Source organism: Cupriavidus sp. 22TCCZM04-2 (genome assembly GCF_057798895.1).
This window is the reverse complement of sequence record NZ_JBYOJS010000001.1, coordinates 223,080-337,186: the sequence shown is the minus strand read 5'-3', so window position 1 is coordinate 337,186 and position 114,107 is coordinate 223,080. Positions and strand designations below refer to the sequence as shown.

General features: G+C 64.8%; 96 protein-coding genes and 1 riboswitch. Of the genes, 58 read left to right on the top strand and 38 right to left on the bottom strand.

The features are described from left to right. The first annotated feature begins 61 nt into the window (after positions 1-61). Positions 62-314: riboswitch (cobalamin riboswitch) on the top strand. 73 nt (positions 315-387) lie between these two features. The 7 genes from AC3FKG_RS01510 to AC3FKG_RS01480 are packed head-to-tail and all read left to right on the top strand — an operon-like array spanning position 388 to position 7,258. After that, on the top strand, positions 388-2,304 hold the full coding sequence (locus tag AC3FKG_RS01510; protein WP_483709056.1) for a TonB-dependent receptor plug domain-containing protein: 1,917 nt from the start codon (positions 388-390) through the stop codon (positions 2,302-2,304). An 18-nt stretch (positions 2,305-2,322) separates the two neighbouring features. Further along, the gene (locus AC3FKG_RS01505) at positions 2,323-3,330 is read left to right on the top strand and encodes a FecCD family ABC transporter permease (protein ID WP_488742255.1); all 1,008 of its coding nucleotides are present in this window, start codon (positions 2,323-2,325) and stop codon (positions 3,328-3,330) included. Beyond that, a complete protein-coding gene (locus tag AC3FKG_RS01500) occupies positions 3,327-4,163 on the top strand; it encodes an ABC transporter ATP-binding protein (RefSeq protein ID WP_488742254.1) in 837 nt (278 codons plus the stop codon). The genes AC3FKG_RS01505 and AC3FKG_RS01500 overlap by 4 nt, the downstream gene beginning before the upstream one ends. Then, complete coding sequence (cobO, locus tag AC3FKG_RS01495; protein ID WP_488742253.1) at positions 4,160-4,801, top strand: cob(I)yrinic acid a,c-diamide adenosyltransferase; 642 nt, start codon at positions 4,160-4,162, stop codon at positions 4,799-4,801. The genes AC3FKG_RS01500 and cobO overlap by 4 nt, the downstream gene beginning before the upstream one ends. Before the next feature lie 55 nt (positions 4,802-4,856). Beyond that, complete coding sequence (gene cobT / locus AC3FKG_RS01490) at positions 4,857-5,897, top strand: nicotinate-nucleotide--dimethylbenzimidazole phosphoribosyltransferase (RefSeq protein WP_483709049.1); 1,041 nt, start codon at positions 4,857-4,859, stop codon at positions 5,895-5,897. Positions 5,898-5,906: 9 nt separating this feature from the next. Next, entirely contained in the window at positions 5,907-6,683 is a 777-nt protein-coding gene (locus tag AC3FKG_RS01485) for an adenosylcobinamide-GDP ribazoletransferase (RefSeq protein WP_488742252.1), read from the top strand. Next, complete coding sequence (locus tag AC3FKG_RS01480) at positions 6,668-7,258, top strand: histidine phosphatase family protein (protein ID WP_488742251.1); 591 nt, start codon at positions 6,668-6,670, stop codon at positions 7,256-7,258. Before AC3FKG_RS01485 ends, AC3FKG_RS01480 begins: the two co-directional genes overlap by 16 nt. On the opposite strand, the gene AC3FKG_RS01475 is transcribed toward AC3FKG_RS01480, so the two are convergent. Genes AC3FKG_RS01475 through cobU form a run of 4 tightly spaced genes read right to left on the bottom strand, consistent with a single transcriptional unit; the run spans position 7,259 to position 10,861 of the window. Then, complete coding sequence (locus AC3FKG_RS01475; protein ID WP_488742250.1) at positions 7,259-8,173, bottom strand: cobalamin-binding protein; 915 nt, start codon at positions 8,171-8,173, stop codon at positions 7,259-7,261. Between the two features lie 32 nt (positions 8,174-8,205). Next, positions 8,206-9,228: a threonine-phosphate decarboxylase CobD gene (gene cobD, locus AC3FKG_RS01470; protein ID WP_488742249.1), complete on the bottom strand. Its 1,023-nt coding sequence runs from the start codon at positions 9,226-9,228 to the stop codon at positions 8,206-8,208. Then, on the bottom strand, positions 9,225-10,205 hold the full coding sequence (cbiB, locus tag AC3FKG_RS01465; RefSeq protein ID WP_488742248.1) for an adenosylcobinamide-phosphate synthase CbiB: 981 nt from the start codon (positions 10,203-10,205) through the stop codon (positions 9,225-9,227). Before cbiB ends, cobD begins: the two co-directional genes overlap by 4 nt. Then, positions 10,202-10,861 carry a bifunctional adenosylcobinamide kinase/adenosylcobinamide-phosphate guanylyltransferase gene (cobU, locus tag AC3FKG_RS01460; protein WP_483709041.1) on the bottom strand — a complete coding sequence of 220 codons (660 nt, stop codon included), beginning with the start codon at positions 10,859-10,861 and terminating at the stop codon, positions 10,202-10,204. Before cobU ends, cbiB begins: the two co-directional genes overlap by 4 nt. A 122-nt stretch (positions 10,862-10,983) precedes the next feature. On the opposite strand from cobU, the gene AC3FKG_RS01455 reads away from it, so the two are divergent. Both AC3FKG_RS01455 and AC3FKG_RS01450 read left to right on the top strand, forming a co-directional pair. Continuing rightward, a complete protein-coding gene (locus tag AC3FKG_RS01455) occupies positions 10,984-12,444 on the top strand; it encodes a cobyric acid synthase (RefSeq protein ID WP_488742410.1) in 1,461 nt (486 codons plus the stop codon). Positions 12,445-12,577: 133 nt separating this feature from the next. Beyond that, positions 12,578-13,786 (top strand): PepSY-associated TM helix domain-containing protein, encoded by a 1,209-nt coding sequence (locus AC3FKG_RS01450; RefSeq protein ID WP_488742247.1) that lies wholly within the window; start codon positions 12,578-12,580, stop codon positions 13,784-13,786. A gap of 65 nt (positions 13,787-13,851) precedes the next feature. Here the strand turns inward: AC3FKG_RS01450 and panC are convergent, their stop codons facing one another. The 3 genes from panC to AC3FKG_RS01435 all read right to left on the bottom strand — a co-directional run bounded on the left by panC (position 13,852) and on the right by AC3FKG_RS01435 (position 15,960). After that, positions 13,852-14,700: a pantoate--beta-alanine ligase gene (panC, locus tag AC3FKG_RS01445; RefSeq protein ID WP_488742246.1), complete on the bottom strand. Its 849-nt coding sequence runs from the start codon at positions 14,698-14,700 to the stop codon at positions 13,852-13,854. Between the two features lie 149 nt (positions 14,701-14,849). After that, entirely contained in the window at positions 14,850-15,734 is an 885-nt protein-coding gene (locus tag AC3FKG_RS01440) for a segregation and condensation protein A (RefSeq protein WP_483709036.1), read from the bottom strand. Between the two features lie 34 nt (positions 15,735-15,768). Further along, positions 15,769-15,960 carry a DUF3460 family protein gene (locus tag AC3FKG_RS01435; protein WP_483709034.1) on the bottom strand — a complete coding sequence of 64 codons (192 nt, stop codon included), beginning with the start codon at positions 15,958-15,960 and terminating at the stop codon, positions 15,769-15,771. Between the two features lie 224 nt (positions 15,961-16,184). Between AC3FKG_RS01435 and AC3FKG_RS01430 the strand changes: the two genes are divergently transcribed. From AC3FKG_RS01430 to bamE, 3 genes are read left to right on the top strand one after another with little or no spacing between them, the layout of a single operon-like run. Continuing rightward, complete coding sequence (locus tag AC3FKG_RS01430; RefSeq protein WP_483709033.1) at positions 16,185-18,014, top strand: autotransporter assembly complex protein TamA; 1,830 nt, start codon at positions 16,185-16,187, stop codon at positions 18,012-18,014. Further along, positions 18,014-22,138, top strand: a complete 4,125-nt coding sequence (locus tag AC3FKG_RS01425; RefSeq protein WP_488742245.1) for a translocation/assembly module TamB domain-containing protein — start codon at positions 18,014-18,016, stop codon at positions 22,136-22,138. The genes AC3FKG_RS01430 and AC3FKG_RS01425 overlap by 1 nt, the downstream gene beginning before the upstream one ends. A gap of 43 nt (positions 22,139-22,181) precedes the next feature. Further along, positions 22,182-22,730, top strand: a complete 549-nt coding sequence (gene bamE / locus AC3FKG_RS01420) for an outer membrane protein assembly factor BamE domain-containing protein (RefSeq protein ID WP_483709030.1) — start codon at positions 22,182-22,184, stop codon at positions 22,728-22,730. Positions 22,731-22,798: 68 nt separating this feature from the next. Here bamE and metG read toward each other — a convergent pair whose 3' ends face one another. Both metG and AC3FKG_RS01410 read right to left on the bottom strand, forming a co-directional pair. Beyond that, positions 22,799-24,862, bottom strand: coding sequence for a methionine--tRNA ligase (metG, locus tag AC3FKG_RS01415; protein ID WP_488742244.1), 2,064 nt, complete (start codon positions 24,860-24,862; stop codon positions 22,799-22,801). 312 nt (positions 24,863-25,174) lie between these two features. Then, on the bottom strand, positions 25,175-25,813 hold the full coding sequence (locus AC3FKG_RS01410) for a YiaD family glycine zipper/OmpA-like lipoprotein (RefSeq protein ID WP_483709028.1): 639 nt from the start codon (positions 25,811-25,813) through the stop codon (positions 25,175-25,177). A gap of 320 nt (positions 25,814-26,133) precedes the next feature. Here AC3FKG_RS01410 and apbC point away from each other — a divergent pair, with 320 nt between their 5' ends. The 14 genes from apbC (at position 26,134) to AC3FKG_RS01340 (ending at position 41,227) form a co-directional block, all read left to right on the top strand. Beyond that, entirely contained in the window at positions 26,134-27,222 is a 1,089-nt protein-coding gene (apbC, locus tag AC3FKG_RS01405; protein ID WP_483709027.1) for an iron-sulfur cluster carrier protein ApbC, read from the top strand. A gap of 10 nt (positions 27,223-27,232) precedes the next feature. Then, positions 27,233-27,745 carry a DUF3305 domain-containing protein gene (locus AC3FKG_RS01400; RefSeq protein ID WP_488742243.1) on the top strand — a complete coding sequence of 171 codons (513 nt, stop codon included), beginning with the start codon at positions 27,233-27,235 and terminating at the stop codon, positions 27,743-27,745. A gap of 12 nt (positions 27,746-27,757) precedes the next feature. Then, entirely contained in the window at positions 27,758-28,321 is a 564-nt protein-coding gene (locus tag AC3FKG_RS01395) for a DUF3306 domain-containing protein (RefSeq protein WP_488742242.1), read from the top strand. 97 nt (positions 28,322-28,418) lie between these two features. Then, positions 28,419-30,590, top strand: a complete 2,172-nt coding sequence (locus AC3FKG_RS01390) for a 4Fe-4S dicluster domain-containing protein (RefSeq protein WP_488742241.1) — start codon at positions 28,419-28,421, stop codon at positions 30,588-30,590. Positions 30,591-30,621: 31 nt separating this feature from the next. Beyond that, on the top strand, positions 30,622-31,251 hold the full coding sequence (locus AC3FKG_RS01385) for a TorD/DmsD family molecular chaperone (protein WP_488742240.1): 630 nt from the start codon (positions 30,622-30,624) through the stop codon (positions 31,249-31,251). A 135-nt stretch (positions 31,252-31,386) separates the two neighbouring features. Beyond that, a complete protein-coding gene (locus AC3FKG_RS01380; protein ID WP_483709021.1) occupies positions 31,387-31,602 on the top strand; it encodes a formate dehydrogenase in 216 nt (71 codons plus the stop codon). 71 nt (positions 31,603-31,673) lie between these two features. Further along, positions 31,674-34,700, top strand: a complete 3,027-nt coding sequence (locus AC3FKG_RS01375) for a molybdopterin-dependent oxidoreductase (protein WP_488742239.1) — start codon at positions 31,674-31,676, stop codon at positions 34,698-34,700. 15 nt (positions 34,701-34,715) lie between these two features. Beyond that, positions 34,716-35,396: a formate dehydrogenase FDH3 subunit beta gene (gene fdh3B, locus AC3FKG_RS01370; RefSeq protein WP_483709019.1), complete on the top strand. Its 681-nt coding sequence runs from the start codon at positions 34,716-34,718 to the stop codon at positions 35,394-35,396. After that, the gene (locus AC3FKG_RS01365) at positions 35,393-35,629 is read left to right on the top strand and encodes a hypothetical protein (RefSeq protein WP_483731368.1); all 237 of its coding nucleotides are present in this window, start codon (positions 35,393-35,395) and stop codon (positions 35,627-35,629) included. The genes fdh3B and AC3FKG_RS01365 overlap by 4 nt, the downstream gene beginning before the upstream one ends. A 43-nt stretch (positions 35,630-35,672) precedes the next feature. Further along, positions 35,673-36,884 (top strand): formate dehydrogenase subunit gamma, encoded by a 1,212-nt coding sequence (locus tag AC3FKG_RS01360; RefSeq protein ID WP_488742238.1) that lies wholly within the window; start codon positions 35,673-35,675, stop codon positions 36,882-36,884. A gap of 36 nt (positions 36,885-36,920) precedes the next feature. After that, entirely contained in the window at positions 36,921-37,250 is a 330-nt protein-coding gene (locus AC3FKG_RS01355) for a hypothetical protein (protein WP_488742237.1), read from the top strand. 62 nt (positions 37,251-37,312) lie between these two features. Further along, the gene (locus tag AC3FKG_RS01350; protein ID WP_483709014.1) at positions 37,313-38,143 is read left to right on the top strand and encodes a formate dehydrogenase accessory sulfurtransferase FdhD; all 831 of its coding nucleotides are present in this window, start codon (positions 37,313-37,315) and stop codon (positions 38,141-38,143) included. An 84-nt stretch (positions 38,144-38,227) separates the two neighbouring features. Further along, positions 38,228-38,794: a dCTP deaminase gene (dcd, locus tag AC3FKG_RS01345; protein ID WP_029046089.1), complete on the top strand. Its 567-nt coding sequence runs from the start codon at positions 38,228-38,230 to the stop codon at positions 38,792-38,794. A gap of 162 nt (positions 38,795-38,956) precedes the next feature. Beyond that, positions 38,957-41,227, top strand: a complete 2,271-nt coding sequence (locus tag AC3FKG_RS01340) for an Orn/Lys/Arg family decarboxylase (protein WP_483709013.1) — start codon at positions 38,957-38,959, stop codon at positions 41,225-41,227. Positions 41,228-41,375: 148 nt separating this feature from the next. Here the strand turns inward: AC3FKG_RS01340 and AC3FKG_RS01335 are convergent, their stop codons facing one another. Then, positions 41,376-43,037 carry a SulP family inorganic anion transporter gene (locus AC3FKG_RS01335; protein WP_488742409.1) on the bottom strand — a complete coding sequence of 554 codons (1,662 nt, stop codon included), beginning with the start codon at positions 43,035-43,037 and terminating at the stop codon, positions 41,376-41,378. 477 nt (positions 43,038-43,514) lie between these two features. Here AC3FKG_RS01335 and AC3FKG_RS01330 point away from each other — a divergent pair, with 477 nt between their 5' ends. Continuing rightward, positions 43,515-44,612 carry a glycosyltransferase family 4 protein gene (locus tag AC3FKG_RS01330; RefSeq protein WP_483709012.1) on the top strand — a complete coding sequence of 366 codons (1,098 nt, stop codon included), beginning with the start codon at positions 43,515-43,517 and terminating at the stop codon, positions 44,610-44,612. 15 nt (positions 44,613-44,627) lie between these two features. Continuing rightward, entirely contained in the window at positions 44,628-46,832 is a 2,205-nt protein-coding gene (locus tag AC3FKG_RS01325) for an amylo-alpha-1,6-glucosidase (protein ID WP_488742236.1), read from the top strand. 78 nt (positions 46,833-46,910) lie between these two features. On the opposite strand, the gene AC3FKG_RS01320 is transcribed toward AC3FKG_RS01325, so the two are convergent. The 5 genes from AC3FKG_RS01320 to AC3FKG_RS01300 form a co-directional block, all read right to left on the bottom strand. Beyond that, complete coding sequence (locus AC3FKG_RS01320) at positions 46,911-48,623, bottom strand: TRAP transporter large permease (protein WP_488742235.1); 1,713 nt, start codon at positions 48,621-48,623, stop codon at positions 46,911-46,913. Continuing rightward, entirely contained in the window at positions 48,620-49,162 is a 543-nt protein-coding gene (locus AC3FKG_RS01315) for a TRAP transporter small permease subunit (protein ID WP_483709007.1), read from the bottom strand. Before AC3FKG_RS01315 ends, AC3FKG_RS01320 begins: the two co-directional genes overlap by 4 nt. A 165-nt stretch (positions 49,163-49,327) precedes the next feature. Then, a complete protein-coding gene (gene argH, locus AC3FKG_RS01310; protein ID WP_483709006.1) occupies positions 49,328-50,740 on the bottom strand; it encodes an argininosuccinate lyase in 1,413 nt (470 codons plus the stop codon). Positions 50,741-50,858: 118 nt separating this feature from the next. Next, positions 50,859-51,581, bottom strand: a complete 723-nt coding sequence (locus tag AC3FKG_RS01305) for an anti-sigma factor (RefSeq protein WP_488742234.1) — start codon at positions 51,579-51,581, stop codon at positions 50,859-50,861. Beyond that, positions 51,578-52,177 carry a sigma-70 family RNA polymerase sigma factor gene (locus AC3FKG_RS01300; protein ID WP_488742233.1) on the bottom strand — a complete coding sequence of 200 codons (600 nt, stop codon included), beginning with the start codon at positions 52,175-52,177 and terminating at the stop codon, positions 51,578-51,580. The genes AC3FKG_RS01305 and AC3FKG_RS01300 overlap by 4 nt, the downstream gene beginning before the upstream one ends. Positions 52,178-52,311: 134 nt before the next feature. Here AC3FKG_RS01300 and AC3FKG_RS01295 point away from each other — a divergent pair, with 134 nt between their 5' ends. Beyond that, positions 52,312-52,938, top strand: a complete 627-nt coding sequence (locus AC3FKG_RS01295; RefSeq protein WP_483709002.1) for a ferritin-like domain-containing protein — start codon at positions 52,312-52,314, stop codon at positions 52,936-52,938. Between the two features lie 82 nt (positions 52,939-53,020). On the opposite strand, the gene ppc is transcribed toward AC3FKG_RS01295, so the two are convergent. Continuing rightward, a complete protein-coding gene (gene ppc, locus AC3FKG_RS01290) occupies positions 53,021-56,041 on the bottom strand; it encodes a phosphoenolpyruvate carboxylase (protein WP_483709001.1) in 3,021 nt (1,006 codons plus the stop codon). 71 nt (positions 56,042-56,112) lie between these two features. Here ppc and hemC point away from each other — a divergent pair, with 71 nt between their 5' ends. Genes hemC through AC3FKG_RS01275 form a run of 3 tightly spaced genes read left to right on the top strand, consistent with a single transcriptional unit; the run spans position 56,113 to position 60,377 of the window. Further along, positions 56,113-57,117, top strand: a complete 1,005-nt coding sequence (hemC, locus tag AC3FKG_RS01285; protein WP_488742232.1) for a hydroxymethylbilane synthase — start codon at positions 56,113-56,115, stop codon at positions 57,115-57,117. 9 nt (positions 57,118-57,126) lie between these two features. Further along, positions 57,127-59,184 (top strand): fused uroporphyrinogen-III synthase HemD/membrane protein HemX, encoded by a 2,058-nt coding sequence (hemDX, locus tag AC3FKG_RS01280; RefSeq protein WP_488742231.1) that lies wholly within the window; start codon positions 57,127-57,129, stop codon positions 59,182-59,184. Between the two features lie 2 nt (positions 59,185-59,186). Then, on the top strand, positions 59,187-60,377 hold the full coding sequence (locus AC3FKG_RS01275) for a heme biosynthesis HemY N-terminal domain-containing protein (RefSeq protein WP_483708996.1): 1,191 nt from the start codon (positions 59,187-59,189) through the stop codon (positions 60,375-60,377). Positions 60,378-60,413: 36 nt separating this feature from the next. On the opposite strand, the gene AC3FKG_RS01270 is transcribed toward AC3FKG_RS01275, so the two are convergent. Next, positions 60,414-61,964, bottom strand: coding sequence for a cryptochrome/photolyase family protein (locus AC3FKG_RS01270; RefSeq protein ID WP_488742230.1), 1,551 nt, complete (start codon positions 61,962-61,964; stop codon positions 60,414-60,416). 93 nt (positions 61,965-62,057) lie between these two features. Between AC3FKG_RS01270 and AC3FKG_RS01265 the strand changes: the two genes are divergently transcribed. The 7 genes from AC3FKG_RS01265 to AC3FKG_RS01235 all read left to right on the top strand — a co-directional run bounded on the left by AC3FKG_RS01265 (position 62,058) and on the right by AC3FKG_RS01235 (position 67,581). After that, on the top strand, positions 62,058-62,765 hold the full coding sequence (locus AC3FKG_RS01265) for a pseudouridine synthase (protein WP_488742229.1): 708 nt from the start codon (positions 62,058-62,060) through the stop codon (positions 62,763-62,765). A gap of 75 nt (positions 62,766-62,840) precedes the next feature. Further along, on the top strand, positions 62,841-63,413 hold the full coding sequence (locus AC3FKG_RS01260) for a YqgE/AlgH family protein (RefSeq protein WP_483708992.1): 573 nt from the start codon (positions 62,841-62,843) through the stop codon (positions 63,411-63,413). Then, a complete protein-coding gene (ruvX, locus tag AC3FKG_RS01255; protein WP_483708991.1) occupies positions 63,406-63,831 on the top strand; it encodes a Holliday junction resolvase RuvX in 426 nt (141 codons plus the stop codon). The genes AC3FKG_RS01260 and ruvX overlap by 8 nt, the downstream gene beginning before the upstream one ends. Further along, positions 63,828-64,352 carry a bifunctional pyr operon transcriptional regulator/uracil phosphoribosyltransferase PyrR gene (gene pyrR / locus AC3FKG_RS01250; protein ID WP_483708990.1) on the top strand — a complete coding sequence of 175 codons (525 nt, stop codon included), beginning with the start codon at positions 63,828-63,830 and terminating at the stop codon, positions 64,350-64,352. Before ruvX ends, pyrR begins: the two co-directional genes overlap by 4 nt. Positions 64,353-64,432: 80 nt before the next feature. After that, entirely contained in the window at positions 64,433-65,404 is a 972-nt protein-coding gene (locus AC3FKG_RS01245; protein ID WP_140949955.1) for an aspartate carbamoyltransferase catalytic subunit, read from the top strand. Between the two features lie 64 nt (positions 65,405-65,468). After that, entirely contained in the window at positions 65,469-66,752 is a 1,284-nt protein-coding gene (locus AC3FKG_RS01240) for a dihydroorotase (RefSeq protein ID WP_483708988.1), read from the top strand. Between the two features lie 7 nt (positions 66,753-66,759). Beyond that, complete coding sequence (locus tag AC3FKG_RS01235; protein ID WP_488742408.1) at positions 66,760-67,581, top strand: lysophospholipid acyltransferase family protein; 822 nt, start codon at positions 66,760-66,762, stop codon at positions 67,579-67,581. Between the two features lie 39 nt (positions 67,582-67,620). Here AC3FKG_RS01235 and AC3FKG_RS01230 read toward each other — a convergent pair whose 3' ends face one another. Then, positions 67,621-68,454: a symmetrical bis(5'-nucleosyl)-tetraphosphatase gene (locus tag AC3FKG_RS01230; protein ID WP_488742228.1), complete on the bottom strand. Its 834-nt coding sequence runs from the start codon at positions 68,452-68,454 to the stop codon at positions 67,621-67,623. Positions 68,455-68,700: 246 nt separating this feature from the next. Between AC3FKG_RS01230 and rfbB the strand changes: the two genes are divergently transcribed. The 12 genes from rfbB to AC3FKG_RS01170 are packed head-to-tail and all read left to right on the top strand — an operon-like array spanning position 68,701 to position 82,540. Continuing rightward, positions 68,701-69,765, top strand: a complete 1,065-nt coding sequence (gene rfbB, locus AC3FKG_RS01225; protein WP_488742227.1) for a dTDP-glucose 4,6-dehydratase — start codon at positions 68,701-68,703, stop codon at positions 69,763-69,765. Then, positions 69,755-70,669, top strand: coding sequence for a dTDP-4-dehydrorhamnose reductase (gene rfbD, locus AC3FKG_RS01220; RefSeq protein ID WP_488742226.1), 915 nt, complete (start codon positions 69,755-69,757; stop codon positions 70,667-70,669). Before rfbB ends, rfbD begins: the two co-directional genes overlap by 11 nt. Positions 70,670-70,680: 11 nt before the next feature. Then, positions 70,681-71,559, top strand: coding sequence for a glucose-1-phosphate thymidylyltransferase RfbA (gene rfbA, locus AC3FKG_RS01215; protein WP_488742225.1), 879 nt, complete (start codon positions 70,681-70,683; stop codon positions 71,557-71,559). Positions 71,560-71,561: 2 nt separating this feature from the next. Then, entirely contained in the window at positions 71,562-72,113 is a 552-nt protein-coding gene (gene rfbC, locus AC3FKG_RS01210) for a dTDP-4-dehydrorhamnose 3,5-epimerase (protein ID WP_488742224.1), read from the top strand. A 29-nt stretch (positions 72,114-72,142) separates the two neighbouring features. Next, positions 72,143-72,961 carry an ABC transporter permease gene (locus AC3FKG_RS01205; RefSeq protein WP_488742223.1) on the top strand — a complete coding sequence of 273 codons (819 nt, stop codon included), beginning with the start codon at positions 72,143-72,145 and terminating at the stop codon, positions 72,959-72,961. Continuing rightward, on the top strand, positions 72,951-74,360 hold the full coding sequence (locus tag AC3FKG_RS01200; protein WP_488742222.1) for an ABC transporter ATP-binding protein: 1,410 nt from the start codon (positions 72,951-72,953) through the stop codon (positions 74,358-74,360). The genes AC3FKG_RS01205 and AC3FKG_RS01200 overlap by 11 nt, the downstream gene beginning before the upstream one ends. A 7-nt stretch (positions 74,361-74,367) precedes the next feature. Continuing rightward, the gene (locus AC3FKG_RS01195; protein ID WP_488742221.1) at positions 74,368-76,917 is read left to right on the top strand and encodes a glycosyltransferase family protein; all 2,550 of its coding nucleotides are present in this window, start codon (positions 74,368-74,370) and stop codon (positions 76,915-76,917) included. Then, complete coding sequence (locus AC3FKG_RS01190) at positions 76,914-77,867, top strand: CgeB family protein (RefSeq protein WP_488742220.1); 954 nt, start codon at positions 76,914-76,916, stop codon at positions 77,865-77,867. The genes AC3FKG_RS01195 and AC3FKG_RS01190 overlap by 4 nt, the downstream gene beginning before the upstream one ends. A 21-nt stretch (positions 77,868-77,888) precedes the next feature. Then, a complete protein-coding gene (locus AC3FKG_RS01185) occupies positions 77,889-79,565 on the top strand; it encodes a hypothetical protein (RefSeq protein WP_488742219.1) in 1,677 nt (558 codons plus the stop codon). After that, positions 79,562-80,647 (top strand): glycosyltransferase family 2 protein, encoded by a 1,086-nt coding sequence (locus AC3FKG_RS01180; RefSeq protein WP_488742218.1) that lies wholly within the window; start codon positions 79,562-79,564, stop codon positions 80,645-80,647. Before AC3FKG_RS01185 ends, AC3FKG_RS01180 begins: the two co-directional genes overlap by 4 nt. Positions 80,648-80,655: 8 nt before the next feature. Then, on the top strand, positions 80,656-81,435 hold the full coding sequence (locus tag AC3FKG_RS01175; protein WP_488742217.1) for a glycosyltransferase family protein: 780 nt from the start codon (positions 80,656-80,658) through the stop codon (positions 81,433-81,435). 19 nt (positions 81,436-81,454) lie between these two features. Then, positions 81,455-82,540, top strand: a complete 1,086-nt coding sequence (locus AC3FKG_RS01170; RefSeq protein WP_488742216.1) for an MraY family glycosyltransferase — start codon at positions 81,455-81,457, stop codon at positions 82,538-82,540. Positions 82,541-82,582: 42 nt separating this feature from the next. Here the strand turns inward: AC3FKG_RS01170 and AC3FKG_RS01165 are convergent, their stop codons facing one another. Further along, positions 82,583-83,602, bottom strand: a complete 1,020-nt coding sequence (locus AC3FKG_RS01165; protein WP_488742215.1) for a class I SAM-dependent methyltransferase — start codon at positions 83,600-83,602, stop codon at positions 82,583-82,585. Between the two features lie 210 nt (positions 83,603-83,812). On the opposite strand from AC3FKG_RS01165, the gene AC3FKG_RS01160 reads away from it, so the two are divergent. Next, positions 83,813-85,690: a hypothetical protein gene (locus AC3FKG_RS01160; protein ID WP_488742214.1), complete on the top strand. Its 1,878-nt coding sequence runs from the start codon at positions 83,813-83,815 to the stop codon at positions 85,688-85,690. A 65-nt stretch (positions 85,691-85,755) separates the two neighbouring features. On the opposite strand, the gene AC3FKG_RS01155 is transcribed toward AC3FKG_RS01160, so the two are convergent. The 8 genes from AC3FKG_RS01155 to AC3FKG_RS01120 all read right to left on the bottom strand — a co-directional run bounded on the left by AC3FKG_RS01155 (position 85,756) and on the right by AC3FKG_RS01120 (position 94,397). Further along, positions 85,756-86,361: a hypothetical protein gene (locus tag AC3FKG_RS01155; RefSeq protein WP_488742213.1), complete on the bottom strand. Its 606-nt coding sequence runs from the start codon at positions 86,359-86,361 to the stop codon at positions 85,756-85,758. Next, positions 86,358-88,073, bottom strand: coding sequence for a hypothetical protein (locus AC3FKG_RS01150; protein WP_488742212.1), 1,716 nt, complete (start codon positions 88,071-88,073; stop codon positions 86,358-86,360). Before AC3FKG_RS01150 ends, AC3FKG_RS01155 begins: the two co-directional genes overlap by 4 nt. Before the next feature lie 111 nt (positions 88,074-88,184). Beyond that, positions 88,185-88,574 carry a GtrA family protein gene (locus AC3FKG_RS01145; RefSeq protein WP_488742211.1) on the bottom strand — a complete coding sequence of 130 codons (390 nt, stop codon included), beginning with the start codon at positions 88,572-88,574 and terminating at the stop codon, positions 88,185-88,187. Next, positions 88,574-89,854 carry an NAD(P)/FAD-dependent oxidoreductase gene (locus tag AC3FKG_RS01140; protein ID WP_488742210.1) on the bottom strand — a complete coding sequence of 427 codons (1,281 nt, stop codon included), beginning with the start codon at positions 89,852-89,854 and terminating at the stop codon, positions 88,574-88,576. Before AC3FKG_RS01140 ends, AC3FKG_RS01145 begins: the two co-directional genes overlap by 1 nt. Next, the gene (locus AC3FKG_RS01135; protein ID WP_488742407.1) at positions 89,855-90,790 is read right to left on the bottom strand and encodes an NAD-dependent epimerase/dehydratase family protein; all 936 of its coding nucleotides are present in this window, start codon (positions 90,788-90,790) and stop codon (positions 89,855-89,857) included. Positions 90,791-90,913: 123 nt separating this feature from the next. Then, positions 90,914-91,678 (bottom strand): SDR family NAD(P)-dependent oxidoreductase, encoded by a 765-nt coding sequence (locus tag AC3FKG_RS01130; RefSeq protein WP_488742209.1) that lies wholly within the window; start codon positions 91,676-91,678, stop codon positions 90,914-90,916. A 2-nt stretch (positions 91,679-91,680) separates the two neighbouring features. After that, positions 91,681-92,979 (bottom strand): FAD-binding oxidoreductase, encoded by a 1,299-nt coding sequence (locus AC3FKG_RS01125; protein WP_488742406.1) that lies wholly within the window; start codon positions 92,977-92,979, stop codon positions 91,681-91,683. Then, positions 92,973-94,397, bottom strand: coding sequence for a UbiA family prenyltransferase (locus tag AC3FKG_RS01120; RefSeq protein ID WP_488742208.1), 1,425 nt, complete (start codon positions 94,395-94,397; stop codon positions 92,973-92,975). Before AC3FKG_RS01120 ends, AC3FKG_RS01125 begins: the two co-directional genes overlap by 7 nt. Between AC3FKG_RS01120 and AC3FKG_RS01115 the strand changes: the two genes are divergently transcribed. Further along, complete coding sequence (locus AC3FKG_RS01115; protein ID WP_488742207.1) at positions 94,396-94,707, top strand: hypothetical protein; 312 nt, start codon at positions 94,396-94,398, stop codon at positions 94,705-94,707. The two genes, AC3FKG_RS01120 and AC3FKG_RS01115, sit on opposite strands and share 2 nt — an antisense overlap. Positions 94,708-94,748: 41 nt before the next feature. On the opposite strand, the gene AC3FKG_RS01110 is transcribed toward AC3FKG_RS01115, so the two are convergent. Genes AC3FKG_RS01110 through AC3FKG_RS01090 form a run of 5 tightly spaced genes read right to left on the bottom strand, consistent with a single transcriptional unit; the run spans position 94,749 to position 100,707 of the window. Further along, positions 94,749-95,831 carry a glycosyltransferase family 4 protein gene (locus AC3FKG_RS01110; protein ID WP_488742206.1) on the bottom strand — a complete coding sequence of 361 codons (1,083 nt, stop codon included), beginning with the start codon at positions 95,829-95,831 and terminating at the stop codon, positions 94,749-94,751. Next, on the bottom strand, positions 95,828-97,087 hold the full coding sequence (locus AC3FKG_RS01105; RefSeq protein ID WP_488742205.1) for a lipopolysaccharide biosynthesis protein: 1,260 nt from the start codon (positions 97,085-97,087) through the stop codon (positions 95,828-95,830). The genes AC3FKG_RS01110 and AC3FKG_RS01105 overlap by 4 nt, the downstream gene beginning before the upstream one ends. Then, on the bottom strand, positions 97,087-98,217 hold the full coding sequence (locus AC3FKG_RS01100; protein ID WP_488742204.1) for a glycosyltransferase: 1,131 nt from the start codon (positions 98,215-98,217) through the stop codon (positions 97,087-97,089). Before AC3FKG_RS01100 ends, AC3FKG_RS01105 begins: the two co-directional genes overlap by 1 nt. Positions 98,218-98,255: 38 nt before the next feature. Further along, positions 98,256-99,569 (bottom strand): sugar transferase, encoded by a 1,314-nt coding sequence (locus AC3FKG_RS01095; protein WP_488742203.1) that lies wholly within the window; start codon positions 99,567-99,569, stop codon positions 98,256-98,258. After that, positions 99,556-100,707: a glycosyltransferase family 4 protein gene (locus AC3FKG_RS01090; protein WP_488742202.1), complete on the bottom strand. Its 1,152-nt coding sequence runs from the start codon at positions 100,705-100,707 to the stop codon at positions 99,556-99,558. The genes AC3FKG_RS01095 and AC3FKG_RS01090 overlap by 14 nt, the downstream gene beginning before the upstream one ends. Before the next feature lie 256 nt (positions 100,708-100,963). On the opposite strand from AC3FKG_RS01090, the gene AC3FKG_RS01085 reads away from it, so the two are divergent. The 4 genes from AC3FKG_RS01085 to AC3FKG_RS01070 all read left to right on the top strand — a co-directional run bounded on the left by AC3FKG_RS01085 (position 100,964) and on the right by AC3FKG_RS01070 (position 105,651). After that, the gene (locus AC3FKG_RS01085) at positions 100,964-102,349 is read left to right on the top strand and encodes a phosphomannomutase/phosphoglucomutase (RefSeq protein ID WP_488742201.1); all 1,386 of its coding nucleotides are present in this window, start codon (positions 100,964-100,966) and stop codon (positions 102,347-102,349) included. Then, positions 102,330-103,427 carry a lipopolysaccharide heptosyltransferase I gene (gene waaC, locus AC3FKG_RS01080; protein ID WP_488742200.1) on the top strand — a complete coding sequence of 366 codons (1,098 nt, stop codon included), beginning with the start codon at positions 102,330-102,332 and terminating at the stop codon, positions 103,425-103,427. Before AC3FKG_RS01085 ends, waaC begins: the two co-directional genes overlap by 20 nt. After that, the gene (gene waaA, locus AC3FKG_RS01075) at positions 103,427-104,716 is read left to right on the top strand and encodes a lipid IV(A) 3-deoxy-D-manno-octulosonic acid transferase (protein WP_488742199.1); all 1,290 of its coding nucleotides are present in this window, start codon (positions 103,427-103,429) and stop codon (positions 104,714-104,716) included. Before waaC ends, waaA begins: the two co-directional genes overlap by 1 nt. 107 nt (positions 104,717-104,823) lie before the next feature. Then, on the top strand, positions 104,824-105,651 hold the full coding sequence (locus AC3FKG_RS01070) for a DUF4377 domain-containing protein (protein ID WP_488742198.1): 828 nt from the start codon (positions 104,824-104,826) through the stop codon (positions 105,649-105,651). A 61-nt stretch (positions 105,652-105,712) separates the two neighbouring features. Here the strand turns inward: AC3FKG_RS01070 and AC3FKG_RS01065 are convergent, their stop codons facing one another. From AC3FKG_RS01065 to AC3FKG_RS01040, 6 genes are all read right to left on the bottom strand, one after another. Further along, on the bottom strand, positions 105,713-107,206 hold the full coding sequence (locus tag AC3FKG_RS01065; protein WP_483708945.1) for a TolC family outer membrane protein: 1,494 nt from the start codon (positions 107,204-107,206) through the stop codon (positions 105,713-105,715). A gap of 76 nt (positions 107,207-107,282) precedes the next feature. Next, a complete protein-coding gene (locus tag AC3FKG_RS01060) occupies positions 107,283-107,606 on the bottom strand; it encodes a rhodanese-like domain-containing protein (protein ID WP_483731420.1) in 324 nt (107 codons plus the stop codon). 13 nt (positions 107,607-107,619) lie between these two features. Continuing rightward, complete coding sequence (locus AC3FKG_RS01055; RefSeq protein ID WP_483708943.1) at positions 107,620-108,273, bottom strand: protein-L-isoaspartate O-methyltransferase family protein; 654 nt, start codon at positions 108,271-108,273, stop codon at positions 107,620-107,622. Between the two features lie 117 nt (positions 108,274-108,390). After that, on the bottom strand, positions 108,391-111,606 hold the full coding sequence (locus tag AC3FKG_RS01050) for an efflux RND transporter permease subunit (RefSeq protein ID WP_488742197.1): 3,216 nt from the start codon (positions 111,604-111,606) through the stop codon (positions 108,391-108,393). A 12-nt stretch (positions 111,607-111,618) separates the two neighbouring features. Beyond that, positions 111,619-112,737 (bottom strand): efflux RND transporter periplasmic adaptor subunit, encoded by a 1,119-nt coding sequence (locus AC3FKG_RS01045; RefSeq protein WP_488742196.1) that lies wholly within the window; start codon positions 112,735-112,737, stop codon positions 111,619-111,621. Further along, positions 112,734-113,555: a TetR/AcrR family transcriptional regulator gene (locus AC3FKG_RS01040; protein WP_483708939.1), complete on the bottom strand. Its 822-nt coding sequence runs from the start codon at positions 113,553-113,555 to the stop codon at positions 112,734-112,736. The genes AC3FKG_RS01045 and AC3FKG_RS01040 overlap by 4 nt, the downstream gene beginning before the upstream one ends. 249 nt (positions 113,556-113,804) lie before the next feature. Here AC3FKG_RS01040 and AC3FKG_RS01035 point away from each other — a divergent pair, with 249 nt between their 5' ends. Continuing rightward, the gene (locus tag AC3FKG_RS01035; RefSeq protein WP_483708937.1) at positions 113,805-114,092 is read left to right on the top strand and encodes a YkgJ family cysteine cluster protein; all 288 of its coding nucleotides are present in this window, start codon (positions 113,805-113,807) and stop codon (positions 114,090-114,092) included. Positions 114,093-114,107: the final 15 nt, after the last annotated feature.

Genomic DNA, 114,107 nt, shown 5'->3' with positions numbered 1-114,107 from the left:
CGCCATTTGCATGCCGGCAAGTGAGGTCCGAATCCACATTGACTCGGTTAGGGAAACTGCCTACACTGCCGCTCGTTCCAGGTGCTCGCCATCTTGCGCAAGGCAAGTGGCAGTTCAACGGGAAACAGGGAGCCGCGGCCGACAGACAGCTCGGCCAGGCCAACCTGTGCTGCCCCCGCAACGGTAAGCGGCCGCGATGCCTGTCCACACATGGCATCGCAGGGCTGGCCCATCGCCACTGAACCACAAGCGTTCGGGAAGGCGGCCAGCCTGGCGCCGCCAGCCCGGATACCGGCCTGAACGCGGGCTGCCGCCCCTGCGTGGCACGCCTCATCGCCATCTGGCCCGCGGGGGAACGGGTCTGGCTGTCCTATCCATTCCTGCATCATGCGTTCATCGCTTTACAGGTCGAACCGTCCGGCGCTGCCGACGGTGCGTCCGTCCGTGGTTGCCGTACTGGCTGCCCTGTCTTCCCTTGTCCTGAATCCCGCCGTGGCACAGACCGCCGAGACGCCTGCAGCGTCCCAGCCTGCCGCCGACGCGGCGCCCGCGCAACTTGCGCCCGTGGTGGTCACGTCGACCCGCACGGCGCAGCCGCTCACCGAGGCCCTGCCGCACACTACGGTCGTGACACAGGAAGACATCGTCAACGCGCAGGCGCCGGACCTGCGCACGCTGCTGCGCAACCAGGCCGGCGTGGAGCTGACCGCCAACGGCGGCATGGGCTCGAACACCTCGCTGTTCATGCGCGGCGCCAACTCCAACCAGACGCTGATCCTGATCGACGGCGTGCGCGTGTCGTCCGTGAGCAGCGGCACGGCCCAGCTGGCCAACATCCTGCCGGACCAGATCGACCATATCGAAGTGGTGCGCGGCAACGTGTCGGCGCTTTATGGCTCGGACGCAATCGGCGGCGTGGTGCAGATCTTCACCAAGAGCGGTGCGGGCCAGGCGCCGGCGGCGAACGCGCAGGTCGAATACGGCAGCAACAACACGCGCCAGGGCACGGTCGGCTATGGCGGCCAGATCGGCGACACCTCGTTCAACGTGACCGGCTCCGCGTTCAAGACCGACGGCTTCTCGTCGATCAACACGAAGCAGGCGCCGCGCGCCAACCCGAACGACAACCCGTACGAGAACCAGAGCGTGTCGGCGCAGGTGAAGCACCGCTTCACGACTGACTGGGATGCGGGCCTGGCGGGCTACTACTCGAAGAGCAAGCTGTCGTACGACAACAACTTCGGCCGGCCTACCGACGACAACCGTTCCAACAGCGACCTCTACACCGTGTCGGCCTTTGTCAATGGCAAGGTGCTGCCGGACTGGGCGACGCACTTCAAGCTGGCGCAGAGCGAGGACCGCAGCGAGAACTTCCTGAATGGCGCGAACAACGGCACCTTCAACACGCGCAACCGCCAGTTCAACTGGCAGAACGAGTACGCACTGGCGGCGACGCACACGCTGCTGTTCGGCACCGATTACCTGCAGCAGGAACTGGATTCCAACTCGTACAATGCGCCCTCGCGCAATGTCTTCTCGGTATTCGGCGGCTATGACGGACGCATCGGCAAGCACCAGCTGCAGCTCAATGGCCGCAACGATCACTACTCGGACTTCGGCAACCAGGCCAGCTTCTTCGCGGGCTACGGCTACAACCTGACCGAGGCCCTTAAATTCATCGCTAACGTCAGCAACGCTTTCCGCGCACCGACTTTCAACGAGCTGTATTTCCCGGGATTCGGCAACCCGAACCTGAGCCCCGAGCGCGCCAAATCTGCCGAAGTCGGTGTGCAGTACAACACTGCCGCGGCCGGCCTGCTGCGCGTGACGGCCTTTGAAACGCGCTACAACGACCTGATCGTCACCGTGTCGCAGCCGAACGGCATGTTCCTGCCCAGCAACGTCAACAAGGCGAAGGTGCAAGGCCTGGAGGCCTCCTGGCGCGCGACGCTGTGGAATACCGACGTGGGGGCCAGCGTAACGTTCCAGAACCCGGTCGACGAGCAGACCGATACGCAGCTGCTGCGCCGCGCGCGCCGCCATGCCGCGTTCGACGTGGGCCGCAACTTCGGCAACTGGCGTTTCGGTGGCGAGTGGCTGTTGTCGTCGTCGCGCCTGGACGCCGGCTCGCGCACGTTGGGCGGATACGGTATCGTCAACCTCAACGCGCGCTACAACATCGACAAGCAATGGTTCGTTGCCGCCCGGGTGGAAAACCTCTTCGACAAGAACTACCAGCTCGCCTTCCCGTACAACACGCAGGGCAGGGCGGGCTTTATCACGCTGGGCTGGCGCCAGAAATGACGGGTTGCGTGGCGCGCGATGTCTGAGTTCCGGCGCGCCCTCGCGGTATGGCTCGCGCTTGCGGCGGCGGCCGTGGCGGTGTTCCTGCTGTCTCTGGCGCTGGGCAGCGTGCGTCTGGATGCCGCCCAGCTCTGGCAGGCACTTAGCGGCGCCGACACGGGCACCGCCGGTGCCATCGTGCGCGAGTTGCGCCTGCCGCGCGCCGCGGCCGCATTCGCATGCGGCGGCCTGCTGGCCCTGTCCGGTGCGCTGATGCAGGTGCTGCTGCGCAACCCGCTGGCCGAGCCCTATGTGCTGGGCGTATCCGGCGGCGCCGCCACCGGCGCGCTCGGGGCGATGCTGCTGATGCTGCCGCTGTGGGCCGTGCAGGCTGGCGCGGCGAGTGGCGCGCTGCTGTCGATGGTGCTGGTTGCCACGCTGGCGCGGCGCGACCTGCTGCATCCGCAGGTGCAGGGCGGCCACCATGAGGCCGGCGCGCGCCTGCTGCTCACTGGTGTGATCCTGGCTTCGGGCTGGGGTGCGCTGATTACACTGATCCTTGCCATCGCGCCCGAAGCGCGGCTGCGGGGCATGCTGTTCTGGCTCACGGGCGACCTGGGAGGAACCGCCGAATACGGCGCCGCGCTCGCCATGCTGGTTGTCGCCGTGCTGCTGGCCATGCCGATGGCGCGCTCGCTCAATGTGATGCTGCTCGGCGAAACCGTGGCGCAATCGCTGGGCGTGCGCGTGGGACGCGTGCGGCTGGCCACCTTCGTGCTCGCTTCGCTGTCGATCGCCGTGGCCATCACGACCGCCGGCTCGATCGGCTTTGTCGGCCTGGTGGTGCCGCATCTGGTGCGCCTCGCCTGGGGCAACGACCAGCGCCTGCTGCTGCCGGCCTCGGCGCTGCTGGGCGGTGCGCTGCTGATGGCCGCCGACCTGATCGCCCGCACCGTGATCGCGCCCGCGCAGTTGCCGGTGGGCGTCATCACCGCGCTGCTTGGCGTGCCGACCTTCCTTTACCTGCTGCTGCGGAGGCCGCGATGACATCATGGTCCGAACCCGCGGCCGCCTGTCCGACGCTGGCGCTCCACGACGTCAGCCTGCGCGCCGGCACGCGCGTGCTGCTCGAGCGCCTGTCGCTGGAGATCGCCCCGGGCCAGCTCTGGTGCGTGGCCGGGCCCAACGGCGTCGGCAAGTCCACACTGATGGCGGTGCTGTCCGGCCTGCGCCGCGCGGATGCCGGCGGCGCCAGCCTGGACGGTACGCCGCTGGAGCGCCTGTCGCCGGCCGCGCTGGCCCGCCAGCGTGCCTACCTGCCGCAGGCGGTGCATGACACGTTCTCGATGTCGGTGATGGATGCGGTGCGCGTTGGCCGCCATCCACACCTGTCCGGCTGGGGCTGGACCGGCCGCGACGACGATGCCGTGGTGCGCGCGACCATCCATGCAATGGATCTCGACACGCTGTCCGCGCGCGACGTGCTGACGCTGTCCGGCGGCGAACGCCAGCGCGCCGCCCTTGCCGCCGTGCTGGCGCAGCAGGCGCCGCTGCTGCTGCTCGATGAACCGGTCTCGCACCTGGACCTGCGCCACCAGATCATGGTGCTGGAGGCGCTGGCGGCGCTGGCGCGTGCCGGCCGCCACGCCATGGTCGTGATCCTGCATGACCTGAACCTGGCCCGCCGCTACGCCACCCATGCGCTGCTGATGGCCGAAGACGGCACCGCGCTGCATGGCCCGGCGCAACAGGTGCTGACCCCCGAACAATGCTCGCGCGCGCTGCGCACGCCGATCGTCAGCGTGACGGACGGCGTGCACACCGCGCTGATTCCAGATGGATTTCCCCGCCCGGCGGAGTCATCGCACGACGAACCATGAACGACAACCTCACAGAACAAGACCACAGTCAGGACGACGCCGGCCGCGATGCCCGCCACAAGGCACGCATGGTCCGCAAGAAGGAAGTGATCGACGCCAAGATCGCCGCCGCGCAGGACGAGCGCGGCGTGATCGTCATTACCACAGGCAACGGCAAGGGCAAATCGAGTTCGGGCTTCGGCATGGTGGTGCGCGCACTTGGCCACGGCATGCGGGCCGGCGTAGTGCAGTTCATCAAAGGCGCGCAGCCCACCGGCGAAGAAATGTTTCTGCGCCGCTTTCCCGACGAGTGCGCCTTCCACGTGATGGGCGAAGGCTATACCTGGGACACGCAGGACCGCGCGCGCGACGTGGCCAAGGCCGAAGCGGCCTGGGAAGTGGCTCGCGGCATGCTGCGCGACCCGTCGATCGGGCTCGTCCTGCTCGACGAACTCAACATTGCGCTCAAGCTGCACTATCTTGATGTGGAGCAGGTCGTGGCCGACCTGCGTGCGCGCCCGCCGGTGCAGCATGTCGTCATCACGGGCCGCGGGGCGCCGCCGGCACTGGTGGACGCGGCCGACACCGTGACCGACATGGTCCCGGTCAAGCACGCGTTCCAGCAAGGCATCAAGGCGCAGCGCGGCGTGGAGATGTAGCGGTACATTGCGGCCCGATTGTTTTTCCTCGTATCACTCGAATTCATTGCGCATCATGATGTTCCCGGAAATCGCCCCCCTCGACGACGCGCTGCGTCCGGCCCTGCGGGCCGCCATCGACGACAAGACCAAGCCGCTCGGCGCGCTTGGCCGCCTGGAAGACCTTGCCATGCAGATCGGCCTGATCTGCGGCACCACGCAGCCGGCGCTGAAACGCCCGACCGTGATCGTCTTCGCGGGCGACCACGGCGTGGCTGATGCCGGCGTGAGCGCCTATCCCGCCGAAGTCACCGCGCAGATGGTGCTGAATTTCCTCAAGGGCGGTGCGGCCATCAATGTGTTCTCGCGCCTGCACGGCATTGCGCTCGAAGTCGTCGATGCCGGCGTGCGCGCGCCGCTGCCCGCCGCGCCGGGGCTGGTCAACTGCCGCATCGCCGATGGCACGCAGAACTTCGCGCAGACGCGCGCCATGAGTTCGGAACAGGCCAGCGCGGCGATGATGGCCGGCATGGCGCGCGTGCTGCGCGCCGCGCAACAGGGCTGCAACGTGATCGGCTTCGGCGAGATGGGCATTGCCAACACCTCTTCGGCGGCCTGCCTGATGAGCCGGCTCACGGGCCTGCCGCTGGCCGACTGCATCGGGCGCGGCACGGGCCTGGACGACGATGGCCTCGCGCGCAAGCGTGAAGTGCTTGAACGCGCGCTGGCGCTGCACGCGGACGCGGAGGAGCCGCTGGACGTGCTGGCCGCGTTTGGCGGCTTCGAGATCGCGATGATGGCCGGTGCCTTCCTCGCCGCCGCGGCGAGCCGCATGGTGATCCTGGTGGATGGCTTCATCGCCTCGGCCGCGCTGCTGGTCGCGCATTCCATCGATGCCCGCGTGCTGCAGTACTGCGTGTTTTCGCACTGCTCGCACGAGCGCGGCCACCGCGCGCTGCTCGATCATTTCAAGGCCGAGCCGCTGCTGGCGCTGGACCTGCGCCTGGGCGAGGGCACCGGCGCGGCGCTGGCCTGGCCGCTGGTGACATCCGCCGCGGCCTTCCTGAACGAGATGGCCACGTTCAGCGGCGCCGGTGTCAGCGGCGCCTCGGCCTGACCGCGCCGCATGGCCGACGAACTGCGCTTCTTCCTGACCGCGCTGGGATACTTCACGCGGGTGCCGTTGCCGTCGCCGCTGGCGCACTGGGTCGGCTACGAGCCGCGTTACCTGAACGCAGCCGCACGTTACTTTCCGCTCGTGGGATTGATGGTCGGCGGCGTAGCCGCCTTGGTGACGTGGGGTGCGCTGCAGTGGTGGCCGCCCGGCGTGGCGGTGCTGCTGGGCATGGCGGCCACGTTGCTCTTGACCGGCGCCTTCCATGAAGACGGGCTGGCCGATTGCGTGGATGCCTTCGGTGGCGCGTGGCGGCGCGAGGATGTGCTGCGCATCATGCACGATTCGCGCATCGGCGCGTTCGGTGCCATCGCGCTGGTGGTGGCGCTGTTGCTGAAGTGGCAACTGCTCGTGGCGATCGGTGCGCGCAGCGGGCTGGCCGAGTTGCTGATGGTGCTGGTCACCGCGCACGGCGCTAGCCGCGCCATGGCCGTGAGCTATCTTGCGACGCTGGACTATGTGCGCGACGAAGGCAAGGCCAAGCCCGTGGCGCAGCGGCCCGGCGCGTTGGGGCTGGCCTTTGCGCTGCTGTGCGGCGCCGCGCCGCTGCTGCTCGTGTCGCCAGCCTTCGCAGGCGTCGCGATTGTCGCGCTGGCGATCCTGCGCTTCGTGCTCGGCCGCTACTTCGTGCGCCGCATCGGCGGCTACACGGGCGACTGCCTCGGCATGGCCCAGCAACTGGCCGAACTGCTGATCTACCTGGTGGCCGCGGCATGGACGTGGTCCTGATCCGCCACGCGCGGCCCGACGTAGGCTCCGGCATTTGCTATGGCCGCACGGACCTGTGCCTGGCTACGCCAGTCACGCCGGCCCCGGCCGCCATCGTTGCGGCGCTGCCGACACCGCATCGCGTGCTGACCAGTCCGCTGCAGCGCGCTGCGGGCACAGCCCGGCTGCTGCTGCAGGCCTTGCCTTCGCATTCGCTGGAGCCCGAATTCGAACCGCGGCTTGCCGAGATCGACTTCGGCGCGTGGGAAGGCCGCGCGTGGGACGACATCCCACGCAGCGAACTCGATGCGCTGGCGGATGACCTGCTCGATGCCTGCCCACACGGCGGCGAAACCGCGACGCAGGCCCTGGCGCGCTTATCCGGCTGGGCGACTGCGCTGGCACAGCAGGCTTCGCCCGAAGCGTGCCTGTGGGTGGTTGGCCATGCCGGTCCGATGCGCATGCTGGCCGCGCACTGGCTCGGCTTGCCGCTGGCGACAACGCTGGGTTGGGAGCTGGGCTTCGGCGCGAACTGCCTGTTCCGTTTGGGCAACGGCATGCCGCAGCTCGCGTGGTGGAACCGCAGCGCTGTCTGATCAGCGCGCGGGCCGTCGGCTGCGCGCCATGTCGAGGTCCTTGCAGATCTCCTCGGCGCCTTGAACCACGCGCGGGCCAGCACGGCTGACGAGGTCGCCATTGATCGTGAACAGGTTGCCACGCGCGACCGCGGTGACCTGCTTCCATTTCTCCCACATGGCAAAGTCCGCCAGCGGCCGGTCCGATTGCGTGGCGCCTGTGCCTGCGGTCAGCATGACTTCCGGATTGCCGGCCACCACGGCCTCCACGGACACGGTAGGCACCAGCGGAGACTCGGCGGCAAACAGGTTGCGGCCCCCGCACAGCGCAAGCACGTCGCTCATCAGATGCTGGCCGTTCAGCGTCATCAGCGGCTGCTGCCAGACCTGGTAGAACACCGTGACGGGCGGCTTGCCCGCGTAGGTCTTGCGCAGCGTTGCCACGCGCTGGCGGAAATCCTCCGCGGCGCGGCCGGCCACGGCTCCGGTACCCAGCAGGGTGCCGAGCTTTTCGATATTTTCGGGGATGGCATCGAGCCGGCGCGGCTCGCTGTAGAACAGCGGCAGGCCGAGTGCGCGCAGGCGGTCGGTCTGCTTCTGTGCATTGCCGTGCCGCCACACCACGATCAGGTCCGGCTTGAGCGCGGCAATGCGTTCGAGGTCCAGCGCCTTGTTGTCGCCGACGCGCGGGATATCGCGCGCCTGCGGCGGATAGTCGCTGTAATGCACGGTGCCGACGATGCGCTCGCCGCCGCCCGCGGCGTAGATCAGCTCGGTCACGTGCGGGGCCAGCGATACCACGCGTCGCGCAGGCTGGGCCAGGGTGACGGTCTGGCCGGCGTCGTCGACGACGGAAATGGCGGCCATGGCCGGCGCGGCAGCGCAGAACCATGCGGCGGCAACGAGGCAGCGGACAAAGGCAATTCGATCAGGCATCGGCTTGATGAGTGAGTTCGCGGTGGTGGCGTTCAGCGGGGCAGCACGGCAGCCAGCGCGGCTTCCAGATGCCGCCACGCCTGCGGCGTATCGGGCGGCAGGCCGAGTCGCAGGCCCGGAGGGCAGTCGCCGGCGGCATCGAAGCGGCGGGTCCACACGCCATGCGCCGCCAGCGCATCGTGCAGGCGGGCTGCGTCCTCGTGGGCCACCCAGCAGAACAGTGGTTGCATCACCGGCTGCAAGCCGCAGCGGTGCAGCATGGCCGCCAGGCGCTCGCCCGATGCGGCAAGCGTGTCGCGGTTGGCAGCCTGCCAACTGGTGTCGGCCAGCGCCGCGCGTGCGATCACGCGCGCCGGCCCCGACACGGTCCAATGGCCCAGGCGCTCATCGAGCGCCTGGAGCAATGCGCGTTCGCCGAGCACGAAGCCGCAGCGGACGCCGGCCAGCCCGTAAAACTTGCCTAGCGAGCGCAGCACCACCAGTCCTGGTGTGCTGCTGTGAGCCGCGATGGAGTGTCTCGGCGTGCAGTCGATGAAGGCTTCGTCGACGATCAGGGTGCCGCCTCGCCGGGCGAGTGATGCGTGCCAGTTCAGCAGCGTTTGCGGCGGCACCAGCCGGCCGGTCGGATTGTTCGGGTTGACCACGACAAGGTGGTTCAGGCCATCCGCCAGCGAAGGCTGTGCGAAGTCCGATTCGCCGAGCAGCACGACGTCATGGCCGGCGGCAGCGAACGCGGGCGCGTACTCGCTGTAGCCGAGCGCGGCAACGCCGACGCGTCCGCGTTCCAGCAGTTGCGGCAGCGTGCGGATTGCCGCCTGCGAACCGGCGACCGGCAATGCGTGTTGCGCGCCGAATGCGTGCGCGGCGTTTTCCGCGAGGCCGTCGTCATCCTCGGGCAGGCGCTGCCATGCGTTGGCCGGAATCGGGGGGACGGGATAGCTTGTCGGATTGATGCCGGTGGACAGGTCCAGCCATTCGGCGGCAGGACGCCCATAGCGGCGCACGGCTGCCTGCAGGTCGCCGCCGTGGCGGATGAGGGGCAAGGCGGGTCTCATATCGCCAGCGGTGTGGAAAACGCGTACAGGGCCGCCGCGCTCGCGAGGGCCAGCGCAAGCCACAGCCACAACGTGCGCCGCACCAGCCGCAGGCAGGCCAGCACATGGGTGGCGTCGGGCCGGGCACCGGTGCCCAGCGGCGGACGTGCCTCGAGTTCCCCGTGGTAGCGGGCCGGGCCACCGAGCGCCACGCCAACCGCGCCGGCGCCGGCGGCCATCACCGGACCCGCGTTGGGGCTGGACCAGGCCGGCGCCTGTGTCCGCCAGCAGCGCAGGGCCTGTGCGGTGGCGCCGAGCATGGCGTAGGACAGCGCCGTCAGCCGCGCAGGCGCGAGGTTGAGGGCATCATCCAGCCGCGCGGCAGCCCAGCCGAAATACCGCAGGCGCGGCGTGCGGTAGCCCCACATGGCATCGAGCGTATTGGCCAGCCGGAACGCGATCACCGCGGGCGCACCGCCCACGAGAAACCAGAACAGCGCGCCGAAAATGGCATCGTTGCCGTTTTCCAGCGCCGATTCGCACGCGGCGCGTGCCAGCGCTTCGCTGTCGGCATCGGCCGTATCGCGCGACACGATGCGAGCGGTCAGCGCGCGCGCCGCGTCAAGGTCGGCGCGTGCCAGCGCTGCGGCGATCGGGGCGATGTGCTGTTGCAGGCTGCGCGCGCCCAGCGCGGCGTAAAGCGCCACGACGTGCACGATCCAGCCGAGCCTCGGATGCCAGTCCGTTGCGACATCGGCCAGCCATGAGGCCAGCGCCGCCGGCACCAGCACCATCAGCGACCATGCGGCGAGCCCGGCCAGTCGCTGGCGCCAGGCAGGCGTCGTTTGCGGAGAACGGTTGAAGCGGCGTTCCACGGCATTGGCGAGACGACCGAAGCCGACCAGCGGATGCCAGCGTCTCGGCTCGCCCAGCCATTGGTCCAGCAGCACGCCTGCCAGCGCGGCGGCCGCGCATGCCGGCCAGGACAGCATGGTCATGCCGGGTCGGCGCCCTTGACGGGAACGGGAATGCCGGCGACCAGCAGCCGCACGCAATCGGCGGCGGCAGCCAGCTTCTGGTTCAATCGGCCGAGTTCATCGACATAGAAGCGGGTGATGGCGCCCATCGGCACCACGCCGAAGCCGATCTCGTTCGAGACCAGGATTACATGGCCGGGCAGCGTGGGCAGGGCGTTGAGCAGCGCGTCGATTTCTTCGGCGAAGATGTCCGGCGGGGTGATCACGCCATGCTCGGGATACGCGCGGTCCTTCGGGAACAGCAGGTTGTTGAGCCACAGCGTGACGCAGTCCACCAGGATGCAGCCGTCATGGCGCGCATGCGCATAGAGCGCGTCGGCCAGGCGCACCGGCTCTTCGATCAGGTGCCAGTCGGCCGGGCGGCGGGCGCGGTGCAGCGCGATGCGCAGCTCCAGCTCCTCGTCGGTCTGGTCGGGGTCCTGGCGCGCCGTGGCAATGTAGGTGACCGGGCCGCCCCTGATGGTGGCGTGGTCGGTCGCCAGTTGCTCGGCGTAATGGCTCTTGCCCGAGCGGGCGCCGCCGAGCACCAGCGTGAGCTGGCGCGGGCCATGGCCGTTCGCGGCCCGGCGGGGCTCCGCGGCCGTGGCGGTCGCGATATCGGTGGCCGGTGTTTCCATCCGGGTATTGTAGCGGTCGCTTCCGGTCGCCGCACGGACCGGTGAGATAATCGGCCGCTATGCAAAGTGATGCTTCTGAAACTACGGACCACGTCGACACGGGTGCCCTGCGCGGCACGCTGATGGTCCAGGGCACGACTTCCGACGCCGGCAAGAGCACGATCGTCGCGGGCCTGTGCCGCGTGCTGGCCCGCGCCGGCACGCGCGTGGTGCCCTTCAAGCCCCAGAATATGGCGCTGAACAGTGCCGTGACGGCCGACGGCGGCGAGATCGGCCGCGCCCAGGCGCTGCAGGCGCTGGCCGCGGGGCTGGCGCCGCATACCGACATGAACCCGGTGCTGCTCAAGCCCAGCAGCGATACCGGCGCGCAGATCATCATCCACGGCCAGGCAAGGCTGGATCTGGACGCGCGCGCCTATCACGCGTACAAGCCCGAGGCGATGAAGGCCGTGCTGGCTTCGCACACGCGCCTGACCCAGGCCTATGACGTAGTCGTGGTGGAGGGCGCCGGCAGTCCGGCAGAGATCAACCTGCGCGACCGCGATATCGCCAACATGGGGTTTGCCGAGCGCGTCGATTGCCCGGTCGTGCTGGTGGCCGACATCGACCGCGGCGGTGTCTTCGCGCACCTCGTGGGCACGCTGGACTGCTTGTCGGACAGCGAGCGCGCGCGCGTCACCGGCTTCATCATCAACCGCTTCCGCGGCGATATCGGCCTGCTGGAGCCGGGGCTGGACTGGCTGGAGGCGCGCACCGGCAAGCCGGTGTTCGGCGTGCTGCCCTACCTGCATGGCCTGCACCTCGATGCGGAAGACGCCATCATTGGCACGCAGTCGGCCAAGCAGGGCGCATCCGAGACGCTGCTGCGCGTGATCGTGCCGGTGCTGCCGCGGATCTCGAACCATACCGATTTCGATGCGCTTCGGGCCCACCCGCAGGTGGATCTGCGCTTCATCGGGCCGGGCATGCCGGTGCCGCCCGCGGATCTCGTGATTCTGCCCGGCAGCAAGAGCGTGCGTGCCGACCTGGACTTCCTGCGTGCCAACGGCTGGGAGCCGGCGCTGCGGCGGCATCTGCGCTATGGCGGCAAGGTGATCGGCATCTGCGGCGGCATGCAGATGCTGGGCCGGCAGATCCATGATCCCGCCGGGCATGAAGGCCCGGCCGGCAGCAGCGCGGGCTTTGGCTGGCTCGACTACGAGACGACGCTCGCGCCGCACAAGCAGCTGCGCCATGTCAGCGGCCAGCTGTCAGGCGCGCAGGCGGCCGTCAGCGGCTATGAGATCCATATGGGCGTGAGCACCGGCGCCGGGCTCGATCGCCCGGCACTGTGGCTCGACGAGGGCGACGGCAAGGTGCGCCCGGATGGCGCCTGTTCCGAAGACGGCCAGGTGCTGGCGACCTACGTGCACGGCCTGTTCGACGAACCGGCGGCTTGCCAGGCGCTGCTGCGCTGGGCCGGGCTGGACGGCGCGCAGGGCGTCGACCTGGCGGCCTTGCGGGAAGCATCGATCGAGCGGCTGGCCGACAGCGTCGAAAGCCACCTCGACCTGCGCGCCATGTTCGCGCCGCTGCGCCGCTAGCGGTCGTTCGGCGGGGTAGCCAGGCCGCGGCTGGCTGCTGATACAATTGCGAATCTTTCCCATTTGCATCGCTGGGCCGGGGCAGGCACCCTACGCCATTTCCGCCAGCTTTCGCATTCCCTTCTGTCGCCCCATGGTCACTGGCCGCCTTCGCGTCGTCATCGTCAAGCTGCACCTGTATATCGGGCTGGTGTTCGGCCTATTGTTTGTCCTCATGGGGCTCACGGGCACCACCATCGCGTGGCGCGACGAGCTGGATGCGTGGCTGAACCCGGACCTGCTCGTGGCATCCGCGCCAGTGCCGATGCCGGTGTCGCCCGATACGGTCCAGGCCGTCAGCGAGCGGCTGTCAGTCCCCGGCTACGGCAGGCCCAACCTGCTGATGCTGCCGGTCGAGGAACATGGCGTCTTTGTTGCCTGGTATCCGGTCAAGGGGCCCGATGGCGCGGTGCCGGGGCGTTCGCGCCAGGTCATGATCGATCCGGTCACGCTGCAGGTGAAGGGCGAGCGCGTGTGGGGCGAGCCCGGCCTGACGCGCCAGCAGCTGCTGCCCACGCTGTTCCACCTGCATCGCTACCTGCTCGGCGGCGACACCGGCAAGACCATCACGGGCGTGGGCGGCATGATGCTGCTGATCACCGTGCTGCTCGGCATCGTGGCCTGGTGGCCGAAGCTGCGGCCGCGTTCGGTACTGCAGGCGTTCCGCATCACGCACGGCGGCTCGTGGTCGCGCTTCAACTATTCGCTGCATCGTGCGGGCGGCATCCTCGCGGCACCGGTGCTGGCGGTCATCGCCTTCTCGGGCTGGTACCTGAACCTGCCGAAATGGGTCACGCCGATCGTGTCCAGCGTGATGACGGTGACGCCGCCGGCCAGGCATGTTTCGGCGCCGGTTGAGCCCGGCGCGCGGCCACTGGGTGCGGCGCAGATAATGGCGGCCGCGCAGGCGGAATACCCGCATGCCGCTGTCACGCGCATCAGCTTCCCGCGCAAGACGGGCGATGCCTACGAAGTGCGCCTGCGCCAGCCGGGCGAGGTGCGCCAGGACAGCGGCGCCACGCGCCTGTGGCTCGATGCCTATACGGGCCGGCGGCTCGGCGTGCGCGACCCCGCCGATGCGCCGGCCGGCGACACTTTCCTGAACTGGCTGTTCCCGCTGCATACCGGCGAGGCCTTCGGCGTGCCGGGCCGCGTCTTCATTACCGTCTTCGGCCTGGCGCCGCTGACGTTCGCCATCACGGGCGTGCTGATCTGGTGGAAACGGCGGCGGGGCCACCAGCGCCATGTGATCAAGGCGGTCCAGCGGGCCGGCATGCGCGGTACCGGCAAAGCCGGCGCCTGAAATGCAAAGAGCAAGCCCGGGGGCTTGCTCTTTTTGTCTGGTGGGGCGGCGCGTGGCCACCGGGCTCAGATTTCCAGATTGTCGATAAGCCGCGTAACACCGAGCTTGGCCGCCGTCAGCACCACCAGCGGCTCGCCGGCGGCGAATTCGTCGGGCGTCGGCGCCTGCAGGTTGCTGCGCTTGCGGATGGCCACGTAGTCGGGCTTCCAGCCGCGCTGCGCCAGCGTGTCGCACGCGTTGGCCTCGACGGTCGCCAGCGCGGTGGCCGCGCGGTCGCTGCCCAGCACGGTGTCGCGCACGTCATGCAGCGTACGGTAAAGCATGGGCGCCTCGGCGCGCTCGGCTTCGGTCAGGTAGCGGTTGCGCGACGACAGCGCCAGGCCGTCCTCGGCGCGCACGGTTTCCGCCGGCACGATCTCGATCGGCAGCGCGAACTGCTGGACCATGCGGCGCACGATCATCAGCTGCTGGTAGTCCTTCTTGCCGAACACCGCCACGCGCGGCTGCGCGCACGTGAACAGCTTCATCACCACGGTACAGACACCCTTGAAGAAGCCCGGGCGGAACTCGCCCTCCAGGATGTCGCCGAGGTCGTGGGGCGGATCGATGCGGTACTCCTGCGGCTCCGGGTACATGTCGCGCTCGGTCGGCGCGAACAGCACGTACACGCCTTCCTTCTGCAGCTTTTCGATGTCGTCCTGCAGCGTGCGCGGGTACTTGTCGAAGTCCTCGTTCGGGCCGAACTGCAGGCGGTTGACGAAGATGGACGCCACCACCGGGTCGCCATGCTGGCGCGCCAGCCGCATCAGCGACAGGTGGCCTTCGTGCAGGTTGCCCATGGTGGGGACGAACGCGGCCCGGTTCTGCCCGCGCAACTGGTCACGCAGCTCGTGGATGGAGGAAATGACTTTCATGAACGTGGTGTGCTGTCGTGGTATGGGTGACCCTGGCGCCTTCTGGCGGGCGCCCCGACATGCCCGGCGCACCTTTTGCGGACGCTTCCCGGGTTGTCGGCGGATTGTAGAACATGTAGCCACGCGGCGGGCGCGGCGCGACGGGGAGGTCAGGCGGGGGTGTACGCCAATCGCACATAAATTGGCGCGAACGGCTCGGGCTGCGTGATCTCCACCAGGGACTCGCGCGCAAGCTCCAGCATGGCGATGAAGTTCACCACCACCACCGGCACGCCCTTGCCCGAGCGGATCGCGTCTTCGAACAGTTCGGTGAATTCCATGAAGCGCGCATGCTGCAGCCGGCGCAGTATCTGGCTCATGTGCTCGCGCACCGACAGTTCCTCGCGCGAGATCTTGTGGTGCTGGTTGAGCTTGGCGCGCTTGAGCACATCGGCCCAGGCCGATTGCAGGTCGATGGTTTCCACCTCCGGGAAACGCGGCGCCAGGCTCTGCTCGATATAGACCTGCGAGCGCAGGAAGTCGCGGCCCAGCTGCGGCACGGTGTCCAGGCGCTGCGCGGCCAGCTTCATCTGCTCGTATTCGAGCAGCCGGCGCACCAGCTCGGCGCGCGGATCCTCGGCATCCTCGTCGCTGTCGGCCTTCTTGACCGGCAGCAGCATGCGCGACTTGATCTCGATAAGCATGGCCGCCATCAGCAGGTACTCGGCCGCCAGCTCAAGGTTGGTCTTGCGGATTTGCTCGATGTACGACAGGTACTGCCGCGTGACCTGCGACATCGGAATGTCCAGGACGTTGAAGTTCTGCTTGCGGATCAGGTACAGCAGCAGGTCCAGCGGACCCTCGAACGCTTCCAGGAAGATCTCGAGCGCGTCCGGCGGGATGTAGAGGTCCTGCGGCAGCTTGAACAGCGGCTCGCCGTACAGGCGTGCGAACGCCATGCCGTCGACCACCTCGGCCGGGCTGCCCGATTGCGCAGGGGGCCCCGCAGGCAGTTCCACGGCAGGCTTCAGCTTGTCCTGATCGCTCTGGTTCATGGATGGCGCGCGGTAGCCGCGACGTCAGCGCGGATCAGTTGTCCAGCGAGTAGACGTAGGGCTTTTGCGACACGCGCGAGGCTTCGGCGCGGGCGCGTTCCTCGAGGTCGATCGGTTCTTTGTCCCACAGCAGGGCGCGGCCTTCGCGCTGCTCGGTCTCGAGGGCGGGACGTTCCTGCTTGAGCGACTTCAGGAACTGGGTGATTTCCGATTCGTACATGGCCATGGTGGGATTTCTGGTAATGCGCCGCGAAGGCGGCATGAAAGGTACGGTGCGGCAGGATTTTACAGTATCCCGCCCCTGGAACGGTTCGTTCGCCGTGCGCGGCTTGCCGGCGCGTTGCGTTGTGGCAGCCTCATGGTTACGGCCTTGGGCGGGGGTGTGGTCAAATACCGACTTCGTGTACTGCGCACACGCGCCATTCCCGCCCGTCGGAGCAACACCAGCGAATGAGGACCGAATCGGCCTGCATGGCGGCCACCCCTGACCGGAACACCGGGCCGGACGCGCGGCAGCGGATACCCGCGCGCCTGCGGCGGGTGCTCCTGTCCGCGCTGGCGGCGGTGTGGCTGCTGCCGGCCCACGCTACCTACAAAGTGGAGGTGGAGGCGCCCAAGCCCTTGCGCGAGATCCTGGAAAACCACCTCGACCTGTCCCGCTACAAGGACCGCACCGACCTGTCGCCCGACCAGTTCGACTATATGGTGGAGACCGTGGGCGAGCAGGTGCGCCAGTTCGCCTCGACCGAAGGGTATTTCGATCCCGTCACCACCACGCGCCTGGAGGGAGAGGGCGACAAGCGCACCGTGCATGTGATGGTCGACCCCGGCGCGCGCACGTTGATCCGCAACGTCGATATCAAGGTGGAAGGGCCGGCGGCGACACGTTCGCCCGAGCAGGTTGCCGAGGTGCAGAAGAAATGGGACCTGCCCGTCGGCAAGCCATTCCGGCAGGAAGACTGGGACAAGGCCAAGGAAGATGCACTGGTGACGCTGCAGAGCCGGAACTACTACGGGGCGCGGCTGGCCCGGTCCCAGGCGCGCATCGAACCGGATGAACTGCGCGCCGAATTGTCTGCAAGCTATGACAGCGGGCCGGCGTACCTGCTTGGGCCGTTGCACGTCAGCGGCACGCGCCGCTATCCCGAGCAGATCATCTACAACGTGAATCCGCTCAACGAAGGCGAGCCTTATCGCGTCGAGCGGTTGCTGGAATTGCAGCGCGCCATCCAGAACCAGCCCTACTTCTCGAACGTCCAGGTCGAACTGGTGCCGCCGGCCGTGCAGGCGGCCAATCCGCCCGATGGCGTGATCACCGCGCCGGTGGAGGTCAAGGTGCGCGAGTATCCCGAGCACCGGCTGAACAGCGGTGTCGGTTTCACGACCGATACCGGCGCGCAGGTGGAAGGCCGCTATTCCTACTACAACCTGTTCAACCGCGCCTGGGTGTTCGATTCGCAGGCCCGCATCGAACAGAAGCGCTCGTATCTGTTCGCCGAAACCGCCATGCCGCCGGACCGCAGCACGTTCCGCAACAGCCTGTACGGCAGCTACGAGCGCACCATCGACCTGGAGAACACCGATACCACCAGCTGGCGCGCGGGTCTGAAGCGTTCGCGCTCGCGGGAGAAGTACGACATCACGATGTCGCTGGACTTCTACTACGACAACCTGCTGCCGCAGGGCCAGCCCGCGCAGATCAGCAAGGCGCTGGTGCCGGCCTTCGCGTGGGCGCGGCGCGACGTGGACAACCCGGTCTTTCCGCGGCGCGGCAACGTGATCAGCACCCAGCTCGGCGTGGCGGCCAAGGGGCTGCTCAGCGATGCGACGTTCTTCCGCATGTACGGGCGCATCCGCCAGTACGTGCCGGTAGGCAACCGCGACCTGTTCATCGCGCGGCTGGAACTGGGCGCCAACCTCACCAGCGCCGATTCCAGCAAGATCCCGGCCACGCTGCGTTTCCGCGCCGGCGGTACCGATTCGGTGCGCGGTTATAGCTACCAGTCGATCGGCACGGCAAGCGGTTCCAGCGTGCTGCCGGCCAAGTACCTCGCCACGACCGGGCTCGAGTACCAGTACTGGTTCAAGCCCGACTGGGGCATGGCGGTGTTCTGGGATGCCGGCACGGCCGCCGACGCGCTCAACGACGTGAAGATCTTCAATGGCGTCGGTGTCGGCGCACGCTGGCGCAGCCCGGTGGGGCCGGTGCAGCTCGATATCGGCTACGGCATCCAGAAGCAGCAATTCCGTCCGCACATCTCGCTCGGGGTGGCGTTCTGATGGCCCTGGTCGACATGCCCTCGGTTCCGGGCCTCGGCGACGACGCGCCGCCGCCTGACTTGCCGCCGTCCCGGCGGCGGCGTTTCGGCCGCGTGCTGGCGTGGATCGCCGCGGGCCTGCTGGCCTTGCTGGTCGTGCTGGCGGCCGCCGGCGTGCTGGCGCTGCGTTCCGAGACCGGCACGCGGCACCTGTGGACGCTGGCCACGCGGCTGTCGGCCGGGATGCTGGCGGGCAAGTATGAAGGCGGTACGCTGTTCCAGGGCCTGCGGCTGCGCGATGTGGTGTTTGCCAGCGGTGCCACGCACGTGACGGTCGACCGGATCGACAGCAGCTGGAACATGGCGTGGTCGCCGCGGCGCTGGCACGTGGCGTGGCTGCGCATCGGCAAGGTGGAGGTGCGGCTCGGCCCCTCCACGCCGAGCACGACGCCGGCCACGATGCCGACGTCACTCGAACTGCCGCTGGCCATCGACATCGACGTACTGACGCTGGAGCGGCTGTCGCTGCGCACCAGTCCGGCGGCAACGGCGGAGCCGATGGTCTTTTCCGGGCTGGCCGGCGCCCTGCATTCCGACGGGCTGCGGCACCGCCTCAGTGTCGACCGTCTCGAGACACCGTATGGCAAGCTGGCCGCCAACGCGCAGATCGCAGCCCAGGCCCCGTTCGCGCTGAACCTGCAGGCCTTGCTGGAGGCCAGCTGGCAGAAGGAAGACTTCACGGTCAGCGCCACCGCGCAGGGTTCGCTGGACGCGTTGCGCGCCGAGCTGGAGGCCAACGGCGAGCGTATCCGCGCGCGCGCCAGCGCTGACGTAACGCCTTACGGGAAGGTGCCCTTCACGCACCTGCTGGCCGATGGCGAGCGCATCAACCCGCGGCTGTTCAGTCCGTCGGCGCCGCAGGCGAACCTGAGCGTCCATGCCGAACTGCGTCCCGTCGACGCCGCCGGGGCCCCTGCGAAGTTGCCGGCGCCAGCCTCGGCGCCGGCGTCGAGCCCCGCAGCGCCGGCCCCTGCGGCGGCACCGCTCACGGTCGCCGGCGACATCGTCGTGCGCAATCTCGAAGCGGGCCGCATCGATGCCGGCAGATTGCCGGTGCAGTCGGTGCAGGCCCACGTGCAGCTCAACGAGAAGGCGCAAGCCTTGCGCGATCTGCGCATCGCGCTGACGGGCAAGGCCGAGATCACGGGCAGCGGCTCGCTGCAGGACGGTCGCGGGGCTTTTGACCTGGACGTGCATCGCCTCAATCCCGCCGCGCTGCATGGCTCGCTGAACGAAGCCAGCCTGTCGGGCCCGCTGGCCGTGCGCCTGGAGCCGGGCCGGCAGAGCGTGGCGCTGGATCTCAGTGGCGGCGAGCTCAAGCTCTTTGCCGATGCCAGCATGGACGAGAACACGCTGACGCTGTCGGCGTTGCGCGCGACGCTGGGCGCGGGCACGCTCACGGCCGACGGCAAGCTCGGCCTGAAGGACCAGCAGGCGTTCGAGTTCAAGGGCAAGCTGGCGGCGTTCGACCCCGCGCGCCTGGCCAAGGTCGCCAGCGGCCGCATCAACGGGGACTTCAGCACGACCGGCACGCTGGCCAACGAGATTCGCGCCGCGGTGGATTTCACCGTGCGCGAGAGCGAGTACGCCGGCCTGCCGATGACCGGCGCGGGCAAGATCCGGCTGGCGGGCGAGCGGCTGCTGCCCAGCGAAGCCTCGCTCAGCATGGCCGGCAACCAGGTCGACCTGCGCGGCAGCTTCGGCGCGCGCGGCGACCGCATGCATGTGGCAGTGGATGCGCCACAGCTGGAGCGCCTGAAGTTTGGCGTGGCGGGCAAGCTCAAGCTCGATGCGGACGTGAGCGGGACGATCAAGCGGCCCGAGATCGTGGGCGACTACAGTGCGCAGGCGCTGACGTTCGGACCGCACAGCGTGGCGACGGCCAGCGGGCACGCTGAAGTGCGCGGCGGCCTCGACGGCACCCTGTCGGTGCAGCTTGCGGCGCGCGGCTACAAGGGGCCGCAGGCAAGCCTGAGCACGCTCGACGCCACGCTCAACGGCACGCAGGCCAGCCACGTTTTCGATGCCAGGGCCGCCGGCACGCTGCACCAGCGGCCGCTGCAGCTGGCGTTGTCGGGGCAGGGCGCGTGGAAGGGCCCCAAGGACGGCTGGCAAGGCACCATTCGCACGCTGGAGGAACGCAGCACGGTCAACGTAAAGCTGGCCGCGCCGACACAGCTGATGGTGGCCGACCAGCGGCTGCGCCTCGGCGCCACGCGCCTGCTGTTCGATCGTGCCGTGCTGCAGATCGACAAGCTGGACTGGGACCACGGCCGCATCCGCACGCAGGGCCATCTGGATGGCGTGCAGGTCGGCAATGTGCTGACGCTGGTCGAAACGGTGACGGGCGAGAAGCCACCGCTGCGTTCGGACCTTGTGCTCGATGGCCGCTGGAACCTGACGCTGGCGGAAACCGCCGCGGGGTTTGCCGAGATCCGCCGCCGCAGCGGCGACGTGTCGGTCAACGCAGGGCGTGGCTTCACGTCGCTGGGGCTCGGCGAGACCTCGCTGCGCGCCGATATCGCGGGCGGCAACCGCATCACGCTGCGCGGCGGCACCGTGGCCGAGCGCATCGGCAAGGTGGCCGTCGATGTGTCGGCAGGACTGGTGCCGGACCAGGGGCTGCTCAGCGTAGGGCCGGCCTCGACGCTGGGCGGCACGGTGCATGTCGACGTGCCACGGCTGAAGTCGCTGGAGGCGCTGAGCGGGCCGCAGTATGCCTTCGAAGGCAAGCTGGCGGCAGCGCTGCGGCTTTCGGGCAGCGTCGGCGCGCCGGTGCTCACGGGCACGGTCGATGGCGACAGTATTGCCCTGACGATGTATGACCTGGGCATTCGCCTGACCGATGGCATCGTGCGCATCGTGCTGGACCAGAACACGGTGGAGTTGAAGCAGGTGGAGTTCCGCGGCGGCGACGGCAAGCTCACCGCCACGGGCAACGTCAAGCTGGGCGAGGCCGATCCGAACCTGACGGCCAGGATCGTTGCCGACAAGCTGCAGTTGTTCGCGAGCCCTGAACGCACGCTGATCCTGTCGGGCAATGCGACCATCGGCAACGAGAACCGGCAGATGGCGATTCGCGGCAAGTTCCGCGTCGACCGCGGCCTGTTCGACCTGCCGAAGGCCGGCGCCCCGGTGCTCGGCGACGACGTCGTGGTGGTGCGCCGCAAGGATCAGCGCGAGCTGAAGACGGCCGCCACGCCGGCGCCGGAAGCCAAGCCCGCGAGCAAGTTCAGCCCGCTGATCGAGGTCGCCGTGGATCTCGGCAATGACTTCCGGTTCCGTGGCGCTGGGGCCGATCTCAAGCTGGCCGGGCAGATGACGGTGCTGAGCGAGCCGCTCTCGCCGATGAAAGCCACAGGCACCGTGCGCGTGAACGAGGGCACCTACGAGGCCTTCGGCCGCAAGCTGAATATCGAACGCGGTACCATCAACTTCAACGGCCCGATCGACAATCCGAATATGTACATCCGCGCGATGCGTCGCGGCCAGGAAGTCGAGGCCGGCGTGGAGGTGACCGGCACGGTGCGGCTGCCGCGCGTGCGGCTGGTGTCCGAGCCCAATGTGCCGGAGGAAGACAAGCTGTCATGGCTGATGTTCGGCTACGGCGCGGAAAGCGCCGCCGCGGGCCAGCAGAAGCAGCTTGGCGGTGCGGCTCTGGGTGGCGCCGCGCTCGGCATGCTTGGCGGCAAGGCGGGGAAGGGCGTCGTGCAGCATTTCGGGCTCGACGAGTTCTCGATCGGTCCGTCCACCGCCGGCCTGAATGACCAGCAGGTGGTGAGCGTGGGCAAGGCCGTGACCGACAAGCTCGCGGTCGGTTACGAGCAGAGCCTGACGTCGGCGTCCAACGTGGTCAAGCTGACCTGGGCGTTTTCGCGACGCTGGTCGCTGATCGCCAAGGGCGGATCCATCAACGGCCTGTCGGTCTTGTTCAACCGCCGCTTCGACAACTGGGGCGTCCTGTTCTCGGGGGCTTCGAATCGCAGCGGCACCAGAAGGAGCCAGGAGGATGGCAACCCGGAATCCGATCTCGAAGGCGCGGCACAGGCCGCTTCGGCTGCTGTCGCCGAGCCGGTCAAGCGCTGACCGTTACCCGCCAACTTATGCGTCGCCGCGACGCCTTGCCGCCATGGGACTGTTCGCTTCCTTGCTTGCGTTGTTTGGCTGCGACCAGCAGAAGGTCGATGAAGCCATGAAGAAGGCCGGCGATACCGCGCGTGCGACGTGGAACTCGGTCAAGCCGGACAGCCAGTTGTTCAAGGGCATCGAGCCGGGGCAGTCCACCGAGGACGATGTGGTGCGCCAGGCTGGCAAGCCGGAGACCGCGTGGGAGGAAGAGAACGGCGCGCGGCGGCTGGAGTATCCGCGCGGACCCGAGGGCGCAACCACGTGGATGGTGACGATCGATGCCGATGGCAAGGTAGCGCGCATCGAGCAAGTGTTGACGGCAGAGAATTTCGCACGCGTGCGGCCCGGGATGAACCAGGACCAGGTCAGGCGCATGCTTGGCAAGCCGACCAAGGTTGAGAAATTCGCGCTGAAGAAAGAGGAGGTGTGGGGCTACCGGTGGTGGGAGTCGTCACAGGAAAAGGCCTTCTTCAATGTGCACTTCAATCCCGACGGCATGGTCACGACGACGTCCCGCAGCGACGATCCGTCCCGCATGGGAGGCGGATGATGGCCCGGCCGCGATAAAAAAAGGCGGCAGCCCGAAGGCGCCGCCGTTTTGCTTTGCCGCGAGGCGGGTCAGCCGATCCGCATTCCCGGCACCGCCCCACTGTGCGGTTCCAGGATGTAAAGGCCCGGACTGGCCTTCTCATCCGCCGCCGACGCGGCCAGCACCATCCCTTCCGACACCCCGAACTTCATCTTGCGCGGCGCCAGGTTGGCGACCACCACGGTCAGCTTGCCCACCAGCTGTTCCGGCGAGTAGGCCGACTGGATGCCCGAAAACACGTTGCGCGTGCGGCCTTCGCCCAGGTCGAGCGTAAGCTGCAGCAGCTTGCTGGAGCCTTCCACCTTCTGGCATTCGACGATCTTCGCGACACGCAAATCGATCTTGGCAAAATCGTCGATCGTGATGGTGTCCGCGACCGGCTCGATCGATGCGGCCGATGCCGATGCGGCCGGCGCCGCAGCCTGCAGCGATTCGCGGTTGGCGGCCAGCAGTGCATCGACCTGCTTGGCATCGACACGGGTCATCAGGTGCTGGTACGGCTGCACCGGGCTCGAGGCCGACAGCTGCTTGTCGATCGCGCGCCAGTCGAGCGGCTCGACGTTGAGGAAGCGCTCGACGCCGGCGGCCATCGCCGGCACCACCGGCTTCAGGTAGACCGTCAGCAGGCGGAACGCTTCCAGCGACACCGAGCACGCGGCGTGCAGCGCGTCGCGCTTGGCTTCGTCCTTGGCCAGTTCCCACGGCTTTTCGGTATCGACGAAGGCATTGACGGCGGCGGTCAGCTCCATCACCAGGCGTAGCGCCTTGCTGTATTCGCGCGCTTCATACAGCTGGGCGACCTGCGGCGCGGCTTCGCGCAGCTGCTTGAGCAGCGGATGTGCCAGCGCGGTTTCGTTGACCTTGCCTTCGAAGCGCTTGACCAGGAAACCGGCTGCGCGGCTGGCGATGTTGACGTACTTGCCGATCAGGTCGCTGTTGACCCGGGCGATGAAGTCGTCCAGGTTCAGGTCCAGGTCTTCCATGCTCGCATTGAGCTTGGCGGCGAAGTAGTAGCGCAGCCACTCCGGGTTCATGCCGGTGTCGACATAGCTCTGCGCGGTGATGAAGGTGCCGCGCGACTTGCTCATCTTGGCGCCATCCACCGTCAGGAAGCCGTGCGCGAACACGTTGGTCGGCGTGCGGTAGCCCGAGAAGCGCAGCATGGCCGGCCAGAACAGCGTGTGGAAATACAGGATGTCCTTGCCGATGAAGTGGTACTGCTCGGCCGTGGAGTGCGGGCCGACCCAGGCGTCGAAGTCGATGCCCTTCTTCTCGGCCAGGTTCTTGAAGCTTGCGTAGTAGCCGATCGGCGCGTCCAGCCACACATAGAAGTACTTGCCCGGTGCGCCGGGGATCTCGAAGCCGAAGTAAGGCGCGTCGCGCGAGATGTCCCAGTCGGACAGGGTCGAGGCTTCGCCTTCGCTGCCCAGCCATTCCTGCATCTTATTGGCGGCTTCGGGCTGCGCCAGGTCGGCCACCCACTCGCGCAGGAAAGTTTCGCAGCGCGGGTCGGACAGCTTGAAGAAGAAGTGCGTGGACGACTTGCGCACCGGCGTGGCGCCGGACACCACCGAGTACGGGTTCTTCAGGTCGGTCGGCACGTAGGTGGTGCCGCACACTTCACACGAGTCGCCGTACTGGTCCTTGGCGCCGCACTTCGGGCATTCTCCCTTGATGAAGCGGTCCGGCAGGAACATGTTCTTGACCGGGTCGAAGAACTGCTCGACCTCGCGCTCGGCGATCAGGTCGTCGGCCTTCAGGGCCAGGTAGATCTTTTCGCACAGCGCGCGGTTTTCTTCCGCGTCGGTGCTGTAGTAGTTGTCGAACGACACCAGGAAGCTGTCGAAGTCGCGCTTGTGCTCGTTCCAGACGCGGTCGATCAGTTGCTTGGGCGAAATGCCTTCCTTCTCGGCCCGCAACATGACCGGCGTGCCGTGCGTGTCGTCGGCGCCGACGTAGTAGACCTCGTTGCCCATCATGCGCTGGAAGCGCACCCAGATGTCAGTCTGGATGTACTCCACCAGGTGGCCGATATGAATCTGGCCGTTGGCATATGGCAGGGCAGATGTAACGAGGATACGACGTGCGGTCATGGAAAAGAGCCGGTGGGGATGACGGGGAAGCGATCTGCGACGGCAGCCGCGGCGAGGCCGGGCGCCGGCTGCGAAAGGGCTATTCTAGCAAGCACCGCCCGGCGCGACCGGTATTGCGCATGGTGAAAGCGGCGCCGATCGAATGGTGATGCTTGGCGCACTCCAGGTCCTGCGGCCAAAAAAAAAGCGCCGGTCAGCGCCGGCGCAGCTTTCCACAACGGAAAAGGAGGAGAAATCAGGTACCGCCCGGGAGGTCAGCCACCCATCGCGAGCCAGCAACGGTGGCAAGCGGTACCTGTTTCTATGACCGGGTCATCCCTGAATTGGTTTCAAAAAAATTTCAACGCGGCGATTTTGTGCCCGTCCGGCCTCGGTGGCGTTGTCCGCCACGGGTTGGGTCTGGCCCCGGCCCTCGGCGGAGAGACGGTTGCGGGCGACTCCGCGGTCACCCAGGTAGCCCGCCACGCTCTGGGCGCGGCGCTGGGACAGCTGCATGTTGTATTGCGCGTTGCCGGTGCTGTCGGTATGGCCGACGACGTTGGCGCTGACATCCTGGTGCTGCCCCAGCGTCTGGGCCACCTGGTCCAGCACCGAGCGGAACGACGGCTTGATGGTGGCGCTGTCGGTATCGAACGTGACCTGGCTCGGGATATTGACCTTGAGCGAGCCGTCCGGCTGTTCCGTGATCTGCGTCCCGGTGCCGGCCGTGTCCTTGTTCAGCTTGCCGCGGATGGCGTTCCAGTTGTAGCCGGCAGTACCGCCGAGGGCGCCGCCCACTGCCGCGCCGACCAGCGTGCCAGTGGTATTGCCACCGATCAGGTTGCCCAGGCCTGCGCCTACTGCAGCGCCCACGCCGGTCCCGACGGCCGTGTGGGTCTGTTGTTCGGTGGCGCAGCCGGCGGCCAGAACCGTGACCGCGGCGAGCGAGATGGTGGCGAACTTGAATTTCATGCTTTCTCCTTCTGAATGTTCCCGTAGAAGTATTTTGGATTGCTGCAACGAGGATGGTAACGCCGATAGTAACGCCCGGCGCACCCGCCATGCCCCCGCACGATCCGGATAGGCACGGCGGGGCCTTGTGCAAACACTGCGGCACTACAATATGGATATGGCGGTGCGCGCACAAGTGCAAGCTTGTGAGATTTGTAAATGTCTGTAATCCCACAAAGCCCGAAAGGGCTTGGGCGCCGATTCGCGGTCCTGATGGCCGCTGCTGCATACTTTGATACATTAGTCCGTCCCCACCCCTCACCATCACAGCGGAGTTTGTCTTGAGCCTCAGCACTGAACAGGTCACGGAAGTCCTGCGTACGGTCATCGACCCCAACACGGGCAAGGACCTGGTGTCCACCCGCTCGGCCAGGAATATCCGCGTCGACGGCGGCGACGTGTCGCTGGAGGTGGAACTGGGCTACCCGGGCAAGAGCCAGTTCGAGCCGATCCGCAAGCTGGTGGTGGCTGCCGTGCGGCAGCTCCCCGGCGTCAGCAATGTGAGCGTCAGCGTCAGCATGAAGATCGTCGCCCACGCCGTGCAGCGCGGCGTCAAGCTGCTGACCGGCGTGAAGAACGTGATCGCGGTGGCCTCGGGCAAGGGCGGTGTCGGCAAATCGACCACGGCGGTCAACCTGGCACTGGCCCTGTCCGCCGAAGGCGCGCGCGTAGGCATGCTCGATGCCGACATCTACGGTCCCAGCCTGCCGATGATGCTGGGCATCGACGGCCGGCCGGAGTCCTCCGACGGCCAGACCATGGAGCCGCTGGAAGGCCACGGCCTGCAGGCCAACTCGATCGGCTTCCTGATCGAACAGGACAACCCGATGGTATGGCGCGGCCCGATGGTCACGTCGGCGCTGGAACAGCTGCTGCGCCAGACCAACTGGCATGACCTGGATTACCTGATCGTCGACATGCCCCCCGGCACTGGCGACATCCAGCTCACGCTGTCGCAGAAGGTGCCCGTGACCGGCGCGGTGATCGTGACCACGCCGCAGGACATCGCGCTGCTGGACGCCAAGAAGGGCCTCAAGATGTTCGAGAAGGTGGGCATTCCCATCCTGGGCATCGTCGAGAACATGGCGGTGTACTGCTGCCCGAACTGCGGCCATGTCGAGCATATCTTTGGCCAGGGTGGCGGCGAGAAGATGTGCGCCGACTACGGCGTGGACCTGCTGGGCAGCCTGCCGCTGAACCTGTCGATCCGCGAGCAGGCCGATTCGGGCCGCCCCACGGTGGTCGCCGACCCCGACAGCCCGGTGGCGGAGCTGTATCGCGGCATCGCGCGCAAGGTGGCCATCAAGGTGGCCGACAAGGCGCGCGATATGACCAGCAAGTTCCCCAGCATCGTCGTGCAGAACACCTGAGGCCAACGCCATGGACATGCCCGCGCCGCAAGCCCGTCCCGCCGTCACCATGGCGGTGGTCATGCGAAGGGTGGCGCTGGCAAGTCGCTGGCAGTCCTGGAAATGGGAGCTGGAAGCCGTCTGGCCCGACCTGGGCGAGTTCGGCGCCACGCCCATGTGCCTGGAACAGGACGAGCACGGCGCGCGCTGGCTCTATCCCGGTTTCGAGGTCGCGCTGTTCCATGACCAGGGCGAAGGCTACTACCTCAACCTCACCTCCACGCAGCCCTGCTGGTTCGTGCACTGGCGCATGCAGGAAGAGGTTCCCGCGGACGAGGCACGGCCCGTGCCGGTCACCGTGTCGCTGTCCTACAACGAAGCGGGGCGCTGGCTCGATGCCGGCGAAACCGTGGAGAACGTGCCGCTTGCACCCGAACAGCGCGAATGGCTGCAGGCTTACGTCGACCAGAACTACCGTCCCGAACCGAAGCAGCGTCGCCGGCCCGAGTCGTTCAAGGCGCCGGAGGATCGCGCGCGCTACTGACGGCCGCCGGCCATGAGCGAATCGTCCTTCCTGTCACGCTGGTCGCGCCGCAAGGCCGCGGTGCGGGAGGGCGCTTCCGTGCCGGACGAGCCGCCGGGTGCCGAACCGGTTCAGCCCGAGCCGCTGCCCGCTGTCGACGCGCAGGTCCCTGCAACGCCCGCCGAAGCGCCGGTTGATCTCCCCACCATGGCGGATGTGGCGCAGCTGCGACCCGGCGACAACATAGCGCGCTTTGTCGCGCGCGGCGTGGACGAGGGCGTCAAGCGTGCCGCGCTCAAGACCTTGTTTGCCGATCCGCACTTCAATGTGATGGATGGCCTCGACACCTATATCGACGACTACGGCAAGCCGGACCCGATTCCGCCGGATGTGCTGCGGCGCCTGACCCAGTCCAGGACGCTGGGATTGTTCGATGACGTGGAGGCCGCGGAAGCCCCGCAAGCGGCAGGGTCCGCGGGGTTGCCGGAATCCGCGGCAGCGTCCGTCCCAGCCTTGCCGGACACGGAACCGGACGATGCCGAAGTCCACGTGCCATCCGTCGAGTCCGTAGCACCAGACCCGGACAAGCACGCGTAGCTCGCAGCATACGCCAGGCCTACAATAGGTCTCCCACAATTCCCGGCCTGCAGACCCTCGCAAGAAAGGGTGCCCGGGCCGGTCAGCCGCATTCGCCATGCCGACGCTGATCTGCAATTGCAATGACACCATGCCGCTCGACGCAGCGGCGCTGTCCCAGGCCAACGGTGCCAACGGTGAGCCACTGAAGGTTCACCGGCTGCTGTGCCGCAGGGAGATCGGCGCTTTCACCGCCGCGCTCGACGGCACCGATGATGTGATCGTCGCCTGCACGCAGGAGCGGCAGCTGTTCACTGAAGTCGCGGCACAGGCCGCGCGCGGCGCCGATGGCCGCGCCGTGGTGGCCGCGCCCGTGCGCTTCGTGAATATCCGCGAGACTGGCGGCTGGTCCCAGGGCGCCAGGCGCGACCCGAAAACCGCCAACGCGAAGATCGCCGCCTTGCTGGCCGTGGCCGCCTTGCCCGAGCCGGATCCAGTGCCGGTGGTGGACTACCGCTCCGAAGGCGCCGTGCTTGTGATGGGCCCCGCCGACCGCGCCTTGCCGTGGGCCGGGCGTCTCGCGGCCATGGCGCTCGAAGTCACCGTGCTGCTGCCCTCCGATGCAACGTCACACGGCCGCGTGGAACCCGGTATCGCGCCCGCGGATCGCGCCTACCCCGTCCACAGCGGCACGCTGAAGACCCTGGCCGGCTGGCTCGGCGCCTTTGCGGCCACCTGGGAGACCGGTGCGGGCCGCGCGAATCCCATCGATCTCGATCTCTGCACGCGGTGCAATGCCTGCATCGAAGCCTGCCCGGAACAGGCGATCGACTTCAGCTACCAGATCGACCTGGACCGTTGCCGCGCGCACCGCGATTGCGTGCGGGCATGCGGCGCGGCGGCCGCGATTGACTTCGACCGGCCGCCGGCGATCAGCGAGGGCCGCTTCGACCTGGTCTTCGATCTCAACGATGCGCCGGCCTTCACGATGCACGAGCCGCCGCAAGGCTACCTGCATGCCGGCGCGGATGCGCTGCGCCAGCAGCAACAGGCGCTGGCGCTGACGCAACTGGTCGGCGAATTCGAGAAGCCCAAGTTCTTCCGCTACAAGGAAAGCCTCTGCGCTCACGGCCGCAACCAGACCACCGGCTGCACCGCGTGTATCGACATCTGCTCGACGCAGGCCATCCGTTCGCAATGGCATGACGGCAAGGGCCGCATCGAGGTCACGCCCAATCTGTGCATGGGCTGCGGCGCGTGTACCACGGTGTGCCCGAGCGGCGCGATCAGCTACGCGTATCCGGGGCCGGAGATGCTGGGCACGCGCTTGCGCACGCTGCTGTCGGCCTACCGGTCGGCGGGCGGGCGCGATGCCGTGGTGTTGCTGCACGGGGAAGCGACCGGCACGCCGGCCATCCTGGCGCTGGGGCGCGCCGCGCGCGCCGGGCGGGCGCAAGGCGTGCCGCCGAACGTGATGCCGGTGCAGGTGTTTCATCCGGCTTCGGCAGGGCTGGAACTCTGGCTGGCGGCGCTGTGCTGGGGCGCGGCGCGCGTGGCGGTGCTGCTGACCGGCGACGAGGCGCCGCAGTACCGCACCGCGTTGATCGGGCAGATCGATGTCGCGCGGTCGCTGCTGGCCGGGCTCGGCTACGACGGCGAGGCCGTGTCGCTGGTCGAGGCGAACGATGCGGCGTCGCTGGACCAGGGGCTTGCCGCGCTGCGCCCCGCGCGGCAAGCGTTGCCGCCCGCGCCATTCGGTGCCGTGGCTGCCAAGCGCGAGATGCTCGAGTTTGCGCTCGACCACCTCGTGCGGCACGCGCCGGTCCCGGCCGACATCGTGCCGCTGCCTGCAGGAGCACCGTTCGGGGCGGTGGCGGTCGACACGGCGGCTTGCACGCTCTGCATGGCCTGCGTCGGCGCGTGCCCGACCCAGGCCCTGCGTGACAACCCGGAGCGCCCGGTGCTTGGCTTCCTGGAGCGCAACTGCGTGCAGTGCGGCCTGTGCGAGAAGACCTGCCCGGAGAACGCGGTCACGCTTGTGCCACGCCTGCTGACCGGCGATGCCGCGCGGCGCGCCGTCACGCTCAATGAATCGCAGCCGTTCCATTGCGTGCGCTGCGCCAAGCCGTTCGGCACCGCGCAGATGGTGGAGGCGATGCTGGTGCGCCTGGCCGGACACCCGGCCTTTGCCGGCGCGGCCGCCGAGCGCCTCAAGATGTGCCCCGATTGCCGGGTAGTCGACATGATGGAGCGCGACCCGGGGGCGATCAGCGGCGCCACGCTCCGGTAAGCATTTCCGCCCAGACAAGAAACATCACGACATGACAGAGTTCCAGACGATCCAGCTGACCGCCGCGCCCGAAGACGATACCGAGGACATTGCCCGCGCCGATTTGTATGGCCTGCTGGCCACGCTGTTCTATCGCGCGCCGGACGCGGCGCTGCTCCATCACATCGCCGCCAACCGCGCGCCGGACGACAGTTCGGGCACGATACTCGGCCAGGCGTGGAACGCATTGTGCGATGCGGCGTCGACCACCAGCGAGGCCGAGGCCGCCGACGAGTACCGTGAACTGTTCCTCGGCGTGGGGCGCCAGGAGGTCTTCCTGTACGGCTCCTTTTACCTCACCGGCTTCCTGAACGAGCGTCCGCTGGTGGTCCTGCGTGACGACCTGGCCCGCTATGGGCTGGTCCGGCACGACAATGTCAGCGAAACCGAGGACCACGTCGCCGCGCTGTGCGAGGTGATGCGTTTCCTCGTGGGGGGCGATGATGTCGCCGTGTCCAACCTCGGCGAACAACAGCGCTTCTACGCGCAGCACCTGCAGCCGTGGATCGGGAAATTGTGCGATGCACTAAGCGGCCATCCGAAAGCGCGCTTCTATCGCAGCGTTGCCGGATTGATGCAGGCCTTCACGGATGTCGAGGCCATGGCGCTCGAAATGCATTGATTGCATTGTCTTCCGTAATAGGGATTAACCCGGTAACTCCATGGTTTTTCAGCGATATTGCACCTAGAATATGCATAACAACGCATAACGGCTGAATCATCGGCATGCCTGTGCCGAACCCGAGGAGTGCCTCACATGAAAGAGAAGCAACCCAGGGTCGCGCGCCGCGGTTTTCTTGCGGGCGCTGGAGTTGTTGCTGCCGCCGCCGGCGCAGCGTCGCTGACCGCGCGGGGTCCCGCCGTGCCGGTCCAGAGCGCGGCCATCCCGGAGCCCACCGACGTGTCGTCGGACCAAGCGGGCTACCGGGTGTCCGAGCACATTCGCAAGTACTACCGCACCACGCTGGTGTGAGCACGCCGGCGGGCCGGGCCATCCGGCGGCGCCAGTCCGGCATTTGCTGCTTTCCTCTGTTGAGGTGAGACATGATCTTGACCCGCAAGCGCGCGGCGCAGGGCACATCGACCCGGCTGGCTGACAACCTCGCTCAGACTAATGCGTCGGGAACCGGCCGCCTTTCCACGCGGCTCGCCGCGGGCCTGGCCGGCGCCATGCCGACCATGGACCGGCGCAGCTTCCTCAAGCGCTCCGGCATTGGTGTCGGGGCCGGACTGGCGGCCTCGCAACTGACGCTGCTGCGCAAGGCCGATGCCGCCGATGACAAGACCGTTGCCGCTGCCGAAGGCAAGGGCGGCATCGTGGTGAGGCGCACCGTGTGCGGCCACTGCTCGGTGGGCTGCGCGGTCGATGCCGTGGTGCAGAACGGCGTTTGGGTGCGGCAGGAACCGGTGTTCGACTCGCCCATCAATATGGGCGCGCACTGTGCCAAGGGCGCCGCGCTGCGCGAGCACGGCCACGGCGAATATCGCCTCAAGTACCCGATGAAGCTGGTCAACGGCAAGTACCAGCGTATCGGCTGGGACCAGGCGCTCGACGAGATCACCGCGAAGATGAAGGATATCCGCCAGCAGACCGGACCGGATTCCATGTTCTTCATCGGCTCTTCCAAGCACAGCAACGAGCAGTCCTACCTTTTGCGCAAATGGGTGTCTTTCTTCGGCACCAACAACACCGACCACCAGGCGCGCATCTGCCACTCCACCACCGTGGCGGGCGTGGCGAACACCTGGGGCTACGGGGCGATGACGAACTCGTACAACGATATGCAGAACGCGAAAGCGGCTCTGTATATCGGCTCCAACGCGGCCGAGGCGCACCCGGTGTCGATGCTGCACCTGCTGCATGCGAAGGAGAATGGCTGCAAGGTGATCGTGGTGGACCCGCGCTTCACGCGCACGGCCGCGAAGGCCGACCACTACGTGCGCATCCGTTCGGGCACCGATATCGCCTTCCTGTTCGGGGTGCTGTACCACGTCTTCCAGAATGGCTGGGAAGACCCGAAGTACCTGCACGACCGCGTCTACGGCATGGATAAGGTCAAGGAAGACGTCCTGGCCAAGTGGTCGCCGGACAAGGTCGAGGAAGTCTGCGGCGTGCCCGAGGCGCAGGTGAAGATGGTCGCCGAGATCATGGCGAAGAACCGGCCCAGCACGCTGGTCTGGTGCATGGGCCAGACCCAGCACTCGATCGGCAACGCCATCGTGCGCGCGTCGTGCATCGTGCAGCTTGCGCTTGGCAATATCGGCGTCTCCGGTGGCGGCGCCAACATCTTCCGCGGGCATGACAACGTGCAGGGCGCCACCGACGTCGGCCCCAATCCGGATTCACTGCCTGGCTACTACGGCCTGGCCACGGGCGCGTGGAAGCACTATGCGGCCGTGTGGGGAGTCGACTACGACTGGATCAAGCAGCAGTTCGTCTCGCAGGCAATGATGGAGAAGTCCGGTTCTACCGTGTCGCGCTGGATCGACCTGGTCACCGAGAAGAACGAACTGCTCGACCAGGACAACAACGTGCGCGGGGTGTTCTTCTGGGGCCATGCGCCGAACTCGCAGACGCGCGGCCTGGAAATGAAGAAGGCCATGGACAAGCTCGACCTGCTGGTCGTGGTCGACCCGTATCCCTCCGCCACTGCGGCCATGGCCAACATGCCGGGCGCGGAAGGCGAAAAGGTCAACCCGAACCGCGCGGTCTACCTGCTGCCGGCCTGCACGCAGTTCGAGACCTCGGGTTCGTGCACGGCGTCCAACCGTTCGCTGCAATGGCGCGACAAGGTGATCGAGCCGCTGTTCGAATCGATGCCCGACCACACCATCATGCAGGCCTTCGCGGACAAGCTCGGCTTTGGCAAGGAGCTGTCGAAGAACTACAAGATGATCGAGGTGAAGCGCGCCGGCCGCACATGGATGGAGCCGGAGATCGAGTCGATCCTGCGCGAGATCAACCGCAGCAACTGGACCATCGGCTACACCGGCCAGTCGCCGGAACGGCTCAAGGCCCATATGCGCAATATGCAGATGTTCGACGTGAAGACGTTGCGCTGCAAGGGCGGCAAGGATGCCGCGACCGGCTATGACCTGACCGGCGACTACTTCGGCCTGCCGTGGCCGTGCTACGGCACGCCGGAACTCAAGCACCCGGGCTCGCCCAACCTGTACGACACCAGCAAGCACGTGATGGAAGGCGGCGGCAATTTCCGCGCGAACTTCGGCGTGGAGCGCGACGGTGTCAACCTGCTGGCCGAGGACGGTTCGTACTCGAAGGGGGCCGAGATCACCACGGGCTATCCCGAGTTCGATCACGTGCTGCTCAAGAAGCTGGGCTGGTGGGACGACCTGACGGACGCCGAGAAAAAGGCCGCCGAAGGCAAGAACTGGAAAACCGACCTGTCGGGCGGCATCCAGCGCGTGGTGCTCAAGGTGCATGGCTGCCATCCGTTTGGCAACGCCAAGGCGCGTGCCGTGGTGTGGAACTTCCCTGACCCGATCCCGCAGCACCGCGAGCCCTTGTACTCGACGCGGCCCGACATGGTCGCGAAGTACCCGACCCACGACGACAAGATGGCGTTCTGGCGCCTGCCCACGCTGTACAAGACCGTGCAGCAGCGCAACGTCGAGAACAAGGTCTACGAGAAGTTCCCGATCATCCTGACCTCCGGCCGCCTGGTCGAATACGAGGGCGGCGGCGAGGAGACCCGGTCGAACCCGTGGCTGGCCGAACTGCAGCAGGAGAACTTCGTCGAGATCAATCCGGTCGCCGCGTCCCAGCGCGGCATCCGCAATGGCGACTTCTGCTGGGTCAGGACGCCTACCGGCGCCACCCTGAAGGTGCGCGCGCTCGTGACGGAACGCGTCGGCCCGGACACCGCGTTTATCCCGTTCCATTTCTCGGGCTGGTGGCAGGGCAAGGACCTGAAGACGTACTACCCGGATGGCGCCATGCCGATCGTGCGTGGCGAGGCCGTCAACACGGGTACGACGTACGGATACGACTCGGTGACGATGATGCAGGAAACCAAGACCACCATTTGCCAGATCGAACGCTTTGCATAAGGGCAGGATGAAACCATGGCACGCATGAAATTTATCTGTGACGCCGAACGCTGCATCGAGTGCAATAGCTGCGTCACCGCCTGCAAGAACGAGAACGAGGTGCCATGGGGCGTCAACCGGCGCCGCGTGGTCACCATCAACGACGGCATGGTCGGCGCGGAGAAGTCGATCTCCGTCGCCTGCATGCACTGCTCGGATGCGCCGTGCATGGCGGTCTGCCCGGTCGACTGCTTCTACCGCACCGAGGACGGCGTGGTGCTGCACGACAAGGACGTCTGCATCGGCTGCGGCTACTGCTCGTACGCGTGCCCGTTCGGCGCGCCGCAGTTTCCATCCACCGGTACCTTCGGCGTGCGCGGCAAGATGGACAAGTGCACCTTCTGCGCGGGCGGCCCCGAGAAGAACGGCTCCGAAGCGGAATTCGAGAAATACGGCCGCAACCGGCTGGCCGAGGGCAAGCTGCCGCTGTGCGCGGAAATGTGCTCGACCAAGGCGCTGCTCGGCGGCGACGGCGACGTGATCGCCGACATCCTGCGCAACCGCGTGATCAAGCGCGGCAAGGGCGGCGATGTGTGGGGCTGGGGCACCGCATACGGGAATCGTGGCGGCGCCCAGCAGGCGCCCGCCGCACCGGCGGCACCTGCCGCACCGGCCAACCCGGCTCCTGCCAGCGGCAACGGAGGGCAACCATCATGACGCGCATTCCGATGGCGGCCATGCTGGCCGTGGCCGGCTTGCTGCTCGCGGGCTGTGGCGAGAAGCCGCAGACCACGACGGCTTCGCACAAGAAGTCGGATGCGGTCGCCTACCAGGGCGCGCCGGACGACCCGTTCGTCGTCAAGGGCTGGACCGCCGGTGACAAGACCAGCTGGACCAACCAGATCCGACAGCGCAACCAGCTGCAGAACGAATACAACCGCACGCCGTGACTGCACCGCAGGCAGGGCGGGGTGATGACCCGAAGGAGCGCATATGAGGCCCACGCAGAATATGTGCGGCTGGCGTACCTGGCTTGCCGCCGGTGCCCTGGCCATGTTGACGTTCGCCAGCGGTGGCGCTGCCGCGCAGGCGCCGGCCCCGGCGCCGCAAACCGCTCAGGCCCCGCAGATTCAGCCCACGCAAGCGGCTGACGCGAACAACCCGGCCACGCATCCGGTGCAGCCGTATGCCGGCATTGCCTCGGAGAACATCTTCAACGTGCCGCGCCGCGACATCGCCAATGAGGCGCGGTCGCAGAAGGAGCGCACGCTGACGCAGCCTGGCAACAATGCGCCGGTCTGGCGCGAGGTCAATTCCGACCAGGCCCACTACAGCAGCCTGCCGTACAAGGAGGCCGGCGTGCTGATCCAGCGCACCGGGCAGCAGTGGCGGCTGTTCCGCAATGGCGTGATCACGGTTTGGGGCGGCTGGCTGCTGGTGGTGGTGCCGCTGGCGATCCTCGGCTTCTTCCTCTGGCGTGGCGCGATCCCGCTGCGCGAGCCGCGCACCGGACGCATGATCGAACGCTTTACGCCGTTCGAGCGCATTGTCCACTGGACCATGGCGATCGCGTTCGTGCTGCTCGCGGTCTCGGGCATCGTGATGCTGTTCGGCAAGCATTTCCTGTTGCCGTTGATGGGCCATACGCTGTTCGGCTGGCTCACCTACCTGCTGAAGAACATCCATAACCTGGCCGGCCCGGTGTTCACGCTGTCGATCATCGTCGCCTTCGTGATTTTCGTGCGCAGCAACCTGCCCAGCCGCGATGACCTGCACTGGCTGACCAGCCTCGGCGGCCTGGCAAGCGGCAAGCATGTGCCGAGCGGCCGCTTCAATGCCGGCGAGAAGATGTGGTTCTGGGCAGGCCTGGTGATCTTCGGCCTGATCCTGTCCGCGTCGGGCTGGGTGCTCGACATGATCGTGCCCGGGCTCGACTACTACCGCGCCACCATGCAGATCGCCAACGTGATCCACGGCATCGCCGCGGTGCTGATGATCGCGATGTCGCTTGGCCATATCTACATGGGCACCATCGGCATGGAAGGCGCCTACCGCGCCATGCGCGACGGCTGGGTCGACGAGGCCTGGGCCAAGGAGCATCACGAGCACTGGTATGACGACATCAAGGCCGGCAAGATCCCGGTCCAGCGCTCGGCGACGCCGGAGCCCAAGGCGGCGCGCCGGCGCAATCCCGGCGAAGCTTGAGGCACCGGCATGGCACCCTTTCACCGGATACTGACCATGAAACGCATGCTGATGCTGATTGCCCTGGCCGCCGGCGCCATGGGTACCCAGGGCGCGCTGGCCAAGCTGCCGCCGCCGACCGATGCGCAGCAGGCCAAGGCCGCGGAGACCAAGGCGCGTACGGCCTGGGCCGACAAGGTCGCGGCGTTCCATCTGTGCAAGTCGCAGGACAGGATCGCGGCGCGCTACTACAGCGACATGAAGGCCCGTGGCAATGCCACGCACGAGCCCGCGCAGACTGCCGCCTGTGCGGATCCCGGGCCGTACGTGGCGCCCCAGGCGCCAGTCGCCGCAGCGGCAGTACAATCGACCGCAAAGGCGCCTTAACCCTGGCCCCATCGCTAGAAAGCCGGCGTGGGGCAAACCCGAGCAGCCCGACTTCGCCACCCATGCCCCTGCGTCCCGAACTCACCCACGCGGCCGTTCCCCTGATCGAAGAAGTGGAGGTTGTCGATGAACTGGGGCGTGCCCGCCCGGCTTACCTGCCTGGGGAGCGCCCGCTCACGGTCTATCTCGACAAGCGCGAACTGGTAACGCTGATGACGCTGGGCGGGGCGCCCGAACACCTGGTGCTCGGCTACCTGCGCAACCAGCGGCTGGTCGAGTCGATCGAGGACATCGCCGCCGTGCAGGTCGACTGGGAGACCGAATCGGCCGCAGTGACCACCCGGACGGGCATCGACCGCATCGAGGAACGCACCGCGCGCCGCGTGGTCACCACGGGCTGCGGGCAGGGCACGGTGTTCGGCTCGCTGCTCGACGAGATCGACAATGTCCGGCTGCCGGCCGGGGCCACGCTGGACCAGGACACCTTGTACGGCATCATCGACACCATCCGGCTGCAGCAGTCGGTGTACAAGCAGGCGGGATCGGTGCATGGCTGTGCGCTGTTCCGCGGCAGCGAGCTGCTGATGTTCGTGGAGGACGTGGGCCGCCATAACGCGGTCGACGCGATTGCGGGCCGCATGTGGCTGGAAGACATGCGCGGCGACGACAAGGTCTTCTACACCACCGGGCGCCTGACTTCCGAAATGGTGATCAAGGGCGCGCAGATGGGGATTCCTTTCCTGCTGTCGCGTTCAGGCGTGACGCAGATGGGCTACCAGATGGCGCAGCGGGTCAATCTGACACTGTTCGCAAGGTGTACGGGCAAGCATTTCCTGCTCTACACGGGGAACGAACGCTTCCATCATCGGTTGCCTGAGGAGGTTGTTGCGTAGGCAGCACTTCAATTGAGCGGCGCGCGGGCGGATTGGTTGTACAATTCGGCGCACTCTGCCCTAAGCGTTTACCCTCCCGACCCTATGAGCATCAAATCCGACAAGTGGATCCGCCGCATGGCGGAACAGCACGGCATGATCGAGCCGTTCGAACCCGGCCAGGTGCGGGAGGCCGACGGGCGCAAGATCGTGTCGTACGGCACGTCGAGCTACGGCTACGACATCCGCTGCGCCGACGAATTCAAGATCTTCACCAATATCAACAGCACCATCGTCGATCCGAAGAACTTCGACGAGAAATCGTTCGTGGATTTCAAGGGCGACGTCTGCATCATCCCGCCGAACTCGTTCGCGCTGGCGCGCACGATGGAGTACTTCCGCATTCCGCGCAGCGTGCTGACCATCTGCCTGGGCAAGAGCACCTATGCACGCTGCGGCATCATCGTCAACGTGACGCCGTTCGAGCCCGAGTGGGAAGGCTATGTGACGCTGGAGTTCTCCAACACCACGCCGCTGCCCGCCAAGATCTACGCCGGCGAAGGCTGCGCCCAGGTGCTGTTCTTCGAGAGCGACGAAGTCTGCGAGACCTCGTACGCCGACCGCGGCGGCAAGTACCAGGGCCAGCACGGCGTCACACTGCCGAAGACCTGAGCGCATTACAATGCCGGCGTTTGCCGGAACGGACGGCCCGCGATAGATCGACGCGCGGGCGCCAAGACCTGACGTGAGAGCCACATGTCGCCGTCGCAGGGGAACCCCTGCCGGCCATGTGGCTCAGTCCTTTATGTCCTGCTTTCCCATCAAGGATGCCCGATGAAATTCCGCTTCCCCGTCATCATCATTGACGAAGACTTCCGCTCCGAGAACATCTCCGGCTCGGGCATCCGCGCGCTGGCCGAAGCGATCGAGAAGGAAGGCATGGAGGTCATGGGCCTGACCAGCTACGGCGACCTGACCTCGTTCGCGCAGCAGTCGAGCCGTGCTTCGACCTTTATCGTGTCGATCGACGACGACGAGTTCGTGACCGCCGATGACCGTCCCGAAGCGGCCGCCATCGAGAAGCTGCGCGCGTTCGTCAACGAAGTGCGCCGCCGCAACACCGACCTGCCGATCTTCCTGTACGGCGAGACCCGCACCTCGCGCCATATCCCGAACGATATCCTGCGCGAGCTGCACGGCTTCATCCACATGTTCGAGGACACCCCCGAATTCGTGGCGCGCCACATCATCCGCGAAGCCAAGGTCTATCTCGACACGCTGGCGCCGCCGTTCTTCAAGGCGCTGATCGACTACGCGCAGGATTCGTCGTACTCGTGGCACTGCCCGGGCCACTCGGGCGGCGTGGCATTCCTGAAGAGCCCGGTGGGCCAGGTGTTCCACCAGTTCTTCGGCGAGAACATGCTGCGCGCCGACGTCTGCAACGCGGTCGACGAACTCGGCCAGCTGCTGGACCATACCGGCCCGGTGGCGGCGTCCGAGCGCAATGCCGCGCGCATCTTCAATTCGGACCACATGTACTTCGTGACCAATGGCACGTCGACGTCGAACAAGATGGTGTGGCACGCCAACGTGGCGCCGGGGGACATCGTGGTGGTGGACCGCAACTGCCACAAGTCGATCCTGCACGCGATCATGATGACCGGCGCGATCCCGGTGTTCCTGATGCCGACGCGCAACCACTACGGCATCATCGGCCCGATTCCGAAGAGCGAATTCGATCCGGAAACCATCCGGCGCAAGATCGCCAACCACCCGTTCGCCAGCAAGGCGAAAAACCAGAAGCCGCGCATCCTGACGATCACGCAGGGCACCTATGACGGCGTGCTGTACAACGCCGAGCAGATCAAGGAGATGCTGGCCTCGGAAATCGACACGCTGCATTTCGATGAAGCGTGGCTGCCGCATGCGGCATTCCACGACTTCTATCACGACATGCACGCGATCGGCCGCGGGCGCCCGCGCAGCAAGGACGCGCTGGTGTTCGCCACGCAGTCCACGCACAAGCTGCTTGCCGGGCTGTCGCAGGCCTCGCAGATCCTCGTGCAGGATTCCGAGACGCGCAAGCTGGACCGCTACCGTTTCAACGAGGCGTACCTGATGCACACCTCGACCAGCCCGCAGTACTCGATCATCGCCTCGTGCGACGTGGCCGCGGCGATGATGGAAGCGCCGGGCGGCACCGCGCTGGTGGAAGAAAGCATCCAGGAAGCGCTGGACTTCCGCCGCGCCATGCGCAAGGTGGAGGGCGAGTACGACGCCGGCCACAACGGCGACTGGTGGTTCAAGGTCTGGGGTCCCGACACGCTGAACGAAGAGGGCATGCCGGAGCGCGAGGAATGGATGCTCAAGGCCAACGAGCGCTGGCACGGCTTCGGCGACCTGGCCGACGGCTTCAACTTGCTCGACCCGATCAAGGCCACGCTCATTACCCCGGGCCTGGACGTGGACGGCGAGTTCAGCGAGCGCGGCATCCCGGCGGCCATCGTCACCAAGTACCTCGCCGAGCACGGCATCATCATCGAGAAGACGGGTTTGTACTCGTTCTTCATCATGTTCACCATCGGCATCACCAAGGGCCGCTGGAACTCGCTGGTGACCGAGCTGCAGCAGTTCAAGGACGACTACGACCAGAACCAGCCGCTGTGGCGCGTGCTGCCCGAGTTCGTCGGCAAGCACCCGCAATACGAGCGCATGGGCCTGCGTGATCTGTGCGACGCCGTGCACAGCGTCTACAAGGCCAACGACGTGGCGCGCGTGACGACCGAGATGTACCTGTCGGACATGGAGCCGGCGATGAAGCCGTCGGATGCGTGGGCAATGATGGCGCACCGCGAGATCGAGCGCGTGCCAGTCGACGAGCTCGAGGGCCGCGTCACGGCCATCCTGCTGACGCCGTATCCGCCTGGCATCCCGCTGCTGATCCCGGGCGAGCGCTTCAACCGCATCATCGTCCAGTACCTGAAGTTCGCGCGCGAGTTCAACAAACTCTTCCCGGGTTTCGAGACCGACGTGCACGGACTGGTGCTGGAAGAGGTGGATGGGCAGAAGGCCTACTTCGTGGATTGCGTGAAGCAGGGTAGCTGAGCGTTACGTTGAGGCAGCAATGCGGCGGGCTGCCTGTTGGCAATCCGTCGCTTTCGTTTGCAGTGCACGCATCCGTGCCGGACGGCCCGGTCGCTTCTCTTCTTTCCCGACGCAAGTGGGAGAAAGGTTGGGGAGGAACCCCGGCTGCTCACGCCTTCCAGTCCACATCGAAGTCGCTCAGGTAGTCATCCACTGCCGCGCCGACCGTGGGATGGAAAGCATCCTTCCCCAGCTTGTCGAACAGCTCGAAGCGCTTGAGCTTGTCCTTGACGGGGTCCTTCATCTCCGCAAAGTGCAGTTCGATGCCGCGCTCGTCCAGGGTCTTGTCGAGTTCGCGCAGCATGTCGGCCGAGGTCACGTCGACGCTGGTGACCGGCTCGGCCGCCACCACCACGCGCCGCACCGCCGTGGGCGAGGCTTCGACGGCGCGCTGCACGCAGTCCTGGAACAGTTCGGCATTCGCGAAGAACAGCGGCGCGTCCCAGCGGAACAGCACCAGCCCCGGCACCCGGCGCGCGTTCGGGTAGCGCTCCACGTCGTGGTAGCCGCGCACGCCGTCGGCGCGGCCGAGCACCGCGTGGTGCGGGCGCCAGCCATCCCAAAGGAACTCGATGATGGCGATGACCACGGCCAGGCCGATGCCCGGCACCGCGCCGAAGACGGCAACGCCGGCAAAGCATGCCATCGCCAGCCAGAATTCCCACTGCTGGATGCGGTAGATCCGCTTGAGGTCGGCAAACTCGAACAGGCCGATGGCCGCCGCGATGACGACGGCGGCCAGTGCGCTGCTGGGCAGGTAGCGCATCAGGTCCGGCGCAAACAGCAGCAACGCCGCGACCGCCAGCGCGCCGACCACGCCGGTCAGTTGCGTGCGCGCGCCGGCGGCTTCAGCCACCGGCGTGCGTGACGCGCTGCTGCTGATCGGAAAGCCCTGGAACAGCCCGGCAGCGAGGTTGGCGGCGCCCAGCCCGACCATTTCCTGGTTCGGATCGACCGGATATTTCAGGCGCGCCGCGTAGGTGCGCGACAGCACACTGGTATCGGCGAACGCGACCAGGGCGACGGCGCAGCCGCCCACCACGATATGGGTGAGATCGACCCCGCTCAGGTACGGCAAGGCGAACGCGGGCAGGCCTTGAGGCATCTTGCCGAGCACTTTGACCCCGTGTGCATCGAGACCGAACAGGCTCACGCTCAGCGTGGCCAGCACCACCGCGATCAGCACGCCGGGCACGCGCTCGAACCGCTTCAGCAGCAGGATCAGCACCAGGCTCGCGCCGCCCACGGCCACGCTGTACAGGTTGGCCTTGCCGGCCGCCACGGCAGTGCCCAGGCTCCATAGCTCCCGCAACGGCCCCGCATCTTCGATCGAAATGCCGAACAGCTTGGGCAACTGGCTGACCAGCACGGTGAACGCGATGCCGTTCATATAGCCATAGCGGATCGGCTTGGACAGCAGCTCGGTGATAAAGCCCAGCCGCAACAGGCCGACGACGATGCAGACCACGCCCGATACCACCGCCATCATGCTGGCGATGGTGATGGCGCGCGCCGGGTCGCCGGCGGAGAGCTGCACCACCACGGCGAGGATCGGTGCCGCCAGCGCGGAGTCGGGCCCCAGCACCAGGATGCGGCTCGGGCCGAACAGCGCGTAGGCAAGCAGCGGGATGATGGTGGCGTACAGGCCATAGATGCCTGGCACGCCCGATGCCTCGGCATAGGCGATCCCGACCGGCACCAGCATGGTGGTGAGCACCAGCCCCGCCGCCAGGTCGCGCGGGAACCAGGCGGCCTCGTACGTGCGCAGCATCTGCAAGCCCGGCAGCCAGTGCAGCCAGCCGGAAGTGGAAGGGGCTTTCGCCGACTTGCGAGCCTGGGGACTGAGGGGTGGGTTGGACACGGTGCTCCCTTCTTGCGGTAACGCCACAGGGTTCGATGTGGACGATTCCTAGCATAGCAATCGGCGCAGGCCGCCGGGCATGGCGTTTGCAACGTCACGGGTTCAGGTCTGAGATCGATTGCCGGACAGCCAGTGCAGGGAGTCCTTCTGCTGCGGCGCGGCATGGTTCCCGGTGAGCAATCGCCTGTCAGGGGTGGCGCCAGCGACAGCCAGCCGCGTCTTGCCGCGATGGAATGAGGCGGGCAAGGCTGCCGTGGCCGCGCTGGCATCGCCTTGCCGGCGTGGGCTGCCTTTCGATGGCACGGAGCAGCGAATCGTGCAGGCTCCGCGGCGAAGGCGGTCCTTGCAACCGGTGGTCAAACTTTTCTGCAAAGGCATAGCCCGTCGATGAAAATCGCCCAAATTGCCCCTCTCCTGGAAGCATGCCCGCCACGGCAATACGGCGGTACCGAGCGCGTCGTTGCGTACCTGACGGACGAACTGGTCCGGCAGGGGCACGACGTTACGCTGTTTGCCAGCGGCGATTCATCGACTGCCGCCAGGCTGGTCAGCTGCGCGCCGCGCGCCTTGCGCACCGACCCGTCGGTGCGCGACATCGTGCCGTATCACGTGATGATGCTCGACGAAGTGGGCCGGCAGGCGGACGATTTCGACGTCCTGCATTTCCACACCGACCTGCTGCATTTCCCGCTGGCGCGGCGCCTGGCCGACCGCACCGTGACGACGCTGCATGGCAGGCAGGACCTGCCGGACCTGGCGGCGTTCTACTCTGCCTTCGCAAGGGTGCCACTGGTATCGATCTCGCTGGCACAGCGCGACCCCATGCCGCCGGTCCACTGGCTCGGGAACGTCTATCATGGCCTGCCCGCACGGTTGCTGCCGTTTCATGCGGTGGCGCGCGGGGGATACCTCGCCTTCCTCGGACGCATTTCGCCCGAGAAGCGCCCGGACCGCGCCATCAAGATTGCCGTGCAAAGCGGCATGCCGCTGAAGATCGCCGCCAAGATCGACCGTGTCGACCGCGCATACTGGGACGCCGACATCGCGCCGCTGGTCAGCCGGCACGCCAATGTCGAGTATCTTGGAGAAATCAGCGAACGGGAAAAGGCACGGTTTCTCGGCGGCGCGCGTGCGCTGCTGTTCCCGATCGACTGGCCCGAGCCGTTTGGCCTGGCTATGATCGAAGCCATGGCCTGTGGCACCCCGGTGATCGCGTTCCGGTGCGGCTCCGTCCCGGAAGTCGTTGATGACGGAGTCACCGGCTTTATCGTCGACAGTGTCGACGAGGCCGTGGCGGCAGTCAGGCGCATCGGTGACATCGACCGCCGCGCCGTGCGCCGTACGTTCGTTGCACGTTTCAGCGCCGAACGCATGGCTCACGACTACCTGGCACTCTATGGTCGCCTGCGCAGACCGTCGCCGGACGGTTGCGTGCATCCAGACCCGTCCGCCCAGGCGGATGCGGGCCTGCACGTCGCGGCCTGAACCTGGAGAGAAACAATGCTCGACGCTCCCGAAGGCCGGCGCGGCCTGGTGCCGGACGCGACACCCGGCGTGCCCATCGTCATCGCCGCGACGCACTCCCTGCGTCTGACCCAGCCCCGCACGCTCAAGCAAGGCGACACCTTTGCCGTGTTCGACCAGCATGGCGACGCCATTGCCGGTTCCGGCGGCTCGGACGGCATCTTTTGTTGCGACACGCGGCACCTGTCACACTTCCACCTGACCATCAACGGGTGGCGCCCCGTGCTGCTCAGTTCGGTGCTGCGCGACGACGACGCCGCGTTCAGCTGCGACCTGACCAACCCGGACCTCTTCGATGCGCGGGGCGAGATGGTCATGCCTCACGACGTGATCCATGTGCGCCGCTCGCGCTTTCTTTGGGAGGGCACCTGCTATGAGCGGCTGGCGGTACGCAATTTCGATGAAACGCCGCGGCACATCAGCCTGGAACTGGCGTTTGCGGCGGACTTTGCCGACCTGTTCGAGGTGCGCGGGGCCAGGCGCGCGCAGCGCGGTCAAACCCATCCACCCGAGCTGACCGACAGCGGTGCGAAACTCGCCTACACCGGACTCGATGATTGCGTGCGCACCACGCACCTGACGTTCGATCCCGCGCCGACGCAGCTGCGTGGCGACATGGCGGTGTTCGAGCTGGAGCTGATGCCGCACAGGACGCACCTGCTCTACGTCGAAGTCTGCTGTGACAAGGCGCGGCACGACAAGCGCCCGCCGCGCGGCGCTTTCCCGTCGGCCCTGCGGGCCGCGCGTCGTTCGCTGCAGGCGCTGTCCGCGCAGGCCGCAAGCGTGACCACCTCCAACGAAATCTTCAATGAAGCCGTAGGCCGCAGCCTGTCCGATCTGTACATGCTGATCACGAAGACCCCTTACGGCCCGTATCCCTACGCCGGCATTCCGTGGTTCAGCACCTTCTTCGGCCGCGATGCGCTGATCACCGCGATGGAAACCCTGTGGCTGGATCCGGGCATCGCACGCGGTGTGCTGGGTTACCTGGCAGCGAATCAGGCGACGACTTCAGACCCGTCTGCCGATGCCGAGCCGGGCAAGATCCTGCACGAAAGCCGCAAGGGCGAGATGGCCAACCTTGGCGAGGTGCCGTTCCGCCGCTACTACGGCAGCATCGATTCCACGCCGCTGTTCGTCATGCTCGCAGGCGCATACCTGGACCGCACGCACGACTTGGCGACGATCCGAACGCTCTGGCCCGCCATCGAGGCGGCGCTGCGCTGGATCGACAAGTACGGCGACCGCGACGGCGACGGCTTTGTGGAGTACGGCCGGCGCACCAGCGACGGGCTGCTCAACCAGGGCTGGAAGGACAGCCACGATTCGATCTTCCATGCGGACGGCACCCTGGCCGAGGGCCCGATCGCACTGGTGGAGGTGCAGGGCTACGTGTACGCGGCCTGGATGGCGGCCGCGCGGATGGCGCGCAACCTGGGCCACAACGGGCGCGCCACCGCACTCGAAACGCGTGCCGCGCAGCTGCGGCAGCGCTTTGACGAAGCGTTCTTCGACGAGAAACTGGGCACGTACGTGATCGCGCTCGATGGCAACAAGCGGCCATGCCGCGTGCTGTCCTCCAATGCGGGCCACGCGCTCTATACGGGCATCGCACTGCCCGAGCGCGCGCCGGCGGTGGCCGCGGCCCTGATGGGCAGCGCATCGTTCTCAGGCTGGGGCGTGCGGACCCTTGCGTCCAGCGAAAGCCGCTACAACCCGATGAGCTATCACAATGGTTCGGTCTGGCCCCATGACAACGCCATCATCGCCGCGGGGATGGTTCGCTACGGCTTGCGCGACGCGGCGTTGCGCATCTTCGATGGCCTGTTCGCCGCGTCCACCCATATGGACCTGCGGCGCCTGCCCGAGCTGTTCTGCGGCTTCGTGCGCCGGCGCAACCGTGGGCCGACGCTTTATCCGGTGGCCTGCATCCCGCAGGCCTGGGCGGCCGCCACGCCGCTGTCGCTATTGCAAACGTGCCTGAACCTGGACTTCAACGTGGGCGCGCGCGAGATCAGCTTCCACTATCCGGCGCTGCCATCCTTCATGGAAGACCTGGCGCTGCAGGGGCTGTCCATTGCCGATGCGTCGGTGGACCTGATGCTGCGGCGCTCGGGCGGCAGCGTTGTCGTGAACGTGGTGGCGCGGCGGGGGGATGTGCTCGTGACGACGACGAACTGACCGCCGCTGTCCCGCGGCGCAGTAGTCCCACAAGGCAAAGAGCCCCGCGACTGCGGGGCTCTTCCAGGAATTCGACGCTTACTTCTTCTCGAATTCGAACTGCGGCGCCGCCGGCTCCGCTGGTGCCGCCGTTCCCGGCAATTCCAGCGTGCCCGGCGCGGAGGCCGGCTTCTCCGGTTCCCCCCCAAGCGGGATACTCACCTCCGCCCCGGTGTTATGGTGCAACGACCCCTTGTCGAGGAAGACGGTCACCATGCCCGGCCAGAACATCACGGCCAGCACCATCAGCACCTGCAGGCCGACCCAGGGCAGGGCGCCCCAGTAGATGTCCGAGCTCTTGACTTCCTTGGGCGCGATGCCGCGCAGGTAGAACAGCGCGAAGCCGAACGGCGGGTGCATGAACGAAGTCTGCATGTTCACGCACAGCATCACGCCGAACCACACCAGCGCGGCCGTGGCCGCGGCTTCGGGGTTGCCGCCCATCGAGTCGGCGACGACCGGCGCCAGCACCTTCACCGCCACCGGGGCCAGCATCGGCACCACGATGAAGGCGATCTCGAAGAAGTCCAGGAAGAACGCCAGGAAGAAGATGAACAGGTTCACCACGATCAGGAAGCCGATCCAGCCGCCCGGCAGCGAGGTGAACAGGTGCTCGACCCAGGCACCGCCGTCCACGCCCTGGAACACCACCGAGAAGCAGGTCGAGCCGATCAGGATGAACACCACCATCGCCGTGATGCGCGCGGTGGACTGGTAGGCCTCGACGATCAGCAGGCGCAGGTCGGTCATCTGGCCCGACCGGATGATGAGCCACAGGATGACCAGGTACAGCACGGCCAGCGGAACGCGGAACAGATGCGAGCCAAAGGCAAAGACGCCCACCGCCGCGGCGACCAGCGTCGCGGCAATGCCGACGCGGTAGATCAGCCGGTCGGTCTTGCTGAAGGCCTTGTCGCGGATCACCGCCAGCACCAGCGCGCCGACGGCGCCCATGGCGCCCGATTCGGTGGGGGTGGCGATGCCCAGCATGATCGTGCCCAGCACCAGGAAGATCAGCACCGCGCACGGGATGATGCCGCGCAGGCATTTGGACCACAGCGCCCAGCCGCGCAGCGTGCGGAACTCGGCCGGAACCGGCGGCAGCCAGTCGGGCTTGATGCGCGCCAGGAAGAACGTGTACAGCGCAAACAGCGCGATCTGCACCAGCGACGGGCCCCATGCGCCCAGGTACATGCTGCCGACGTCCGCGCTGCCGGCGGGCGTCTTGAGCTGGTCAGCCAGCACCACCAGCACCAGCGAAGGCGGCACCAGCTGCGTGATGGTGCCCGACGCCGCCAGTACGCCGGTGGCGTACTTCATGTTGTAGCGGTAGCGCATCATCACCGGCAGCGAGATCATCGCCATGGCGATCACCTGCGCGGCCACCGTGCCGGTGATCGCGCCCAGGATAAAGCCGACGATGATCACCGAATAACCCAGGCCGCCGCGCACCGGGCCGAACAGCTGGCCCATGGAGTCGAGCATGTCTTCGGCCAGCCCGCATTTCTCCAGGATCGCGCCCATGAAGGTGAAGAACGGGATCGCCAGCAGCAGCTCGTTGGCCAGCACGCTGCCGAACACGCGGCTTGGCACCGCCTGCAGGAAACTCAGCGGGAAGTAGCCCCACTCGATGGCCAGGAAGCCGAACGCCAGGCCGACGGCGGACAGCGAAAATGCGACCGGGAATCCGATCAGCATGAATACCACCAGGCCGCCGAACATCAGCGGCGGCATATGTTCCAATGGGATCATTGCACCGGCCTCTCGTATTTCGATTCGATACGCACCAGGCCTTTCAGGGCGGCGAAGCGCTTGATCAGTTCGGAAACGCCCTGCAAGGCGAGCAGGGCGAAACCGACCGGCACCACCAGCTTGATCGGGTACCGCGGCAGGCCGCCGGAGTTGCCCGATTGCTCCAGGATGCGCCACGACGGCAGGAACAGCGAATCCCAGGACAGCCACGTGAACAGGATGCACGAGGGCAGCAGGAACACGACGATGCCGAAGATGTCGATCCAGTGCTGCGCGCGCTCCGAGACGTTGCCGTAGATCAGGTCGACGCGGACATGTTCATTGCGCTGGAAGGTGTACGAGGCGCCGAACATCACGGCGATCGCAAACATGTACCACTGCAGTTCGAGTGGCCAGTTATCGCTCAAGTTGAAGCCATAGCGCAGCAGGGCGTTGCCTGCGCTGATCAGGCACGACAGCAGGATCATGATGTTTGCAAGCCTGCCCGTGTGCTGATTCAACCTGTCGATCTGTCGTGACAGACCAAGCAAGTAGTTCATGGGTTGTCTCCCCGGTTTTTTGCGGCGATTAGTTTATCTGTAACAAAATGCGTCGGCGCTTGGGGCTAATACCTATCACATTGCGCAAAAATCAGGCGTGCCAAAGAAAAAAGCCACGATGGCCAGGCCATCGTGGCTTTTTCTTGCTTGGAGCTTACGCGGAACTTATAGCGCAGCGCGTGCGGCGGCGATGGCGGCGCGCACCTGGTCCGGTGCGGTGCCGCCGATGTGGTTGCGCGCGGCGACCGAGCCTTCGAGCGTCAGCACGCCATGCACGTCGTCGCCGATCAGCGCGGCCTTGTCGCCCAGGCCGGACACGTCGCGCAGCTCGGCCACGCTCAGGTCGGCCAGGTCGCACTGGCGGCTGTCGCAGGCGCGCACGGCGTGGGCCACGGCCTCGTGCGCGTCGCGGAACGGCAGGCCCTTCTTGACCAGGTAGTCGGCCAGGTCGGTGGCGGTGGCGTAGCCCTGCAGCGCGGCGGCGCGCATGGCTTCCGGCTTGACCGTGATGCCAGGCACCATGTCGGCGAAGATGCGCAGCGTGTCGACCACGGTATCGACCGTGTCGAACAGCGGCTCCTTGTCTTCCTGGTTGTCCTTGTTGTACGCGAGCGGCTGGCCCTTCATCAGCGTCAGCAGGCCGATCAGGTGGCCGTTGACGCGGCCGGTCTTGCCGCGCGCCAGTTCGGGCACGTCGGGGTTCTTCTTCTGCGGCATGATCGAGCTGCCGGTGCAGAAGCGGTCGGCGATGTCGATAAAGCCGACGCGCGGGCTCATCCACAGCACCAGCTCTTCCGAGAAGCGCGACACGTGGGTCATCACCAGCGCGGCGGCGGCGCAGAACTCGATGGCGAAGTCGCGGTCCGAGACAGCGTCCAGCGAGTTGCGGCACACGCCGTCGAAGCCGAGCTGCTGCGCGACGAATTCGCGGTCGATCGGATAGCTAGTGCCGGCCAGCGCGGCGGCGCCCAGCGGCAGGCGGTTGACGCGCTTGCGGCAGTCGGCCATGCGCTCGGCATCGCGCGTGAACATTTCCACGTAGGCCAGCAGGTGGTGGCCGAAGGTCACCGGCTGCGCCACCTGCAGGTGCGTGAAGCCTGGCAGGATCGTATCGGCGTTCTTGTCGGCCAGGTCCAGCAGCGAAACGCGCAGCGCGCCGAGCAGCGCGACGATATTGTCGATCTCGCTGCGCAGCCACAGGCGGATATCGGTCGCGACCTGGTCGTTGCGCGAGCGGCCGGTGTGCAGGCGCTTGCCGGCATCGCCGACCAGCGCGGTCAGGCGCGCTTCGATATTCAGGTGGACGTCTTCGAGATCAAGCTTCCACTCGAAGCCGCCAGCCTCGATCTCGCCCTTGATCTGTGCCATGCCGCGCTCGATCTCGGCGCGGTCGGCTTCGGCGATGATGCCTTGCTTTGCCAGCATGGCCGCATGGGCGAGCGACCCCTGGATGTCGAACAGGGCCAGGCGCTTGTCGAAGAACACCGAGGCGGTGTAGCGCTTCACCAGGTCGGACATCGGTTCGGAGAAGCGGGCGGACCAGGCTTCGCCTTTCTTGGCAAGTTGGGAGGTCGTCATGGACGTCAGGGCTGTGGCTCGCGCGGCGTGCGGCCGGTGCATGACCGTGCGGGGCGGGCGCGAGCGGATTTCGGGGAAACGTGGATTATATCGCCCGCGCGGGCCGGGGAAGGGGGCTTCAGAGCGGCGAGTGGAGCAAGCGCCCCTTGAACACGACCGGGCCGCTCGGCCCATCCGGATTCGGCGATCCGCCGGGCGGTTCGACGCTGACCGCCAGGGCCGGCACGGCTGCGGGGAACCCGGCCAGCGCCAGCCGGGCCGCCCGCTCGCGGCCGATCACGCCGAGCGATTGCGGCTTGCCGTCCTTGGGCAACGCCCACAGCTGCAGGACTTGCTGTCCGGACACGACCGTGTCGTCGAGCCGCTGCACAACCAGCTGCCGGGCCGCGGCATCCCATGACACGAGCAGGGCGGGCTGCGACTGTGCATCGTTCAGCACGGCGACCACCGCGGTCTCGACCAGCGGGCGTTGTGCCATTTGCCGTCCAATGCCCACGGCGAGCACCGCGACGACGGCCATTGCCGCCGCGGCACCGCGCCAGAACACCGGCGCCCCCCACAGCGTTTGCCACCATGGCGCTTGCGCTGCCGCGGCCGAAGGCACAGCTTTCCAGCCGAGCCGTTGCTCGATGCCGCACCACACCGCCTCCACCGGCTCTGCGGACGGTTGCAACTCGGCCATGCCGGACAGCCTGACCTGCCAGTGACCGATCGCGGCACGCACGGCGGGCTCCTCGCGCGCAAGCTGCTCCATCCGGCGCCGCGCGCCGCCGCGCAGTACGCCAAGCGCATATTGAGCGGCGATGCGATCGAGCAGGTCGGGGTGGCGGCTCAGCCTCATGACGCACTCTCCAGGCACGCGCGCAGGCGCTCCAGGCCCCGGCGGATCCAGGATTTGACGGTGCCCAGCGGCATGCTCAGCCGCTGCGCCAGTTCTGCGTGGCTCAGGTCGTGGAGGTAGGCCAGCACGATGGCCTGGCGCTGCGCCTGCTCCAGGCGCTGCAGGCAGCGGTTCAGCGCGCGCGCCTGCTGGCTGGCCAGTGCGAGCTCCGCCGGACCGGCGGCCTCGTCTGCCAGCCATTCGCCCAGTTCCTCGCCGAGTTCCACGGTTTGCGGCAGCCGTGCGGCTGCGGCGCGGCGCAGGCAATCCAGCGCGCGGTTGCGAACGATGGTGGTCATCCACGTCATCGGGGCGGCCAGGTGTGGCCGGTAGTCGACGGCGTGGTGCCAGATGCTGACAAAGCTTTCCTGCACGACATCCTCCGCCCAGTCGCGCCTGCCAGTGATACGCAGCGCAAGACCGAACAGTTTCGTCGCGGTCTGCTCGTAGAGCGCGCGCAGCGCCTGGCGGTCGCCGAGCGCCACGGCCTGCAGCCACGCGGCCAGCCGGTCGTTGTCGGCCGCAGGGGCAAAGGAGGCTTCGGGGGTGGCAGACACGCGCACAGTTCCTGACGGAAGGCTCTGCCGGATTATAGGCAGCGCCGGTGCATCCGATCGCCCGGTAACTGCGTAAAAGGGTCAGGCAAGCCGCACAGCGGACGCTGCCCTTTGATCCCTCACTGGAGAACACCATGGGACGCACATCCACGACGCCGGACCGCCGGCTGGTTCAATCCGCGGACGTTTCCATCGTCACGTTGCCCGACCGGCGCCGGCGCGGCCTGCTCAAGATGCCAGGCCTGTTCGCGCTCGGTTCGCTGGCCGTGCTGAGCCTGGGTGAGTCGATGCCGGCCTGGGCACAGACGGAGTCGGGCAGCACGAAGGACGACATCCGGATCCTCAACGTCGCACTCGGGCTGGAGTACCAGGCGATTGCGGCCTACCAGGTCGGCGCGGAAAGCGGGCTGCTGCAGAAGCCCGTGCTCGATACGGCGGTGAAGTTCCAGAACCACCACAAGGCGCATGCGCAGGTGCTGGCCGGTACGGTATCGAAGCTTGGCGGGTCGCCGGTGATGGCGAAGAAGCCGTCGGAGTATTCGTTCCCGACCGCGCAGCTCAAGACGCAGGCGGACGTGCTGCGTTTTGCGGCGGGGCTGGAGAAGGGCGCCACCGCGGCCTACCTCGGCGTGCTGCCGAATTTCTACAACCGTGACCTGACCAAGGCGGCGGGCAGCATTCTCGGCGACGAGGCCATGCACTGGGCGGTGCTGCTGCATGCGCTGGGCGAAGATCCTGTCCCGGGGGCGTTTGTGGGCTGAGCCAGGCAACAAGGGCCAGATGGACAAGCGCCCGGACGGCAAGCCGTCCGGGCGCTTCCTGACGCAATGGATCAGGCCGGGATCAACCCGTATTGCGCAGTCCCGCCGCCACCCCGTTGATGGTCAGGTGGATACCGCGGCGAACGCGGATATCGTCCCCGTCCTTGCCCGAGCGATAGCGCTTGAGCAGCTCGACCTGCAAGTGGTTGAGCGGGTCCAGGTAGGCAAAGCGGTTCTTGATCGAGCGCGCCAGCAGCGGGTTGTCGGCCAGCCGTTCCTGGTGGCCGGTGACCAGCGCCAGCATCTCGCAGGTCAGGTGCCATTCCTTGCTGATGCGCGCGAACACGTTCTTGCGCAGGGCCGCGTCATCGCAAAGCTGCGCATAGCGCGAGGCCACGGCCAGGTCGGTCTTGGCCAGCACCATGTCCATATTGGACAGCAGCGTGGAGAAGAACGGCCAGGTCTTGACCATCTTGCGCAGCGTGGCCACGGCAACCTTGCGCGCCTTGTCGTCCGGCGCGGTGTCCAGCAGCGACTTGACCGCGCTGCCGAAGCCATACCAGCCCGGCAGCAGCAGGCGGCACTGGCCCCACGAGAAGCCCCACGGAATCGCGCGCAGGTCTTCGATGCGGCGGTTCTTCTTGTCCATCAGCTTGCGCGAGGCCGGACGCGAACCGAGGTTCAGGTCGGCGATCTCGGTGATCGGCGTGGTCGCGAAGAAGTAGTCCTTGAAGCCCGGGGTCTCGTACACCAGGTTGCGGTAGGCGCCGAAGGCGCGGTCCGACAGCTGCTGCATGATGCCCTCGAAGGTGCTCAGGTCCTTCGGCGCGTTCTGCTGAGGCAGCAGCGAGGCTTCGAGCGTGGCGGCGATCACGGTTTCCAGGTTGCGCCGGCCGATCTCGCCATTGGCGAACTTGCTGTTGATGATCTCGCCCTGCTCGGTCAGGCGGATCTGCCCGTTCACCGTGCCTGGTGGCTGCGACAGGATGGCCTGGTAGGTCGGGCCGCCGCCGCGGCCAACCGTGCCGCCGCGGCCGTGGAACAGGCGCAGCTTGACCTTGCGCTGCTCGAACAGCTGCACCAGCGCCAGCTCGGCCTTGTACAGCTCCCACGTGGAGGTCAGGAAGCCGCCATCCTTGTTGGAGTCGGAATAACCAAGCATCACCTCCTGCTCGACGCCGTGGTGCTCGATCACCGAATCGAAACCGGGCAGGTCCAGCAGCGACTGCATGATGCCCGCGGCATTCTGCAAGTCCTCGATGGTTTCGAACAGCGGAATGACCATCAGCTCCATGCGAGCCGGGTCGGTCTTGCTGCCCAGCGTGCCCTGCAGCATGCCGGATTCCTTCTGCAGCAGCATGACCTCGACCAGGTCCGACAGCGTTTCCGTGTGCGAGATGATGTAGTTGCGCGCCACGCGCTTGCCGTAGCGCGCGCGCAGTTCGCGCGCCGTCGCCAGGATCGCCAGTTCGTTGCGGGTCTGTTCCGAGTACTCATGCCAGGGCAGGGTCAGCAGGCGCGGCTGGCGCAGCTCGGCCAGCAGCAGTTCCTGCTTGCGCGACTCCGGCAGCGCGGCGTAGTCCTTCTCCACGCCCGCGGCGGCGAACAGCTCGGCCACCACGGCTTCGTGCACGTCGGAGACCTGGCGCATGTCGACCGATGCCAGGTGGAAGCCGAACACGGCGATGGCGCGCACCAGCGCATCGATGCGCGTGCTGGCCAGTGCGCGGCCGTGGTGCGCGCGCAGGGAGTCGATCACGACCTGCACATCGGCGGCGAAGGCTTCGGCGCTGCTGTACGGCTCGGCGTCGGCCACCGGGTGGCGCGGCGCGGCGTGGCCGGTCAGCGCCTTGCTGGTCGCGGCCAGGCGCGCGTAGATGCCGATCAGCGCGCGACGGTAGGGCTCGTCGGCGCGGTGCGCGGAATGGTCGGGAGAGGCTTCGGCCAGTGCCAGCAGCTCGGGGCTGGCGTCGACCATCAGCGACGACATCGACAGCTCGGCGCCCAGCGCATGGACCTCATCCAGATACCAGCCCAGGATCATCTGCGACTGCTGGGTGGCGGCGTGATCGAGCGTCTCGGCCGTGACGTTCGGATTGCCGTCGCGATCGCCGCCGATCCACGAACCCATCTGCATGAACGGCGCGAGCGGCGCTGGCTCTGCCGCGCTGCCCTTGGCCTTGCGCGAGGCCGGGAAGATTGCGGCGATGTCCTCTTCCAGCTCGCTCATCAGTTGCGGGATGCCGTGCAGGAAGGTGGTGCGGTAGTAGGACAGGGCGTTGTCGATCTCGTCCGCCACCGTCAGGCGCGAATCGCGCAGCATGCGGGTCTGCCACAGCGTGGTGACCTTGGCGCGCAGCTGCGCGGTGTTCTGGTCGCGCTCGCGCGCGGTCATCGGCAGGTCGCGCTCGGCCAGCAGACGGGCGATCTCGCGCTCGGCGTCCAGGATGCTCTTGCGCTGGACTTCGGTCGGGTGCGCGGTCAGCACCGGCACGATCAGCGCCTCGTCCAGGAACTTGCGCAGCTGCTTGCCGGTGACGCCGGCGGCGTCGATCTTCTCCAGCGCGTGCTGCAGGCTGCCGTCCTGCGGCGGCGAGCCGGCCAGCGCATGGATGCGGCGGCGGCGGTTGTGGTGCTGGTCCTCGGCGATATTGGCCAGGTGCGAGAAATAGCTGAATGCGCGCACGACCTGGTTGGTCTGGTCGCGCGACAGGCGCTTGAGCAGGCGGTCCAGCTCGGTGGCGGCGGCGCGGTCGTTCTCGCGGCGGAAACGCACGGCGGTCTGGCGGATGGTCTCGACCACCTCGAAGGTGGCGTCGCCTTCCTGCTCGCGCAGGCATTCGCCCAGCAGGCGGCCCAGGAAGCGGATGTCCTCGCGCAGCGGCAGGTCCTTGTCGGCGGCGGAGCGGCGGGCGGGGCTGGTGTTCACGGCGCCGTTGGCGGGCACGACCATCAGGTTTGCCTTTGTAATCTGTTTGGTACGGGTGGCTTTGGAAGCGGTCTTGCGGGTAGGGGCGCCGTTTGCGTCACTCTGGCCTGAGGCCTGGGAGGGGACTTCTCGATTGACCGTGCGTCGGCCGGGGCGCGCAGCGTGCTGCGTCATGCAATCTCCTCTTGCTTTACTTCTGTCCGATGGTGCGGAGCGGCGATTGGGTCGCGTGCTAACATTGACGAATGCAAGCATCCGCCTTTCCGACTTCTTCTACCGCCGTGTCCAGCAGCCTTCCACACAAGCTTGTCATTGCCTCTCGCGAGAGCCGTCTGGCCATGTGGCAGGCTGAACATGTGCGTGCTGCACTGCAACAATACTATCCCGCGTGCGATGTGTCCATTCTTGGCATGACCACGCGCGGAGACCAGATTCTAGACCGTACTTTGTCGAAAGTCGGCGGAAAGGGTTTGTTTGTCAAAGAGCTGGAATTCGCGATGGCCGAAGGCCGGGCTGACCTGGCGGTGCATTCCCTCAAGGATGTACCGATGGAACTGCCTGCGGGTTTCGCCCTGACGGCGGTGATGGAGCGTGAAGACCCACGCGATGCACTGGTCTCGTCGGCCTTCGCGTCGCTCGACGACATGCCGGCGGGCACCGTGGTGGGCACGTCGAGCCTGCGCCGCGAAGCCGCGCTGCGGGCACGCTATCCGCACCTCGTCATCAAGCCGCTGCGCGGCAACCTGGATACCCGGCTGGGCAAGCTCGATCGCGGCGAATATGGCGCGATCATCCTGGCCGCGGCGGGTCTGAAGCGCCTGGGCCTGGGCGAGCGCATCCGCGCGCTGATCGCGCCCGAGGCCTCGCTGCCTGCGGCAGGGCAGGGCGCGCTCGGTATCGAGATCCTGTCCACGCGTCCGGACGTCGCCGCATGGCTGGCGCCGCTGAACCATCAGCCCACGGCGCTCGCCGTCACGGCCGAACGGACCGTGTCGCGCATGCTGGGCGGGTCCTGCCAGGTGCCGCTGGCCGCGCATGCGCGCTGGGACGGCGACCAGTTGCGGCTCGACGCCTTCGTGGCCATGCCTGACGGCACGCGCCAGACGCGCGCCACGGCTGCCGGTCCCGCGTTGGATGTCGCGGCGGCTGAAGCCCTTGGCGAATCCGTCGCGCGCGACCTGCTGGCGCAAGGTGCGGCCGATATCCTCGCCGCGCTGGCTGATACGCCCGATCCCCAAGCTCCCGCCTGAGGCCGGCCCATGCCCCGCCCGACTGTCGTTGTCACACGACCCGCCGGGCAGTCCCGGCAACTGACCGAGGCCCTGCAGGCCGCGGGCCTGGACGTGCTGGGCTTTCCGCTGCTCGCGATTGGCCCCGCCGACGATGACGCGCCGCTGCGCGCCGCGCTGGGGCGCCTGTGCGAATTCGCGCTGGTGGTCTTTGTCAGTCCCAATGCGATTCAGTACGCGTTCGATGCGCTCGCGACGGTGCAGGGCAATGCGGTGGCTCAGTGGCCGACCGGCGTGCCGGTGGCCGTGGTCGGCCCCGCGAGCGTCGCGGCCCTGGCCGAGCGTGGCATTGCCGCGCCCCATCACCGCGTGATCGCGCCGGCCGGCGCCGATGGCAACGGCCACGACACGAATGGTGGTGCCGCCGGCGAAGAGCCGCGTTTCGATTCCGAGGCCCTGTGGGCGCAGCTGGACCCGGCCTCGCTGCATGGGCGCGCCGTGCTGATCGTGCGCGGCAACGGCGGCCGCGACTGGCTGGGCGATCGCCTGCGGGCAGCGGGCGCCAGCGTCACGGCGGTCGAAGCGTATCAACGCACCTTGCCCGAGCCCGGCGCCATGCAATGGCAGGCCGTGCGCGAAGGCCTGGGCGCAGGCGCTGCGCCGCAGGCCTGGCTGCTGACCAGCTCCGAAGCCGTACGCAACCTCGATACGCTGGCGCGACAGAACCTGTCGCCGCAGGAACTGAACACCCTGAAACAGGTGCAGTGCATCGCGCCGCATGCGAGAATCGCCGAACAGGCGGAGGGGCTCGGCTTCACACGGATCCTTCGTGCGGCGCCAGGCGACGCCGGCTTGCTTGCGGCATGCAAGCAGTGGGCGGATGCTTATGCCGGACCGGTGCCCGCGAGGCCCACGGCGCCCGTAGCAATGCCGGCGCCAAGATCGGAGCCGCCGCCCGCCATGACAAACAGGGTCGAACGCGTGACGCAAGAATCTACGTCCTCCTCAACCACCATCCCTCCCGCCGCTACGGCGGCAGTCGCGCCGGGGCAGTCATTCACCGCCCCGCGCCGCAACGCCTCATTGTGGGCGCTGGTGGCCGTCCTGGTGCTGGCGACTGCCGGCGGCTTCTGGTGGCTGCAGCAGCGGGTCGACCACCTGACCGAAGAGCTGGCGCGGCGCCAGCAGAGCAACGACGCGCTGGTGCAGGAGACCCGCGTGCTGTCGCGCAATGCGCAGGACACGGTCAAGGAACTGCAGGCCAAGGTCGGCTCGCTGGACGGCCAGGTCGGCGAAACCCGCGACAAGCAGGTCGCGCTCGAACAGGTCTACCAGGACCTGATGCGCAACCGCGACGACTGGGAAATCGCCGAGATCCAGCAGTTGCTGACCAACGCCGGCCAGCAGCTCCAGCTCACCGGCAACGTGCAGGTCGCGCTGGCCGCGCTGCAGAGCGCCGATGCGCGCCTGGCCCGAACCGACAAGCCGCAGTACAACCTGCTGCGCCGCGCGCTGGCACGCGATATCGCCCGCATGAAGGCGGTGCCCGACACCGACCTGACCGGTGCGGCGATCAAGCTGGACGAGGCCATCAACCAGATCGATTCGCTGCCGCTCTTGTCGAGCGAGCGCATGCTTGAACGTACCGAAGCAGGAGATCGCCAGGAGGCCAGCCGTGGTGCGGCCAAGGGCGCGAAGGGGACCGCGACGGCAGCGGCTGCGACCGGAAACTGGTTTACCCGGCTGTGGGACTACATGCGCGAGGAAATGGCGCAGGTCATCCGCATCCGCAAGGTCGATGACACCGAAGCCTTGCTGCTGTCGGGCGACCAGGGCTGGTTCCTGCGCGAGAACGTCAAGCTGCGCATGCTCAATGCGCGCCTGGCGCTGCTGTCGCGCAACGAGCCGGTCTTCCGCAATGACCTGGCCGCGGCGCAGGCCATGATCGGCCGTTATTTCGACACCAAATCGCGGCGCGTGCAGACCGTGCTGACGCTGCTCAAGCAGGCGCAGGCCGGCGCGGTGACGGTGCAGCTGCCGACCATGGCGGAAAGCCTGGGCGCGCTGCACGCGCTGAAGAAGGAGTAAGCATGCGCCTTCTGTTCTGGGTCGCGGTGCTGTTTGGTGGCGCCGTCGGACTGGCCCTGTTCACGCAGTTCAATCACAGCAACGTCGTGCTGTTCTATCCGCCGTATCGGGTCGAGCTGTCGCTGAACCTGGCGCTGGCGTTGCTGCTGCTGCTGTTCTTCGTGGTGTGGACGGTCCTCTCCACGGTGCGGCATCTGTCGGAAATGCCGCGCCGCGCCGCGGCCTATCGCGAACGCAGCCGCATGAACAAGGCCCAGGCGGCGCTGCGCGAATCGATCGAGAACCTGTTCGCCGGCCGCTTTGCCCGCGCCGAGCGCGCGGCACGCGAAGCGCAGTCGTGGGAGGCGCAGGCGCAGACCGCTGCACTGGTCGGCGCCCGCGCCGCGCACCGCATGCAGGAAATAGAGCGCCGCGACGCCTGGATGGCACAGGTCACCGACCCCGAGCGCGAGCAGGCCCGGCTGGTATCGATGGCGGAACTGCTGGTCGACGCGCGCGATGCCGAGGGCGCGCTGGAAACCATCGCGCAACTGCAGGCACAGGGCGGACGCCAGATCCACGTGCAGCGCATTGCGCTGCGCGCGCACCAGCATCTGAAGAACTGGTCGGAGGTGCTGCGCCTGGCCCGTTCGCTGGAAAAACGCAACGCGCTGCATCCCGTGCTTGCGCTGCGACTCAAGCAGATGGCCTGCGAGGCCATGCTGGACGAGCGCCGCCACGATGCCGAGGCACTCTCCGCCTTCTGGCGCACGCTTTCGGCCGACGAGCGTCGTGCCGCGCGCATCGCCGAGCCGGCGGCGCGCTACTTTGCCGCGCTTGGCCGTCAGGACGAGGCACGCCGCATCATTGAAGATGCACTCAAGGTCAACTGGGACAGCCGCCTGGTGCTGCGTTATCCCGACTGCGCCAGGGCCGGGCAGGCATTGCCGCAGATCCAGCAGGCGGAAAAATGGATCAATGAGCATCCGGCGGACGCGGATCTCTACTACACGCTCGGCGTGCTTTGCCTCGGCGAACAGCTTTGGGGCAAGGCGCAGTCGAGCTTCGAGCGTGCCTTGAAATATGCGGACCGCAATCACCAGGGCCGTCTGCGCGTGCGTACCCACCTGGCGCTGGCCCGCCTGTTCGAGGAAACCGAGCGGCCCGAGGAAGCGCAGCGCCACTACCGTGAAAGCGCGATGCTGGCCGCCTGAGATTGGCCCGGGGCAGCCGGCCCGAACTGCCGCACGTCAATCCTGCGCGGCCTTTATCTTGCCGGCAGCCGCCTTCACCACCGCATAACGCTCCAGCGTTTCCTTGCGCGCCACGTCATGCTGCACCAGCGGGCGCGGATAGTTTTCTCCAAGCCGCACGCCCGCGGTCGCCAGCACGTCTTCAGGCGCGGTCCACGGTGCATGAATGTATTTATCCGGCAGCGCGGCCAGTTGCGGCAGGTACTTGCGGATAAAGCGCCCTTGCGGGTCGAACTTCTCGGATTGCGTCACCGGGTTGAAGATGCGGAACCACGGCTGCGCATCGCATCCCGTCGAAGCGGCCCATTGCCAGCCGCCGTTGTTGGCCGCCAGGTCGAAGTCGTTGAGCTGGTCGGCAAAATACTGCTCCCCGCGACGCCAGTCCACGCCCAGATCTTTGACCAGGAAGCTGGCCGTCACCATCCGCAGCCTGTTGTGCATATAGCCGCTTTGCAGGATCTGCAGCATCGCGGCATCGATGAGCGGATAACCGGTGGCGGCGTCGCGCCATGCCTCGAAGTAGCGCTCGCCGGCCGTGCCGGTGCGCCAGCGGATGGCGTCATAGGCGGCGTGGAAGGCCGTGCCGGCAGCCACGCGCGGATGGTGGTGCAGGATCATGAAATAGAAGTCCCGCCAGATCAGTTCCGACAACCAAGTGGCCGCGCCGGCGCTGTCCGCGCCACCGCGCAGCGTCACCTCATGCGCCGCGCGGGCCAGGGTGCGGATCGACACCGTGCCGAACCGCAGGTGCACGGACAGGTAGCTCGGGCCGCGCAGGGCGGGGAAGTCGCGCCGGCGGGCATAGTCGCCGATGCGCGACGTGAACTCGTCCAGTAATGCGTATCCGCCTGAGCTGCCGGTTGGCATGGCGATCTCCGGCAGGTTGCTCGGGGCGAAACCGAGGGCTTCCAGCGATGGCATCGGCACCTGCCGTCGTTCGGGCGGCGGCGCCAGCGCGTGCAGGTATGGCTCGATCGGGTAGGGCCGCAGGTCGAACGGCTGTACCGTCCTGAGCCAGGCATTCTTGTACGGCGTGAATACGGAAAAGGGCTTGCCCTGGCCGGTCAGGATCTCGTCCCGCTCGAAGATCACCTGATCCTTGAAGGTGAAGAAGGCGCGAGCATCGGAGGCCAGCGACTGGCGGACGGCGGCGTCGCGCGTATTGGCGGCGGGCTCATAGTCGTGGTTGGCGAACACGGCCAGGGCATCGAGTTCGCGCGCCAGCGCTGGGATGGCGCTGGCGGCAGCCTCGTGCAGAACGATCAGGCCGCCGCCGGCCGCGCGCAGCGTGGCGTCCAGCTCCATCAGCGACTCGCGGATGAACCCGACACGGCGGTCCGCTTTCAGCCCACGGGCCAGCAGTGGATCGAGGATATCCCGGTCGAATACGAACACGCACCACACCCGGGCACAGTGCTTGAGGGCATAATGCAGCGCCGCGTGGTCCGTGGCTCGCAGGTCGCGGCGGAACCACACGAGCCCGCTGTCGAACCGGCGGCCGATGCGGTAGGGCGGATGGCTTGTGGCGGATGAGTCTGCGACTGGCATGGTGCCTGGAGGAAGGGAAAAGCCCGGGCGATACCCTACCATAGCGATACGGCTGCGCCGCTCCACCATCATTTCACTGACGATTCCATTTCCATGACCCTTGATCGCATCCTCCAATCCCAGGGCTTCGGCACGCGCCGCTACTGTGGCGACCTGATCGGCGCCGGGCTGGTGGAGGTCAACGGCAAACTCTGCGAAGACCCGCGCGCCCAGTTCGAGGTCGACGGCCTGCAACTGACCGTCGATGGCGAGGCATGGGTGGCCTGCACCAAGGCCTACCTGATGCTGAACAAGCCGGCCGGCTACGAGTGCTCGCAGCGCCCGCGCAACCATCCCAGCGTCTACAACCTGCTGCCGGTGCCGCTGCGCCAGCGCGAGGTCCAGGCAGTGGGGCGGCTCGATCACGACACCACTGGCCTGCTGCTCCTGACCGACGATGGCCAGTTCATCCACGTCCAGACCTCGCCCAAGCGCAAGGTGCCCAAGGTGTACGAAGTCACGACGGCAGAGCCGGTAACGCCGGAGCAGGCCGAGGCGCTGCGAACCGGTGTGCAGCTCGACGACGAACCCGCGCCGATCGCCGCGGAAGACTGCGAGATCACCGGCGAACACAGCCTGAGGCTGACGCTGGTGCAGGGCAAGTACCACCAGGTCAAGCGCATGGTGGTCGCGGCCGGCAACCATGTGACTGCCCTCCATCGCAGTGCGGTGGGCGGCCTGAAGCTGGATCCCGCGCTTCCCGAAGGCGAGTGGCGCTGGCTGACCGCGGAGGACCTGGCGGCGCTGACAGGGAAGGAGTGAGCAAACGGTTGCTGCACTGCAGCGTCGTCCAATTCTTTTCCGGAAGCCCTCCTGCGATTTGATAAAATGCCAGATATGGTCAAGCCCGAAGCACCCATCAATCTGACGAATCAGTTCCTGATTGCCATGCCTGGCATGGCCGATCCGACCTTTTCGGGCTCCGTCGTCTACCTTTGCGAACACAATGAGCGCGGCGCGCTCGGGCTGGTGATCAACCGCCCGATCGATATCGATATGGCCACGCTGTTCGACAAGATCGACCTCAAGCTGGAAATCCAGCCCGTGGCCCATCAGCCCGTTTATTTCGGCGGTCCGGTGCAGACCGAGCGCGGTTTTGTGCTGCATGACCCCGTGGGCATCTACGTATCATCGCTCGCGGTGCCCGGCGGACTGGAGATGACCACCTCCAAGGACGTCCTGGAAGCCGTGGCCAACGGCAGCGGCCCGCACCGTTTCCTGCTGACGCTGGGTTACTCCGGCTGGGGCGCCGGCCAGCTGGAAGAAGAGCTTTCGCGCAATGGCTGGCTCACTGTCCAGGCCGATCCCGAGATCATCTTCAGCGTGCCGCCGGAAGAACGGTTTGCGGCGGCCGTGCGCCTGCTGGGCATCGACTTCACCATGCTCTCCGGCGAGGCCGGGCATGCCTGACGGCGTGGGGCGCGAACTGCCCCGCGACGGCACGGTCCTGGCATTCGACTACGGCGAGAAAAAAATCGGCGTTGCCCTGGGCAACTTCGTCACGCGCCACGCCAGTGCGCTGACTATTCTTCCGAACCTGTCCGTCGAGGGCCGCTTTCAGGTCGTGGGCGAGTTGATCCGCGAATGGAACCCGGTGCAGCTGATTGTCGGCATGCCGGTCAACCCTGAAGGCGGGGAGCAACCTTCCATGCGGCTTGCGCGCCGCTTCGGCAACCAGCTCAATGGGCGCTTCAGCCTGCCGGTGGAGTGGGTGGACGAACGCTATTCCTCGCGCATGGCCGCCATGGCCGGCGCGCGCCGCGGCGAACTCGATGCCGAGGCCGCGCGCATCATCCTGCAACAGTATTTCGACCAGCTTCCGCTATGACCCGAACTACCAATCCCGACGCCGAGGCGCTGTACCGCGCATTGCTCGACCAGGCCCAGGCGCTGATCCAGGCCGATCGCGCGCAGTGGTCCGTGGCCGGCATCCACTCCGGCGGCGCCTGGATTGCGCAGCGGCTGGCGGCGGACCTGGGACTGCCCGACCATGGCGTCATCAACGTTGCCTTTCACCGCGACGACTATGCCAAGAAAGGCCTGCACAGCCAGGCCCAGCCGAGCACGCTGCCGTTCGAGGTGCAGGACCGCAGGATCCTGTTGATCGACGACGTGCTGGCCACCGGCCGCACCATCCGTGCGGCGGTCAATGAACTGTTCGACTATGGCCGCCCGGCGCGTGTCGCGCTGGGTGTGCTGGTGGACCGCGGCGGCCGTGAACTGCCGATCGCGGCGGACCTGGTCGCGCTGCGGACCGAACTGCCGCGCGAGGCCACGCTGGTGCTGGCGCGCCAGGGCGAGGGCGCGCAGGCGACCTTTGCTTTCTCCACCGAATCCTCGGCCGGTTGAACCGGCCAATTTTTCGTTCACCGGCCCCGAGACCCCGAGACCCATATCACCCCCCGATTTCTGCCCGCGCCTGACCACCCATGACCAAGACGTTCCGCAACCCGCAGCTGACCAAGAACGGCGAACTGAAGCACCTGCTGTCGATCGAGGGCTTGTCGCGTGACATGATCACGCACATCCTGGACACTGCCAGCCAGTTCGTGTCGCTGTCCGACTCCGACCGCGATGTGAAGAAGGTACCGCTGCTGCGCGGCAAGAGCGTGTTCAACCTGTTCTTCGAGAACTCCACGCGCACCCGCACCACCTTCGAGATCGCCGCCAAGCGGCTGTCGGCGGATGTGCTGAACCTGAACATCAACGCCTCGTCGACCAGCAAGGGCGAGTCGCTGCTGGACACGATCAACAATCTGTCGGCCATGTCGGCCGACATGTTCGTGGTCCGCCACGCCAGTTCCGGCGCGCCGTACCTGATTGCCGAGCACGTGGCGCCCCACGTGCACGTGATCAACGCGGGCGATGGCCGCCATGCGCACCCCACGCAGGGGTTGCTGGACATGTACACGATTCGGCACTTCAAGAAGGACTTCACGCAACTGCGCGTGGCGATCGTCGGCGACATCCTGCATTCGCGCGTGGCGCGTTCCGATATCCACGCGCTCACCACGCTGGGCGTGCCCGAAGTGCGCGCCATTGGCCCGCGCACGCTGCTGCCGTCCGGGCTCGAGCAGATGGGCGTGAGGGTCTTCCACAACATGGAAGAGGGCCTCAAGGGTGTGGACGTGGTCATCATGCTGCGCCTGCAGAACGAGCGCATGAGTGGTGCGTTGCTGCCGTCGGCGCAGGAGTACTTCAAGGCCTTCGGCCTGACGCCCGAGCGCCTGGCGCTGGCCGCGCCCGATGCCATCGTGATGCATCCGGGGCCGATGAACCGCGGCGTGGAGATCGACTCCGCGGTGGCGGACGGCCCGCAATCGGTGATCCTGAACCAGGTGACGTTCGGCATTGCCGTGCGCATGGCGGTGATGGGAATCGTGGCAGGAAACAGTGACTGACCGCGCGATGCCGACTTCGAGCCAGAACCTCCCGAACACGCCCAGCGACACGACAAGCCAAGCTATGAAGATTCACATCCAGGGCGGCCGCCTGATCGACCCGGCCGCGAACCTCGACGCCCAGCAGGACCTCTATATCGCCGCCGGAAAGATCGTCGGTGTTGGCAGCGCGCCGGCGGATTTCACCGCCAACAAGACCATCGACGCCCGCGGCCTGATCGTGTGCCCGGGGCTGGTCGACCTCTCGGCGCGGTTGCGCGAGCCTGGCTCCGAACACCGGGCCACGCTCGAATCCGAAGTGGCCGCGGCCGCCGCCGGTGGCGTGACCAGTCTGCTCTGCCCGCCTGACACGGATCCCGTGCTCGACGAGCCCGGCCTGGTCGAGATGCTGAAATTCCGCGCCCGTACGCTGAACCAGACGCACGTCTACCCGCTGGGCGCGCTGACACAGGGCCTGAATGGCGAAGTGCTGACCGAGATGAACCAGCTGACCGAAGCCGGCTGCGTCGGTTTCAGCCAGGCCGATGCGCCCGTGCGCAACACGCAGGTGCTGCTGCGCGCGCTGCAATATGCGCAGACGTTCGGGTTCACCGTGTGGCTGCGTCCGGAAGATCCGTTCCTCGGCGGCGGCGTGGCCGCGAGCGGCGCGGTGGCGTCGCGCCTGGGGCTGTCGGGCGTGTCCGTGATGTCCGAGACGGTGCGCCTGCACACCATCTTCGAACTGATGCGCGCCAGCGGCGCCCGGGTCCATCTTTGCCGCCTGTCGTCGGCAGCGGGGCTGGAACTGGTGCGTCAGGCCAAGCGCGAAGGCTTGCCGGTGACTTGCGACGTGAATATCCACCACGTCTCGCTGACCGACATGGATATCGGTTACTTCAATTCGCAGATGCGCTTCTCGCCGCCGCTGCGCAGCTCGCGCGACCGCGATGCAATTGTCACGGCGCTGGCCGACGGCACGATCGACGCGCTGTGTTCGGATCACACGCCGGTGGACGATGACGAGAAGCTGCTGCCGTTCGCCGAAGCTACTCCGGGCGCGATCGGCCTCGAGCTACTGCTGCCTCTGACGCTGCGCTGGGCTGCAGAGCACAAGGTACCGCTGCAGACGGCGCTGGCCCGCATCACCTCCGAGCCGGCGCGGGTGGCCGGCCTGAAGGCCGGTACGCTGGCAATGGGCGCCGTCGCCGACGTTTGTGTGTTCGATCCGAAGGAAGTCTGGAAGGTCGAGCGCCAGTCCATCAAGAGCCAGGGCAAGAACTCGCCGTGGCTGGGTTATGAGATGGAGGGCAAGGTGCGCATGACGGTGGTCGGCGGGCAGATTGTCCACGGCAACCACAACCATCACTGACGCGCGCATGGTCTGGCTGCGCAAGACGGCGCTGGTGCTGCACCTGTTGAGGGGGTTGCTGACCTGCGCGGTGCTGTTCCCCTGGCTGGGCGTACGTTCGCGTGAATGGCACATTCGGCGCTGGTCGCGCCGTCTGCTGCGGATCTGCGGGATGGAGCTCGAGATCGCCGGTGAAATGCCGGCGCACGGTGGTAGCCAGGGCGCGCTTGTGGTTTCGAATCACATTTCGTGGCTGGATATCTATGTGATCCACAGCTGGCGGCCGGTGCGCTTTGTTGCCAAGTCGGAGATTCGGAGCTGGCCGGTTATTGGCTGGCTGTGCGAGAAGACTGGCACGCTGTTCATCGAACGCGCGCGCAAGCGCGACGCGCATCGGGTGCTGCATGACATTACCGATGTGATGCTGCAGGGGGACCTGGTTGGCGTGTTTCCGGAAGGGACGACGACGGATGGCAGTGATGTGCTGCCGTTTCACGCCAACCTGATGCAGGCGCCGATCTCGGGTGGGGTGCCGGTGTTGCCGTTGGGGCTTAGTTATGTGGATGCTGCGACGGGAAAGCCCACGCTGGCGCCGGCCTATATTGGCGACCTGAGCTTGCTTGACTGTCTCAATGCCGTCTTGCGCGCGCCGCGTATCAAGGCTCGGCTGTCGATCGGGCCGATGCTCCATCCCAAGTCCGACAGCCGCCGCGAACTGGCGGGCGCCGCGCGGGAAGTGGTCGTTCACCTGGCCCGGGGCGCACATGAGGCTGCCGCAGCTGCCGCGCTCCAGCGCAGTCAGTCGGGTACGGAAGCTGTTGGCGTGCAGGCATCGCCTGCCACGACCTGAGCCGGGCTGTCGTCCCCGCCGTGGCGGGGTACGCCGGGATCAGGCGAACGGGTCACAATATTGGGGGCATTCCACCTGGACCACCGTCCGTTCGGCGGGATTCGGGGCGAGCCGCGCGGCGGTCAGCTTCCCGCCCCAGACGCAGCCGGTATCCAGCGCCATCAAGTTCGGGCGCATCACCAGGCCGAGTGTCGACCAATGCCCGCATACGACGGTGACGTTCTCCGTGAGGCGACCCGGCACGTCGAACCATGGCATGAAGCCGGCGGGAGCATTGGCCAGCCCTTCCTTTGTCTTGAAGTCCATCACGCCGTCGGCTGTGCAATAGCGCAGCCGGGTCAGGGCGTTGATGACCACCCGGTGACGCTCGATGCCCCGCAGGCCGTTGTGCCAGCGGTCTGCGGCATTGCCGAAGATGTCGGCAAGAAAGCCTTGCCAGTTGCGGCCTTGCAGTTGCTCTTCGACTTCGTGGACCAGGTCGACGACCTGCTCTGCGGACCATTGGGGGAGTACGCCCGCATGGACCATCAGGAAATCGTCCTCGAGGAGGGCGAGCGGGCGGTGGCGCAGCCAGGTGAGCAAGTCCTCGCGGTCGGGGGCAGTCAGGAGGTCCTGAAAGGTGTCGGACTTTCCGTTCTTGCGGACGCCCGCGGCGGCGGCCAGGGCGTGGATGTCGTGGTTGCCCAGGACGGTTTCGGCGCGTGCGCCGAGTGCGCGGACGGTGCGCAGGGTCTGGAGGGAGGCGGGGCCGCGGTTGATGAGGTCGCCGACCAGGCGGAGGGTGCTGTCCTTCGGGACCTTGGCGAGGAGTTGGTCGAAGGAATCGGAGCAGCCTTGAAGGTCGCCAATGGCGAAAGATGATTTATAGGGCACTTTATGCTTGTCTCTGCGGAGCAGAAGAAAAAAATCGTCGCTATTTGTAGAGAAGTGACCGGCAATTTGCCGAATCGTTACAACAGGCTACAAAAAGACTCCAGCTATGGGCCGGTGAGCCCATACAGTCAGATAGAATACCGCGACTTCTGCAGGTACTTAACGCCCCGCCGTCCCTCACGAGGACAAGGTGGGCGCTCGGCTTTTGTCGGGTAATCGGAACATATCGAGAGCAGGGAGCTAGTTTTGTCGCACATTTTGGTCACAGGGGGTGCCGGTTTCATTGGTGCCAACTTCGTTCTGGCATGGCTGCGGGATAAGGCAGCCGACGGCATCGTCAACGTCGACAAGCTGACGTACGCAGGCAATCGAAAGACGCTGGCGTCGCTCGATGACGACAGCCGTCACGTCTTCTCGCAGACGGATATCTGCGACCGGGCCGCGCTGGACAAGCTGTTTGCCACCTATAAGCCGCGTGCGGTGGTGCATTTCGCCGCTGAAAGCCATGTTGACCGTTCTATCCATGGTCCAGGCGAGTTCATCCAGACCAATATTGTCGGCACCTTCACGCTGCTCGAAGCCGCGCGCGCCTATTGGGGGTCGCTGGATGAGCCGGCCAAGTCCGCATTCCGTTTTCTCCACGTTTCTACTGATGAAGTATTCGGTTCGTTGAGCGAGGACGATCCCCAGTTCTCGGAAACTACCTCGTACGCGCCGAACAGCCCGTACTCGGCGTCAAAGGCGGCCTCGGACCATCTGGTTCGGGCCTACCATCACACCTATGGCCTGCCGGTCCTGACGACCAACTGCTCGAACAATTACGGGCCCTACCATTTCCCCGAGAAGCTGATCCCGCTGATCATCGCCAACGCACTGGCCGGAAAGCCTTTGCCTGTCTACGGCGACGGCCTCAATGTCCGTGATTGGCTGTACGTGGGCGACCACTGCTCCGCCATTCGCGAGGTGCTTGCTCGCGGCCGGCTCGGTGAAACCTACAACGTAGGCGGCTGGAACGAGAAGACCAATCTCGACGTCGTCCACACGCTGTGCGATCTGCTCGATGAACTCAAGCCCAAGGCGGCGGGCTCCTATCGTGACCAGATCACGTTTGTGAAGGATCGTCCGGGACACGATCGCCGCTATGCGATCGACGCCCGCAAACTGGAACGCGAGCTCGGCTGGAAGCCCGCGGAGACGTTTGAGACGGGGCTGCGCAAGACGGTGCAGTGGTATCTCGACAACCAGGCGTGGGTGCAGGACGTGATGTCGGGCGAGTATCGAAACTGGGTGGCGAAACAATATGCAGCGTAAGCGTACGGTCCCGACTCTACTCGTAACAGGATGCAACGGCCAGGTCGGATTCGAACTACGTCGCAGCCTGGCCCCGCTGGGCAATGTGGTCGCGCTGGATCGCTCCGCCTGTGACCTGGCAAATCCCGATGCGCTGCACCGCGTGGTGCGCGAGTGCCGGCCCGACGTCATCGTCAATCCGGCGGCCTATACGGCTGTCGATAAAGCGGAAACCGATGCAGAGGTCGCATTCGCCATCAATGGCACTGCGGCCGGTATCTTGGCCGAAGAGGCGAAGGCCCTTGGCAGCCTTCTGGTGCACTATTCGACCGACTACGTATTCGACGGCACCAAGGACGGCGCTTACGTCGAGACCGATGCGGTCAATCCGCAATCCGTCTACGGTAAAAGCAAGCTCGCCGGCGAGCAGGCCATTGCCGCTACAGGCGCCCAGTCCGTTGTGCTGCGCACGTGCTGGGTAGCCGGTGCGCATGGCGGCAACTTTGCAAAGACCATGCTGCGCCTTGGCAAGGAGCGCGATAGCCTGCGTGTCATCGCCGACCAGTTTGGCGCCCCGACGACCGCATCGCTGATTGCAGATGTCACCGCTCAGATTGTGGCTCGTCACTGGCTGGCGGGCGATCGTCAGGCGTTTGCCAACGGCATTTATCACCTTGCAGCAGCGGGCGATACGACCTGGCACGGCTACGCCACCGAAGTTCTTCGTTATGCGAAAGCGCATGGTGTGGAACTCAAGGCCGATCCCGAGCAAATTGAAGCCATCCCTGCAACGGCATATCCGCTGCCGGCACCGCGTCCGCCCAATTCGAGACTGGATACCACGCGCCTGCAGGAAACCTTCGGCATCCATCTACCGGACTGGAGGCAGGGCGTGCAGTACCTGCTCGATCAGATTCTTCCCTAAGAGTGGTCAATATGCGCAAAGGCATCATCCTGGCCGGGGGTTCCGGCACGCGGCTCTATCCCATCACGCGGTCTGTGTCGAAGCAACTGCTGCCGGTGTATGACAAGCCGATGATCTACTATCCGCTGTCCACGCTGATGCTCGCGGGGATTCGGGATATCCTGATTATTTCCACGCCGGAAGATACGCCGCGCTTCTCCGACATGCTCGGTGACGGCAGCAAGTGGGGTCTTAACCTCCAGTATGCAGTGCAGCCGTCTCCTGACGGCCTGGCCCAGGCGTTTATCATCGGTCGCGATTTCATCGGGAATGACCCGTCGACGCTTATCCTCGGCGACAACATCTTTCATGGTCATGATCTCGTGAGCCAGCTGACGCGGTCCTCGGCCCAGTCCCAGGGTGCAACGGTATTTGCGTATCACGTGCACGACCCGGAGCGATATGGTGTCGTCGAATTCGACCAGAATTTCCGTGCCCTGTCGCTGGAAGAGAAGCCGCTGAAGCCGCGTTCCAATTATGCGGTGACGGGCCTGTACTTCTACGACAACCAGGTCTGCGATATCGCGGCGGACATCAAGCCGTCGGCACGCGGTGAGCTCGAAATCACCGATGTCAACAAGCAGTACCTGTCCCAAAATCAACTCGACGTCGAGATCATGGGGCGAGGCTACGCGTGGTTGGATACTGGCACGCATGATTCGTTGCTGGAAGCCGCAAGCTTTATTGCAACGTTGCAGAATCGGCAGGGGCTGATGGTGGCCTGCCCTGAGGAAATTGCATTCCGCAGTCACTGGATAACGGCCGAGCAAGTAGAGAAGCTGGCCGCGCCGCTGTGCAAGAACGCCTATGGCAAGTATCTGCAGCAGATCATTACGGAAGCAATCAAATAATTATGAATGTTATTCACACCGAAATTCCGGAAGTCCTGATTCTTGAACCGAAGGTCTTCGGGGATGATCGTGGTTTCTTTCTTGAAAGCTTTAACGCCAAGCAGTTCGAGGCGCTGACTGGATTGAAGCGCGAATTCGTCCAGGACAATCATTCGCGTTCGGCGCGCAATGTGCTGCGTGGAATCCACTATCAGATCCAGCACCCGCAAGGGAAACTTGTCCGAGTAGTCGCAGGTGAAGTCTTCGACGTGGCGGTGGATTTAAGGAAAGGGTCGCCGACGTTTGGCAAATGGGTAGGAGTTACACTTTCCGCTGAAAACAAGCGCCAGCTATGGGTACCGGAGGGGTTTGGTCACGCTTTTGTCGTGACTTCGGATCATGCCGAATTCCTGTACAAAACCACGGACTACTGGTTCCCGGAGCATGAGCGCAGCATTGTCTGGAACGACCCCGCGCTTGGCATCGACTGGCCTGTCGAAGGGGTGCCACTGGTCTCGCAGAAGGACAAGGAAGGCAAACTGCTGGCAGATGCCGAGGTGTTCGTTCAGGCCTGAGCGAATCGCATCAACTCTTGGTATTGAAAATGCTGGCTTACCGTGGTTCTCCGCAAGAAATACTGCGATCGCTGATCACAAATCGCTCGCTGATCGTTGACCTTATCAAGCGCGAGGCCGTTGGGCGTTACCGCGGATCGATGATGGGGGTCGCGTGGTCCTTGGTGACGCCGCTGTTGATGCTTGCGGTCTATACCTTTGTTTTCAGCGAGATATTCAAGGCGCGCTGGGGCGATAGCAGTGCAACACGTGGTGAGTTTGCGATTCTGCTGTTCACAGGGCTGATAGTGTTCAACATTTTTTCTGAATGTATCAGTCGTGCGCCTTCCCTGATCATCGGAAATGCCAACTACGTAAAGCGGGTCGTGTTCCCACTGGAAATTCTGCCCGTGACCATTCTCGGATCCGCGCTGTTCCACGCGTGTGTGGGAGTGGCCGTCCTGCTGGTTTTCGAGGTTTTTGTCAGGGGCGGGGTGCCCGTTACTGCGATCCAGTTGCCAGTGCTGATGGTCCCGTATTTGATGTTTGTGTTGGGTGCGACCTGGTGGCTTGCGGCGCTTGGTGTCTATCTGCGGGATATCGCGCAAACCATCAACATTTTCATTACCGCGCTGATGTTCCTGTCACCAATCTTTTTCCCTCTGCGCGCGCTGTCACCGCGCTGGCAAACGGTGGCGCAATTGAATCCGTTGACGTTCCCGATTGAACAGGCGCGGAATGTCCTCTTCTGGGGTGAATCCCTAGATTGGGCTCATTGGGGCGCATATTTGGGAGTCGCCGTGTTGTTCTGCTGGTCCGGATTCTTTTGCTTCCAACGAATTCGACGGGGTTTTGCCGATGTCCTCTGATCACGCTATCTCGGTCAAGGGTGTTGCCAAGGTTTTCCGAATTTACGACCGGCCAAAAGACAGGCTTATCCAGGGGTTCTACTCACTGGCGGCGCGTATCGCACCCGGAGCCGCATTGAAACAGCGTTTGCGCCGCAGGGCGGCAACGCGCGCGCGCGATTTTCATGCGCTCGACGATATCTCCTTTCACGTGGACCGTGGTGAGACCGTCGGTATCATCGGGCGGAATGGATCAGGCAAGAGCACGCTGTTGCAGATTATCTGTGGCACGCTGAACCCGACCGCCGGGGAAGCTGCCACGCTTGGACGCGTTGCTGCCTTGCTGGAGCTGGGATCCGGCTTCAATCCCGACTACACGGGCCGCGAAAACGTCTATCTGAATGGCCAATTGCTCGGCCTCACGCGCGGCCAGATCGATGAGCGGTTCGAGCAGATCGCAGCCTTCGCCGACATTGGCGATTTCATCGATCAGCCCGTCAAGTCGTATTCAAGCGGCATGTTTGTGCGACTCGCGTTCGCCGTCATTGCTCACGTGGATGCCGACATTCTCGTGGTTGATGAAGCGCTGGCCGTGGGCGACGCTTTCTTCACGCAGAAGTGCATGCGCTTCCTGCGGGAATTCATGCGCACAGGAACCGTACTGTTTGTCAGTCATGACACGGCTGCGGTCAAGGCCTTGTGTACGCGCGCTGTCTGGTTACAGAACGGCCGGATGATTGCCAGCGGCCCTGCCAAAGCGGTGTGCGATCGGTACCTCGGCGAAATGATTGAATCCAGTCAGGGTACTGATCGGCAGGCACAAATTCAGACAACGGAGCCGCAGCACAAGCCGGAGAGCCAGACTGCGCTGGAAGCAACTGCGACTACGGAACTCGGAACGGTTTGCTTTCTGCCTTTCCGGGCGGACGCTGCGCATTTCGGCGCAGGTGGCGCGCGAATCGTTGACGCGCAGTTCCGGGATGCGGCCGGCACCCGTCTGCTCAGCGTCGATCATCACAATGAAGTGCAGTTTGATATCGAAGTCCTGGCGGACGAAGCCATCCAATCACCGATCGTCGGCTTTTTTGTGCGCGATCGCCTTGGGCAGACCTTGTTCGGCTCGAATACCTTCAGCGCTTCGGCGCACCTGCCCTGCGACGCCGGCACTCGCTTCCGCGCATCCTTCCGTTTTGAGTTCCCGGCACTTGCGGACGGAGACTACACCATTTCGATTGCCGTAGCCGACGGTACCCAGCAGGACCACGTGCAGTTGCATTGGATCCACGATGCCATGGGGATCAAGACTCAGGGCATCGGTGATATTGGCGGATTGGTAGGATTGCCGATGCGCGAAGTGACGCTCGCGCCGGCGACCGGCTCGACCGAGTTGCAGCCGAGCGCTTGCGCCCAATCGATCTAGGAGGCAAATGCAATCCAGCACGCCCATGCCAGTCGCGAATGCGAACACCGGTGACGTGACGCTAGAGGCGGGAAAACGCTATCGCGTACTGCTCCTGGATACGAAGAGCAGCAACCCGAACCACTACATTTGCCTGGCGATCCAGCGTGCCCTGCAGGCTTCCGGGCTGGTGGAGTGCGTCGTCAAGGCAGGGCTCGACAATGCCGTCAACGAGGCAATTCGCCAACGGTGCAATCTGTTCTTCGCGTTTGATGGCGAAGAGCTGAATCCTGCGATTTGTGCGCGGGCCGCCGCGGTTTGCGGACGCTCGGTGCTATGGGTGACGGAAGACCCATACGAGCTTGAGGTCAACGTCCGCAACGCCAGGCTGTTCGATCTCGTCTTCACCAATGATTCGGCCAGTGTGAAGGCCTACGGGGAAAAGGGGCGACACCTGCCACTAGCCGGCGCGAAGCCGTTTCATCTGCTTCCGCTGGTGTCCGATGCGTCGAAGCTGCGCTACGATCTGTTCTTCGCCGGTACGGCGTGGCCCAATCGCGTCGCGCTGCTGAAGGCCTTTCTCGATGCCGAGTGGGGCGAGCACGCAATTCGAGCCAAGATCGCACTGCCGACCAACGAGCATTTGCCGCCCATCGACCTCCGCCTGCCCGCAAGTCAGTTGAACTGGCGCACATCGCCGATGGATTTCGCGCGTTTCGCCAGCATGAGCCTGGCCACGCTGGTTCTGCCACGTGTGTTTTCCGCTTCGGGAAACCGGGATTTCGCGGAGACGCCTCCGCCGAGGCTGTTCGAGGCTGCGCTATCGGGTACGGTACAGCTGGTGCAATCCGACCTGGCCGAAGCCGGCAACTACTTCGTGCCTGGCGAAGAATTTCTGTACTTCGACGACGCGCGTCAGCTTGTGCAGCAGGTTGCCGCGCTGCGGGCCGATATCGACTGGCGTAACGACATTGCATTGCGCGCCCAGAACAAGGCGCTCGCTCACCATTGCTATGAGCACCGCGTGGCCTACGTGTTCGATGAACTGGAGGGCCATCTCGCGTCACGTGCCGTGCAGGAACAGGGCACCACCATCGTGAACGCTGACTCGGCGGTGCAGCGTCCACGGCTATTGCTGGTTGCGCACAATGTAGTCCAGAACGGTCATTTTGGCGGCGTCGAGGTTTATCTCGATTCGATGCGCAAATCGCTGGGCGATGAGTATGACGTGTATTTCTATGTGCCGGAACGGCAGGGCGACGCCCGCAACACCGTACTGCTCAACGCTGATGGCGAGGTGCTACGCAAGTTCAGTTTTGCCGAGCTCTTCTCACCTTGGGTGGTGAGCAGCGCGGAGCGCGAGGAAGCCTTTAGCTCGGTGCTGTCGGAATACAAGATCAGCGCAGTGCATTTCCATCATTTGCTTGGCCATGTGCCAAGCCTGATCGAAGTGGCGAGCGCCTTCGGCGTGGCGACGGCTTTGACGTTCCACGATTACTTCCCGATCTGCCACAACTTCACGTTGCTGTCTTTTCGCGGAACGTACTGCCATCCCGACGAGATCTCGTTGTCTCAGTGCGATGTTTGCCTTTGGAACGGTCACCATATCTTGCCGGGCGGCCAGGCAGCGCGCCGTGCCTACTGGGACGGTGTGCTCGCAATCTGCGATACGCTCGTTTTCAATACGCAGGGGGCGCGAGACCTTGCGTCGCGGATCTATCCATCGGTCGCGGCGCATCAGAATGCCGTCGTATTGCCGGTTCCGATCGAACGGGTGCCGCGCGTCGTGGAAGCGGAAGCGACACGCCAGCCGGGCCAGGTATTAAAGGTCGCGGTGCTTGGAAACTTTACGCCGCACAAAGGGGGCGACGTCATTGCCCGCATCATTCCGCTGCTTGCCAATTCCAACGTGGAATTCCATGTCTTCGGCCGCGTGGAGGGGCAGTACGGCTGGCTTGCCGACAAGCGTGCCTATCCGTTTGTGCACTTGCATGGAGGCTATAGCCCCGGCGAGATCCCGGCCGCCATCCGCGATTGCGATGTTTCGCTGCACCTGTCGATCTGGCCGGAGACGTACTGCCTGACATTGTCCGAGGCGTGGGACCTGGGGCTCGTTCCGATCGTCACCGATATCGGTGCGTTGGGTGAACGTGTCGTCGACGACGTGAATGGCATCAAGATTGCCCCGAACTCGGAAGGGGACCTGGTGCAGGCTTTGCACCGGCTGGCGGAAATACCAGGCTTGCTGGAGCGGCTGCGGCAGGGCATCGCGAGTGCGCCGATTTCCCATTCGCGTGAGCACTTCAGCGGCTTGGCAGGTGTGTATCAGCCGCTCGTCTTCCATCGACGCGCGAGTTCGCAAGTCGACGAGGTGGGGACGCTGCGTCGCGCTCAATTGCAACGTCCATTGGGTTCGCCGGTTTGGGCCGTTACGCCAGTGGCTGGCGCCGTAGTCAATCGACCGACTCTTCGACGAAGGATTGTCGGACTGGTCGGCCGCGCCGTTCGGCATTACCGGGTGTATGGAGCGACATCCACTGCACGCGCGTGCGTGCGCTATGTGGCAAAGCGCATATGAACAACGATATCAAGGTTCTGGTCTGCAGTGCTTCGCCCGACCGGGTCAATCACAATGCGGTCCTGCGAAATTACGTTGCACGCGGTTTTGAGTCCGTGTTGCAGCCCGGCCACGTTATTGCGACGTCGCTGGACTCCGCTGTCGAAAGCGCCAGGCGGTTCCAGCCGCATTTGATTGTGGTATTTGGCTCCTGCATGCCCGACAGCTGCGACTACACCGGGCTGCGCACATACTGCGCCCGCCATGGCGCATCGCTGGTGTTCTGGTTGCACGACGATCCATACGAATTCGATTTCAACTACAAGATCTACCGCTACGCGGACATGATCTTTTCGAATGACCGATGGGCGGCGCAGCACTTCGATCATCCTCGTGTTGGCCATTTGCCGCTTGCTGCCGACCGCGACGCTCATTTTCGGCCGATCGGCCAGAATATGGCGCGCGACGTCTTCTTCTGCGGAGTGGGCTTTCCGAATCGTCGTCAGCTCATCGCGGATTGCGTACCCCTGCTCGGTGACTTCAGGGTCGAGATCCTTGGCGCGGAATGGGACACGGCATTGGCGGTCTGTCGCAATGAGCGAATCCAGAACGATACGCTCCCCAATTTGTATGCTTCGTCGCTGGTGACGCTGAATATCGGGCGCCGCTACAACCTGGCTAATAGCCGCTACTCGCTCGATGCGAGCACGCCAGGTCCGAGAACTTTTGAAGCCGCGATGGCGGGCGCGGTGCAGTGCACCTATTTCGAGGGACCCGAACTGCTTGATCATTTCGAGGCGGGAAGCGAGATCCTGATTTTCGACTCTCCTGCCGAATTGGCCGAGTTGATCAAGTCGATGGCGACGGATCCCGAACGGCGTCGCGGCATCGCGCAAGCAGCCCAGGATCGGGCAATACGTGACCATACCTACGAAGCGCGCGCGCGAGCCATGCTCGAATCTCTACAGTAAGACAAAGAATAAAATAGCTGAATGATCGATATTGGGGAATTGAAGTACGGGTTGGGTGGGCTGGGTGCGATAATGGTATTCTGCTTTCTGGGGGCGCTGCCGTTGGTGAGTCGAGCGCTGGCCAGGCAGCAAGGCCGGGAGGCAAGCCTGTTGGAACGTTCGTGTTTCTCGATTGCGACGTCCGTGGTCTATCTGGCCCTGCTGGGCTTGATCCTGGCGTTGCTGCCATTCTCCATGCGGAGGGAGATTGCGTGGGTCGGGCTTTTGGTGCCGGTGCTGGCGGGACTGTTCGTGCTGCGCAGCGATGGAACGCGGGTTTTATTTCCGAGCGAAGGCACCCTGGACGTGCTGTTTCACGCGGCTGCGTTTGCCCTGGCGGTGTTCTCGATCCTTCTGGCCAGCGGCCGATATCCATTGCCCGCTAACCTTCCAGATGGCGCCTACGTCAACAAGGAGCATGTCCAGCCCGTTCGGATCCAGTACCTGACGGGTGACTTGCCGGCGGACAACGTGGTGCCGTACGTCGCCCAGGAGTACATGGCGCGCGATATCTCGTTTGCGAGAAACAGTCCCATTCTTCCCGGCCAGCACGTCACGAATCGTCCAATCCTGGTAAGCCTCGTAGGACTTCCGATTCGACTGGCGTTGGCTGCCGCGACACCGCTTCCCGACCTGCCGCGCTATGAGTATGTCGGCACGCAGTGGCCCGATTTCCGCGTGCTGGCACGCGATGTCAAGCCGTTCTCGGTCTTTCTCGGTGTCGGGATCTTTCTGAACGCTTGCCTTCTGCTGGGCGTGGCACTGATTACCTCCCGCATAGTCAAGCTCAGTTCGCGACAGGGCATGTTGTTTGCGCTGTTGTTCGTCACGAGCCCGTATTTTCTTTTCCAGACGATTTTTACCTGGCCGAAAGCGTTGGCGGGTTTCTTTGTGCTACTGGCGCTCGTTACCCAATTGTCATATCAAAAGGGGCTGTTGTCGGGTGTGCTGCTGGGGCTTGCATATTGGTCCCATCCCTACGCGATCGGATACTTCCTCATTGCTGGCCTGGGCATGTTGCTGTGTTACCGCGGTTTCGGCGAGAAGCTGAAACAGGCGGCCGGGCTTGCCATCGGCTTTGCCATTTGCGTGGCGCCATGGTTCGTCTGGGCCAAGCTTGTGATCGGTGTGGAATCCGATCTCGTCGAGCAGAATTTCTCATCCAACGGGATGTCGACCTACCAGTTTGTTCTCGCACGTCTCGTGAACGTTGTTCATACCATTGTGCCTGAACACTTGCTCGCGTATGGCGCGCCGTTCAACGCGATCTTTGCAGCGTCGCAGTTGAATCTTACGGGTGCAACCGGACTGCTGGTGCTATTCATAGGTCTTCTGAATATGCATCGTTTTGGCAACGAAACAGGTGGGGCGGTGAGGGTACATCCAGACTCGACAGAGACTTTTGACATCAGGCTGGTTGTCCTTTATCTCGGTGCCGCAAGCTTGCTGCTTAGCCTGGTGTTCTCGAATCATGCGGTGCCGTTGCTGCATGGTTGGCAGCCGTTCGCGGCGGTGCTGCTGTCCTTGATTGCCGTGCTTGCGGTCCGGTCTGGCAAAGCCGTCGAATGCGTGGCATGGGCTCAGGTCGTTCTGAATGTCGTAACGTTGGTGGCTTATGTGGCCATGAAAAGCGGACGACTCGAAGCCATACTTAAATGATCGGATTGATGCCTGAAACGGGTATCAACGAAAGCGCCCAGTGGCGCGCTCATGGACCAATGCATTCTCCAGCTACTGCGGCGTCGGCCGTCGCACCTCTTACATGCGGTATCGCCATGTGCACATGCAATGGCGGTGCATACCTGCGTGCGCAACTGGAGTCGCTGGTCAACCAAAGCCGCCTGCCGGCGCAGGTTGTCATCAGCGATGATGCTTCCGATGACGGTAGCTGGGAAACCATCGATCAATGGGCGCGCGAGATTCGTGCATCGAAGCCCATCGACGTTCTGGTGCTACGCAACGAGCCGCGGCTCGGCGTCCGACGTAACTTCCAGCAAGCCATCGAACGACTTCAGACCGATATCATCTTCCTTGCCGACCAGGATGATGTCTGGAACCCGAGGAAGATCGAAGTGATCGCCGGCCACATGGAGGCGGTGCCAGAAGTGCAACTGGTTCATACCGATGCGGATCTGATTGACGAACAGGACCGTCATCTTGGGAAGACCTTGTTCGAGGCGCTTTCTCTCTCGAAGCGCGAGCGCACCCTTATTGCGGAGGGTCGCTTCTTTGAAGTCTATTGCCGACGAAATCTCGTTACCGGCACGACGGCAGCATTTCGACGCGACTTGCTGGCGCTCGCGATGCCAATCCCCGAGGACTGGATTCACGACGAATGGCTGGCGGCGTGCGCTGCCGCTTCGAAGACGATAGCGATGTTGCCGGACAGATTGACGCAATACCGACAGCACGGGTCCAATGCCATCGGCGTGCCGACCAACTTGGTCGAGAGATGGGTCCATTATGGAAGGCGGGTCAAGAAAAGCCCGCGTGAAGTGCATCTTCGCTACAAGCGTCGCCGTCTTGGCGCGCTACGCGAGCGCCTTGCCGGCCGTGCCGGTGTCGAATCTAGAAAGCTGTCGTTGCTTGATGAGGCCATGAGCCATTTCGATCGACGTATCGCATTCCCGCACGGCCTGCTGGGCCGCATTACTGGAATTCTGCGGGAGTGCCGAATGCGCGGATACCATCGATTTGCAGACGGCTACGGTGGCGTCCTGCGCGATCTCGTTCGCCGGTGAGGGCAGCCATGGACTTCTCGCAGCCATTCGGCGTGTCGCCGCGTCTTACGGTGTCGATTGTTAGCCACGGCCAGGGCAGCTTGCTGAAACCGCTATTGGAGCAGTTGCGCAATGCATCGACTGTGCTGCCGATGCACGTCATTGTCACGCAGAATCTGCCCGAACAACGCGCCGTGATCGAACCAGGCGCCGGCTTTGTATTGGACTGGATCGAAAATGCTTTGCCTCGCGGATTCGGTGAGAATCATAACTCGGCGTTCAAGCTCTGTACGACAGAGTTTTTCTGCGTACTGAATCCGGATGTCCGGCTGACAGCGGAGAGCCTGGCGCCGCTGCTGGCCAGCGTTGCCCGGAACGCAGGCGTTGCAGGACCCCGCGTCGTATCCCCGGCGGGGCGCATTGAAGACAGCGCTCGTCGTGTCCCGACTCCGTCGCGTCTCTGCAGCCGCTGGTGGAACCGGCGATTCGAGGCTGATTATGGCATCGAGTCTTCCGAACAACAGGTCGACTGGCTTGCGGGTATGTGCCTGGTCTTTGATCGCGCCACGTTTCAGGCGATTTCAGGGTTTGACGAACGTTATCGTCTGTACTGCGAAGACGTGGATATCTGCCTCAGAATCCACTTGGCCGGCCGTGCGGTCAGCTGGGTGCAGAAGGGAATCATTGTTCACGACGCGCAGCGGACAAGCCACCGACGTTGGCGCTATCGCATGTGGCACATTCGTAGTCTTTGTCGCTTGTTGAGCTCGGTCGCCTATTGGCGCTTCCGTACCAGGCGCCACAATTAAATATTATTGATGAGCAGGCATGTTCGATTTCTTTTGGGTTCCATTGGCTGCGTTCGTCATTAGTGCCACCTCCATTTTCCTATTGCGTCCCCTGGCGCGCGCCGGAGGACTGGTAGACCGTCCGGACGCACGTAAGCGGCACGTGGGTGAGGTGCCGCTTGTCGGCGGAATCGCGGTCACGATCGCAGTGTGGGCTGGCGCAATGTTGTTCATGCGCAGTCAAGGCTATTATGTTGCATTACTTGGCGGCCTCACGGTTCTGATGCTGATCGGCATCCTGGATGATTCGCGCGGAGTGTCGCCGATCGCCAAGCTGGTGGTGCAGATCTTTGCTGCAATCCTGATGACGTCATGGGGAGGGGTGTACCTGACTTCGTTGGGTGATCTCTTTGGTCGTCGCGAAATTGAATTGGCAAACTGGGGAATCCCGCTAACGTTGTTCGCGGCGGTGTCCGTCGTCAATGCAATGAATATGAGTGACGGGCTCGATGGGCTGTGCGGCGGGCTTGCGCTCTCCATGTTTGCATGGTTCGCGTATATCAGCGGTGAGCTGGGGAACGGCGCGGCGCAGCGAATTTGCGTGATTTTCTGCGGCGCGCTCCTTGGCTTCCTGGTTTTCAATACACGCACGCCTTTGCGCGGAAAATTGCGGGTTTTCCTTGGCGATGCGGGCAGCCTGATGCTCGGCTTTGGCATTGTCTGGTTCGCAGTCGAACTATCGCAGGCGCCTTACAATTCCGGTCGACGCGTACCACCTGTCGTTATGCTTTGGGTGCTCGGCTTTGTTCTGATCGATCTGCTGTCGGTCGTTGTGCGCCGTATGATGAAAGGTCGAAATCCTCTTTCCGCTGACCGCACGCACCTTCATCATATTTTGCTGCGCCTGAAGCTCGGCCCGGATGCCATTGTCTGGATTATCGTGGCTGGTAATGCAATGATGGGGCTGGTGGGCGTGGCAGGATGGAAGCTGGGCGTATCGGAGCAAGTATTGTTCTTGATTTTCCTGCTGGTCACGATATTGCACCTGCTCGCGATGCGAAATGCCTGGCGTTTTGTTCGATTCAGCCGCAGGGTGATTTCACGGCGTTGGCGCGGGCGGACGTAAACAAAGAGGCTTACTGAAAGCCTCTTTGTTTTCCGTATTGTCTTAATGACGGAATAACCCGCGCATCAGCCGGAGTGGTCGCGTCACTCGGTAGGACACGGAATTCGCTAACTGATTTGCCACTTCTTCGGAGCGGTCCAGTTTGGCGCGTAGTGCCTCATTGTCCTGCGACATGGTTTTGATTGTTTCGGCCATGGCAGCCACTTCATGCAACGCCTTCGAAATGACAACCTCACGCTGCAACTCTTCGTTCAACCCGATTTTTTCGCGTAGCTCGACAGAAAGTGTCGCTACCTGGTCTCGCAGTTGCTGAACTTCCTGAAACTGCTCGCGTTGCGCCTGATCAAGTTCCCATCGGCGTAAAACTGAATCGCCTAGGTTGGCGAACATTTCCTTGACGTACTGAAACGACTCTTTGTTTTTTGTGATTTCCAGCAATTGTCTTACTGCCGGATTCTGATTTTCTCCTACAAGCAGCACACCCAAGCCGGCCGAATGATCGAATTCAATACCCGGATACTGTTTGGCAATTTCGCTCCAATACTGCCACACGCCAAATCCGCGCTCACGAACGTTGGTATCGTGAAAGATGACAATGGCACGATCTGAAAGCTTTGGTAACCACGTTTCGAAATCATGGCGTACCGCTTCGTAGGTGTGCAGACCGTCAATATGCAAAAGATCCACCGTGCCATCCGCGAAATATCCAGCAGCCTCATCGAAAGTCATTCGCATAAGCCGTGAGAAACTCGCGAAGTTATCTTCGTTATACTTGGCGAGATTGAAAAATACATCGTCGCCATAGTACCCTGCGTGCTCGTCGCCCTGCCAAGTGTCAACTGCGTAACATTTGGTGTCGAGGTGCTCTGCGGCCACCGTTTGACAGAGTGCCGCGTAGGACATGCCAGAGTGTGATCCCAACTCGACAAAAATTCTCGGTTTGGCTTCAGCCATCAACCATGCGCCGAATGGTACATGTCCCGTCCATGCGCTCAAAACAAGCCTCGTCGGCTTGATGAACATGGCCGCGTTCGTCGGGAAGTTAGAGAGGGTTCCTCCCATGAGAGATCCGCCTTGAAGATGCATTGTAAGCTCAATATTGTACCTCGATCGTATAGTGACGGCCACCAACGCTGCCACCAGATGGTCCGCTCTGTCCACCTCGCTCTCGTTGAGTCAGTCGTGTTTTTCCTGTACGGCAGCCGAATTGATGTCGCTTCATGTGCGACTCAGTGAGGTTATACTCCCTCCGGCGCAAAGAAGGAGAAGACGTTGCAAGGGAAACGGGAAGATGGATCGAGGTTTGGTCTTGTCGGTGTAATTTTAATATCGGTGGTCGTACTGCTCTTCGTGATGCCTTGGGCCCCCGAGTTCCCCGGCGAAGATTTGGAACGTTCATGGCAACTCGGTTTGAATTACGCGACAGCGAACGGACTCCGTTTTGGCTCGGACGTGATCTTCACGTTTGGACCATTTAGCGCCGCCTATACCAGAGGCTATTTTCCGGGAACCTTTTCTTCGACGCAGTTTGTCACGGCACTATTGGGCTTTGTTTTGCTCGCATGTAAGTGGCGTTTGCGACCTTCGGATCGGGCGAACATTCCGTACTTTGTGATCTGGGCTTTGATGATTACGATCATCAGTTCATTGTATTTGCGCGATGCCTTATTCTTGATTTCACCATACCTTGTACTTTGCAACATGCTGCAAGACTGGCGTAAATCGGGAGGCATTGGCGCCGTATCCGTGGCTGGGATAATTTTGTTGGCGGCAATTAGCCTGGTAAAACTGACATTTGCGATTGCCAGCATTTCGGTATTGGCTCTATCGATCTTTCTGCCCGTAAAACCGTTGCAACGAATCATGCCGGTGGGGCTCTATCTGCTCGGCTTGTTGCTGTTTTGGGTTCTTTCCGGCCAGCAGTTGGGAGATATTTGCGCGTATTTCGTTGGAGCGATCCCAATCGTGTCCGGCTATACCGACGCAATGTCGGTGGACGGGTCCCTGTTCCCTCTGGCTTTGTTTATTATCGGGGCGATCATTGCGTTTCTCATTTCCATTCCTGACAGAAAGCCGCTGGAAACAGTGGCTATGGTGATGACGCTTTTCTTCTCGTTCAAAGCCGCCTATGTTCGTCAGGATATCCACGAGGTTATCGCCGCAGGCACACTGGTGCTGATTGCGCTTTGGTATGCTTCCCAGAGTCAGAACATTCGCTCCCTTGGGCTCGTGGCGATTTCACTCATGCTTTGCGGCTACAGCATAAAGGTCCAAGCGAACCTGGGGCCCAGGCAAATGGTGGACAAGTGGGCTCGGCATGCTGTGGCGAGTCTGCGAGGGGCGACGGCCCTTGCTAGTGACCCGCAATCATTCGAACGGCGATTCCATGATGATCTGAACGAAATAGCCCGTCAGCATCCGATACCCGGAGAGGGCTCGATGGATAGTTACTCGTACCACCAGACAGCCGTAATCGCAAACAGTGCAATATGGAGTTCCAGGCCGGTGATGCAGAGCTATTCTGCCTATACGGCGGGGCTGGCAGAACTCAATGCCACACACCTGTCACAACAGACACGACCCGAACGATTGGTGCTCAATATTGAACCGATCGATGGGCGCTACGGTCCGATGGACGATGGCAGGAGCTGGCCGGAAATCTGGAGTCGCTACAAGCTAAGTGGTGTAAGTTCGGTGGGACTTCTGTTTCGAGCGGGGGGGGAAAGGCAGATCAAATACGCGAACGTGTCACCTCTTCGAGCGCATCTTGGCGATGAGATTTCGCTTGCTGAGCGCCGCGGTCGCTTGATCTGGGTTAGGGTGAAAATAAGGAAAAACTTAGTGGGCAATCTGCTAGGGTTGTTCTTTCGCCCGCCGCAACTGAGGATTGACGTAAAGGATGTGAACGGGCACTGGTCAAGCTATCGATATCTAGCACGGGTGGGCGAGGGAGGTTTTCTGTTGTCGCCCGCGATCATTGATAGCGCGGGCTTCGAGAAAGTGACTCGCGCCATCGAGCAGGGAGAGCCGTTGCCTTCCTCAGTCGATGCCTTCCGTATTGCACAGTCATCGTCGTCGTGGATCAGTGCTTACGAGTCAGGGTTCGAATTGGAGTTGTCAACGCTGGAGTTTGGGGCGTCTCCCAAGTAGGTATTGGATGCCAACATTCAATTGGTGACGAAGGATCGTCCCAAGGATTCGGGAGGGGTGGCGGGTCAATGGACAGGAACAATGCGCGGATCCCTCCAATTCGTCCAGATACCCTCATTTTGCGCAACGGCTTGGAGAGTCACGACAATCGTCTTGCCTTTGAAGTTGCCTACGTCGATGGCGAGATCATGCCATCGGTCGGCGAGGTTGCGCGGTCCCGACAGCGTCAGTTCGGCGGACCTCGCTTCCTCGGCACTCGGACCTGCCGTCAGCTTCATGACGACGGGTTCCACTGCAGCGCCGGCGTTCCATACAGGGTCGATACGCACCTGAACAATCAATGTCGAGGGGCCGTGGACCGGCACATTTCGCATGTGAACAGCGTATCCGGTCTTGAGGAGCATATCCTTGTGTTCGATACTCCCTTCGACTGTTCTCAGATCCGTGTTGATGCCGCCATTTACCTTGGCCGTGCGGCTGCCTTCGATCGCGGGCCAAGTTGCCAGCTCAAGAGTCTGACCGGTGATATCAAATCCCCCGTCATCAAGCAAACGGAGTAAGGCTGCCGGTCCCAAGGCGCCTGCGCAAAGCACTGCTGCCGTGGCCGCAAGAAAAGCACGGCCCGGTGTGCCGAAGAGGAACCGCACAAACAGCGATGCCAGTGCTTTCATCGTTCCAACACTCTTGAGGATGCGTGCATTGCTGCCAGGTGCTTCCGCATGGCGATGACGACGAGTGCAGCAGCTGCCAGGGCGATACCCACGAGCCAGACATAGAACTCATTGAACTCACCCGAATAACGCACGCTCGGGTAGCGTGACATGTAGACAAGCCAGTACTCGATACCGACGGGAGCTAGCAGCAGCGTGGATGCCTGGGCGCTGATGGACGACAAGCCCTGACCGACTGCCAGTATCACCGGGATCAGTGCGAACAGCATGATGCCAAGAATGAAGTGATCATCCCGCCGATAAAGCGCCATGCCGGGAATGAGTGGCAGCAGGAAAAAGGCGATGACGGCCAGCGAGAGCTTCCAGTTGGTGCCCAAAGACCTTGCCAGGCCAATGATGGCGACAATGCCGGCGGTCATGCAAAAGCCGAAGAAAGGACGATTCATCTGCGTCAGGAATAGCGATGACGCGAAGCTTCGCCAAGTGAGTTCCTGGTTCTTATAGGAAAAGGATCCCAGCCAGGTGAACAGCTCGTAAGGGATCAGCGCCTTCAAGAGATTCATGAACGGCAGTGCGGAGAGATTGGCTGCCGTGGTTTGACGATAGAAATTCCTTGCAATCTCGTCGACCCCGTGGTGGAAGCCATGCGAAACGGAAACATCATAGAGATAGTAAAGGCGCAAGGCGGATGCGTTTCCTGTCAAACGCTCAGCCAGGAACCATAGCGCCGGAAAGGCTGCTGCAACTGCGAGGATCCCGCTGGCGGTAACCAGCCGCTTTGGCACTGTTGGGGCGCAGAACATCAGATAGAGAGCCAAGACCCCGCAGAGTGAAAGATGTGCCCACAGAAACGAGCCGTGAATCAGGAACGTAACTCCGCTGATTACGGTTGCTCCCAGATAGCGCCCATTCAACATCAAAGCGGCGGCGCAGACGGCTGCATAGACTCCGAACAGCTTCGGCCAGGTACCAGCGATATTGAACACAAGTGCTGGCGAGGCCAGTACGATGAAATAGAACACGGATCGGGCGTGATCGGCAACGAATCTTCGGCCCATCCATACCACGGCGAGCACAATATTCGCATTGAGCCAAGTCCAGAGCGCTATGTAGAAATACTGCAGCGCCGCCGGGAAGACATTGTATTCGCCGCCTGGAGGCCGGCCGACACCGGTCAATGCGCCGAGTGTAATCAAGCCGCCGAGGAATGGCCGGTCAAACAGCGAAAAATCCTGCAGGTGGCTCAGTTTCTTTCCATACAACAGATACTGAGCCTGCCACAGGCCTTGCGGCGAGTCGCCGGGCGTAATGGCAGTCAGCCTGTACAGCGTCCAGAACAGATTCTCGCCTCGGGCCTCGCCGTACTCGAACGAAACCAGAATGGCGAAGCAAAAGAGACCATAGATCCAGTTCAGGCCAAGAGACGGCCACGCAGCTTTGAAGTCCCTCGCGGTGGTTTTCCAGGCCAGACCGAGAAACAGGCAGAGTGCGGGAAGAACGAACTTAACAATGCGCGCATCGATGGCAAGAGCCGCCCCAGTAATCAATGCGTGGGCGAGGATGCCGACGAGAGGGGCCAGCAGAAGTCGAAGTGCGGTCTCATCAGCACCGGTTTGACGCCACGTCCGACGCAGGATTTGGGTGCCCAACAGGGACATTAAGGCCTGATAGCCGATCGCAAACAGAATGGCCAGGAATATGACTCGAATCATTGGCTATCGGGCGATCAGGACGCAACTGCAAACGGCAGTTGTGAACTCCGCTGTGTATGGAAAAGATGCGCTGTATCGCAGACTTTCACGGGGAGGCAGTCCTGTAGAAGGTTAGCGAAACGTAAACCGCTTATGTCCCACATAGCTGGTAAACACCGGTACCGCCACCCCAACGAAATGCGCAATCTCCTTTGCGTACCGGGTAATGCTCAACGCTGGTAGCACGTAATAGGCAAGCACCATGCTGACCGCCCAGGTCTGCGCGACGGCTGCAACGTTGACCAGCGTGAAAATCAGCGCCGAGCGCCCGGTAGACTGCGTCGAGGTGGTGAAGACGAACATCTTCGCCAGCACAAAAGCCGTCACCATGCCGGTCAGGTACGCGACAACGATCGCGTATGAGTACGGCATCCACACGTTGTAGAGGATTCGGCTACTCCAGTTGACAGCGGCGGCAAAGCCGCCCGTCAGCAGAAACAGCAGGAAAGTGCGAGATGGCATCAGAACATCCTGGCCATCTTGCGCGACAGCCCGATGCTTTCCGAGATGCCGCGGTCTTCCGGGTAGTAATAGGACGTGTCTGCCACCAGCAGGCCCTTTACGGGGAGCTGGATCGGCGGCAGGCGGTCGAGATATCCCGGTTCGCAGATTGGCTGTGCGAAGCGGTAACGGCTTGCTCGGACCTCAAGGAAATCGCTCTCCTTCAGCGACGGGTTTATCTTCATCAGGTAGGACTTCACCTTGTCGATGAAGACATTGTCCGGGTCCTGGTAAATCGGATGCTCGCCGGGCACGTAATACGGTACATAGACGATGTGGTTCTCCATCTTGCGCAGGTTCGTATATTCGACGATACCCGGGATGTCCATGTCGGGGTCATTGACGTTGAGCCAGAAGTTTTCCGTAACGGCCTTTTTCAGCTTGGCAATGACGCAGACCACGGCGACGTTTTTGACGCTCTTGAACCTGTCGAGCACGTCAATGGGCAGGTCCGGCATGATGCGAGGCACGTATGGCAGCGGTACGGTGCTGATGACCTTGTCGTAGCTCTCTACGCCATCCTTGGTCTCAACGCCCTTGACGATGCCATCTTCGATGACGACCCGTTGCACCGGTGTAGACAACCGGAACTCGCCGCCACCGGCGATGATGGCGTCGCGCATCGCGTTCAGCAAAGTGTCCGAACCTCCATCGAGATAACCGAGCTTCTCATGGAACAGGTTGTAACGCGAGCGGCCGATCCGGCGAATACGGCTCCAGATCCAGGCGGCTGACAGGTTGTAGGCGTGATCGTAGAACTTGTAGTCGAACAGGCGCCGCCAGAGGACTTCCCATGCCTCTTCACCGATCCATCGGCGGATCCAGCCGGTCGCTTCGACCTTGTCCAGAGGGCGCCAGTCGTCGCGCTTGGTAGACAGGAACGCGTGCAGGCCGTAGCGGAATTTGGCAATGAAGCTGAGGCCCTTGAACTTCAAAAGGGCCATGGGATTGCCCCAGGGCTGGACCTTTCCCTGGTAGTAATAACCCATCTTGGTTTCGCGCCATTGCAGCTTGTCGATGAGCCCCAGTTCCTTCAGGACTTCGAAGAAAGCGACGTCCGACGTTGCGTGGAAATGGTAATAGCGCTCGATCGATGTGCCGCCGAAATCGAAACAGGCTGCCATGCCGCCGACGCGGTCATCGGCTTCGTAAACGACTGGCTTGTGCCCGTCGCGCATGAGTTGGTAGGCGGCGCCCAGGCCCATCGGACCCGCGCCGAGTACGGCGATGCGTTGCGACATTCAGAACTCCAGCACCACGCGGCTGTAGCGCGGATCGTTAAATGTTTCGTCGACGGCCTTCTTGAAGGGAGTCGAGGTGACGCCGAAGATGCCCGGCCAGTCGATGACCTCGAATTCGTCCTTGGCGCTAAGCGCAGCAAGCTGTTGCGTCGTGAACGGCGGATTCTTGTCGAACAGTGACCAGGTCCAGAGCAGTGCATAGAACAGCCCGTACGGAATGCGCACGATCGGGGTCTTTGAGCTGGTAGCCTGCTTGATCTCGCGGATGATGTCGATGTAATCGACCTTCTCATGCCCGGAGATGTTGTACACGCCTGCGCCGCGCCGGTTTTCAATGCAGCTGATGATGATGCGGCAGAAGTCGCCGACATAAAGGGGCTGGCGCATATAGCGCCCGCTCCCCGGAATCGGGAATACCGGGACTTTTTGCATGAAACGCGAGAGCCAGCCGAGGTGCTTGCGGTCGAACCAGCCGAACATCAGCGTTGGGCGCAGGATCGGGCAGGGGACGCCGCTGGCGAGCACCATATCTTCCTGTGCTTTCTTGCTGCGCGTGTAGAAATCGTCGGCCACGGACTCGACCACTGACGAGCTGATGTGGACGAGGTAAGGCACGTTCTTTGCCTTGATTGCATCCAGGATAACGCGCGTCGAATCGACGTTGTTGCGCACGAATTCCTGCCAATCGGTGCCGCCAATCTGCGCCTGCAGCATGACCACGACCGCTGCGCCATCGAAGTGAGCCAGCCAGTCACCGGGCACCGAGACGTCGACGCATTCGACGGTCACATCGGGTTGGGTCTTCCTGAGGACTTCCACGTTGGCGCGATGCTTGTCGAGCACAACGATGTTGCTGTAGCCCAGGTCCTTCAGGCGGGCCACGAGGTTCTGTCCAACCAGGCCGGCTCCGCCCGGGAGGACGATCTTTTCATTCAGATTTTTCACACTTCGCCTCGATTCATGATGTTCGGTGTATTGCAGTCCGCTATGGGCAGGTCATCGGGAGACAACACGTTGACCGGGCCGCTGCCAATGCCAATGCAGCGCGCAGCCTTGCATTCAAATATCCATCTTGTTAAAGACAACGCTCGGCAAATGGCGGATCACCATCATGATCACGGCCCATTTCCCCGGTGCGTAGACTACTGGCTTGCCCGCGCGCATCCCGTTGACGATGCACTTCGCGACGTCTTCCACCCGGGCCATCTTGCTGGCCTGTGCGGTCATATGCGCGGTCATCGGCGTGGCGGTGGGGCCGGGCTTGATCAGTACGACCTTCACGCCGTTGCGGCCGCCGAGTGCCATGCGGTGCTGCAGGCCTTGGGCGTACCGGGTCACCATGCCTTTGGCGGCGCCGTAGACATAGTTGGACTTGCGTCCGCGGTCGCCGGCCACCGAACCGATGATGCCGAGGGTACCGCGGTTGGCATTGGCCATGTGTCCGGCGAAGGCTTCAGCGATCAAGACGGGCGAGATGCCGTTGACGGTCAGCGCCTCCGTGGATGCGGAGAGATCCTGCTGGCAGAGCTCCTGGTCGGGCAGCGAGCCGTGCGCAATCAGTACGGTGTCGAGCGGGCCATCTGCCGCGATGGTATCGGCCAGTTGGCGGATCGCGGCCGGGTCGGTGAACCCGCTCTCGACAATGCGGACCGCCCCGCGCGGGCCGCGAACCCGGAGATCGGCAGCGATGCGCTCGGCCTTCTCGCGGTTGCGAACCACAAGCGTCAGTTCTGCCCCTGGTTCGGTGGCCCATGTGCGCGCGCAATGTTCGGCGATCGAGGAGGTTGCGCCGACGATGACGATTCGCTTTCTCTGGTCTTGCAAGATCAGTGCCCCATGAGTCTGCGTGACAGGGCGGAGCTGATGCCCGGATCACGAAATGGAAGAAATTCCGCAAGTCGTGGATAGCCGGCTTCGAACAGGTCGCGCGGCATGCGGGCGTCCTTGGCCGGATAGAGCCGCCCGCTTGCGTCGCGGACGATGGCGTCAAGACGATCGAACAGCCTCGCGGTCTTCTCGCCCCGGTTGGGGAAGTCGAGCGCGAGCGTGACGCCGGGCTCCGGAAAGCTCAGCATTCCGGGCGCCTGCCGGTCGCCGAAGGTCTTGAGCACGGCCAGGAACGAGCCCTCGCCCGACCGGGCGATCTCGGTCAGCATGGCCGGAACGGCATCACGGCCGACCGCACGGGGTACCACGCTCTGGTACTGGAAGAAGCCTTTGGGACCGTACATACGGTTCCATTGGTGCAGGTTGTCCAGCGGGTAGAAGAACGGCTCATAGTGGGCCACGCCACGACCCGCCTTCCACTTGTTCAGATGGAAGTAGGCGGTATTGAATGGCCGAAGCGTCAGTCCGTTCACCAGTGAAACCGGTGGCACGAACGGCATCGTCTTGCTGCGGCCCTTTGGCTCCGGCAAGCCCGTCGCAGCGCTCGGATTGCCGCGCATGAAGAGCCCGCGCTGCGAGCTGCCGCCCAGGCAGTCGATCCAGGAGACCGTGTGCTCCCAATCTGCCTCCGAGCTATCGGCAATGGCGAAGAATTCGTCCAGGCTGGCATAAGGCAGGGTTTCGGTGTCGAGCCAGGGCCCGGCAATCCGCCGCAGCTGCAGCTCTGCGGTCACGATGACTCCAGTCAGGCCCAATCCGCCGACGGTCGCGGCAAACCATTCGGGCCGCTCGCCAGGGCCGCATTCGAGCACGCTGCCATCGGTACGCACCAGCGTCAGTCGGCGAACGTGGTCACCGAATGATCCGAAGACATGGTGGTTCTTGCCATGCACGTCGTTCGCGATGGCGCCGCCGACCGTGATGAGCTGGGTGCCTGGTGTTACCGGCAGCATCCAGCCACGCGGCAGCGCGAGATGCTGGATGTCTCGCAGCAGCACCCCAGCCTCGCAGATCAGGCGCCCGTTCATGTCGTCGAACGCGATAAAGCGGTCGAGGCCGGTCGTCTTCCAGAGCCTGTGGCCGGGATTGAGGCAGACGTCGCCATAGCTGCGACCCATGCCGTGCGCGAGTCCGGGCAGCGAGCCGGCAAGGTGCTGCGCCACCTGCGTCCGGTCGGTCAGCGCCTGAACTTCATGTTCCCAGCTTGCGAGCCGGCCCCACGACGAGACGCCTACCACGGCCACCCCACGGTCCCCATCGCCAGCACGGCGGCGAACGCAACGCCGGCCAGTTGGCTGGCGCCGTCCTTGACTGCGAAGATCAGCGGGTCGTCATGCATTTGGCCGCGATGCGCCTTCATCCACATCCAGCTAACCCAGAACAGCATGATGGGCACCGCCCCCCAGATGAATTCCGGGGTGCGGTAGAGCACCAGCACGGACTCGCTGTTGAGGTAGAGCGCGAGCACCAGGACGGAAGCGTAGCCGGCGCCAATGCCGAGTGACTGGATCAGCGGCGCATCGCTTGTGTAATAGCCGCGCCCATGGACCTTTTCCTTGCCGTTCTGCAGCTGGACTTCGAGTTCGGCGTAGCGCTTGACGAACGCCAGCGACATGAACAGGAAGATCGAAAACGCCAGCAGCCAGAACGTCATCGGCAGCATTGCCGCGGCGGCGCCGGCGATGATGCGCAACGTGTAGAGCAATGCCAGTACCAGGCAGTCGACCAGGATGATTCGCTTGAGCGCAAGAGAATAGGCGCAGGTGACGATGAAGTAGACGGCCAGCCAGGGCAGGAAGCTGCCGCCGACGAACCACCCCAGCGCCATGCTGATCAGCAGCAATAAAGGCGCCAGTACCACGCCTTTCCACGCGGGAACCTGGCCGGACGCGAATGGGCGGAAGCGCTTGCGAGGGTGCTGGCGATCGCTTTCCAGGTCGAGCAGGTCGTTGGCGATATAGACCGATGAGGCGCAGATGCTGAACGAGAAGAACGCCAGGAACATCGCGATCCACGTCGAACCGCTGGTCAGTTCGTGGCCGGCAAACATCGGCACGAACAGCAGCAGGTTCTTGAGCCACTGGTGGACCCGCAGCACGCGGCGCCATGCCGTGAAGCCGAGCCCTTCCGCCGGGAACACCCGTTCGACTTCGCAGCAGCCGCCGGCAGCTTTGGCCAGGCTGGCCGATCCGTTGACGACGATGGCATTGCGCGAGCAGCGCCAGACGGCGATATCGGCGCTCGAGTTGCCAACATAGTCGAAGCCGGCTTGACCGTAGCGCTCGTGGAGGACGGCGGCCTTGTTGGGCCCGGCGAGGTTCGTCACGCCATCGCTGGCCATGACCTCATCGAAAATGGTCAGGTGTTCGGCGATGGCGAGCGCCAGCGACTTGTCAGACGCCGTGCACAGAACCAGCTTGCGGCCTGCGGCTTTCTGCACCTTGAGCCATTCGAGCAGTTCGGCATTGTAGGGCAGGGAGGCGGGGTCGATCTCGACGAGTCCTGCCAGGCGTTCCTTGAGTACCGCCTTGCCTCGCGAAAGCCAGAGAGGGATGCGCAGGACGCTCGCCGGACTGTCCCGCAAGACGCGCAGTGCGGATTCGTGGAGCATGTCCGTGCGAATCAATGTGCCGTCCAGATCTACTACGAGTGGCATGGATACCACGAAACCCCTCCCAAAAACTTGTTATGGACTACCCGCGCGCGAGATCGGCGTGGCGGCAGCCAATGGTGTTAGCGCAGCCTGCACTCAATTTCTGGATCTCGGATTCGTCTGTGGCCGGGCGTTGCTGGCACAAAGCGAATATGGCAATCCGGCGTATCCCGCCGCCTCAGCCCTGTGTGGCCATCTGGCCTCGCGTGAGTGCGAACACCGTCTTCCGCAACGACGCCAGTATTTTACCGGCATCTTTTATGCGTGTACCCGGTTCCGAGCCTATTTCGAGTCACAATGCCATGGCATGTGAGCTGACATATGGAGGGAAAGGCATCTGTACTAGTCCTTCGTTCACTTTCGCTCCGTCAATTTGCCCCATTTTGTCGCAATGCCATTTAAAGCAAATGCTCCCGCCTTTTCTCGTCCCGTAGCGCCAATCTGCGCAGCTTGGTCTGGCTTTCGGATAAGTTGCAACAACCCTTCCGCGAGCGCCCCTGCATTGTTCGCCGGAACAAGCAATGCGTTTTCGCCATCTTTCAGCAATTCCTTTGGTCCAGTCTCGCAGTCAGTTGAGGCTATCGGCAACCCGAATGCCATAGCTTCAATCAACACCAGCCCAAACCCCTCATACCGAGAACTCAGGCAAAAAATCGAGGCCTTCCGATAAGCCTCCGGCGCATCCGTGCAGATCCCCAGCAAGCTGACACTATCCTGCAGACCTAGCTCCTCGATCAGCGCAGTCAGGCCCAGCCGCTCTTCACCTTCTCCGTGGATAACAAGCTTCCAGTCAGGTGCCTCCGCTGAGACGCGCTTCCACGCCCGTATCAACACATCAAAACCCTTGGCATGCACCAACCGGCCCATTGCCAATACTGTCTTGCTGGTCAGCGGAGCCGGCTCTTCAGGGAAGGGAAAGGGCAGGGGGTTAGGGATGGCCACCACATTGCTGCGAGGCCGTAACGCCTCCAGCCAGCGTCGCCGATCCCGGTCCGTCAGCACCACGACATGCTTGCAGTATCGTGCTGCCAACCGCCGCGCAAGCCTTCGAGCGCGCCGGCCAAGATGCTCATCAAAGTGACAATGCTCCCAGGCAATATGCTCAACGCCCAAGGCGACCGTGGCAGGCAGTGTAAACAGCGCAAGCATGGTGTCAACCTGCACCAGAACATCGACCTTCCGATCCCGACAATACCGGCGAATGCCTACCACGGTTGTCAGATAGGCCTTCTTGAATGATGGCCTTTCCAGAAACAAGGTCTCGTGCCGAACAGCAGAATGCAGTGGAAAACAGCTCTTTTTGTCCCACAGGCTGAGAATGCTGACGGTATGCCCGCGGTCGGCCAGCGCATTTGCAATGACGGCCGTCATTCGCTCTGCGCCCGCCATGGCGTTCAACGTACCCGTCAGGAAGCAGACATGGCGACCCTGGCTCATGCTTTCGCCCTATGCGGCGCCGCGGTTCCCTGTGTCTGACGCAGCCAGACCACGATACCGAACGCTATCGCAAGCAGATTGGCCACTGCATACCCAAGAATTGCCCCACGCGCCCCAAGGTGCGGGATGGCGATGCCATCGACAACGATCGTGGTGACAAACACAATGCCCCACTTGAGCGCCACCAACTGCGGGCGGCGCATATAGACCGGCAGCAGCGTCAGGGCCACGTCCGCGAACACGAGCGAGGAGACCATTGCTGCCAGCCGCAGCAGTTCGGCCGCGGAGGCAAACGCCGAGCCGTAGAGTAGTTGGATAATCCAGTGCGCGGATATGGCGATCATGACGCCGCCCGTGATGCCAGCCGCTACCATGCCAACCGCAATGCGCGCGATATTCCTTCGGGCCTGTGTCAAGGTCGGCAGCGCATACACATACATCGGCGCAATTCCTGCGACCAGGATGCTGGCCACTGTCACGAAGTTGTCCAGTATCTGCATGGTGGCGGCGTAGGCGCTGAACTCGGACAACGACACGAAGGGCTTGAGCAATAGCTGGTCAACGCGGCGCGAGCCCATCATCAGCATGAAACTGACCCAGAACAGCGTGCCGTTGCTGAAGAGCTCCTTCGCCAGGAGGGTATCCGCGCTGACGCGCGCTTTGGGTGCGCGGGACAGATAGAACTGCACCAGCAGCAATGCCGCAAGAATGGGTTCGACCGAAATCGCCGCCGCGTAGGCCGTCACACTCTGGTCACCGAGCCAGAACAACACGCCAACCGCTGCCGCCTTGACGCTCAGCGACGAAATATTGATGACGGCATTCGGCCGCGTGCGCGTATGGGACTGCATCCATGCCGTCACGATGCCCGAAGGCTCGCGCAGCAAGACGGCAATGCCGAGTATCAGGGCCGGAATCCAAGTTTCTGGCCCTTGCCGGGTCACGAGCATAAAAGCGCAAATCATCAAATACGCCAACACTCCCGCCCCGAACCGCAACACGAACGCATGCACCACCAGCCGATGCTGCGCCACCGGATCCGTATTTGCCACCAGCCGCGGAATCACTACCTCTCCACCGCAGATCAACGCCACCGAGGCCGCGATATACACCACCGCCTGCGCATACTGAAAATGCGCAAAGCCTTCCGGACCAAGCCCGCGCGCCAGCATGGCAACAATGCCGATGCCGCCGGCGACCTGCAGGCCGCGCTCCATCAGCATCCATGCGAGATTGCTCGCAACTTGCCGTCTCATCAGGCGGGCTCCGGTATGCCGTTGCCTGCCAGGCTGGCGTAACAGCTCACCCATTGCCGCGCGACGGCTTCGAGGCCGAACTTTTCGACGATGCGCTGTCGGCGCGCCATCTGTTCCTCGGACGTGGCAACACCGGATGCCATGGCGACGCCGAGCGCGTCGGCCAAGGCCGGCGCGTTGCCCCGAGGCACGATCTCGCCGGCATCCCCGAGCAATTCCGCTACGCCGGCCGCGTTTGTCGCCACCACTGCACAGCCGCTGGCCAGCGCTTCCCCAATGACGAGCGGCATGCCCTCGATATCGGATGACAACGCGAACACGTCGGCGGCATTCAGCAACGCCGGTACGTCGTGGCGCATGCCGAGCAATGTGACAACGCCCTGTAGACCGAGGCGGTTGATGGTCGTCTCGAGCCGGCTTCGCATCGGACCTTCGCCCGCGATGAACAAACGCAGGCCGGCCGATGGCGTTTCGCAACCTGCTTTGCGTACCAGTCGCTCAAAGGCTTCGATCAGAACGTGGTGCGCCTTCTCTGGCACGAGTCGGCCCACGTTGATGACGACTTTCGTGTCTGCGTCCACGCCCAGCGCGGCGCGCGTGCCCTGACGTCGTGCCGGATCCGCGCGGAAGATGGCGGTGTCGATGCCGTTGGGCACAACGAGGATGCGCTCCGGCGCGACGGCACCGGCCGCAATCAGGGCTTGCCGTCCCGCCTCGCTGACGTGCGTGTTCAGTGCAGCCCAGCGGTCGGTTACGCGATATGCAAGCATGCGTGCCTTCCCGCCTTCGCGGGCGCTGTGCGCGGAGCACAGTACGGGTGGCGCCTCGGTCAGTGCGGCAAGAATTCGGGCTGCAATATTGGCGTGAACCATATGGGCATGGATGACGTCGGGCCGCCAGTGCCGTACAAACCGATGGAGTCGGCATAGCGACATCGCAAACGACAGTGGCGTCTTGCGCGTGCCGAGTTGAAGCACAGTAGCGCCTTCCGGCAATGGCACTTCCTGCTCGGCTGTCAGGCTTACAACCGCCACCGCGTGTCCGTCATGCAGGAATTGCCGTGCAAGGGAGGCAATTTGTTGTTCAGCGCCACCCATTTTGAGGCCAGTGCAAAGCAGTAGTATCCGCATAGGCCGCTGCACGGGCATGCTTGTCGATGCCTGCCGTGTCACCGCGCACCGTACCCGGTCAGGATCGTCTGCATCGTCTTCAGGGCGATCAGCAAGTCCAGCGCGAACGAACAATGCTTGACGTAGTAGAGGTCGTAGCTGAGCTTCGTCACCGTTTCTTCGCGCGTGCCCACATATCCTTGCTGAACCTGCGCCCAGCCCGACAGACCCGGTCGTACCAGATGGCGATACGGGTAGTAAGCGATGGTGCGCTCGAAGTCCTCGACCATCGGGATCTGTTCGGGGCGCGGACCGATGAGGCTCATGTCGCCAATTAGCACATTCCACAACTGGGGGATTTCATCGAGCCGGTACTTGCGGATAAACCGCCCGACGCGCGTCACGCGCGGGTCTCGGCGCGCCGCAAACTGGGCGCCGCCCGAGTTGTCTACGGCCATGCTGCGGAACTTGAACATAGTGAAGGGCTTGCCGAGGAGACCGGCGCGGATTTGCCGGAAAAGCGCCGGCCCTGGCGATTCCAGGCGGATGGCCAGGGCCACCATCAATCCCAGCGGTACTGCCAGCGGGGCAAGGCAGAGCACCGTGCTGATGTCGATCACGCGCTTTAGATACCCATAGAAGTAATGCGCGGCGTAGTCGTCGAGAAAGTTCTCGTCGATGTGCGCAAGGCCAACCCGGCCGGTCAGCATTTCACCGACACGTTCAACCGAATAGATGCGCACATGGCTGAGTTTGAACTGCGCCAGTGCGCGCGTGCGCTCCGGGTCGGCGGCGGTGTTCCGATCGAGCATCAAGCCGTCGCAGTTCACCGCTTCGGCCAACGAGCTGATCGGCTGGAAGCGGGTGCGGCTCGCTGGCGCGGCCCCAGGCATGGCAAGAACCGCTTCGAGTTGTTCCAGTGCGGCAGCATCGGTATAGCCGAAAACCGGCACATAGTTGCGCACGAAATGCCGGTAGCCGAACCAGATCCACGCCAGCGTGGTGAAGTAGGCCAGCAGGAAGGCGCCGCGCGAGTACTCGATATGGAAGCCGGCAAACACGAACAGCAAGGCCGCGAAGGGCAGCGTTGCGGCCAGCCCTGCCAGGCTATTGCCCTCCATGGCGGGCAGGTGTAATGAGCGGTGTAGCAGGACGAAAGCCGCCAGGTAGGGAGCGATCGACCAGAGCAGCGTCCGGTTGAAGACGTAGGTCACGAAGCCGGCGCGCTGTGCCAGTTCTGCCACGGCGATGTTCATGCCGAACAGGAGCAGCCCGAGCAGGGCCCAGGCCAGCATGCGACTGGCTCGGCGGATCGTCTCGGAGCCGGTGGCGCGGGAGGCTGCTGGTCGGCGCAGGCTGTCAGTTTTCTGCATGGCGTCGTTGGCCGGACGCCCGGCAGCGCGGCGCGCTGGCGAGAGTGTCCTGATAGATGGTCCAAGTGGCCTGGATCATGCGAGCTAGGCCAAATTGCTGCTCCCAGCGCTGGCGCGCCAGGCGGCCAAGCGCCGCGCGCCGGGGAGCGTCGGAGGCCAGGGCTTGCAACGCGCGCGCCAAGGTTTGCGGCTCATTGTCTTCCAGCAGGATGCCACAGCGGCCGTCGTCGAGCTGCTCGCGGATGCCGGGCAAATCGCTGGCGATGACAAGCAGGCCTGCCCGCATGGCCTCCAGCACCGACAGTGGAAACGCCTCATGGTCCGATACCAGCACAAAGACCTGCGCGGACGCCAGCAGGCCCGGGACATCATGGATACTGCCCGGCAATTCCACGTGCGCCGCGGTCATGGCTTGCGCCCGGGCCCGGATGGCCGGCAGTTGCGGCCCTTCGCCGGCGATGACCAGTTCACACTGAGCAAGCCCCGCCTGCCCGAACGCTTCCAGCAGGATGTCGGGCCGCTTGGGGCGCGCAAAGCGCGCAACCATGGCGATGCGCCGCAGCGGCGCGCCCGGGCTGGCACGCTCCGCCACGTCTGCCAGCCCATTGCGGATGACGCTCACACGTGAACTGGCGATCGGCAGGGCGCGGGCGAGCTGCCACTCGCCATCGGCCACGCAGATCAGCCGGGTAGCCAGCGGTGCGAGCAGCCATTCCGTCACGCGGGCCGCCAGTCGCTGGCGCCAGGGCGCTGCGGGCTTGAAGGCAAAGCCATGTACGGTATAGATCACGGGAATGCCCAGCATCCGGCCGGCCACGCGCCCAAGTGCGCCGGCCTTGGCGCTATGGGTGTGGAGGATGTCCGGCGCAACCTGGCGCAGTACCGCCTTCAATTCGCGCAGGGCCTGCAGGGCCCGTACCGGGGAAAAGGCGTTATCCAGCATCCGCAGGCGCACGACGGGGATCCCCGCAGCCTGCGCGGTGGTGAACAGGTGACCATCCCCGCCCGCCAGCAAGGTGACGTCGGCTTGCTGGCGCATAGCTTGCATCAGGTCTGCGACATGCGCCTGCGCCCCGCCGATCTCCGAATTCGTGATCAGGTAGGCAATGCGCGGGCGGTGGGCGGATGTGGCTGACAAAGGATTCCGGGCAAACGGGAACGAAATTGCCGTGTCGAAAGGCGGATTGGGCCGGCCTCACGAACAGGCGCGCCGGGGTGCCCATCAGCAAGTGCGATCACGCCGCCGAACGGCACAACGGCGCGCATTCCGGGGCGGCGGCGTGATTATAGCGCCGGCTATCCTCGCGATCCGGCAAAATAACACCTTTGGCGCGACGAGCGTCCCGCAAGTCGGGATGGCACCGGCCAGCAGAATCTGAAAACTGGAACCCGCTATGCAAATCGATCCCAGCATCTTCAAAGCCTATGACATCCGCGGCATCGTTGGTAAGACGCTGACCCGCGACGTGGCCCGCCTGATCGGCCTGTCATTCGGTTCCGCGGCAGCCGAAGCCGGCGAGAAGGCCGTCGTGGTCGGCCGCGATGGCCGTCTCTCGGGGCCCGACCTCATCGGCGGCCTGGTCGAAGGCCTGCGAGCCGCGGGCATGGACGTGATCGACCTCGGCATGGTCGCCACACCGATGGTCTATTTCGGCACGAATATCGAGCTGGATGGTGTAAAGGCCACTTCCGGCATCATGGTCACCGGCAGCCACAACCCGCCTGACTACAACGGCTTCAAGATGGTTCTGGCCGGCAAGGCGATCTTCGGCGAGCAGATCCAGGCGCTGCGCGAGCGCATCGAAGCCGGCAACTTTGGCAGCGGCGCCGGCGGTTACCGCCAGTACGATGTGCGTCAGCAGTACCTTGACCGCATCACCAGCGACGTCAAGCTGGCCCGCCCGATGAAGATCGCCCTCGACGCCGGCAACGGAGTGGCCGGCGCCTTCGTCGGCGACCTGTTCCGCGGCTTGGGGTGCGAGGTGACGGAGTTGTTCTGCGATGTGGATGGCAATTTCCCCAACCACCACCCCGATCCCGCCCACGTCGAAAACCTGCAGGACCTGATGAAGTGCCTACGCGACACCGACTGCGAACTGGGCCTGGCCTTCGACGGCGACGGCGACCGCCTCGGCGTGGTGACCAAGGACGGCCAGGTGATCTTCCCGGACCGCCAACTGATGCTGTTCGCCGAAGAAATCCTCGGCCGCAACCCTGGCGCGCAGGTGATCTACGACGTCAAGTGCACCGGCAAACTGGCCCCCTGGATCCGCCAGCACGGCGGCGAGCCGCTGATGTGGAAGACCGGCCACTCCCTGGTCAAGGCCAAGCTGAAGGAAACCGGCGCCCCGATCGCCGGCGAAATGAGTGGTCACGTCTTCTTCAAAGACCGCTGGTACGGCTTCGACGACGGTCTGTACACCGGCGCACGCCTCCTGGAGATCCTGTCGCGCCATGCCGACCCGAGCGCCGTGCTGAACGCACTGCCTAACGCCAACAACACGCCAGAGCTGCAGCTCAAGTGCGCGGAAGGCGAGCCGTTCACGCTGCTCGACAAGATCAAGGCCAACGCCAAGTTCGATGGCGCGCGTGAGGTCATCACCATCGACGGCGTGCGCGTGGAGTACCCCGACGGCTTCGGCCTGGCACGCCCGTCCAACACCACGCCGGTGGTGGTGATGCGTTTCGAAGCCGACAACGACGCCGCACTGGCCCGCATCCAGGCCGAATTCAAGCGTGTGATCCTGGCCGAAAAGCCTGATGCCAAGCTCCCGTTCTGAGCAGATGCGTGAGGTGATGGCCGCTCCCGCGGCACCGCACGCCGTGACGCAAACGGCGCCGTTTGCGTTGCCGGCCAATCCGCGCATCCTGGTAGTCAAGGTCTCGTCGCTCGGCGATGTGGTCCACAACATGCCGCTGATCCACGACCTGCGTGCGCGCTGGCCCGGGGCGCAGATCGACTGGGTGGTGGAGGAGGGCTATGTCGACCTGGTGCGCCTGCTGCCCGATGTGGCGCGGGTGATCCCGTTTGCGCTGCGGCGCTGGCGCAAGCGCTTCTGGCAACCCGCGATCTGGCATGAGATCGGCGAGGTGCGTGATGCGCTGCGCGCGCAGCGCTATGATGCCGTCGTCGAAAGCCAGGGACTGCTGAAAACCGCCGTCGTCGCACGCGTGGCGGCGCGGGCCGCCAGCGCGCCGATCATCGGTCTTGGCAACCGTACGCAAGGTTCTGGCTACGAGCCAGCCGCGCGCCTGCTGTACACGAATCCCGTCAGCGTTCCGCGCCAGGCGCATTCGGTGCGCCGCTCGCGCCTGCTTGGCGCCGCGTTGACCGGCATGGCACCGGCCGAGCCGCCGCGATTTTTTGGCGAGTCGGCGCGTTCACTGCACGTCGATGACCCGATCTGGGCGCAATTGCCGGCGCGCTATGCGGTGTGCTTCCATGCCACCGCCGGCGCGAAAAAGAAATGGCCAGTGGCCAACTGGCACGCCCTCGGCCAACGGCTGCAAGCCGATGGTCTGGCCATGCTGCTGCCCTGGGGCAACGATGCCGAGCGCCGCGCCGCGCAGGAGATCGCCGCCGGTGTGCCCGGCGCGCAGGTGTTGCCGCGCTTTTCCGTGATGCAGGGCTTCGGGCTGATCAATCGCGCCGAGGTGGTGATCGGCGTGGATACGGGGCTTGTCCATATCGCCGCGGCGCTGTGCCGTCCGACCGTGGAAATCTATACCGCCACCTGGCGTTGGAAGACCGAAGGGTACTGGTCCGAACGGATCGCCAACGTGGGCGATGATGGTGACGTGCCCACGGTCGATGAAGTCTGGCAGGCGGCTTGCCGCGTACGCGGGGCAGGGGCCTGATGCTACGCGTTCTGTACAGCCTGCTATGGCTCGTCATCCTTCCGCTCGCCTTGTTGCGGCTGTTCTGGCGCGGGCGCAAGGAGCCGGGCTATGTCCGCAACATCGGCGAACGCCTTGGCCTTTACGGACAGTTTCCCGCGCAGGGCCCATGGCTGTGGGTCCATGCGGTGTCCGTAGGCGAGACCCGCGCAGCGCAGCCGCTCGTCGAGGCCTTGCTGGCCGCCTATCCGACGCACCGGCTGCTGCTCACGCACATGACGCCGACGGGCCGGCAGACCGGCGCGGAGTTGTTCGGCAAGGAGCCGCGCATCCTTCAGTGCTACCTGCCCTATGACCTGCCGTGGCTCGTGGGCCGGTTCCTGCGGCATTTCCGGCCGGCCGCGGGCATGCTGATGGAAACCGAGGTCTGGCCCAACGTCGTGCATGGCGCGCGCCGTGCGGGCGTGCCGCTGTTCCTCGTCAATGCACGCCTGTCGCCGCGCAGCTTCCGCCGTACGGCCCGCTTCGGGCGCGCCGCGTCGGCCATGTATGCGGACTTTGCCGGCGTGCTGGCCCAGACCAGCGGCGATGCCGAGCGTTTCCAGGCCCTTGGCCTCGAAGCTGTGCAGATCACAGGCAATCTCAAGTTCGATATGCAACCGGCGCCAGCGGGCATCGAGCGCGGCCATCGCTTGCGCCAGGCGTTCGGCGGCCGTGCCGTGCTGGCCGCGGCGAGCACGCGGGAAGGTGAGGAACCGCTTTTGCTGGATGCGCTCTCGCGCTGGGCGCAACTGGGCGGCGACACGCCAAGACCTGCCTTGCTGCTGGTGCCGCGCCATCCGCAACGCTTTGGCGAAGTCGCGGCCATGGCGGAGCGCGCGGGTTTCTCGGTCCAGCGCCGCAGTGCGATGGATATCGACAAGCTGGCCGCTCCGATCACCGCTGACATCGTGCTGGGCGACTCGATGGGCGAGATGGCCATGTACTTTGCCGCTTCAGACCTGGCCTTTGTCGGGGGAAGCCTGCTGCCGCTCGGGGGACAAAACCTGATCGAGTCGTGCGCAGTGGGGACGCCTGTGCTGGTCGGCCCACATACCTTCAACTTTGCCCAGGCGACGGAAGACGCCATCGCGGCCGGTGCCTGCCGGCGCGTGGCGAATGCCGACGAGTTGATGCAGGCCGCGGCCGGGCTGCTAGCTGATCCCCCTGCGCTCGCCGATATGCGCTCGCACGCCCGCACGTTCGCTGGTGTGCACCGCGGGGCGACCGTACGAACGCTGGCAGCGCTGGCCCCAGCGCTCGGTGCCTGAGCCGATCGGGAATTCGCAGCAAGGCCCCAGGCTCTAAGGGGCATTAACCTGGCGCGCCGGTCAGTCGGATGACTGGCTGGCTCGCCTTATCACAGGAGCCAAAATCCATGCAGACATTGACCCGTGATACCTGCCGCCGGATGGCCCGGCGCGGAGCCGCCGCTGCCATACTGGCAAGCGCCCTGGGCGCATGCGCGACGGGGCCGGCGCCCGACTCCACCGGCGCCACCACTGCCCTTAACCAGACTCAATCCTCCGGCCCGAGCCGCTGGGAACTGGTGCGCTGGCAGCAGCCCGACGGCACGCAGCGCGATATCCCGCATGGCGACAACGGCCAGCCCATCATCTTCGAGTTCAGCGCCGGCATCGACGCCGCGCAGGGCACGGTCAGCGGCACAAGCGGCTGCAACCGCTTTACCGGCAGCTACGGCAAGACCGATACCGGCATTCGCTTCGACCGCGTCGCCGGTACGCGCATGGCCTGCCCGCCGCCGCGCATGGAGCTGGAGTCGGCTTTGCTCAAGGCCATGCAGACGCCGTTTCTGACGGTTGGCACGCAGCCGACGGCAGGCGCCTCGGGCCGCCAGATCATCTGGAAAACCTCCGGCGAGGACCTGCTGCAGTTTGTCGAGCGCGAGGGCGTCGGCCAGCGCGGCGCGCGCATCGATGCAGCAGGCAGCGTCGAGAAGACGGTCTATATCGATTCCCAGCGCGTGGAATGCAGCGGCGTGGGCCGCATGACCTGCTACCGCTGGCGCGAGTCGCCGGATGCGCCGTGGCAACTCTGGTATGGGCCGATCGAGGGATTGGATTTCGAGCAGGGCGTGTCGTACAAGCTGCGCGTGCGCGAGTACAAGGTGGCGAACCCGCCGGCGGATGCCCCTTCGATCCGCTGGCAGTTGCTCAGCGTGGAGTCGCGCACGCGCGCGAACTAGGGCCGCGGTCCAAGCAAAACGGGCCGCATTGCGGCCCGTTGCGTTGTCTGCCCCGTGTCCGTCAGGAGCGCGGCGTGCCGCTTGCCAGCGCATCGCGCCGGCCGCTGCGGCGACCCGCCGCTGCCGGTGCGGGCGTTGCCACTGCGCCCACCTGGGCCTTTTGCGGCAACTGGTACATGGCGCCCGGCGCCGAGGTCAGCAGCGTGTTGATCTGGACGACATCGTCTTCCTTCAGCGCGCCTGTGGATGCCTTCAGGCGCAGGCCGTTCATGATCGTGTCATAGCGGGCCTTGGCCAGGTTGGCGCGCGTCTGGAACAGCTGCGCCTCGGCATTCAGCACATCGATGTTGATGCGCACGCCCACCTCGTAACCGAGCTGGTTCGATTCCACGGCGCTCTGGGCCGAACGCTCGGCCGCTTCCAGCGCCTTGACCTGCGCCAGGCCGTTGGACACCCCCGAATAGCTCTGGCGCGCGCCTTGCGCGGCGGTGCGGCGTGCGAACTCCAGGTCGCTGGCGGCCTTGTCGGCCAGTGCCAGCGTTTCCCGCACGCGCGACTGGATCTGGCCGCCCGCGAAGATCGGCATGCTCAGCTGGACGCCGATCTGCGACGCGTTGTAGTGCGTGGAGATCGCTTGCGTGGCGCTGCCGGTCTGGTTGGTGAAGCCGTAAGAAGCCACCAGGTCCACGGATGGCAGGTGCGCGGCGCGCGCCTTGTTGGTTTCGCGCTGCGCGGTTTCCAGGTTGTAGTTGGCCAGTCCCACCTGCAGGTTGCTGGCTTCGGCCTGGGCGGCCCAGGCGTTGGAGTCGGCCGGCACCGGAGCGGGCAGCTCGGCCTCGGGGCGCAGCCCAAGCAACTCGTCCACGGGCTTGCCGGTGATCTGCTGCAGGTTGGCGCGTGCAACTTCGAGCGCGCTTTGCGCCGCGATCTCGGTCGATGTGGCCAGGTCGTAGCGGGCCTGGGCATCGTTGGCGTCGGTGATGGTGGCGGTGCCCACTTCGAAATTGCGCTTGGCCTGCGCGAGCTGCTCGCCGATGGCCTTCTTCTGCGCGCCGGCCAGGTAGAGATTGTCCTGGGCGGTCAGCACGTCGAAATAGGCCTGCGAAGATCGGGTGATAAGGTCGAGCTGCGCCTGCTGGAACGTGACTTCACCCGCCATCGCGGCCAGCTCGCCCTGCTTGTAGGTTTCCCAGCGGTCCCAGCGGAACAGCGGCTGGCTCAGCTGCAAGGCCCAGCTGTTGTTGTCGAAGAAGCGTACGCCCGAGGCGCTTGGCAGGCCCGGTGCCAGGGACGCGGTCTGGTCCAGCCGGGTACGGTTGGCGCCGGCCGTGCCGGTGACCAGCGGCAGCAGGCCGGCCCGGCCCTGCGGCAGCTTCTCGCGCGTGGCCAGCAACTGCGCCCGCGCGCTGGCGAACTGGGCGTCATTGGACTGGGCGTCGCGGTAGACCTGCAGCAGGTCGGCGGCCGAGGCCGCCGGCATTTGCAGCAGCGCATACAAGGACAGCGCTACAGCCAGCCGCATCCTGCCGGTCGCGGCGAAAGGCGCAAACGTCATCACATCTCCAGGTTGCCGGCACAGGCGCGGCCAACGGTCGTTTTTTTCTTCGGGTTTGACTTCGCGGGCCGGCCTCTCAGTACTTCGGCATGGCCGGGTCCACTTCGCTCGCCCAGGCATCGACGCCGCCTGTGAGGTTGTAGACCTTGGCATAGCCCTGCCGTTCGAGATACGCGGCGACCTGCATGCTGCGCATGCCGTGGTGGCAGATGCAGACGATGTCCGCGTCCTCGTCGAGTTCGGCGGCGCGCGCCGGAATGTCGCGCATGGGGATGTGGGTGATGCCGGGCATGGCGCAGGTCTGCACCTCCCACGGCTCGCGCACATCGAGCAGGACCGGCTTGGCGCGGCTGGCATCAGCCAGCCACTGGGCCAGTTCGGTAGCTTGGATAACCTGCATGGCGCCTGCTTCCTCAGAAACGGAATTGCGACGGCTGGGCCGCGCCGATCAGCGGCTTGACCGCGGTCTCGAACAGGTTGACCACCTGGTACTCGGTTTCCGACAGGCGCGTGACCAGGCGGGCTTCCATGACCGGCAGCGCGCCGACGAACGCGGCGATGCGGCCGCCGATCTTGACCTGCGACAGGATCGACGCAGGAATGGCCGGCAGCGACCCGGAAATGCAGATCACGTCGTACGGCGCCGCGGCGGTCCAGCCATCGGCGGCATTGCCTTCGGCCACGTCGGCATTGGTAACGCCGGCATCGGCCAGGTTCTGGCGGGCCAGCGCCGCGAGTTCCGGCAGGATATCCACGGTCAGCACGTGGCGGGCGCGATTGGCCAGCAGCGCGGCCATGTAGCCGGAGCCGGCGCCGATTTCCAGGACGTTCTCATGCTTGCGCACGGCCAGTTCCTGCAGGATGCGGGCTTCCACGCGCGGGGGCAGCATGTTCTGGCCGCCCGGCAGCGGAATCTCCATGTCGACAAAGGCCAGGCCCTTGTAGGCCGCGGGAACGAATTCTTCGCGCTTGACCACTGCCAGCAGGTCAAGGATTTCCTGGTCCAGCACATCCCACGGGCGGATTTGCTGTTCGATCATGTTGAAGCGGGCTTTTTCGAGATCCATCTTGCCATTCCTTACCAATGCCAACCGCTATATGGGTGCTTGTGTCCGGGCCGCGCGGTGCCACGGCCGGGCAAACTTGTCAAACCCCGCATTTTAACCCTCCGTGCGCCGTCCGGCTCATTCAGCGCTCCGATGTTGTGCCCCGGCCCCAGCGCCGGCTGTGTCCGGTGAGCTGGCCTCCACGGCTGGCTGGCCCTGCCAGCGCCGCCGCAGCCACACCGCGAAATCATCGAGATACGTATAGATCACCGGCACCACCACCAGCGTCAGGATCGACGACGTGATGATGCCGCCGATCACCGTCTGGCCCATCGGCGCGCGCTGCTCGGCGCCTTCGCCCAGGCTGAAGGCGAGCGGCACCATGCCGAAGATCATGGCCAGCGTGGTCATCAGGATCGGGCGCAGCCGCACGCGCGCCGCTTCGATCAGCGCGGCCTCGCGCGAGAGCGGCGCCCGGCCGTCGGCGCCGTCCACGTGGCCGTGCCGCGCCTGGTTGGCAAAGTCCACCAGCAGGATCGCGTTCTTGGTGACCAGCCCCATCAGCATGATGAAGCCGATGATCGAGAACATGTTCAGCGTCGAACGGAACAGCAGCAGCGCCGCGAACACGCCGATCAGCGTGAGCGGCAGCGACGTCATGATGGCGATCGGCTGGAAGAAGCTGGCGAACTGCGACGCCAGGATCATGTAGATGAAGATCACGGCCAGCGCGAGCGCGGAGACCGCGTAGCCGAACGATTCGTTCATCGACTTGGTCGAGCCGCCAAAGCGGTACTTGTAGCCGGCCGGCCAGGTCATGCCGTCGAGCGCGGCCTTGACGTCGCGCGCGACTTCGCCCGCCGAGCGCCCGGCGGTGTTGGCCGTCAGTTCGACTTCGCGGTTCAGGTCGCGGCGGCTGATCTGGTTGGCGCCCGTGGTCGGCACCAGGTCGGCCACCTGCCGCAGCGCCACCATCTTCGGCGTGCCGTCGGGGTTGGTCTGGTTGCTGGCGATCATCAGCGCATTGAGGTCGGCCATCCCGGTGCGCGCGTCGCGCGGCAGCCGCACGCGCACGTCGTAGTTCTGGTCATCCGGCGCGCGCCACGAGCTGATGGCATCGCCCGCCAACAGCGGCCGCAACGCATTGCCGATCTGCGCGACGCCCACGCCCAGGTCCGACGCCAGTTCGCGGCGGATACGCACCTCGATGGTGGGCCGGTCATCCTTCATGCTCGAATCCAGGTCCGCCAGGCCGCGGATGGCCTGCATGCGGCGGCTGGCTTCCTGCGACAGGCGCCGCAGCTCGTTGAGGTCTTCGCCCTGGATCGACACCTGGATCGCCTTCTGCCCCCCGGCGCCATCGGGCATGCCCACCATGGTCAGCGTGATGCCGGCGATAGCGGTCAGGCGCTCGCGGATCTTCGGGTTGAGTTGCACGGTGGACAGCTTGCGCGCGCGGCGTTCCACCAGCCGCACGGACACCAACGCGTTGTTGCGCCCGGACGTGTTGCCTGAATTGATCGTCGCGTAGGTATAGGCGACTTCGGGGAAGGACTTGAGCGCGGCTTCCACCTGGCGCACCTTGGCCTCGGTGACCTCCATCGACGTGCCGACCGGCGTGGTGAAGCCGACCTGCGTTTCGCCAAGGTCGGCGGCGGGGACGAACTCGGTGCCGATCAACGGCACCAGCGCAAAGCTGCCGAAGAAGGTGACGATGGCGATCAGCGTGGTGGCCAGCCGGTGCTTCAATGCCCAGCCCAGCATCGCGGCATAGCCGTGGCCAAGCGCATCCATGCGCGCCGAGAACCAGTCCAGCAAACGGCCCACGGTGCGTCCGTACCAGCTCTTCTTGTTGCCGGTGCCGTGCAGGTCGGGATCGTGCCAGACCGAGGACAGCATCGGGTCCAGCGTGAAGGAGACGAACATCGAGATCAGCACCGCCGCCACCACCGTAATGCCGAACTGGTGGAAGAAGCGCCCGATGATGCCGCCCATGAAGCCCACTGGCAGGAACACGGCGACGATCGAGAACGTGGTGGCCAGCACCGCGAGCCCGATCTCGGCGGTGCCGTCGAGCGCCGAGGTGCGGTGATCCTTGCCCATCAGGTTGTGGCGCACGATGTTTTCGCGCACCACGATGGCGTCGTCGATCAGCAGGCCCACGCACAGCGACAGCGCCATCAGCGTGATCACGTTGAGCGTGAAGCCGCACAGGTACATTACACCGAAGGTGCCGATCAGCGCGATCGGAAGCGTCAGGCCCGTGATGACCGTGCTGCGCCACGAGCCCAGGAACAGGAACACGATCGCCACGGTCAGCAGCGCGCCTTCGAGCAGCGTGGAGCGTACTTCCTTCACGCTGCTGCGGATGCCGCGCGCCGTGTCGTTGACCACAGTCAGTTGCACGCCGGCAGGCACCAGCTTGCGCACTTCGTCGGCCATGCGCACCAGGCCGTCCACGGTATCGACGGTGTTCTGGCCCTGCGCCTTGACCACGGAAAGGAAGAGGGCGCGCTTGCCGTCGAGCAGCGCCAGGCTTTCCTGTTCTTCCTGGCCGTCGCGCACGTCGGCAATCTCGTCCAGAGTGACCGGCTGGCCCGCGCGGCGCGCGACGATGATCCTGCGGAAAGCGTCGGGCGTGGCCACTCGGCCCTTGATCTGCACCACGGTCTCGGTCGAGGACGAGCGCAGTTCGCCGGCGGGCAGCTCCTGGTTCTCGCTGCGGATCGCGTTCATGACCTGGTCGACGCCGATGCCCAGCGCTTCAAGCTGCGTCGGCCGAATGCGGATTTCCACCTCGCGTTTGGTGCCGCCGACGATATTGATGGTCCCCACGCCGCGCACGGTCTCCAGCCGCTTGCGCACGATCTGGTCGGCGATCGTGGTCAGCTCGCGCTGGCTGCGCTCGGCACCCGGCGCGTTCGAGACGGAGAGGTAGAAGATGGGTGCATCGGTGGGGTCATAGCGCAGCACGCGCGGGTCTTCGACTTCGTCGCGAAGCTGCTTGCGGATCAGCGCCAGCTTGTCGCGCACATCCTGCGCGGCCTGGCCGACATCGACGCTCAGGTCGAACTTGACGACGACGACCGAGGTGCCCTGGTACGAGTGCGAGAAAATCTCATCAATGCCGGAGATCGTGTTGACGATTTCCTCGACCTTGCGCGTGACGTCGGACTCGACCGACTCCGGTGCGGCGCCCGGGTATTCGGTCTGCACCACCACCACGGGAAAGGTGATATCGGGGAACTGGTCCACCGGCAGGCGCTGGTAAGAGAACAGGCCGACCACGATGAAGGCCAGCATCATCATGGTGGCCAGCACCGGGTTCTGGATCGACAGGCGGGTAAACCACATGGCGCGCGGTCCTCAGGCTTTCACGCGGCGCACCTGGCTGCCGCTGCGTAGCGTGCCCAGGTTGTTGCGCACGATCTCGGTGCCTGCGGCCAGCCCCGAGGTGATCTCGACCATGGCGCTGCCTTCGTCGCGCACGCCGGTCTGCACGGCACGCTCGGCCAGCAAGCCATTCTCGACCACGTAGACAAAGGCACGGTCGCCGTCGCTGCGCACGGCAGACGCCGGCACCGACACCACGCCGCTGCGCTCGCCAAGTACCAGCGCACCGCGCGCAAACATGCCGGCGCGCAGCTTGCCGTCGCCATTCTGCACGCGCACGTAGACCATGATGCTGCGCGTGCCCTGGCTCACGGCCGGGTTGATGCGCACCAGCGCGCCGGTGAATTGCCCGGCGCCTTCCACATTCAGCTGCACCGACTGGCCCACCGACGCGCGCGCCACGTCGGCCATCGGGATCGGCGCTTCCAGTTCCAGCACACGCAGGTCGACCACGTCGATCAGCCGCGTGTCGGGCGACACCTTTTCGCCGGGCTGCACGGCGCGCGCGGCGACCATGCCGTCGAGCGGGGCCTTGACCACGGTGTCGTTCAGCGCCTTCTGCGCGACGGCCAGGCCGCCTTGGGCGGCGTCCAGGTTGGCGCGCGCCACGTCAAGGTTGGACTGGTAGTTGTCGAACGCGGTCTTCGAGATAAAGCCCTTGCCGACCAGTTCGCGGTTGCGCTCCCACGTCTGGCGCGAGTTCTCGAACTGTCCGCGCGCCGCCAGCATTTGGCCCCGGGCTTGGGCGACCTTGGCCTCGTACTCGGTCGGATCGATGCGTACGATGACCTGGCCCGCGCGCACGGCCTCGCCTTCGCGCACGAGTACCTGCAATACCTCGCCCGACACCTTGGCCTTGACCGAGGCCTGGTTCAGCGCGCGCAGGCTGCCGGACAGCGGCAGCGCAAGCTGCAGGTCGCGTGTGCCCGCCTGCACCAGGTCGGACTGAAGGAATTCCACCACGGAAGGCGCCGCGGCCTGCGCCGACGCCTGAGCCTGGCGCGCGCTGCCGGCCTTGCGCACCGCGGCGGTGGCGCTGAGTACGGCGATCGCGCCCAGCACGGCAATCAGGATCTTCTTGTTTCGCTTCATGTCTTGTCTTGTTGTGCGGCGGCCGCGGCTGCTATCGCCTCCGGCTCGTCGGTGCGTTGCGCCAGCCGCTGTGCTTGCATCTCGTCGCGGATCTTTTCCCAGACGTAGGGCCCGGACTTCGGCGGCAACGGGCGGTCGCGCGTTTCGCCGGTCGTCAGGCCGAACAGCAGCATTTCGAGCAGGTTGTCGATGTACGCGTCCGGATCGATTTCCTTGTGCCCGTAAAGGCCGAACGAGCGCTGCCAGAGCATCAGGAAGACCAGCGGCGCACAGACCAGCGTGGTGGCCGGATTGGGGGGCAGGGCACGGAACTCGCCGCGCTCCGCGCCACGCGCCAGCACGCGCGCGAACAATTCATCGCCGGGCACCATCACCTCTTCCTGGTAGAAGCGCGCGATGTCGGGGAAGTTGCCGGACTCCGCCATGACCAGCTTGGTCAGCCCCGCCACCGGCGTGGCGCCGATCAGCCCCCACCAGCCGCGCAGCAGCTCGCGCAGCAACTCCGGCGTCGGGCCCTCGAAGCGGTCGACCAGCTCCGTGCCGCGTGCCAGCGCGGGCACCAGGTTTTCGCGGACCACGGTCTTGAACAACTCTTCCTTGTTGGCGAAGTAGAGGTACACCGTCCCCTTCGAGACCCCGGCGGCCGCAGCCACGTCTTCCAGGCGCGTGGCGGCATAGCCGCGCTCCACGAACAAGCCAAGCGCGGCCGCGACCAGTTCCTGCGGGCGGGCGGCCTTGCGCCGGCTCCAGCGTGGAGTTTCGGCGTCTTTGCGGTGGGCGGAGTGATCGACCACGGAGGTTTTGCCGGGTATTGCCATGTCTGGTGAGAAGCGGAGGGGGCGGGATATTAATAACTTTTCGGTCAGTAATGTAGGGCTGGCATGGGGGGCGGTCAACCCGGGTTCGCCCTGCCTATGGAGCATGGCGCGGCAATCCTGCAACAAGTGATGCTTGATGCCGTCGATGGGGGGCTGTGCCGGACCGGCGAGCGCCGGCGCGTAATCGGGCACAATGGCGCCTTTGCCGCGCCTTTGCCGCGCCTGGACGCGGCTTGCTGAACCATTCCCATGAGTTGCCAGTCTCACATTTCCTGCCGTGACGGTTGCGGCGCCTGCTGCATCGCGCCGTCGATCGCGTCACCGCTTCCCGGCATGCCCAACGGCAAGCCGGCCGGAGTTCGCTGCGCGCAGTTGCTGCCGGATGCGAGGTGCGCGGTCTTCGGCCGGCTCGAGCGGCCGGCCTTTTGCGGCGGGCTGCAACCCTCCGCCGAAATGTGCGGCGATTCCCGCGAATCCGCGCTGCGCTGGCTGACGGAACTCGAGATCCTGACCGCGCCTGCCCGCGGCGGCGCGTGAACACAGCCTGCGCGG

Bases quoted from the DNA above. Each gene is read 5' to 3' on its own strand.
- AC3FKG_RS01270 (WP_488742230.1), bottom strand. From the start codon at position 61,964: ATGCCAGTCGCAGACTCATCCGCCACAAGCCATCCGCCCTACCGCATC.
- AC3FKG_RS01350 (WP_483709014.1), top strand. From the start codon at position 37,313: ATGCCCCTGCGTCCCGAACTCACCCACGCGGCCGTTCCCCTGATCGAA.
- AC3FKG_RS01360 (WP_488742238.1), top strand. From the start codon at position 35,673: ATGAGGCCCACGCAGAATATGTGCGGCTGGCGTACCTGGCTTGCCGCC.
- AC3FKG_RS01390 (WP_488742241.1), top strand. From the start codon at position 28,419: ATGCCGACGCTGATCTGCAATTGCAATGACACCATGCCGCTCGACGCA.
- AC3FKG_RS01400 (WP_488742243.1), top strand. From the start codon at position 27,233: ATGGACATGCCCGCGCCGCAAGCCCGTCCCGCCGTCACCATGGCGGTG.
- AC3FKG_RS01155 (WP_488742213.1), bottom strand. From the start codon at position 86,361: ATGAAAGCACTGGCATCGCTGTTTGTGCGGTTCCTCTTCGGCACACCG.
- AC3FKG_RS01235 (WP_488742408.1), top strand. From the start codon at position 66,760: ATGGTCTGGCTGCGCAAGACGGCGCTGGTGCTGCACCTGTTGAGGGGG.
- AC3FKG_RS01485 (WP_488742252.1), top strand. From the start codon at position 5,907: ATGGCCGACGAACTGCGCTTCTTCCTGACCGCGCTGGGATACTTCACG.
- AC3FKG_RS01085 (WP_488742201.1), top strand. From the start codon at position 100,964: ATGCAAATCGATCCCAGCATCTTCAAAGCCTATGACATCCGCGGCATC.
- AC3FKG_RS01180 (WP_488742218.1), top strand. From the start codon at position 79,562: ATGATCGGATTGATGCCTGAAACGGGTATCAACGAAAGCGCCCAGTGG.
- AC3FKG_RS01165 (WP_488742215.1), bottom strand. From the start codon at position 83,602: ATGGGAGGAACCCTCTCTAACTTCCCGACGAACGCGGCCATGTTCATC.
- AC3FKG_RS01330 (WP_483709012.1), top strand. From the start codon at position 43,515: ATGAAAATCGCCCAAATTGCCCCTCTCCTGGAAGCATGCCCGCCACGG.
- AC3FKG_RS01260 (WP_483708992.1), top strand. From the start codon at position 62,841: ATGGTCAAGCCCGAAGCACCCATCAATCTGACGAATCAGTTCCTGATT.
- AC3FKG_RS01245 (WP_140949955.1), top strand. From the start codon at position 64,433: ATGACCAAGACGTTCCGCAACCCGCAGCTGACCAAGAACGGCGAACTG.
- waaA (WP_488742199.1), top strand. From the start codon at position 103,427: ATGCTACGCGTTCTGTACAGCCTGCTATGGCTCGTCATCCTTCCGCTC.
- AC3FKG_RS01115 (WP_488742207.1), top strand. From the start codon at position 94,396: ATGGATACCACGAAACCCCTCCCAAAAACTTGTTATGGACTACCCGCG.
- dcd (WP_029046089.1), top strand. From the start codon at position 38,228: ATGAGCATCAAATCCGACAAGTGGATCCGCCGCATGGCGGAACAGCAC.
- ruvX (WP_483708991.1), top strand. From the start codon at position 63,406: ATGCCTGACGGCGTGGGGCGCGAACTGCCCCGCGACGGCACGGTCCTG.
- AC3FKG_RS01305 (WP_488742234.1), bottom strand. From the start codon at position 51,581: ATGAGGCTGAGCCGCCACCCCGACCTGCTCGATCGCATCGCCGCTCAA.
- AC3FKG_RS01315 (WP_483709007.1), bottom strand. From the start codon at position 49,162: ATGAACTACTTGCTTGGTCTGTCACGACAGATCGACAGGTTGAATCAG.
- panC (WP_488742246.1), bottom strand. From the start codon at position 14,700: ATGAAAGTCATTTCCTCCATCCACGAGCTGCGTGACCAGTTGCGCGGG.
- cobO (WP_488742253.1), top strand. From the start codon at position 4,160: ATGAACGACAACCTCACAGAACAAGACCACAGTCAGGACGACGCCGGC.
- AC3FKG_RS01510 (WP_483709056.1), top strand. From the start codon at position 388: ATGCGTTCATCGCTTTACAGGTCGAACCGTCCGGCGCTGCCGACGGTG.
- AC3FKG_RS01455 (WP_488742410.1), top strand. From the start codon at position 10,984: ATGGTCCAGGGCACGACTTCCGACGCCGGCAAGAGCACGATCGTCGCG.
- AC3FKG_RS01070 (WP_488742198.1), top strand. From the start codon at position 104,824: ATGCAGACATTGACCCGTGATACCTGCCGCCGGATGGCCCGGCGCGGA.
- AC3FKG_RS01140 (WP_488742210.1), bottom strand. From the start codon at position 89,854: ATGTCGCAACGCATCGCCGTACTCGGCGCGGGTCCGATGGGCCTGGGC.
- AC3FKG_RS01380 (WP_483709021.1), top strand. From the start codon at position 31,387: ATGAAAGAGAAGCAACCCAGGGTCGCGCGCCGCGGTTTTCTTGCGGGC.
- AC3FKG_RS01425 (WP_488742245.1), top strand. From the start codon at position 18,014: ATGGCCCTGGTCGACATGCCCTCGGTTCCGGGCCTCGGCGACGACGCG.
- AC3FKG_RS01050 (WP_488742197.1), bottom strand. From the start codon at position 111,606: ATGTGGTTTACCCGCCTGTCGATCCAGAACCCGGTGCTGGCCACCATG.
- AC3FKG_RS01320 (WP_488742235.1), bottom strand. From the start codon at position 48,623: ATGATCCCATTGGAACATATGCCGCCGCTGATGTTCGGCGGCCTGGTG.
- AC3FKG_RS01060 (WP_483731420.1), bottom strand. From the start codon at position 107,606: ATGCAGGTTATCCAAGCTACCGAACTGGCCCAGTGGCTGGCTGATGCC.
- argH (WP_483709006.1), bottom strand. From the start codon at position 50,740: ATGACGACCTCCCAACTTGCCAAGAAAGGCGAAGCCTGGTCCGCCCGC.
- AC3FKG_RS01105 (WP_488742205.1), bottom strand. From the start codon at position 97,087: ATGAGACGGCAAGTTGCGAGCAATCTCGCATGGATGCTGATGGAGCGC.
- AC3FKG_RS01430 (WP_483709033.1), top strand. From the start codon at position 16,185: ATGAGGACCGAATCGGCCTGCATGGCGGCCACCCCTGACCGGAACACC.
- AC3FKG_RS01205 (WP_488742223.1), top strand. From the start codon at position 72,143: ATGCTGGCTTACCGTGGTTCTCCGCAAGAAATACTGCGATCGCTGATC.
- AC3FKG_RS01045 (WP_488742196.1), bottom strand. From the start codon at position 112,737: ATGAAGCGAAACAAGAAGATCCTGATTGCCGTGCTGGGCGCGATCGCC.
- rfbA (WP_488742225.1), top strand. From the start codon at position 70,681: ATGCGCAAAGGCATCATCCTGGCCGGGGGTTCCGGCACGCGGCTCTAT.
- AC3FKG_RS01120 (WP_488742208.1), bottom strand. From the start codon at position 94,397: ATGCCACTCGTAGTAGATCTGGACGGCACATTGATTCGCACGGACATG.
- AC3FKG_RS01110 (WP_488742206.1), bottom strand. From the start codon at position 95,831: ATGAGCCAGGGTCGCCATGTCTGCTTCCTGACGGGTACGTTGAACGCC.
- hemC (WP_488742232.1), top strand. From the start codon at position 56,113: ATGCAAGCATCCGCCTTTCCGACTTCTTCTACCGCCGTGTCCAGCAGC.
- AC3FKG_RS01395 (WP_488742242.1), top strand. From the start codon at position 27,758: ATGAGCGAATCGTCCTTCCTGTCACGCTGGTCGCGCCGCAAGGCCGCG.
- AC3FKG_RS01195 (WP_488742221.1), top strand. From the start codon at position 74,368: ATGCAATCCAGCACGCCCATGCCAGTCGCGAATGCGAACACCGGTGAC.
- rfbC (WP_488742224.1), top strand. From the start codon at position 71,562: ATGAATGTTATTCACACCGAAATTCCGGAAGTCCTGATTCTTGAACCG.
- AC3FKG_RS01385 (WP_488742240.1), top strand. From the start codon at position 30,622: ATGACAGAGTTCCAGACGATCCAGCTGACCGCCGCGCCCGAAGACGAT.
- AC3FKG_RS01170 (WP_488742216.1), top strand. From the start codon at position 81,455: ATGTTCGATTTCTTTTGGGTTCCATTGGCTGCGTTCGTCATTAGTGCC.
- AC3FKG_RS01275 (WP_483708996.1), top strand. From the start codon at position 59,187: ATGCGCCTTCTGTTCTGGGTCGCGGTGCTGTTTGGTGGCGCCGTCGGA.
- AC3FKG_RS01095 (WP_488742203.1), bottom strand. From the start codon at position 99,569: ATGCAGAAAACTGACAGCCTGCGCCGACCAGCAGCCTCCCGCGCCACC.
- AC3FKG_RS01505 (WP_488742255.1), top strand. From the start codon at position 2,323: ATGTCTGAGTTCCGGCGCGCCCTCGCGGTATGGCTCGCGCTTGCGGCG.
- AC3FKG_RS01325 (WP_488742236.1), top strand. From the start codon at position 44,628: ATGCTCGACGCTCCCGAAGGCCGGCGCGGCCTGGTGCCGGACGCGACA.
- cobT (WP_483709049.1), top strand. From the start codon at position 4,857: ATGATGTTCCCGGAAATCGCCCCCCTCGACGACGCGCTGCGTCCGGCC.
- AC3FKG_RS01175 (WP_488742217.1), top strand. From the start codon at position 80,656: ATGGACTTCTCGCAGCCATTCGGCGTGTCGCCGCGTCTTACGGTGTCG.
- AC3FKG_RS01185 (WP_488742219.1), top strand. From the start codon at position 77,889: ATGATCGATATTGGGGAATTGAAGTACGGGTTGGGTGGGCTGGGTGCG.
- AC3FKG_RS01100 (WP_488742204.1), bottom strand. From the start codon at position 98,217: ATGCGGATACTACTGCTTTGCACTGGCCTCAAAATGGGTGGCGCTGAA.
- AC3FKG_RS01355 (WP_488742237.1), top strand. From the start codon at position 36,921: ATGAAACGCATGCTGATGCTGATTGCCCTGGCCGCCGGCGCCATGGGT.
- AC3FKG_RS01150 (WP_488742212.1), bottom strand. From the start codon at position 88,073: ATGATTCGAGTCATATTCCTGGCCATTCTGTTTGCGATCGGCTATCAG.
- AC3FKG_RS01440 (WP_483709036.1), bottom strand. From the start codon at position 15,734: ATGAACCAGAGCGATCAGGACAAGCTGAAGCCTGCCGTGGAACTGCCT.
- AC3FKG_RS01480 (WP_488742251.1), top strand. From the start codon at position 6,668: ATGGACGTGGTCCTGATCCGCCACGCGCGGCCCGACGTAGGCTCCGGC.
- waaC (WP_488742200.1), top strand. From the start codon at position 102,330: ATGCCAAGCTCCCGTTCTGAGCAGATGCGTGAGGTGATGGCCGCTCCC.
- AC3FKG_RS01035 (WP_483708937.1), top strand. From the start codon at position 113,805: ATGAGTTGCCAGTCTCACATTTCCTGCCGTGACGGTTGCGGCGCCTGC.
- bamE (WP_483709030.1), top strand. From the start codon at position 22,182: ATGGGACTGTTCGCTTCCTTGCTTGCGTTGTTTGGCTGCGACCAGCAG.
- AC3FKG_RS01435 (WP_483709034.1), bottom strand. From the start codon at position 15,960: ATGGCCATGTACGAATCGGAAATCACCCAGTTCCTGAAGTCGCTCAAG.
- AC3FKG_RS01265 (WP_488742229.1), top strand. From the start codon at position 62,058: ATGACCCTTGATCGCATCCTCCAATCCCAGGGCTTCGGCACGCGCCGC.
- cobD (WP_488742249.1), bottom strand. From the start codon at position 9,228: ATGAGACCCGCCTTGCCCCTCATCCGCCACGGCGGCGACCTGCAGGCA.
- AC3FKG_RS01040 (WP_483708939.1), bottom strand. From the start codon at position 113,555: ATGGCAATACCCGGCAAAACCTCCGTGGTCGATCACTCCGCCCACCGC.
- AC3FKG_RS01500 (WP_488742254.1), top strand. From the start codon at position 3,327: ATGACATCATGGTCCGAACCCGCGGCCGCCTGTCCGACGCTGGCGCTC.
- AC3FKG_RS01410 (WP_483709028.1), bottom strand. From the start codon at position 25,813: ATGAAATTCAAGTTCGCCACCATCTCGCTCGCCGCGGTCACGGTTCTG.
- AC3FKG_RS01190 (WP_488742220.1), top strand. From the start codon at position 76,914: ATGAACAACGATATCAAGGTTCTGGTCTGCAGTGCTTCGCCCGACCGG.
- hemDX (WP_488742231.1), top strand. From the start codon at position 57,127: ATGCCCCGCCCGACTGTCGTTGTCACACGACCCGCCGGGCAGTCCCGG.
- AC3FKG_RS01475 (WP_488742250.1), bottom strand. From the start codon at position 8,173: ATGCCTGATCGAATTGCCTTTGTCCGCTGCCTCGTTGCCGCCGCATGG.
- cobU (WP_483709041.1), bottom strand. From the start codon at position 10,861: ATGGAAACACCGGCCACCGATATCGCGACCGCCACGGCCGCGGAGCCC.
- AC3FKG_RS01065 (WP_483708945.1), bottom strand. From the start codon at position 107,206: ATGACGTTTGCGCCTTTCGCCGCGACCGGCAGGATGCGGCTGGCTGTA.
- AC3FKG_RS01240 (WP_483708988.1), top strand. From the start codon at position 65,469: ATGAAGATTCACATCCAGGGCGGCCGCCTGATCGACCCGGCCGCGAAC.
- fdh3B (WP_483709019.1), top strand. From the start codon at position 34,716: ATGGCACGCATGAAATTTATCTGTGACGCCGAACGCTGCATCGAGTGC.
- AC3FKG_RS01340 (WP_483709013.1), top strand. From the start codon at position 38,957: ATGAAATTCCGCTTCCCCGTCATCATCATTGACGAAGACTTCCGCTCC.
- AC3FKG_RS01200 (WP_488742222.1), top strand. From the start codon at position 72,951: ATGTCCTCTGATCACGCTATCTCGGTCAAGGGTGTTGCCAAGGTTTTC.
- AC3FKG_RS01335 (WP_488742409.1), bottom strand. From the start codon at position 43,037: ATGCTGCGCACGTACGAGGCCGCCTGGTTCCCGCGCGACCTGGCGGCG.
- AC3FKG_RS01365 (WP_483731368.1), top strand. From the start codon at position 35,393: ATGACGCGCATTCCGATGGCGGCCATGCTGGCCGTGGCCGGCTTGCTG.
- AC3FKG_RS01055 (WP_483708943.1), bottom strand. From the start codon at position 108,273: ATGGATCTCGAAAAAGCCCGCTTCAACATGATCGAACAGCAAATCCGC.
- cbiB (WP_488742248.1), bottom strand. From the start codon at position 10,205: ATGACCATGCTGTCCTGGCCGGCATGCGCGGCCGCCGCGCTGGCAGGC.
- pyrR (WP_483708990.1), top strand. From the start codon at position 63,828: ATGACCCGAACTACCAATCCCGACGCCGAGGCGCTGTACCGCGCATTG.
- rfbD (WP_488742226.1), top strand. From the start codon at position 69,755: ATGCAGCGTAAGCGTACGGTCCCGACTCTACTCGTAACAGGATGCAAC.
- AC3FKG_RS01450 (WP_488742247.1), top strand. From the start codon at position 12,578: ATGGTCACTGGCCGCCTTCGCGTCGTCATCGTCAAGCTGCACCTGTAT.
- metG (WP_488742244.1), bottom strand. From the start codon at position 24,862: ATGACCGCACGTCGTATCCTCGTTACATCTGCCCTGCCATATGCCAAC.
- AC3FKG_RS01375 (WP_488742239.1), top strand. From the start codon at position 31,674: ATGATCTTGACCCGCAAGCGCGCGGCGCAGGGCACATCGACCCGGCTG.
- AC3FKG_RS01295 (WP_483709002.1), top strand. From the start codon at position 52,312: ATGGGACGCACATCCACGACGCCGGACCGCCGGCTGGTTCAATCCGCG.
- AC3FKG_RS01145 (WP_488742211.1), bottom strand. From the start codon at position 88,574: ATGCCATCTCGCACTTTCCTGCTGTTTCTGCTGACGGGCGGCTTTGCC.
- ppc (WP_483709001.1), bottom strand. From the start codon at position 56,041: ATGACGCAGCACGCTGCGCGCCCCGGCCGACGCACGGTCAATCGAGAA.